We start from the raw sequence: 113,889 nt of genomic DNA, 5'->3' as shown, positions 1-113,889 counted from the left end.
CCTGGGCATGACCGTGCCCCTGGGCCGTAGCGTGCCGGCAAGGCTGTGCACCGCGGTGGTGCTCGGCGTGTCCGTCCCGGAAGGTCCACCATGCGGATTGCGATGATCTGCCACCCCCACCATCCGCTGCGCGAGCCGTGGGCCGGCGGCATGGAAATGCACTCGATCATGCTCACCCGTGCCCTGCTGGAGCGCGGGCATGCGGTGACGCTGCTGGCCAAGGAGGGCAGCGAGATGCCGCCAGGAGCGCAGCTGCACGTGATCGAGGCCGCCGAGCATGACTACGCGCTGAACCCCGATCCCGAGCGGGGTGCTGTGCAGGATGAGCGCAGCGAGGCCGCGATCCGTCGGGCCTGCGTCGCGGTGGCTGCTGACCCCCCGGACGTGGTCATCAACAACTCTCTGAGCGCCCTGCCGCACGACCTCCTTGCAGAGCAGCCCCTGGTCAGCATCATGCACAGTCCCGTACCGGTGCCGTCGTACCTGGAACATTTCGCGCGCGACGCGACTCTGCCGGCGCGCCACCGTTTCGTCACCGTCTCCGCCGCCAATGCGCGCGCCTGGAGCGAGCACTACCCGGGGGTGGGCGTCCTGCCCAACGGCGTGGACACTGCCTTCTGGGGTGCGGTGGCCCCGACGTGTGCGCCGGACCGGGACGGTGGTGTGCCCCAGGCGCTGTGGACCGGACGCATCACCCATCAAAAGGGTGTGCACGTCGCGATCGACGCCGCCCAGCAGGCTGGGGTGGCCCTGCGGATCAGCGGCCTGCTCTCGGACCCTGACTACATGGAGGAACAGGTGCGATCCCGGATACAGGCCGCACGCGCAGCGGGCGGGCCGAGCATCGAGTACGTGGGCCACCTCTCCCACGCCCAGATCCGCCAGGAGCTGGCCCGGGCCGATGTCTTCATCGCCTCACCGCTGTGGGCGGAGCCTTTTGGCCTGGCGCCCGTGGAGGCCATGGCCAGCGGCACCCCCGTGGCCGCGACCCCGCGTGGGGCCATGCCGGAGGTGATCAAGGGCGGGGGAGTGGTGGCCGAGAGTGCCGAGACCGCCGACCTCGCCGCTGCGATCCGGGCGGCGCTCGAGGTGACCCCGGCTGCGGCCCGGGAGAACGCCGCGTGCTACGGGCTGGAGCCGATGGCACAGCGTCTCGAGGAGATCATCACCTCCCTGCCCTGAGGAGGCTCTGACCAGGCCCTGATCACGCACCCGGCCGAGGCCGTGCCACGGTCTTGCCTTCCTCGACGACCAGGCCGTGCAGCTCCGCGAGCTCGGGCACCGTGAATGCCGCGGCGGCGAGCCCCGGAGCGAGCAGCTGCGCGAAGGTGCGATAGGTGCCTGGGACGGCGACACCCCGGGCGGTGAGGACCCGCCGGGCGTACTCATCGCACAGGAACGCTGGGCGCTCGAAGCAGTACAGGCTGATCGCATCGGCGGTCTCCTCACCGATCCCCTCCACGGCCAGCAGCTCCCGGCGCAGATCCGCATCCCCGAGCTCCCTCGCGGCCTGCGCGCGCTCGTCCCACCAGCGGCCGAGCGCCAGCACCCGGCGCGGCTTGCTGCGCGGGAAGCCCGCGGCCCGCACCAGGGGAAGGAGCGTCTGCTCATCGGCCGCCGCGAGGCGCCGCGGAACATCCAGTCCGGCCGCCTTCAGGGCGTCCAGCGCCGCCTGGGCCTGCACCCAGCGGCAACGCTGCACCAGCACCGCCCCCAGCGCGATGTGGAACGCGCTCTCGCCCGGCCACCACCAGCCTTGCGGGCCATGGCGCTCTAGCAGCTCCGCCTGCAGGACCCGCAGGAACGGACCGTCGGGGGTCTGGGGCACGGGAGCGGGCATGAAGCGCATGCTAGGGCCCGGCCGGGTAGACGGTGACCTCGGATGCCGCCACGTCCAGGCGCAGCTCCTGGCCCGGGGCGATGCCCTGCGCAGCCAACTGCGCGGCAGACAGCTCAGCGAGGAGCTCACCGCAGTGCACCCGCACTAGCGCGCCCTGCGGAACCAGGGAGGTCACCTCAACGGTGATCGGCCCATCGGGCGCCAGCCGCACGGCGGAGGGTGGGAACACCGTGCGAACCCGCGTACCCGCACGCCGGCCGTAGCGCGCCGGAATGCGCAGCTCATCCCTCCTGTGCCCCGTTCCGCGCACATACTCGCCGTCCCAGCACCCCTCCACCAGGTTCAGCCCGGCGAAGCGGGCGGCGAAGCGGGTGGCGGGCCGAGAGAGCACCTGCTCGACCGAGCCCTGCTCAGCCACCCGCCCCTGCTCCAGCACGACGGCGTGCTGCGCGAGGGTGACAACATCGAGAACCTCATGGGTGACGATCACCGCGGTGCGGCCGACGAGGGCCCGGCGCAGCACCTCCCGCAAGGCGGGCGCCGCCTGCACGTCCAGGGCCGCAAAGGGCTCATCCAGCAGCAGCACGGCCGGCCGCGCCGCCAGCGCCCGCGCAATCGCCACCCGCTGCGCCTGCCCCCCGGAAAGTTCCCCAGGCAGGCGCCGAGCCAGTGCCCCGAGCTCGAGCGCCGTGATCTGCTCATCCGTGCGCTCGCGGATCTCCGCCCGCGAGACCCCGCCCGCTGCGGCCGCGAAGCGGATGTTCTGGGCGACGCTCAGATGCGGGAACAGCAGCGGGTCCTGCTTGAGGGTCACGATGCGCCTCGCGTGCACGGGATCCCCACCCACGTCGGTGCCCTCCAGGCGCACATGACCGCCCGTCGTGCGGACCGTCCCGGCCGCGGCGGCGAGCACCGTGGACTTCCCCGCACCATTGGGGCCCACGAGCGCCAGGGTGCGGCCCGCGGGCACCGTGAGCGCGACATCCACGCCGCGCTCCGGCACCACCGCGTGCAGGTCCAGAGCCGATGGCTGGTCGTTCATGCCGGGCTCCGCCGATACGCGAGGACGATGACGAGCACCGCCACGATCATCAGCAGGAAGGACAGCGCGACCGCGGCATCCGGGCCGCTCTCGCGCTGCAGATAGATCTCCAGCGGCAGCGTCCGCGTGGTTCCCTGCAGGCTTCCGGCGAAGGTGATCGTGGCTCCGAACTCGCCGAGCGCTCGCGCGAAGGAGAGCACCGTGCCGGAGGCGAGAGATGGGAGCAGAAGCGGCAGGGTGATGTGTGTGAACACGCGCGTGGGCCCCGCACCCAGACCGGCAGCGGCCTGCTCGTACCGGGTCCCGGCGGTGCGCAGACCGCCCTCGAGGGAGAGCACGAGAAACGGCAGAGCCACAAAGGTCTGGGCGATCACCACCGCGGCGGTCGAGAACGCTATCTGCACGCCCAGGACCTCCAGGTGACGTCCCAGCAGGCCCTGGCGCCCGAAGGTGTACAGCAGCGCGATGCCGCCCACCACCGGCGGGAGCACAAGGGGGATGAGAACGGCAGAGCGCAGCAGAGCGCGCCCCGGCAGTCTCGCGCGGGCCAGAAGCATCGCCAGCGGTACCCCGAGCACCACGCACGCCGCCGTCGCACAGGTCGCGGTCACCAGGCTCAGGCGCAGAGCCGCGAGAGAGGATGCGCTGGTCACGAGCGGGAGAAACTCCGTCCAGCTGACGCGTAGGGCCATGGAGATGAGCGGGAGGGTCACGAACAGTGCTCCCAGCAGTGCGGGCACGAGAACCCAGCGCGGCATGCTGCTGCCTGGAGCGCTCATGGGCCTGCGAACCCGTGCTCGGCGAGCGCCCGCTGCCCGTCCTCGCTGGTCACGAGATCCACGAACTCCTGGGCGAGCGCAGGGTCGGCAGAGTCCTTCACCGTCGTGATCGGGTAGATGTTCACTGCGTCCTCCGCCTGCGGGAACGTGATGCCCTCGACAGCATCCCCGGCCTTGCGCACATCCGTGGCATAGACCAACCCCGCATCGGCCTCACCGCTCGTGACCTTGCCGAGCACATCCGTGACCGACTGCTCCTCGCTCACCGGTGAGAAGCTGAGACCGGCGGCCTGCTCGACCTGCTGCGTCGCAGCTCCGCAGGGCACCTCGGGCGCGCACACCACGAGGTTCACGCCCAGCTGAGCCAGGGAGGCGAGGTCGGTGATGTCCGCGGGATTCCCGGGCGGCACGGCGATCATGAGCGTATTGGTGGCAAACGCGATGGGCTCAGCGCCATGCAGGTCCTGATCGGTGAGCTTGTGCATGGTGCGCTCATCGGCGGCGGCGAACACGTCTGCCGGGGCGCCGTGCTGGATCTGTTCGACCAGGGTGGAGGACCCGGCGAAGGTGAAGCTCACGCTCACGCCCTCCTGCTGCGCCTCGAACAGTTGCCCGAGCTCCTCGAACGGCAGCTGCAGCGACGCGGCGGCGAAGACCTGGAGCGTCACGGGAGACGACTCCGACGGGCCGGCGCCCCGGGCGCATCCCGCGAGCAGGAGGAGGGCTCCCAGCAGTGCCAGGAGGCGACGGGCGAAATGTGTGCTCATGTCGCCGATGCTCCGGTGTGTTCCGCCTCGATGATCACCTGTGTGGCCTTCACGACGGCGGTTGCGACAACCCCCGGGGCAAGACCCAGCTCCCGCACGGCTTCGGAGCTCATGAGGGACACCACCCGAAACGGCCCGCACTGCAGCTCGACCTGCGCCATGACCGTATTGGCGACCACGTCGGTGACCAGGCCCGTGAACCGGTTCCGGGCCGACGAGGCACCACCGGACGTCGGTGCATGTGCGAGCTCGCGCGCCCGCCGTGCCACATCGATGCCCGCGATCACGGTGCGCCCGCTGGCATCGGCGCTCGCCGGAAGGATGCCGCGCTCCACCCAGCGCCTCACCGTGTCCTCACTGACTCCCAGGAATACGGCGGCCTCTCGTACCCGCATCTGCGTCATGCAGATGATCATAGCCGCGCAGGTGCGGTCAGGATGCCAGCATGATGCCCGCGAGTGCGATGGTTGTGACCGCTGCGGTGGAGGCCGCGGCCAGCAGCACCGGGCGTGGCCCCAAAGACAGCAGATCCCTGATCCGCACTCCGGTGCCCAGAGCGAACATCGCCGCCGCCAGCAGCAGGGTCTGCGCGAAGCTCGCGCCGCTCAGCACCGCGCTGGGCAGCGGCACGAGCGACCCCAGGACCACCATGGCCAGGAACCCAGCCACGAACAGCGGCATGATCGGGGGACGATGCCCGCCGTCGCCGCTGACGCGACGCGTGTACAGGCTCAGCCCCGCCATGACCGGTGCGAGCATGAGCACGCGGGCGAGCTTGACGATCACCGCGACCGTCAGTGCGCCACCGCCGATCGCCCCGCCGGCCGCGACCACCTGCGCGACCTCATGGATCGAGGCCCCGGCCCACAGACCCGCTGAGTGCTCATCGAGCCCCAGCGCTGCGGCGCCGAACGGGATGAGCGCGATCATCCCGGTGCCGAACAGCACCACCAGCGCGAGCGCTGTCGCAGTCAGTTCGGGCCGTTTCTCCTCCGGGTCGGTGACCCCGCTGGCCCCGGCCACGGCGGCCGCCCCGCAGATCGAGAAACCGCAGGCCACCAGCAGCGTGAGCTCTCTGGGGATGCCGAGCAGGCGCCCCAGCGCCAGGGTGATACCGATGCCTCCGGCCACCACGGCGACCACCACGCCCAGCGCTCCCACGCCGAGGCCCAGCAGATCCCCGATGACCACCTGCAGGCCCAACAGCACGATGCCGATGCGCAACAATCGCTTGGCCGCAACCATGCTGCCCGGCTGCAGGATGGTCGGCAGCCCCACGGTGTTGGCCACCACGATCCCCGCGACGATCGCGACGATCAGGGCGCTGATCCCCGGCAGCGGCCGGGCGATGATCATCGACACGCCGGCGACGGCCAGAGAGGTGAGCAGACCTGGCCACAGCCGAACGGGTGGGGGAGGGGCGATGGGAGCTGCGGACGGGTCGATGGAACGGTGTGGGGTCGAAATAGGCGTCGTGGACACCGCAGAACCGTCCCATCGACACCACGGAGCGCGGTAGCCATCGATCGCGCACCGGGCCATATAATTCTGATATGTCCCGTGCCGCCTCCCGCGCCGTCCCCTCAGCTGCTTCCCGGGGCGTCGACCCCTCATCCCTGCCCTCCTTGACGGCTCTGGCCCTGCTGGTCGCGGTGGTGGATGAAGGCAGCCTCGGCGCAGGCGCAAGGCGCCTGGGCATGGCTCAGCCCAACGCGTCCCGCCTCCTGCGCCAGCTCGAGGCCGACGCGGGCACGGGCCTGCTGCAACGCCATCCGCGCGGCTCCCGTCCCACCTCCGCAGGACTGGTCTTCGCGGCGCATGCCCGGGAACTGCTCGAGGCCGCCCAGGACTTCTCCGACTGGCTCGCCCACACCCGCGAGGCGGGGGCCGACGAGCTCCCCATCGGCGTCTCCCTGACGATCGCCGAGCACCTCATGCCCGCGTGGCTGACCACCCTGCGCAACCAGGTCCCTGGTGTGCGCGTCAGCCCCCACGTGCTGAACTCCACGCAGGTGCTCGAGCGGGTGCGCGGCGGTGACCTGCCGCTCGGGTTCGTCGAGACCCCACACGTACCCAGCTCTGTGCGCTCGCGCGTCATCACCGACGATGAGCTTGTGGTGCTGGTGGCCCCGCACCATCCCTGGGCCGACCGTCGCAGCCCCCTCACCATCGAGGAGCTGGCCCGCACCCCGCTCGTGGTGCGAGAGGGCGGCTCCGGCACCCGCGACGCCTTCGAAGAACTGGTGCCCGCCGCGGCGGCCACCGCGCCCGTGCAGGAACTCAGCTCCAATGCCGCCGTGCGGCTGGCCGTCGCGTCCGGCGCGGGACCTGCCGTGCTCTCCCGTCGCGCCGCCCTGCAGGACCTCGTCTCCGGCACCCTGCTGCGCGTCCCCCTGCACGGCGGGCATCGTCTGGTGCGACCTCTGACCGCGGTGTGGAGCGGCCCGCAGCGCATGAGCGGCCCAGCGGCCCTGTTGTTGGACGTCGCGTCGCGGCGTTGCTGACTGCCCCCGCCCGAGCAGGCACACTGGTGGCATGCCTGAGATCGACAACCCCCGCGTCGCCGTCTACCTCGACTTCGACAACATCGTCATGTCCTGGTACGACCGCATCCACGGCAAGCAGGCCTTCAGCCGCGACCGCCAGAAGATCGCCGAAGACCCCACCGAACCTGAGATCGCCCAGAAGCTCGAGCGTGCCCGCGTGGACGTCGGCGCGATCATCGACTACGCCGCCAGCTTCGGGTCCCTGCTGCTGACCCGCGCCTACGCCGACTGGTCAGCCCCGATGAACGCCGAATACCGCACCCAGCTGGTGGCCCGCGCTGTGGACCTCGTCCAGCTGTTCCCCGCCGCCGCGTACGCCAAGAACGGCGCCGACATCCGCCTGGCCGTCGACGCCGTGGAGGACATGTTCCGCACCGCGGACCTTACCCACGTCGTCATCGTCGGCGGGGACAGCGACTACGTGCCGCTCGCTCAGCGCTGCCGACGCCTGGGCCGCTACGTGATCGGCATGGGAGTGGCCGGATCCACGGCGAAGTCCCTGGCCGCTGCGTGCGATGAGTTCCAGTCCTATGAGGAGCTGCCCGGCGTGGAGCGCCCCGCTCCGGCCCGCTCCGGGAAGAAGCGCCGCGGCGCAGATCCCGCAGACGCAAGCTCCGCCGCGCAGGAGGACCGCGAGGGCGCGGAGGACTCGGCGGAGGACCAGGATGCCGCGCAGACGGCCGCGCACCTGCTGCGCCGAGCCCTTGAGCTCGGCGGACGGGATGACAGCGACTGGCTGTACGCCTCCGCCGTCAAGTCCCATATGCGCCGCATGGACTCCTCCTTCCGCGAGAAATCCCTGGGCTACCGCAGCTTCTCCGACTTCCTCAAAGCCCACGACGACATCGCCGAGCTCGACGAGAACGGCCACGAGCGCATGGTCCGCGCCCGCGACTGAGACCCACCGCCGATGAACACCACCGAACCCGCTGCCCTGTCCGATGCCCTCGCCGGACGCACCATCGCCCTGGCTGTCGAACGCCGTGCCGCCGAGCTCGGCGCCGCCCTCGAGCGCCACGGCGCCCGAATCCTGCACGCCCCAGCCATGTCCACCGTCCACCACCTCGATGATCCCGCCCTCGTCGAGCGCACCCGAGAGCTCATCGCCGGCCCTCCCGCCGTGGTCGTAGCGCTGACCGGCGTGGGCTTCCGCGGCTGGATGGAAGCGGCCGACGCCGCAGGACTCGGAAAGCAGCTGCGGACAGCGCTCGCCCCGGCCCGGATCCTCGCCCGCGGCCCCAAGGCCCGCGGCGCCATCCAGCAGGCGGGGCTCAGCTGCGCTTTCGTCGCGGACTCCGAGCTCGCCGCCGAGGTGGGTGAGCAGCTGCGGCGCGAAGACGTCGCCGGGCGTCGCGTGGCCGTCCAGCACCACGGCGCAGGATCCGACGGGCTCGATGAGCTGCTGGAGGAGCTCGGAGCCGACGTCACGAGCCTTGTGGTCTACCGGTGGGGGCCGACGCCCGATGCTGCCGCCCTGCGCGAGAGCACCGAGCTCGCCGGGGCCGGGCAGCTCGATGCGGTGCTGTTCACGGCCGCCCCCGGCGCCGCGGCCTGGCTCGACGATGCCCGCGAGGCGGGGGTGCTGGCGGCGCTCACCGAGCAGGTGCGCACCGGAACCGTCACCCTCGCGGCGGTGGGAGATGTGACCGCCCAGCCGCTGCGAGAGGCGGGGCTCGACGTGCTCGTGCCCGAGCGGTGGCGCATGGGATCGCTCATCAAGACCGTCATCGCGCACCTCGCCGCGCCGACCGCTGCAGCAGGGCCGTAAAGGGCGGCGCCATCCCATCAGAGCTGCGATCTGCAGGTAGCGACCACCTATGCCGTGCCGTGGGAGGATCCCTCAGCGACGCTGCAGGAGGTTCTCATAGCGCTGGAAGGCACAGAAACGAGCACCGGTGCCGAGGTCACCCCGGGGACTCCAGCTGTCCACGCTGCGCTGCGCACCCAGGATCGACGAGCCGGTCATGCCGCAGATCGACGGGTATTGCTGAGCGCGTGAGCTGGTGATTCACACGTCCTCGAACATCGGACGCATGCCCTCCTGCACACGTCGCACGATCGGCCGATCCGGCGCTGCCCAGGTGAGATCGGTCAGCTCCGCCGGGGTGCACCACCGCAGGAGGTCATGATCCGTGCTCGTCCGGGGCGCGTCCCCGAGCAGACGCACCCAGTAGCAGTCCAGATGCAGCTCGCGCTCGCCGAGATCCTGCACCCCGCGGCCGATGAACCCGCCCACCTGGGCCCGCACTCCGAGCTCCTCCGCGAGCTCCCGGGCCAGCGCCTGCTGCGGGCTCTCGCCCGGCTCGACCTTCCCGCCAGGGAACTCCCACAGCCCGCCGGCCCGCAGCTCCGGGCGCCGACGGGCCGCGAGGATCCTCTCTTTATCGGTGATCACGGCCCCGACCACCAGCAGCGGCGTGCTCATGCGCGCTCCTCCAGCACCTGCAGCACAGCGTCCCCGTACTCCGCGAGCTTCTTCGCCCCCACACCGCTGATCTGCGAGAGCGCGTCGATGCTGGCGGGCTGATGCTCGGCGATCGCCACCAGCGTCGCATCGGAGAACACCATGTACGGCGGAATCTGCTTATCCCGCGCCACGCTCGTCCGCCAGGCCCGCAACGCCTCGAACCGCTCCCGCGGGGCGATCTCCAGGCCCTCCGCCGCCCGGGAGGGGCCGCGGCGGGAACGGGGACGGGTGGCCTTCACGGGGGTGCGCTCCACCGCGAGTTCAAGAGTCGTCTCGCCGTGCAGCACCGGTCCCGCATGCGGGCCCAGGACCAGCACCCCGTACTCACCCTGTGCCTCGATAATGCCGCGGGCCAGCAGCTGCCGCATCGCCGAGCGCCACTGCCGCGGGGAGAGCTCGGTGCCGATGCCCCAGACGCTCAGCTCCTCATGACGCGAGCGACGGGAACGCTCCGATTCCCGTCCCAGCATCACATCGATCACCTGCCCGGCACCGAAGCGCTGGTCTCGCTCCCGGTCCAGCCGCACGATCGCCGAGAGCAGCTTCTGCGCTGCGACCGTCGCATCCCAGGTCTCCGGAGGGCTCAGGCAGGTGTCGCAGTTCTCGCACGGGGCGGAGTGCTCCCCGAAGTAGCGCAGCAGCTGCGCGCGCCGACAGGTGACCGTCTCGCACAGCGCGAGCATCGCATCCAGATGCGCCCGCGCATTGCGTTTGTGCTGTTCGGACCCCTCGGAATCGTCGATGAATCGCCGCTGGGAGACGACGTCCCCGAGCCCGTAGGCCATCCACGCGGTCGAGGGCAGGCCGTCACGGCCGGCCCGCCCGGTCTCCTGGTAGTAGCCCTCGATCGATTTGGGCAGGTCCAGGTGCGCCACGAAACGCACATCAGGCTTGTCGATCCCCATGCCGAAGGCGATCGTTGCGACGATGATCAGCCCGTCGGCGCGCAGGAACCGTTCCTGATGATCCCGCCGCACCGAGGCCTCGAGCCCCGCATGGTAGGGCAGCGCCGGGATGCCGCGCTCCTGCAGGAACTGCGCAACCTGCTCGACGCTGCGCCGCGAGAGGCAGTACACGATCCCCGATTCGCCCTCATGCTCCGTGGTGATCAGCCGCAGCAGCTGCTCGCGGGCGTTGTTCTTCGGCTCGATGCGGTAGCGGATGTTCGGGCGATCGAAACTCGCGACGAAATGTCGCGCCTCGTGCAGCCGCAGCCTCTCGGTGAGCTCCCGGTGCGTGGCCTCGGTGGCGGTGGCGGTCAGGGCGATCCGCGGCACGGTGGGGAACTGCTCGGCCAGAACCGTCAGCCCCAGGTAGTCGGGCCGGAAGTCATGCCCCCACTGGGAGACGCAATGCGCCTCATCGATCGCGAACAGGGCCAGGCGCGCACGGCCCAGCAGGTCCAGGGTGCGCGGCAGCACCAGGCGCTCCGGCGCCATATACAGCAGGTCCAGCTCCCCGGACAGCAGCTGCTGCTCGACGGCCTGGGCCTCATGCGCAGCGAGCGTGGAGTTGAGGTACGCGGCCCGGATCCCGACCGCCTCGAGCGCGGCGACCTGATCGGCCATCAGCGCAATGAGCGGGGAGATGACGATTCCGGTGCCCTCGCGCAGCAAGGACGGGATCTGGTAGCACAGGGATTTTCCTCCGCCGGTGGGCATGAGCACGACCGCATCCCCACCGCCGGTGACCTGTTCGATGATCGCCGCCTGATCCCCGCGGAAGGAGTCGTAGCCGAAGACGCGCGAGAGCACCTCGAGCGCGGCCGATGGAGCAGGGGAGGGGGCAGCAGAAGGACCGGACGCGCTCATGGGCACCACTGTAGGAGGGCCGCTGGGGCGTCCGGCCCCTCGCAGGTCACGGGCCGATCCTCGTCGGCACCGGTGAGGGTCAGTCGGCTGGCGGCTCGGCGAAGAAGGCGCTGCGCACAGCCGTCGTCTCGGGGTCGCCCCCATCGACGATGCGCTCGACCGTCCACACGTCGCTGCTGGTGTCCACCGTGGAGGAGATGCCCTCCTCGATATCCGCGAGCAGCTCGCTGCCATCCTCGCAGCCGTACCAGGCGGCCTTGCCGTCATGGGTTTCCGTCCCGGTATGTGCGGCCGGGGAGCACGAGGTGCCATCGGTCAGCTCCAGCCGGATCGGCGTCGGCTCCGCCTCATCCTCCGGCTTCGCCCCGCCTGCCACCGCGGGTGACTCGAAGAAGATGGCCTTCTTGCTGTCCGCGCTCACCACGCACTGGACCATCTGATCGACATCCAGGATGCAGGCCACGGCGCTGTCCGCGGTGGCACCGCAGGAGAACACATCGGGGTTGTTCGCGTACGGCGAGTCAGTGATCGAGAAATCACACAGGTCCTGGTCGACCTCGGTCAGCTCCCAGTCATCCTCAATCCACTCGGATCCGATCACGGTCGGCTCGCCCTGCGCGGCATCGGAACCCTCCTCCCCGGAGTCCTCCCCGCCGGGGCCCTCCCCGGAGCCGTCCTCCTGCGAACCGTCCCCGTTCTCCTCCTCGGAGTCCTCAGCGGGGCTGTCCTCCTCCTGCGGATCGTCGTCCTGCGCCGGCTCCTCCTGTTGGGCCGGGGTGGTCGTCACTGGCTCCTCCTCGCCGCCGCAGGCGACGACTGCGAGGGCGAGCGCCGGGGCCGCCAGCGCGGCCAGGGTGCGTCGGGCGATGGTCATGGGTTTCCCCTTCGATCATGGGCGTGGTGCCCGTACCGATCCACGACTTCCCCGTGGACCGGATGACGTCTGTCCATCATCCATGGAACGCCTCGTGCCCCGTGCGCGCAAGAGGCGAGCGGGGGAGAGGCACCTATGGTGATCTCTCAGCGCTTGTGATACAGCGAACGCCGCTGGAACACGGGCTCGGAGGTCACCGCGATGCCGAGGCTGCGGAAGATCCCCTCATCCACCGTCCCCAGAATCGTGGTGGTGTGCACATCGCATCCGGCGAGGCTGCGCAGCTGATCGAGGGCCTTCCGGGCGGCCGGATCGCTCGAGGCGGAGACCGACAGCGCGATGAGCACCTCATCGGTGTGCAGACGCGGATTGCGCGAGCCCAGATGCTCGGTCTTGAGCGTCTGGATCGGCTCGATCGAGCTGGGGGACAGCAGCTTGACCGCTGGGTCGATCCCCGCCAGATGCTTGAGCGCGTTCAGCAGCATCGCCGCTGAGCACCCCAGCAGCGGGGAGGTCTTGCCGGTGATGATCGTCCCGTCGGCCAACTGGATGGCTGCCCCCGGTTCCCCGGTGCGCTGGGCGACCTCGCGGGCTGGACCCACCGGGGCACGGTCGACCGTGCGGCAGCCGGCCTTGGACATGACCATCGCCACCCGCTGCGAGACCTCGTCATCGCTGTCGTGGATGGCCTCGTCGACCACTGCTTTGTAGTAGCGGCGGATGATCTCTTGGCGGGAGGCCTCTTGGCACACCTCGTCATCGACCACGCAGTGCCCGGCCATATTCACCCCCATATCGGTGGGGGAGGCGTAGGGGGAGGAACCCGTGAGGCGCTCCAGCAGGCTGCGCAGCAGCGGGAACACCTCCACGTCCCGGTTGTAGCTCGTGACCTGCTTGCCGTAGGCGGCCAGGTGGAAGGGGTCGATGAGGTTCAGATCATCCAGGTCCGCGGTCGCGGCCTCATAGGCGAGATTCACCGGATGTTCGAGCGGCAGATTCCAGATCGGAAAGGTCTCGAACTTCGCGTACCCCGTCGCGATGCCCCGCTGATGCTCGTGATACAGCTGCGACAGGCACGTGGCGAGCTTGCCGGAGCCCGGCCCTGGGGCGGTGACCACCACCAGGTCCCGTGTCGTGGCGCTGTACTCGTTGATGCCGAAGCCCTGCGGGGAGACGATCCGGTCTACATCCTGCGGGTATCCGGGGATCACCCGATGGCGAGCGACCGCGAGCCCCAGGCGCTCGAGCCGCTGGGCGAAGGCATGGGCACGATGGTCGCTCTCCTCGAGCTGGGTGATCACCACGTGCTCGACGAGGAAGCCGCGCTCGCGGAACACATCCACCAGGCGCAGCACATCCTCCTCATAGGGGATGCCCAGATCGGCGCGGACCTTCTGGCGCTGCAGATCCTTCGCGTTCAGGCAGATGAGGATCTCCAGCTCATCGCGCAACCGCTCGAGCATCGCGATCTTGTCATCCACCCGGAACCCCGGCAGGACGCGGGAGGCGTGATGGTCGTCGAACAGCTTCCCGCCCATCTCCAGGTAGAGCTTCCCGCCGATCTGCTCGCGCCGGGCCTGAATGTGGCGGCTCTGGAGCTCCAGGTACTTCTCGCGGTCGAAGCCGAGGGGCGGGGTGGAGGGCGCAGGAGTGCTGGTCACCCTGTGAACGCTAGCACCCGCTGCGGCCCTTCGAGGGTGGAGCTGCGGCCGCGGGGCTCACACTCCCGCGAGCGCCGGGATCTGCTCCACATGTCCGCCCACGCGGTAGGCCACCGCCGGGTCGTAGGGCGCGAAGCGCAGCGGCATCCCGGCCTCCTCGGGGGTGCGGTCCGCCTTGCGGTTGTTGCACTCCCGGCATGCGCACACGAGGTTCAGCCAGGAGGACTCCCCGCCGCGGGAGACCGGCATGATGTGGTCCACCGTGGCCAGCAGCGCCTCACAGGCCGGGGCACGCGAGACGCTGCGCCCGCAGTAGGCGCAGGTGAAGTGGTCACGCTGGTGGATCGCCCGGTAGGAGAAGCCGATCGACCGATGCCCCGCGCCCTCCACCCAGGCTCCCGAGAGGGTGCGGGTGAGCTCGAGGGCGAGGGGAATGATGCGGTCCTCGATGATGGTGAGTTCCACCGGGTTCGCGACGCCGCGACGGATCATCCCGAAGGCATGGCGCACCGAGGTGGTGTGCAGCAACTCGCCCACCCCGGTGTCGGGGTCGTAGCCGCGGTTGTAGACCTTGACCTGGGACATGCCGCACCTCCTCGCGCCCTCGCCTTCTGGCGACAGTGTGCGCCGCATGCTGGGGCGTGTCACGGGAATACTCCCGCACACGGATATCGCGGAGGTGACGACATGCCGGATGGCCGAGGAACACCCGATGACCGACAGCCGACGGGGACGTGAGCAGCTCACGTCCCCGTCGGATCTAGTGATGGTGGGAGGTGCTCAGCGCACCCCGCGCATGGCCCGGTGCACCGGGCGGGAGATCGCCAGCATGACCACGCCGATGCCGATGGTCACCGCACCGAGGGTGCCGAAGTAGGCGACCTCGGCGTCGGCGGAGTAGAACCCGGCGAGCGACCCGGACAGCGCGGTGCCCAGCGCCACCGACAGGTTGTACAGCGCCATCATCATCACGGGGAAGGCGCGCGGCGCGAGCTTGGTGGACAGCGACAGGCCGACGGGGGACAGCGACAGCTCACCGAGCGTCGCCACCAGCATGATCAGGCCGATCCACAGCACCGGCACGGCGGCGACGCTTGCCATCGGCAGGAAGAGCAGGAACGCGGCGCCCATGAGGATGATGCCGATGCCGAACTTCGTGGGGGTGACGGGCTGCCGGGTGCCGAGCTTCGTCCAGAGCGCGGCGAACACCGGTGCCAGCACGATGATGAAGAAGGGGTTGAATGACTGCGCCCAGGAGATCGGCATCTCCCAGTCGCCGAGGAACGGGATGGACAGCACCCGGTCCAGGCGGGTGTCCGAGTACAGGGTGATCACCGTGAACTGCTGCTGGAACAGGGCGAAGAACGCGGAGGTGCCGATGAACATCGGAATGAAGGCGATGACGCGCGAGCGCTCATCGGCGTCGACCTTCTTCGAGGTCAGCAGCACCGCGAAGATGACGATCGCACCGATCACCGACAGGGCGACGACCACGTCGGCGAGGTTCCCGGCGTTGAGCACCCCGGTCATGGCGAGCACCACGACAAGTGCGATCGAGCCGGCGGCCAGTGCGCCCCACAGCGGGTATTGCGAGCGCGGCAGCGGGTCCGGGACGCGGTGCACGCTGGCCGGTAGGCCCTTGCGGGTCAGGACGTACTGGGCCAGCCCGATCGCCATACCGATCGCCGCGAGCCCGAATCCTAGGTGGAAGCCCCAGGTCTGCTGGGCGAGCCCGGTCACGAGCGGCCCGAACAGGCCGCCGATGTTGACCCCCATGTAGTAGATCGAGAAGCCGGCGTCACGCCGCGGGTCATCGCGCGTGTACAGGGAGCCGACGAGCGTGGCAGCGGTGGATTTCAGGCCGCCCGAGCCGACGCCCACCAGCAGCAGGCCCATCATGAGGCCGACCACGCCCGGCACGAGGGCGAGGGCGATATGGCCGACCATGATCATCACGGCGGAGCCGAAGAGGGTCTTCTCGGGGCCCAGCAGGCGGTCGGAGACCAGCGCGCCGATGATCGAGAACAGGTACACCGACCCGCCGTAGGCACCCACGACGCCGAGCGCGATGTGCTCATCGATGCCCAGTCCGCCTTGGGTGGCGGCGAAGTACATGTAGATCGCGAGGATCCCCTGCATGCCGTAGAAGCTGAAGCGCTCCCACATCTCAACGCTGAACAGGTTCGCCAGCGGTCGCGGCTGACCCATGAAGGTCTTGCCGGTGGGGTTGTGCGCGGCGGCGTCATCCGCCTCAGCGGTGGCGATACCGGCGCCGCCGGTGGGCGTGCCGGGCTTGGGAGACTGGGGATCAATCGGGTCGGTGGAACTCACGAGGAGCCATGGTGCTCCTCTCCCGGCCCGATGGCAAAGTATGCAGGGCGGTGTGTGATAAGTCAGTCGGTGGGTGAGAGGCGGGGCAGCTGCGTGATGCCGAACTCCCGCGCGAGCACCCGACGGGCCGCATGTAGCCCGGACATGCCGTGCACACCCGGGCCGGGCGGAGTCGCCGAGGAGCACAGATACCAGCCGGTCTCGGCCAGGCGGAAGGGATCCCATGCGGCGGTGGGCCGGGCGATCATCGTCCGCATCGTCACCTGGCCCATCGCGATATCTCCGCCGAGCAGCGCCGGATTGTGGTGCGCCATTTCCGCGGCCGGAACGCCGCGGGAGGCGACTACGAGATCCCGCACCCCTGGAGCAAAGCGCTCGATCTGGGCGAGCACCCGCTCGGTGGGGTCGGTGGGGTCACCGGCCGGAACATGCGCGTACGCCCACACCGGGCGCAGCCCGTCGACGACCCGGGAAGGATCAGCCACCGTCGGATCGGAGACCAGGGTGAGGGGGCGATCCGGCAGGCGCCCCGCCGCGACCTGCGCCTCCGCGTGCGCCATCTGCGCGCGCGTGCCGCCCAGATGCTGGGTGCCTGCCCGGCCCACCTCCGGATCGCGCCAAGGGATCGGGCCGGAGAGCACCAGATCGACCTTTGCTGCGGCGTTCCCGCGTGGGAACTGCCGCAACGAGCGTTCCAGCCGCGCCGGCAGACGGTTCGCGAGGATTCGTGCGGCCGTCGGCGCGGGCACATCCAGCAGCACCGCGCGGGCCGGCGGCACATCCCGCCAGGTCCGTACGGCGTGACCGGTGGTGATGCTGCCGCCGTGGGCGGCGAGATCCGAGGCCAGCGCATCAATGATCACCTGGGAGCCGCCGATGGGGATCGGCCAGCCGGTCCCGTGCGCAATCGTTCCCAGCAGCGCGCTGGTCGCGGCGAGGGCGGGGGAGGGCAGGGGGCCGATGGCGTGGGCAGCGACGCCTGCCAACAGTGCCCGGGCCCGTTCGGTGCCAAAGGGCTGATTCCAGGCGGGGCTGCCCTGGAGGGCGATGAGGCTCCCGAACAGGGCGGCGATTCCCGGGGCGGCGGGGGAGAAGAGACCGGAGGGCAGGGAGCGCTTATCGGATAGGGCGAGCTCCACCACGAGCCCCTCGTGCCGGGCCAGGGTTCCCAGGATCCGCCGCCACGCCGCGCCGTCGGCCCCCAGGCCTTCCGCTGTGCGCTCCACGTCATGCCAGGCGATGGCGGCGGGCTCGCGGTCCAGAGGCTGCGCATAGGAGGCCTCCGGAGCGATGGTCCGCACCCCGCGAGAGGGGAGATCGAAGGCGGCGAAGAAGGGGCTCGCGAGCGCAAGCGGATGCACCGCCGAACACAGGTCATGCCTGATTCCCGGAGCGAGACCGAGATCCAGGGTGCGGGCACCCCCGCCGATCGTCTCCTGCGCCTCGAGCACCTGGACGGCAAGTCCCGACCGAGCGAGGATCACGGCGGCCGCTAGGCCGTTGGGACCCGAGCCCACGATCGCGACGTCCACCTCGGGACGGGCTGCTGCGCTCATAGGGGCCAGGGTACGGGGTTCGAGATGTCGCTCATCGGCGAGGACTATTTTCGAAAAGCACTCGTCCCGTAATATGGGGCGCATGTCCGTCACGCCGACCGAAACCACCCGAAGCCCTCGACCCCCGCGCCCCCAGGCCGTCCTGGAGGTGGTGGGCAAGCAGCGGCTGTCCCCCCGCCTGCTGCGCCTGACCCTGGGCGGGGACGGGTATCAGGTGCTGCGGCGCAATGAGCACACCGATGCGTATGTGAAGCTCCTCCTGCCCGCCCCTGGCAGCGGTCTGACCCCACCCTTCGACATGGATCGGCTGCGGGAGGAATCGCCCGATCTGCTGCCCTCCCGCCGCACCTACACCGTGCGGCACTGGGATGACGAGCAGGGACGCATCGATCTGGACGTGGTGCTGCACGCGGAGGGGGATGCCACCGGGATCGCCGCCCGCTGGGCGGACCAGGCGCAGCCTGGAGACCGAGTGGCCATGAACGGTGCCGGTGGTGCATACAGCCCGGATCCGACGGCCCGTGAGCACCTGCTGATCGGGGACCATGCGGCGCTGCCCGCGATCGCGGCGGCACTCGAGAGCATGGATGAGCAGGCGCGCGGCCGCGCCCTCATCCACCTTGAGCATGACGAGGACCGTCTGCGTCTCGACCATCCCGCGGGCATCGAGGTCATCTGGGTGATCGGAGAACGGGAGGAGCTGCTGGAGCGCGTGCGCTCCCTCGAGCTGGCCCCGGAGGGCCTGCAGGTGTTCTGCCATGCGGAGCGGGGCCTGACCAAGCAGCTGCGCCGCGCGCTGGTCACCGAGGCGCAGATCCCGCGAGAGCAGATCTCCATCTCCGCCTACTGGGCGCTCGGCCGGATCGAGGACCAGTTCCAGGCGGAGAAGAAGGAACCCGTCGGCCAGATCGACGAGTGAGCGCCCCGCGATGAGCGCGCAACCGGACCTGGTGTACGGAGAGGACGGGCTCGCACGCCCCGCCTGGGCAAGCGTGCACGCGGACCTGCGCGAGTACTACGACACCGAATGGGGCATGCCCGTCACCGAGGAGACCGGCGTGTTCGAGCGCCTGGCCCTCGAGGGCTTCCAGTCCGGGCTCTCCTGGGCGACGATCCTGCGCCGCCGCGAGGGCTTCCGCCGCGCCTTCGCGGGGTTCGCGGTGGATGCGGTCGCCGGATTCGACGACGGTGATGTCCAGCGCCTGCTGGACGATCGCGGCATCATCCGGCATCGCGGAAAGATCGAAGCGACGATCAGCAACGCCCGCGCCGCCCAACACCTGCGGGGCTGGGACGGGCCCGGATCGGACCTCGCGAGCTTCGTATGGTCCCATCGGCCCGAGCGCACACCCATGCCGCGCACGGTGGCCGACGTGCCCACGACCTCACCGGAGTCCCGAGCGCTCGCCGCCGCCCTCAAGGCCCGCGGCTTCCGCTTCGTCGGCCCCACCACCATGTTCGCCCTCATGGAGGCGATCGGGATCGTGGACACCCACTTGGTGGGCTCGCATCGGCGGGGCTGCTCAGGACTGTGGACGGCCGACGGGACCTGGGCGGGTGGCGCCGTGTGAGGGAGCGGAGCGTTCAGGCGCGGCGCCGGGCCCGCTCGGCGTAGGCGTCGAGAATGCTGAGCACGTCCTTCTGCACCCAGACGCGGTTACGAGAGCGCCCGGTCGCCTCCTGGAGGATTCCGGCGTCGGTCAGCTGCCCGAGTGCGCGCAGCGCCGTCATCGCGCTCACGCCCAGCTGAGCTTCCAGATAGGGCGTGTTGACCACGGGGTTTCCCACCAGCAGAGGGAGCACTCGCCAGGCCGTCGCGTGGGGCCGCAACCCGGTCAGTTGCTCACGGCAGCGATCCAGCACTGCCGCAAGCTCCTCGATGAGCTCGCTGCCCGTCTGAGCGGCGAAGAGCGCGGCGAGCACGAACTGCTCGATGATCGGGCCCGCGTCCCCGCGCCGGAAGGCGGTCAGCGCCTCGATGTAGTCGCCGTGACGGTGGAGCAACCCGGAAGAGACCGGGGCCGTCTGCCGGGTGAGGAGCCCCTTGCCATGGAGCATCGCGTGGACGAGGGCGCGGCCAGTGCGCCCGTTGCCATCGGCGAAGGGGTGAATGGTCTCGAACTGGGCATGCGCGATCGCGGCATGCACCAGGATGGGAAGGTCCTGCCGGCCGATGAACGTGATGAGGTCCGTCATCGCGGCAGGAACGTCCTCCGCCTCCGGCGCGATATGAACGGCATGGCGCGGCGAGGAGCCGTCCTTCCCCACCCACACCAGGGAGCTGCGCAGCTGTCCCGCCTCTCGGCCCGCCAGACCCCGCGTACCCTGCAGGAGCTCTCGATGCATCGCGAGAATCGCCTCGAGGTCCAGGGTGTCCGCGAGCCGCAGTGCGGCCTCCATCGTGCGCACATTCGCCAGCACAGCGGTGGCGTTCGCGCTGCGGCTCTCCTGCAGCTCCGCGAGGGCGAGCTGGCGTGCCCCCACGGTGAGGTCCTCGATCTGCGAGGAGGATGCGGATTCGGTGCGCAGCAGGATGGAGCTCATGGGGCCGACGGCCGCATTGCCAGCGCCCAGCCGTGCATCCGCCAGCGAGTCGTACCGCACAAGCGCCTTCTCGGCGTCGGAAACTGCTGCGCTCAGGTCGAGAGGGACCGTGAGATCGGCGTGCGCCAGGGGAGCGGGCAGCGTGGCCTCGTAGGGCCCGGTGCCGCGAGCGCGTGCGCTGCGCGAGACCATGCCATCGTCCGGCACGTGCCAGTAGCCGGGGCGGACGCCGACGGGCGGCACGGGGACCGTGACAGGAACTGTGACCATGACGGGACTGTACTAACACTTCTTGGAAGAAGTGTGAGTAAGGAATGGGCGGGCGAGCACTTCTCTCGCAGAGAGCTCAAGGCTGCCGGCATTGACGCGAGACGGCAGGCCCGCCCCTCAGCGTGCGGCGCGCCCCAGCTGCAGGTCATCCATGTCCTCCAGCTCGCGGTCCTTGGTCTCGGGCACCCAGCGCCACACGAAGCCGAGGCTCATCAGCGCGAACACCGCATACAGCCCGTAGGCGAGGGTCAGGCCCACCTCCGCGAGCGCCGGGAAGGTGGTGGAGACCGCGAAGTTCGCCGCCCACTGGGCGGCCGCGGCCACCGCGAGCGCTGAGGCGCGGATGCGGTTGGGGAAGATCTCGCCCAGCAGCACCCACACCAGCGGACCCCACGTGGTGCCGAAGAACAGCACGAAGGCGTTCGCGGCGATCAGCGCGATCGTGGACCACGGCTCAGGGAGCGTCAGGGCGTCGGCCCCACCGGAGGTGTCGGCGAAGGAGAACGCGAGCGCCATCAGGCCCAGCGACACGGTCATCCCGGCGCTGCCCACCAGCAGCATGACGCGTCGGCCCACCCGGTCCACCAGGGCGATCGCAATGATCGTCGCGACGATGTTCATCACCGAGGTGATGGTCGAGGTCAGCAGTGCCTGCGACTCATCGAAGCCCACCGAGCGCCACAGCGTCGTGGAGTAGTAGAAGATGACGTTGATGCCCACCAGCTGCTGGAACAGCGACAGCAGGATGCCCAGCCACACGATCGGCTGCAGCCCGGCAGTCTGGCCCCGCAGATCCCGCAGGCTCTCCTTCTCCTCCCGCTCGAGCGAGGTGCGGATCTGCTCGATCTTGAGGTTGACATCGATCTCGCCGGTGACATCCAGCAGCACCTTCGAGGCCTTGTCGATCTCACCCTTCCCGATCAGATAGCGCGGGGACTCCGGCAGGAACAGCGCCATGATCCCGTAGATCGCCGCGGGCACCGCCTCGATCATGAACATCCAGCGCCACGCACCGATGCCGAACCAGAACTGCTCGGCTGCACCGCCGGAGGTGTTCGCGATCAGCGCGTTCGACAGCAGCGCCGTGAAGATACCCAGCACGATCGCCAGCTGCTGCAGGGAGCCCAGACGTCCGCGATACCGGGCGGGAGCCACCTCGGCGATGTACGCGGGGGCGATCACACTCGCCGCCCCTACGCCCAGGCCGCCGACCACGCGCCACAGGATCAGATACCACACCCCGAACGCGAGGCCGGACCCGATCGCGGAGGCGAGGAACAGGATCGCGGCGATCACCATCACGGGGATGCGGCCGAAACGGTTGGCGAGCGAGCCGGCGAACCAGGCGCCCACGGCGCAGCCGATCAGCGCGGAGGACACCGCGAAGCCGGTCAGACCCGCTCCGAGCGCGAACTCGCCGGAGAGCGCATCGACCGCGCCGTTGATCACGGAGGTGTCGAAGCCGAACAGGAATCCCCCCACGGCAGCGGCGACGCTGACTCCGATGACCTTGGGGTTCAGCGATGGCGCTGCGGAGGGCGGAGAGGCGGAGGAGGGAGAGGACATGGCGACCCCACAACGGCTCGGGGATATGAGGGATCCGACGCTACCCCGTCGGCGCTCTTCGTGCCCGCCGTGGTGCCTGTGATCGCCCCGGATCTCAGCCCTCGGTGGTCTCCGCCTCCAGGCGGGCCAGCTCCTCCTCGGCCACCTTCGGGTCCAGCTTGACGAAGATCGGGGTGGGCTTGCTGACCGGTCGGCCCGGTGTGACCGGGTGGTGGCCCCAGGCGGGCACATCGGTGTAGTCACCGGTGATCACGGGATAGCCCGGCCCGCCGTCGAGGTCCTCGACCTCCTCGATCCGCGGCATCGGCGCGATGATCCGCTCGCCGCCGAGGGCTTTCTCCACCGCGTTCGCGGAATGCGGCAAAAACGGCGCAAGCATCGTATTCAGGTCCGTGACGGCCTGCGCGAGAACGTGCAGCACGGTGAGCAGGCGCGGCCGCTGCTCCTCAGCCTTCATCTTGAACGGCTCAGTCTCGGAGACGTACCTGTTCGCCACCCCCACCAGACGCATGACCTCGGCGATCGCATTGCGCTGGTGGTGGCGCTCGATGAGATCGCCCACCGTGGTGAACCCCTCGCGGATCGCCTCGAGCAGGCGCCGGTCCACGTCCTCGAGCTCCCCGGCCGCGGGAATCTCGCCGACGTTCTTCGCGATCATCGCGGCGGTGCGGTTGACCAGGTTGCCCCAGCCAGCCACGAGCTCATTGTTGGTGCGGGAGACGAACTCGCTCCACGTGAAGTCCGCATCCTGGTTCTCCGGCCCGGCCGCGGAGATGAAATAGCGCAGCGCATCGGGCTGGTAGCGCTCGAGGACATCGCGCACGTAGATGACCACGCCCTTGGAGGAGGAGAACTTCTTGCCCTCCATGGTGAGGAACTCGCTGGAGACCACCTCGGTGGGCAGATTCAGCTCACCGAAGGCGCCGGGCTCACCCCCCTTGTCTCCCGCCCCGTTCTGGGCGAGCATTTCCGCTGGCCAGATCTGGGAGTGGAAGACGATGTTGTCCTTGCCCATGAAGTAGTAGGACAGCGCCTGCGGATCGTTCCACCACTTCTTCCAGGCGTCGGGGTCGCCGGTGCGGCGCGCCCATTCGATCGAGGCGGACAGGTAGCCGATCACGGCATCGAACCACACGTACAGGCGCTTGTTCGGCTGGTCCTCCCAGCCCGGCACCGGGATGCCCCAGTCGATGTCCCGGGTCATGGCGCGCGGGCGGATGTCCTCCAGGATGTTCTGGGAGAAGCGGATGACGTTCGGGCGCCACAGCCCCGTGGCCTCCCGCTCATCCAGCCAGCGCCCCAGCTCCGCAGCGAGCGCCGGCAGGTCCAGGAACCAGTGGGTGGTCTCGATGAACTCTGGGGTCTCACCGTTGATGCGGGAGACGGGGTCGATGAGATCGGTGGGATCGAGCTGGTTGCCGCAGGCATCGCACTGATCGCCGCGCGCCCCGGGGGTCTTGCAGATCGGGCAGGTGCCTTCGATGTACCGGTCCGGCAGGGTGCGGCCGGTCGACGGGGAGATCGCGCCGCGGGTGGGCTGCTCGATCATGTAGCCGTTGTCCCGCACGGTCACGAACATGTCCTGCACCACCTGGTAGTGGTTGCGGGTGGTGGTGCGGGTGAAGAGGTCGTAGGAGAGCCCCAGCGCGACCAGGTCCTCGACGATGAGGCGGTTGTTGCGGTCGGCGAGGTCGCGGGCGCTCACGCCCTGCTTATCGGCCTCCACCAGGATCGGGGTGCCGTGCTCGTCGGTGCCGGAGACCATGAGCACGTCATGTCCGGCCATGCGCATGTACCGGGAGAAGACGTCGGAGGGGACGCCGAACCCGGCGACGTGACCGATGTGGCGGGGACCGTTGGCATACGGCCAGGCGACCGCGGACAGGACTGTGCTCATGGGAGTCGATTCTACTGGCGCGGATCCATGAGTGTGTCCGTGCTCCCGGCCGGGTACTGGCACAGTGTCCGATGCGAGACGGTTCCGAACGATGTGCAGCGACGCGGTCATCCCTCCACACTAGACACCTCACCGCCGAGGTGGCCGGCGCTGATCCGAGCCGAGGAAATCACGTGGCATGAGACGGACCGGGCCCCGTAACGTGGATGCCATGAGGTACTGCATGTCGACCGCGGCCATGGCGCCGCGCCCCCGCGCCCGCCGCTGACGGCGGCGCTCGCGAACACCCCTACGCCGTCGTCCGGACCACGACCGGGCGGCCGATCTCGCACGCCCGGTGCCACCCACCACCGGAAGCGACGACATGTCCTCTCTCACCCACCCCCTGCCCACCACCGGCACCGCTCATCTCCGCGCCCGCGGCCTGCGCCTGGCACAAGGCGGCCGCGTCATCCTGCGCGACATCGACCTCACCCTCGCACCCGGCGACTCCCTCGCCGTGGTCGGGGAGAACGGCCGGGGCAAGACCACCCTGCTCGACGCCCTGGCCGGAGTCCTGGAGCCCGATGCCGGGACCGTGGAGCGACACGGCTCGCTCGGCTTCGTGCGCCAGGAGCTCCCCACCACCGCCGCGACCGATGGCAGCGCCCTGACCATCGGCGACCTGCTGGACCACCTGCTGACCCGCCCTCTCGCAGCACTGGACGAGATGGACCGCGCTGCCCAGGCCCTCACCGAGGACACCGGCCCGGCGGCGAGTCGTCGCTACGACGAGGCGCTCGCGGCCGCCACCGCCCTGGATGCCTGGGACGCGGAGCGCCGTCTCGAGGTCTCATTGGAGGAGGTCGGTGCCGTCACCGACCGCAGCCGCCCCCTGTCCACCCTCTCGGTGGGGCAGCGCTACCGCGTGCGCCTGGCCGGGGTGATCGCCGCCAGGGAGGAGATCCTGCTGCTGGACGAGCCGACCAACCACCTCGACGCACGCGGTCTGGAGCACCTGACCCGCACCCTGCGCGAGCACCACGGGGCCACGGCGATCGTCTCGCACGACCGGGCGCTGTTGGCCGACGTCGCCACCGCGTTCCTGGACCTGGACCCCACCATGGACGGCCCGCCGCTGCTGGTCACCGGCGGGATCGACACGTGGCAGGAGGCCCGGCGGCGCCATCGCGCAGCATGGGAGGACGCCTACCGCGCCCAGCAGGAGGAGCACACGCGCCTGCAGGGACAGGCCGAGGCCGCCCGGGCGCGGCTCTCCACCGGGTGGCGGCCCGACAAGGGCACCGGCAAGCACCAGCGGCAGTCACGTGCACCCGGCGTGGTGCGCGCCATGAACGAGCGCATCGATCGTCTGGAGGCGCATCGGCTCGACGTCCCGCCGCCCCCGCCGCGGCTGAGCCTGCCCGTCAGCGGCACGCCGGCCGGCAAGCCGCTGCTGCGCGCCGACGGCATACGAGTGGAGCGCGACCAGCCAGGCACGCCGCCGCGCCTGGCCGAGACCACCCTGCGCCTGGAGGGCGGGGACCGGCTGCTGGTCGTCGGCCCCAACGGGGCGGGCAAGACCACGCTGCTGCGCGTCCTCGCCGGTGCTCTCGAACCCGATGCCGGCACGGTGCGCGTCCTGGGTGGCGCCCGGATCGGGTACCTGGCACAGGAGGACGAGACCGTCCACCTCGACCAGCTTCCTCACCGGGGTGGCCCGGAACGTGGCCGCGGCGGTCCGAGAGAGCACCGGGGCAGCCCGGGGGAGCGACGCCGACGGGCCCTGACGCGGCTGTTCGCCCAGCGCCCCGATGTGCTGCTGCTGGACGAGCCCACCAACCATCTGGGCATCAGCGGGGTCGACGACCTCTTGGTCGCGCTGGAGGCAACACCGGCGGCCGTGGTGGTCGCCACCCACGACCGGTCGGTGCTGCGCGCACTGGCGTGCTGGCCGCGGCTCGAGCTCACCCCCGATACCCTGTCGGCATGAGCACCGAAGGACTCGCCGCAGCGCAGCAGAAGATGCAGGACGCCGGGGTCGCGCAGACCGCCATCGACGTCTTCTCCCACTACTACGGTCAGCTGGAGGAGGGCGTGACCGGTACGATCCCGGAGGACACGATCGAGCCGTACCTCGACCCGCCGAAGCTCGAGGACGTGAAGATCGACGTCGCGCAGGCGAAGAAGGTCTTCGATCAGCTCGCCATCATCAACCTCAACGGGGGGCTCGGCACCTCGATGGGCCTGGATAAGGCCAAGTCCCTGCTGCCGGTGCGGGACGGCAAGAGCTTCCTGGACATCATCGTCGAGCAGGTCCTCGCCGCCCGGCGCGGCACCAACTCCCGCCTGCCGCTGCTGTTCATGAACTCCTTCCGCACCCGCGAGGACACCCTCGAGGTGCTCGCCAAGTACCCAGACCTGCCCGTCGAGGACCTCCCGCTGGACTTCCTGCAGAACAAGGAGCCGAAGCTCCGCACCGATGACCTCATGCCCGTCACCTGGGAGGCGGACCCGGACCTCGAGTGGTGCCCGCCCGGCCACGGGGACATCTACACCGCCCTGCAGACCTCCGGCGTGCTGCAGAAGCTGCTGGACGCCGGCTTCAAGTACGCCTCCGTCTCCAACTCCGACAACCTCGGCACCGTGCCGAACCCCGTGATCGCCGCCTGGTTCGCCTCCACCGGCGCGCCGTACGCCGCCGAGCTGTGCCGACGCACCCCCGCCGACCGCAAGGGCGGCCACCTCGCGGTGCGCAAGAGCGATGGTCGGCTCATCCTGCGCGACACCGCGCAGACCCCGGCGGAGGAGATGGACTACTTCACCGACGAGCACCGCCACCCCTATTTCCACACCAACAACCTGTGGTGGGACCTCGAGCAGCTGGCCGAGATCCTGGCTCAGCGGGACGGGGTGATGGGCCTGCCTCTGATCCGCAACGAGAAGACCGTCGACCCCGCGGACAAGTCCTCCACGCCCGTCTACCAGATCGAATCCGCCATGGGCGCGGCGATCGAGGTGTTCGACGGCGCCACCGCGATCGTGGTGGACCGCGATCGGTTCCTGCCGGTCAAGGCCACGAGCGACCTGCTGCTGGTGCGCTCGGACGCCTACCGCCTCGATGAGCGGGTGGCGCTCGTCAAGCAGGTGGACACCGTGCCGAACGTCACGCTTGCCGCCGACCACTACAAGCTCATTGGCGATTTCGAGCCCCGTTTCCCCCACGGCATCCCCTCGCTGCAGGAGGCCTCGAGCCTCGATGTCCAGGGCGACTGGACCTTCGGCGCCGACGTCGCCGTGGTGGGCGAGGCGGTGCTCGGCCCCGAGGGCGGCGAGGTGCCCGAGGGCGCCCGCATCGGCACTGCCGTGAACTGACCCCGGGGGCCCGGTGCATGTTTTCGGCTCCTGCGTTCCAGATCTGGAACGCAGGAGCCGAAATCATGCTGAGGGGTGGTGGCGAGGTGCCTCGTGAAGAGTGCTGGGGCGCGGGGCCTCAGCTCAGGTGCTGCCAGAGCGGGCGCGGCATCGCCGCGAGCGCCAGGGCGCGCGTGAACCCGCCCTGGTCCAGCAGATGCGTGCCGATATCCGTCTCCCGCGACTTGATCACGAGGTTCGTCTCCGGATCACGGCGATGAGCCCACAGCCGCTCGGCGTAGGCGTCCACGATCTTCTTGCCCTGCGCCCGGCCTCCCAGCACCGACTCGGCGTACAGCAGGTTCGACATGAGGATCGCGTTGAACTGGATCGGCTGGTCATCCAGCGGCCCACCCTCTTCGAAGGGCTTGTAGAAGGCGATGATCGCCTCCACCAGATCCAGGGCGTTCTGCCGATGGGTCTTCTCGCCGGTGATCTCGTAGGCGAGAACTTCGGTGCCCAGCGGCACGCCCTGGTTGTAGGTCCAGTGGGTGCGGTCGATGTTCCCATCGGGCTTGATGTTGTCCCAGAACAGGCCGTTCGGCGCCAGCAGCGTGTCCCGGCCCCAGGCCATCCAGCGCAGCGCATCCCCGAGCGCCTGCTCCTGGCCGGTCAGCTGATGCCAGCGCAGCGCGACCTTGGCTGAAGGGAAGACCGTGACCGTGTTGCGGTCCTCGTTCCAGTCACCCTGGGTCCAGAAGATGCCGCCGGGGGAGGCGAGATCCGGGTCGGTGGACTCCCCGGAGCGGAACAGCTCCAGCAGCTCGCCCACCCGGTCCAGATCGCCCATGGCCCCGCCGCTCAGCAGGTGCTTCTCGATCTCCAGCAGCGCGATCCAGTCGTTGTCGTCATAGAAGAAGTCACCGTGAGCGCCCTGCTCGGAGTTCGTCGCCGCGGTGTAGCCGGGCAGTCCCGTCGTCCCGCCTTCGGGGTACCAGTAGTGCTCATGGGCCCGCTCCATCGCCGCCTCCGCGGCGGCGAGATCCAGGTCCCCGGTGTCGATCTGTGGGCCGGGGCCCTCGATCGCGGCCCGCGCCTCCGTGATGCCCGCAGCGCCCTGGCCGAGCGGCCATACATAGGAGAACTCCGGGTCGTCCTCTTGCCGCGGGTAGCGCTCGATGAGCATGTCCGGGTCGTTCTCCGCCCGGAAGTACGTCAGCAGCGCGCGGACGGCGGCGAGCACCCGCTCCCGCTCCTGGCGCGGGGTCAGAGGGCCGGCGGGGGCGGGGGACTGATTCACGACGGGGGAGATCCTTCCGGACGAAGAGGCCAGGGCCGACGGGACCGCGACGACCGCCGCCGTTCCGGTCAGGCCCGCGGTGAGCAGCGTGCGACGACGGGGAGAGGTCATGAGGAAACACCTCGGTGTGCTCGGGAACGGTGGCGCACTACGCTACCGAACCCTGTGACCCAGCGCACCCACCATCCCCGATGCAGCACGGCGCACGCTCGCCTGCTCAGGCCCGCCCGCGCGCGAAACCCTTTCCGCCCGTGAGGTCCAGCCGATGCGGCAGCGCATTGCCGTAGCGGTGGTTCGTGGCGCTGATCGCCTGCTCCCGCAGGAAGCTCAGCAGCTCCACCCGCCCCGTGGCGAGCACCGGACCGGAGAACAGCGCGACCTCCACCCGCTCGGCGAGCGCCGCCCGCAGCTGCGGATCGGCCTCGCCGATCAGCCGCACCCGCGACTGCTCGATCCCGCCGATGCGACCGGCGAACGTGGCTGCGTCCTCGACCCGCACTCGCTGCTGGGGGATTTCGGCACCGAGCGCAACACCGTGCAGGGCAGCGTCGGCCACCGACACCTCCACCTCAGCGCCTGTGGTCGCCGCAGCATGCAGCACGCGCCGCAGCTCGATCGCGCTCGTCCCCGCGGCGGCACGGACCAGGACCGGCAGCGGCAGGTAGCGCAGCACATTGATCTCCCCGTGCAGGTCCTGCTCATCGCGCGGGGCGAACAGGCCCGCCATGTGCTCGCGATCCGAATGCCGGGCGGCGGCCAGCCACTGCTCGCCATCCTGCTCGCGGTCCGGCAGTGCTGCGGCATCGGCTCCCTCCATGAGGTGCACCAGGTAGTTGGGGCCCCCGGCCTTCGCGGTCTGCCCGATCGCCGAGCGCTTCCACCCGCCGAAGGGCTGCCGCTGCACGATCGCGCCGGTGATCCCGCGGTTGACATACAGGTTGCCGGCCTGCACATGCTCGGTCCACCAGGCGATCTCCGCCGGCTCGAGGGAATGCAGGCCCGCGGTCAGGCCATAGGCGGTGCCGTTCTGGATCCGCACCGCATCCTCGAGCGTGTCCGCATGGATCATGCCCAGCACCGGCCCGAAGTACTCGGTGAGATGGAACGCGGATCCCTCCTGCACCCCGGAGCGCACGCCCGGGGAGAACAGACGCCCTGACTCATCCAGCGCCCGTGGCCGTGAGAGCCACTCCTCGCCCTCACCCAGCTCCGTGAGGCCGCTGTGCAGCTTGTCCCCGGGCGGCTCGATGACCGGGCCCATCTGCGCCGTCGGGTCCGTCGGGTGCCCCACGTGGGTGCTGAGCACCGCATCGGCCAGCTGCGCCGCGAAGCGCCGCGAGCGCGTCACTGATCCGACCGTGATCACGAGTGAGGCGGCCGAGCACTTCTGCCCGGCATGCCCGAAGGCGCTCAAGGCCACATCCCGAGCCGCCAGGTCCAGATCTGCCTGGGGCGTGACGATGATGGCGTTCTTGCCGCTGGTCTCGGCGAGGATCCGCAGTTCGGGACGCCACGAGGCGAACAGCGCCGCGGTGTCCGAAGCACCGGTGAGGATCAGCTGATCGATCCGCGGGTCGGAGATCAGGGCCTGCCCCACCTCATCTTCGGGCACATCCACCAGGGTGAACACTCCCGCGGGCACCCCGGCGCGCTCGAACAGCTCCGCGAGCACCGCGCCGCAGCGGCGGGCCTGCGGAGCCGGCTTCATGATCACCGCGCTGCCGGTCACCAGCGCGGCCAGCGCCCCGCCTGTCGGGATCGCGAGCGGGAAGTTCCATGGCGGCGTCACGAGCGTGAGCGGCCGCGGGGTGAACTCCACTTCGCCGTGCTCGGCCAGGCGCTCGGCCTGCTCGGCGTAGTACAGGGCGAAGTCGATCGCCTCGGACACCTCTGGGTCGCCCTGCTCGAGGGTCTTACCGGTCTCCGCTGCCGCGACTTCGAGCAGCAGCGCGCGGCTGCCCGCCATCACCCCGGCGATGCGCCGCAGCACCTCCGCGCGTTCGGACACCGGGAGCGCCTGCCACTCCTGCTGCGCCTGCAGGGCTGCTGTGATCGCCGCATCCACCTCGTCGGTGCTAGTCAGCCGTGCCCGCTCGATCCGCTCCACACCGGCCTGCGAACCGCGGATCCGGCGGGTGATCTGCTCGGCCCACTCCTGGTTCGCCGGGGTGGACAGGTCCGTATCGGGGGTGTTGCTGAATGCGCCGGGCACCGTCGGCAGCGCCGGATCCCCCAGGGTGATCGCGCCGTCGCGGGGAACTTCCGCCAGGCGGTCCTGCCCCCGATGGGTGGGCGCGGATACCTCGCTGAGGGCCCGCTGCAGGGCCTGCTCGAAACGTCCCTGCTCGCGCGCGAACAGCTCCGCGGAGGAGTCCAGCTGGAACGCCGCGGACAGGAAGTTCTGCGAGGAGGCGTTCTCCTCCAGGCGCCGCACCAGGTAGGAGACCGCCACATCGAAGTGGTCCGGATGCACGATCGGCACATACAGCCGCATCGTCCCGGTCGCCTCGCGCACCACCGCCTGCTGCCCCGGGGCCATCCCTGCGAGCATCTCGAACTCGATGCCGTGCCCGGGACCGGCCGGGATGCCGCGGCGCTGCATCAGCAGATGCGCGAACGCGACATCGAACAGGTTGTGCCCGGCGATGCCCAGGTGCACCGCCTGCAACCGCTCAGGATCCACCGCCTCGATGAGCATGCGCTTGTACTGGGCGTCGGACTCCTCCTTGCTGCCCAGCGTCGCGAGCGGCCACCCATGCACCGAGGCATCCACCCGCTCCATCGCCAGGTTCGCGCCCTTGACCAGGCGCACCTTGATAGGCGCGCCCCCGGCGGCCACGCGGCGCTCGGCCAGCTCGCGCAGGCGCGCCATGGCTCGCGGCGCATCGGGCAGGTACGCCTGCAGCACAATGCCCATCGGCAGATCGGTGAGCTCCGGCCGTGCCAGCAGACGCTCGAACACCTGCAGCGTCAGCTCCAGATCCCGGTACTCCTCCATGTCCATGTTCAGGAACGTGGCCGGTGAGGTGCGGGCGGCCGCGAGGTACAGCGGCACCAGCTTCTCTTCGATGTGATCGACCGTCTCCCGTGCCGCCCACAGCGGCAGATGGTCCACCAGCGAGGACACCTTGATGGACACGTAGTCCACATCGTCGCGGGCCACGAGCTCGGTCACGCCCTCCATGCGCCGCGCCGCCTCCTGCGCGCCCAGCACTGCCTCACCCAGCAGGTTGATGTTCAAGGTGGTGCCATCACGGGTCAGGCGCTCGATCGAGCTGCCCAGCTGGCGGGGCCGCGCATCGAGGATCAGATGCCCCACCATGCGGCGCATGACCGCCTGCGCTGTGGGGACGACGAGGTGCGGGGCCAGCTGTGAGGCGGCGCCGCCCAGAGCCACCACGCGGCGCAGGGCCGCCGGCAGGAACGATGGCGGGTTCTGTGCCAGGCGACGCAGCTCCACCGCAGCGGCCCGTGGATCCTCCGGTCGGATCACCCGATCCACGAAGGCGAGGGTGAAGTCCAGCCCCTGGGGGTCCTGCAGCAGATCAGAGAGCATCTTCGCCTGCCCGGGCACCGGCCGCATCGCGGCGGCGTCCACCCAGCGGTGCACCTGTTCGGCGACCTCCTCGGGGCTCGGCAGCTGCGGGGCAGCCGGGTCAGTGGGACGGGGGGAGGTGCTCTGGATGGACAACTCTGTCTGCTCCTCATCGCAATGGTGCTGGGTGCGGCCCGGCGGCATTGCCGGTAGGCCGATCGTATGACCTCCGCCACCGCTGATGCACAACGCCCGGCGTGCGCTGTCTGCAGGACCGGACGGTCGAGAATCGACCGGTCCGTCACCCCGATGTGGCACCATGCATGAGGTCCACGACACATCACACAGGAGAGAGACCATGAAGAAGTTCATCTTCCTGGCCGGGCTCGGCATCGGCTTCGTGATCGGCTCCCGCGCCGGCCGCGGTCCCTACGAGTCGCTTGAGCGCACTGCCCGTCAGGTGGCCGAAGACCCCGAGGTCCAGCGCCGCGCCGCCCAGGCTCGGGACACCGCCACCCGCGTGGCGCACGACACCGCCGAGACCGTGAAGGACAAGGCTCCCGGCGTGGCCGCCGGTGTGCAGGAGAAGGTCAGCAGCGCCGCGGGCGCCGCGAAGGACCGTGTCACCGGTGAGGCGAAGAACGAGAAGAACCTGGCCGAGAAGTCCGCGGACAGCGCAACCTCCGGTGGCGACGCCGAGGTGGGCGAGGATAAGCCGCTGGGCTCCTGATCCGCCCGAACACTGCACGCGCCCCCGTCCTCCCGTAAGAGGGCGGGGGCGAGTGCTGTCCCCGGGATGCGAGGTGAACCCGTCGGGGCGGCCCGGTCCAGGACAGGTCTGAGAAGGCGCTTTCAGCCCAGCACCCGTACCCCGGCTGCCCGCTGCTCTGCCATGAAGCACGGCCCGCACAGCGACATGTATGTCACCTCCGCGCCGTCGATCGCGACCTGCTCGCCCTCGAACACGAAGCGCTCGCCCACGCGGCGGCAGTTGAACTCCGCCTGGGAGCCGCAGCGGCACATCGTCGGCAGCTTCTCCACGTTGTCCGCCAGCTCGAACAGCCGCGCCGCCCCGGGAAACATCGCGGTGCGGAAATCGGTGCGCAGGCCGTAGCAGATCACCGAGATCCCATCGTCCTTGGCGAGGCGGAACAGGTCATCGATCTGGTGCGGCTCTAGAAACTGCGCCTCATCGACGAGCACGCAATGCAGCGGGCGCAACCCCAGGTCATCAGCCGTGCGCTGCACGTGCTCACGCAGATCCTCCCCAGCCCCGGCGATCACATCGACCTGCCGTGAGGCACCACCGCGGGCGACCACCCGATCCTCGCCCTTGGTGTCCAGGGCGGGCTTGACCGTGATGGTCGCGAGCCCCCGTTCGGCGTAGTTGTACGCGGTTTTGATGAGCGTGTCGGACTTGCCGGAGTTCATCGCTCCGTACTTGAAATGCAGCTTCGCCATCGGTGGGGTCTCCAGATCGGGGCGGGGCAGGGACGGATGGGGACAGTCGAGCAGGGATGCATGCCGGCGGTGGATGGCCCAGCGGAGCGGCCACCCGCCGATGGCCCGGGCCGCTGCGGGCATCAGGACGAGTCTAGAAGCGTGCCCTGGTGCAATACTGTTTGCGCCGATCGACCGCCCAGGAGGAGCTGTGAGCCGACGCCGCGAGGATTCGTCGTCGAACGCACCCCGCCACGGGGAACGCAAGCCGTTCACCCGGCCCAACACCGCCCACCGCTCCGCGCAGGAGAAGCTCTCGCGTCGGCTCAGCGCCGGTGATCCGCGCAGCGACCAGCATCCGCAGCGGCGCATCCCCGTCGGCCTGTCCACCTCCTCCGTGTTCCCCGCCGGCGTGGAGGAAGGATTCCGCCTGGCCCAGAAGATCGGCTACGACGGCATGGAGGTGATGGTCTCCTACGCCAAGGACTCGCAGGACGCATCGGCCCTGCGTGCCTACTCCGAGCGGTACGAGCAGCCGATCTTCTCCCTCCATGCACCCACCCTCTTCCTGCTGCAGGGCCTGTGGGGCACCGACCCGTGGGTGAAGATCCATCGCACGGTGGAGCTCGCCCAGAAGCTCGGGGCCCCCACCGTCGTGGCGCACCCACCGTTCCGCTGGCAGGGGAAGTACGCGCGCGGTTTCGTGGAGGGCGTGGCGCAGATCGAGGCCGACAGCGGCATCGCGATCGCGGTGGAGAACATGTACCCGTGGCGGCTGGGCGTGCGGGAGCTGCTGAACTACCTGCCCGATCACGACCCCACCGATGAGGACTATGCGCATGTGACGGTGGACCTCTCCCACGCCGCGACCGCCGGTGATGACGCGCTGGAGATGATCGAGCGCCTCGGGGACCGGCTCACCCACCTGCACCTGGCCGATGGCTCCGGCCGCACCACGAAGGATGAGCATCTCCCACCCGGGGAGGCCAATCAGCCGTGCGCCGAGGTGCTGCGGCGGCTCGCCAATCGCGGCTGGGAGGGCTCGGTGCTGCTGGAGGTCACGACCAGCCGGGATGAGGAACGCCGCGAGCGCACCCTGCGGCAGTGCCTGGAGTTCGCCCGTCACCACCTGGGCCACCACCTCGAGGAGGAGGGCCCGAAGGGGGAGGGCGAGGTGACCGTGAGAGAGCAGGACGCGGGCTCTCAGGTGCCGGGGGAGCCCGGGGTCGACGTGGGATCCGCCACCGCCTGAGCAACTGTCCAGGCACGGGTGGGATGATGAGCGGTGGAGCAGATCGCCCCGCCACCGCACGGGGACGCGCCGCCATGGCGAATGATCTGCTGGAACGATGAATGATCTACCGCAACGATGAACGATCTGACGAGGTACAGCGCACTGATGGCCAACGGGAACACGGGAATCGTCCACCGCAACGCGAGCCTGTTGGCCGTCGAGATGTCGCTTCCTCAGGTCACGGTGACCTCCGATGAGATCGATGAGATGCTCAGCCCCGCCCGCAAGCGCCTGCGTCTGCCCAAGGGCGTGCTGCAGCGCGTGGCCGGGGTATACGAGCGCCGCTGGTGGCGTGACCCCAGGGACGGCTGGCGCCAGGGCGTGGTGCAGGCCGCCGAGCGTGCCATCGCCAAGGCCGGGATCACGCGCGACCAGGTGGGGCTGCTGATCAACGCCTCGGTGTCCCGTCAGCATCTGGAGCCTGCGGTCTCCACGAGCATCCACCATTCCCTGGGGATGCCCACCAGCTGCATGAACTTCGACATCACCAATGCGTGCCTCGGCTTCGTCAACGCCATGACCATGGCCGCGGGCATGATTGACACCGGGCAGATCCGCTACGCCCTGATCGTGGGCGCAGAGGATGTCGAAGAGGTCCAGCGCGGCACCGTCTCCCGGATCAACGCGAAGAACTCCACCCGCGAGGACTTCAACAACCAGTTCGCCTCCCTCACCCTCGGATCCGGCGCCGCCGCCGCGGTGCTCGGACCGGCCGATGAGCACCCCGAGGGGCACCGCCTGAAGCTCACCCAGGCCCGTGCCGGCACGGAGCACCACGAGCTGTGCGTGGCGAACATGCAGGACATGCGCACCGACTCCGCCGGGCTGCTGGAGAACGGCATCCAGCTGATCCTGGACACCTGGAAGGGTGCCAATGAGCAGGGCCTGGATTTCAAGAGCATTGACTACGTCATCCCGCACCAGGTCTCGATGGTCTACACCCGCAACTTCTCGAAGATCACCGGGGTGGGCATGGAACGCATCCCCGTGACCTTCCCCGACTGGGGGAACATCGCCGCCGAGGCCGTGCCGATGACCCTCGCCCACATCCAGGATCAGGTCCAGCGGGGGCAGCGGGTGCTGCTGATGGGCGTGGGATCCGGACTGAACACCGCGATGATGGAGGTGGAGTGGTGAACTCCCGTCAGAGCACCGGGCGCCGACGCGCCGACGTCCCCGACATGCCCGAGCAGCACGGCGTGGATCCGCGCCTGCACCGCATGCTCGAAGCGCGTGACCACACCGGCGAGAAGCGCCGCTGGCACCTGCTGGACTCCGGGCCGTGGCTCGCCGAGCGGGGCATCAACCCGCGAGGCACTCTCCTGGCCGTCCACGGCAACCCCACGTCCTCCTACCTGTTCCGGTCTCTCGTGCGGGAGGACATTCCGTGGCGGCTGATCGCCGTGGACCAGCTGGAGATGGGCTGGTCCGAGCGCACCGGTGTGCGCCGCCGCTACCAGGACCGCATCACCGATCTGTCGATGCTCACCGACGCCCTGTCGCTGCGCGGCCCCATTGTGACCGTCGGCCATGACTGGGGTGGGCTGATCTCCACCGGCTGGGCGCTGGACAACCGGCATGACCTGGCCGGGATGATCCTCACGAACACGGGCCTGCACCAGGAGATCGCCGAATCCCTCCCGCGCGCCCTGCAGCTCGCGACCACCCCCGGGTTCCGCACCGCCTCAACATCGCTGACCGACGGGTTCCTGCGCACCACCCTGTCGCTGTCCAAGCCCGCGCTGCCCGCCGAAGTGCAGGAGGGGTACCTCGCCCCGTACCGCACGCGCGCGCGGCGCCAGGGCATCGACCAGTTCGTCGCCGATATCCCCGCCGGTGCCGACCATCCCTCCCGCCCCACCCTTGAGCGGGTCGCCGAGGGTGTGAAGGAGCTGCAGGTTCCCACCCTGCTGGCCTGGGGGCCGCGGGACATCACCTTCTCCGACCGTTTCCTGCGCGACATCCTCGAGCGCATTCCCCACGCAGACGTCCACCGCTTCGAGAAGGCCTCCCACCTGGTGTGGGAGGACGCCGACCTCGCGGGCCTGGTGAGCGCCTGGCTCGAGAACACCTTCGGCACCGCTGAGCAGCCGCGCGAGGCCGCCTCAGCGTGGCGGCCCGTCTCCTCCTTCGCTGAGCCCACCGAGACGCAGCCCATCGGCGCGCCCATCGCTCAGCTGGCTGCGGACCCCGTGCACGCCCAGCGTGCCGCCGTCGTCGAGCTCGGCGGCGCGGACGGTCAGGGCCAGGAGATCTCCTGGTCACTGCTGAACCGCCGGGTGGATGACATCGCCGCCGGGCTCCTGGGCCACGGCGTGCGCCCCGGCGACCGGGTGAGCCTGCTGATCACCCCCGGCGCGGACCTCACCGGTGTGCTGTACGCCTGCTTCCGCATCGGCGCCGTCGCCGTGATCGCCGACGCGGGCCTGGGCCTGCAGGGCCTCACCCGCGCCGTCATCGGCTCCCACCCGGACTGGCTGATCGGCATCAACCGCGCCCTGGTCGGCGCCCGCGCGATGAACTGGCCCGGCCGCCGCATCAGCGTCGAGCAACTGCCCACCCTGGACCGCACGGCCCTGGGGGTGGAGACCTCGATCGCTCAGCTCGCCCGCTCCGGCGCCATGATGCGCGAGCTCGGCGCGCCTCTGGATGCCCCCTACCCGGATCCCGATGCGGATGCCGCGATCCTGTTCACCTCCGGCTCCACCGGACCGGCCAAGGGCGCGGTGCTCACCCACCGCCAGCTCGGCGCCATGTTCACGGCCGTTGGCGAGACCCTCCAGCTCGCACCCGAGCGGGGACTTGTTGCCGGATTCGCGCCGTTTGCCCTGCTGGGGCCGGCGCTCGGTGCCCCCACCGTGGTGCCCGATATGGACATCACCCGGCCGGGGGAGCTGACCGCCCCGGCGCTCGCCGAGGCGATCGCGGCGCTGGGCCGACCCGCGGTGTTCACCGCCCCCGCGGCGCTGCGCAACATCCTGGACACCGCCGGTCAGCTCGATGCTGCAGGCCGGGAGGCGATGGCCGGGGCGGCGAGCTTCTTCTCCGCCGGCGCCCCGATCCCCGCGCACCTGCTGCGCGGCCTGCGGGATCTCATGCCCGAGGCGCGGGCGCTCACGCCCTATGGCATGACCGAATGCCTGGCCGTCGCCGCGATCGACCTCGACGGCATCGAGGCTGCCGGGGAGGGCTCCGGAGTCTGCGTGGGCCGGCCCGTGCCGCGCGTCGAGATCGCCATCGCCCCGATGGACGACAACGGGGAGACGACCGGGGAGATCACCATCGATCCGGATGTCGTCGGCGAGATCCTCGTGCGCGCCCCGCATGTGCGGGACCGCTACCTCATGCTGTGGCACACCACCCGCACCGCGATGCGCTTTGAGGGCTGGCACGCCACCGGGGACGTCGGACACCTCGATGACCAGGGACGCCTGTGGGTCGAGGGCCGCGCCGCCCACGTCCTCGCCACCGCCGATGGTCTCCTCACCCCGGTGCAGGTCGAGGAGGCAGCGGAGTCCGTGCCCGTCGTGCGGCGTGCCGGTGCAGCCGCCGTCGGCCCCCGCGGCACCCAGCAGGTCGTCGTGATCCTCGAGACCGAGGAGGGCTACCGCCCCGGAAAGGCCGGCAGACCGCGCCCCGCAGAGCCGTCCCTCCAAGAGGCCGTGCGCCGCGCGGTCCGCGAGCGCTGCGGCGCTGAGGTGGTTGCGGTGTTCACCACCCGGGCCCTGCCTACGGACATCCGGCACAACTCGAAGATCGACCGGGCGGCACTGTCCCGCTGGGCCGAGCAGACCCTGCGCGGTGAGAAGGCGGACGCGCTGTGAGCGCCGAGACGGTCCTGGTCACCGGTGCCTCCGGGATGCTCGGCGGTGCGGTCGCCCGCACGCTGCGCGACCGCGGGCTCGACGTGCGGGCCTTCCAGCGCCGCCCCGCCGGTATCGACGGGGTGCAGGACGTGTGCGGCTCCCTCACGAGCGCCGAGGACGTGCGTCGGGCCGTCCAGGGCGCCGATGCCGTCGTGCATCTTGCCGCGAAGGTCTCGATCTCGGGGCCGGAGAGCGAATACCGGGCGATCAACATCGGCGGCACCGCCAACATCCTCGATGCCATGCGCAGTGAGGGCGTGAGCCGACTGGTGAACATCTCCTCTCCGTCGGTCGCGCATCTGGGCCGCGCGATCGTGGGCGATGATGCCACCGTCGCGTCCCCGGGGCATGCCCGCGGCCCGTACGCCCGCACCAAGGCGGCCGCGGAGCTGCTGGCCATGGAGGCCGACGGGAAGGACGGCCTGCTGGTCACGTCGATCCGCCCCCACGTGGTGTGGGGGCCGGGGGACACGCAGCTGGTGGGGCGCATCGTGGATCGTGCCAGCCGCGGGCGCCTTCCGCTGCTGGATCAGGGCATGGCCCTGATCGACACCACCTACGTGGACAATGCCGCCGACGCGATCGTCGCCGCCTACGACCGGATCGACGACGTGCACGGAGAGAGCTTCGTGGTCTCGAACGGGGAGCCTCGCGCTGTGCGGGATGTCTTCGCCGGCTGGTGCGCGGCCGCCGGCGTGCCGGCCCCGAGGATCTCCGTGCCCGGCGCGGCGGCCCGTTTCGCCGGGCGGGTCATCGAACGGATCTGGGAGAAGCGTCCCGGACACGACGAACCCCCGATGACCGAGTTCCTCGCCGAGCAGATGTCCACCGCCCACTGGTTCGATCAGCGCCGCACCCGCGAACGCCTGCAGTGGACCCCCGCGGTGAGCATGGACGAGGGCAACCGTCGGCTCGCGGAATGGTTCCGCGAGCACCCCGTGGTGTGACCGCCCCGGTCCACCGCCGCCCACGAGGAGGGCACCCATGAGCACGAAACGGACCGCCGCGGGCGAGGATCTGCATCCGGACGAGGACGACGCCGCGCTGCGCGCGGAGATCGACCGTGAGCTCGCCGCCGAACGGGCCGCCCGCCCCCGCGCCCCGCAGCGCCTGACCGGGCTTGTGCTGCTGATCGGCGGCATCATCGGCTGGATCGCATCCCTCGAGCTCCTGGTCGGCAAGGAATACCTGCTGGCGAACCCCGGGGCGAGCCTCGGCTGCGATGTGAACCCCTTCATTTCCTGCGGCAGCGTCATGATGACCTGGCAGGCCGCGGCGCTGGGGATCCCGAACATGGCGATCGGGCTGGGCGGATTCGCGATCATGGCCGCCGCCGGCGCGCTCATGGTCAGCCGCACGCCGCTGCCCACCTGGTTCCGCTGGGCGGTGCTCGGCGGGATGCTGTTCGCCCTCGCGTACGTCCACTTCCTGGCGATCTCCGCAATCTTCGTGATCCGCGCCCTGTGCCCCTGGTGCATGGTCGTCTGGGCGGTGAGCGCCCCGATGTTCTTCGCGACCCTCGCACACATGGTGGAGTCCGGGGATATTCCGGTGCCCCGCGCGCTGGGGACGTTGCTGCGAAGGTGGGTGCTGCTCACGCTGCTGTGGTATCTGCTGGTCATCGTCGTGATCGCGGTGGCGTTCTGGGGGCAGTGGCTCGCGACCTTCGGGCTCTGACCCCGGCACGGGCGGCGGGCGGTGACGTGGCGCGACCTCTCCTCCACAATGGCCCTTCATCCACAGTGGGCGGTCGTCGGCTGACGACGGGGGCGTGCGCTCCCTAGCCTCGCGCCCATGGGAGCACAGGACCTGACCGGGCGCAGCGGGCGCGGCCGCAGCGGACGACACCGCCGCAACGGCGACACGCTGATCACGCGGCGTGAGCATCATCCACCGCGTCCGCGCCGCAGCCTGCCCGTGCCCTCTGCCTCAGCGCTGGTGGGGATCGCGGTGCTCGTGCTCATCGGCCTGGGGGCGGTGCACCTGTCCGGCAGCGGCTCCGCCGTCCCGCTCGAAGCCCCCGCGATCGCTCCGACCGTCGAGTCCAGCGCCCCTGCCGTGGAGGGGGAGGAAGACGGGGCGGCGGGGGAAAAGAGCACCGAGCAGGCGGAGGAGGACTCTGGGGCGTCGCCGCCAACGGTCCTGATCGTGCATGTCACCGGTGCGGTGGAGAGCCCCGGGGTGGTGCGGCTTGAGCCGGGTGCCCGAGTGGATGATGCCCTCGCCGCTGCCGGGGGAGCGCAGCCTGAGGCGGACCTCGCGGCCGTGAATCTCGCCCGGCCCGTCAGCGACGGAGAGCAGATCCACGTCCCCGTGCCCGGGGAGGAACCGCGCGAGCTGCCCGCGGGCCCCGGTGGTGGGGCGCCGAGTGGGGGAGCGGCACCAGAGGGGAGCGACCGGGCCGGGCCGCCAGGGGCAGGCGCGCTGATCAACCTCAACACCGCCACCGCGGCAGAGCTCGAGGACCTGCCCGGGGTGGGCCCGGCGATCGCGGAGCGGATCATCACGCACCGGGAGCAGAACGGTCCCTTCACGAGCGTGGATCAGCTGCAGGAGGTCTCCGGCATTGGCCCTGCGACCCTCGAGAAGATCAGACCGCAGGCCACCGTATGACCCGGCCCGACACACCCGGCAGCACACGACTGCGGCCGACAGATCTGCTCCTGCTGCCCGGAGCAGTCGTGGTCTGGGGGCTCGCCGTGCTCGGCGCCCTGGTCGGCACCGCGGCCGCGGTTGCCGCCGCAGCGGTGCTCATAGCTCTCGCGCTGACCGTCACGACGGTGCTCGGCACCTCCCGCACCGCCCCCACGGTGCTCGGGCACCTGGGCATCGTCGTGCTCGCCGGTGCGCTCCTGTTCCCGGCCCTCCAACGCCACGAGACCGCTCAGGAGACGCTGACTGTCGCTGCTGATGATGCAGCGGTGGTGCAGCTTGCTCTCACCGCAGCCCAGGACCCCGCGCCGCCGACGAGCGGACCGCCTTGGGCCCGGGAGGGACTGCAGATGCGTGCCCGCAGCCGGGCAGGCGCGGCTCGCATCGGCACGACGACACGCACGCTGCCGTCCTCCGTCCCCATCCTCGTGCGAGCCGACGGAGACGCAGCAGAAGGTCTCGCCGCCGTGCGAGATGGCGACGCGCTGCTGGTCCGCGGCACCGTGCGAGTATCGGGCAGCCTCATCGTGCTGCGCGCCGCTGACGTGCAGCCCGTTCCGGCCGGCGGAATCGTCGGGAGGGCACAGAGCATGCGTCAGCAGCTGCGCGAGCAAGCCCGGCACGCCACCGCAGCGCTCCCACCCGAGGAAGCCGCGCTCATCCGCGGCATGACCACCGGGGACACCCAGGGCATGAGCGAGCAGACCGAGGACATCATGCGCCGGGCCGGGATCTCCCACCTGGTCGCCGTCTCCGGGGCGAACATCGCCCTGGTCCTCGCCGCGGTGCTCGGCCCCGCGCTGCTGCTCGGCCTGCGCCGTCGCCCCCGCTTGCTGCTTGCTGCCGTGACGGTGGGCGCCTATGTGTGGCTGGTGGGCGATGAGCCGAGCGTGCAGCGCGCCGCGACCATGGCTGCACCGCTGCTGGCCGCACGGTACGCGGGGGTGCGGGCATCCCCGGTCGCAGCTCTCGCCCTCACCGTCGCTCTGTGGGCCGTGATCGACCCGGTCACTGCGGCATCGGTCGGGTTCCTGCTCTCCGCGCTGTCCACGGCGGCGATCCTGCTCGCCGCCCCGCCGCTCGCCACGGCCCTCGTCAACATGAGCGGAAGACGCCTGGGCCGCACCGGGGCGCTGATCCTCGCGGTGCCGATCGTGGCGCAGCTGGCCTGCACACCACTGCTCATCCTGCTCACCCCCGAGGTCTCCGCCTGGGCGGTCCCGGTGAACCTGCTCGTGGGACCCATCGTCGGCCCCTCCACCGTGATCGGACTCCTTGCCCTGTGCCTCGGTGTGATCTGGCCGCCCGGGGCACAGCTGCTCTACGGCGTCGCGGGCGGGGGAGCGCACCTGGTGCTGCTCATCGCCCGTGCCGCTGATGCGCTGCCCGGTTCCCGGATCCCCGTGCCTGAGGGCGCGGCCGGGGCGCTGCTGGCTCTCGCCGCGATCATCATCGCGGGGATCCTCCTGGTCGGCCGACGCAGCGCCGCCGTGCGCTGGATCGCTGCCGCGGCCGCCGTGGCGCTGCTCGCACCAGGGCTCGCACGCCACCTGCCCGGCGGCGCCCCGCAGGGCTGGGCGGTGGCGGCCTGCGCGGTCGGGCAGGGTGACGCGCTGCTGCTGCGGGGCGAGGGAGAACAAGCGCCGACGGTGCTCGTGGACACCGGTCCGGACCCCGCGGCGCTGCGGGAATGCCTGGATCGCCTGCAGATCCAGCGCATTGACCTGCTGGTGCTCACCCATCCGCATGTTGACCACACCGGTGGGCGCGATGCCCTCGTCGGCACCCGCATCCCGGGCGAGCAGTGGACCTGCCCGCTGCCCGAGGCCGGCAGAGACAACCTTTCCGCCGTGCCGGCCCAGCCCGTCGTCACAGGGGAGGCATGGCAGCGGCCCGGACTCACGATCGAGGTGCTGTGGCCGCCGAGCGCCGAGGCCGCCCACCAGGCGAGCCGCGCCGAGACCGGATCAGGAGAAGGCGATGCGGCCAACGACTGCTCCGTGGTCATCGCGGCAACCTGGCCCAGCGGCGGGAGGCTCATCGCGCTCGGGGACCTTGAGCCCGTCGCTCAGCGGCTGCTCGCGCAGCAGGACATCGGGACGGCGCAGCTGGTCAAGGTCGCCCACCACGGCAGCCGCCGCCAGCACGCGGAGCTCTACACCCGGATCGATCCCGAGCTCGCCCTGATCACCGTCGGTGAGGACAACAGCTTCGGGCACCCCACCGCCGAGGCGCTCAGCATGCTCGAGCACAGTGGCGCACAGATCCTGCGCACCGACCAGCACGGCACCGTCATCCTCCCCGTCGGTCCGGATCCCGAGCCGCGCAGCGTGGGCCCAGCCCGATAGGATCGACCAGCGCAGGAACCCCTGCCCGGCCCGCGGCGGCCATGGCACCCCTCAGCAGTCAGGAGCACCCGGTGAGCGATGTCCAGTGGCACAGCGTCGCCCTCGCGCCGGTGGTGCTGGTCCACGGCACCGAGCAGCTCATCGCCGACCGGGCCGTGCAGCGCCTGCGGGACCTCGCCCGGGAGCAGAACCCCGAGGTCGCCGTTCACCAGCTGACCGCCGAGACCATCGCCCCCGGCATCCTCACTCAGGTCACGAGCCCCTCCCTCTTCGGCGAGCCGCGATTCGTCGTGATCCCCGAGCTGCAGGCAGCCCCCGAGGCGCTCATCGGAGAGGTCCTCGACTACCTGCCGCAGCCCGAGCCCGATGTCACCCTCGTGCTGGTCCACCGCGGCGGCAACCGCGGCAAGAAGCTGCTGGACGCCCTGAAGAAGGCGGGCGTGCCCCGGGTGGACGCGAGCCCCGTCAAACGCGCCGCGGATAAGCAGGCCTTCGTCGCCGCCGAGTTCGCGCGCGCCCAGCGCCGCATCCAGCCTGACGCCCTCACCGCTCTCGTCGACGCCTTCGGCACGGACCTCGCTGAGCTCGCCGCGATCAGCCGCCAGCTCATCGAGGACACCACCCCGGATGCCGGGCAGCAGGCCCCCCAGGTCACCGCTCAGGATGTGCACGGGCTGACCGCCGGTCGGGTGGAGTCCACCGCCTTCGCCGTGGCCGATGCCGCGATCGCCGGCCGTGAACAGGAAGCCCTCCAGCTGCTGCAGCAGGCACAGCTCGCCGGCGCCGATCCGGTGCCGATCGTCGCCGCCGTGGCCTCGAAGATGCGCTCGCTCGCGAAGGTCTGCGCCCCTGGCGCCACCGCCCGCAGCCTCGGGATGCCGGACTGGATGGCCCGCAACCTTCAGCGCGAGGCCCGTGCCTGGAACGACCGTGCGCTGGCCCGCGCGATCGAGACCGTGGCGCGAGCCGATCACGAAGTCAAGGGCGCCGGGCGCGACCCGCAGTGGTCTGTGCAGCGCATGGTCATGGGCATCTGCCGCGCCCGCCGCGCCGGCTGATCCCGGCCCGCCCTGTCCCCGGAGACGACGACGCCCCGCACGGCTGACCGTGCGGGGCGTCGCGCAGAATGCGTCAGGAGCTCAGGCGGAGACCTTCGCAACCAGCTTCGCGAGACCGGACTTGCGGTTCGCGGCCTGGTTCTTGTGGATCACGCCCTTGGAGACGGCCTTGTCGAGCTTGCGGGAGGCGGCCTTGAACGCCTCGCCGGCGGCTTCGGCGTCACCGGCGGTGACCGCGGTGCGGACCTTGCGCACGTAGGTCTTGAGCTCGGACTTCACCGCGCGGTTGCGCAGGCGGGCCTTCTCGTTGGTCTTGTTCCGCTTGATCTGGGACTTGATGTTTGCCACGAAGACTTCTCTCTTGTGCTTCCGGAGTGGATCATCCGGGACGGCCGAGGAACGGCACCGACGGGGACGGCGGTGGGGAATCGCCTGGAGACATCGGCGCCGGATCGCCGACCCGGCTACTCGCCCGGGTGCCACACGCCGCGCCCCCTGACACGGCGGGGACCCGTCGGCGCACACCGGACGGTATGTCACACATACAGCGCGCCACGCTACCAGATCGCAGGCCGCGCACCGAGCTCATGTGCCGGGAATTACGCCGTGTCACTGCTGGATGCGGGGACGTCATCGGACCAGCCATGCACCGTGCGCACCGCCTGCGCCACCTGGGCGAACCGCGCCTCATCCAGCCGCGCACCCTCCCGGCGCACCGCCGCCGGAGCCAGGCGCAGCAGACGATCCACCCGCACCTCCGAGGGCCGCCCCTTGGCATCCCATGCGCCGCTGCCCACATCCACCCAGGTCGCGCCGTGCTCATCGGTCATCACCGCGCCGGAGCCGGCACGATCCCGCGAGGTCAGCATGAGCGCCACGAGTACCTCCCCGCGGCCATCCGTACCGCCGCGCGAGGCATCCTCCTGCGCGAGCACGAGCACCGGCCGGTCCTTGCCGCGAGTGATGTCCTCCTCAAAGGGCACCCACCCCCACACCACCTCGCCGGGATCCGGGTCATCATCCTGCCGCGGGGCGTAGGTGATCTCCACCGGGCTGCGGGGATCCCGATCCGCGAGCGCCGAAGACTCCCGCTGGGCATCCGAGCCCTCCCGCGTCGGCCCGTCATCCGGCGTCGCCCAGTCCGGGTCAGCGGGGCGCGCCTCTGCCCTGCGGCCACCCCGCTGCTCCTGGAGCGCGCGCACCCCGGCCCGGCCCAGATCGCGCACGGAGCGACGCACCTGCGGCGAGTGCAGCGCGGAGCGCACGAACGAGGTGAGGCGAGAGCCGAGGGCCATGACAGTCACTCCTGGGAAGCGCAGAGGAACAGGGCACAGTTCTGGGAGAATCGTAGACATGCCCACCACCCCGCCCACTCCCTCTCTGTTCGACGGCATCCGCCCGGGCATCCGCGGGGACGAGATGTTCGCCAATGACGGTTCGGTGCGCCCCACCACCGCGGCCCTGCATGAGGCTCTGTCCGGGCTGGGCCTCGAGGAGTTCCGTGCTCGCTCTGAATCTCTCGCGCGCAGCTACCTCGACCAGGGCGTGACCTTCGACTATGCGGGAGAAGAGCGGCCCTTCCCGATCGATGCGATCCCGCGGCTGATCGACGCCGCGGAGTGGAGCCGCGTGAGCGAGGGTGTGGCCCAGCGCGTGCGTGCGCTCGAACGACTCCTGGATGACCTGTACACCGATCGGCGGGCCATCGCCGACGGGGTGCTGCCCGCCCAGCTCGTCAGCTCCTCCATCTACGTCGTCGAGGCGATGCGCGGTTACCGGCCTCCGAACGGCGTGCGCATCCACATCTCCGGGATCGACCTGGTGCGTGACGGGGCCGATGGTGCCTTCCGCGTGCTGGAGGACAACGTCCGCACCCCGAGCGGTGTCAGCTACGTGCTGTCCAACCGGCGGGCCATGGCGCAGGGCTTCCCCGAGCTGTTCGCCGATGCGCCTGTGCGGCGCGTCGGCGAGTATCCCGGGCGTCTGCTCGCCGCTTTGCAGGCCGCCGCCCCGGACACCGCGGGGGAGGAGCCCACCATCGTCGTCCTCACCCCCGGCCGATACAACAGCGCCTACTTCGAGCATTCCCTGCTGGCCCGCACCATGGGCGTGGATCTCGTGGAAGCCTCCGATCTCGTCGAGCGCGGCGACCGCATCTACATGCGCACCACCGCCGGGCTGCGCCGCGTGGACGTGATCTACAAGCGCACCGACGATGACTTCATCGACCCGGAGGTGTTCCGCCCTGACTCGATGCTCGGCGTACCCGGGCTCGTGCGCAGCGTCCTGGCCGGGAATGTCACGGTCGCCAACGGCATCGGCAACGGCATCGCCGATGACAAGCTCACCTACACCTACATCCCGGACCTCATCCGCTACTACCTCGGCGAGGAACCGATCCTGCCGAACGTGGACACGTGGCGGCTCGAGGAGCCCGAGGCCCGCGAAGAGGTGCTGGACCGCCTGCACGAGCTCGTGGTCAAGCCCGTGGACGGCTCCGGCGGCAAGGGCATCGTGATCGGCCCCGCCGCGACCCTCGAGGAGCTGAGCGCCCTGCGCGAACGCCTCCTGGACGATCCGCGCGGGTGGATCGCCCAGCCCGTCGTGCAGCTGTCCACCATCCCCACTCTGGTGGAGGAGGGCATCGAACCGCGCCACGTGGACCTGCGACCCTTCGCCCTGAACAGCGGGGATGATGTGTGGGTGCTGCCCGGCGGGCTCACCCGCGTGGCCCTGCCGCGTGGGGAGATGATCGTGAACTCCTCCCGCGGCGGCGGCTCGAAGGACACCTGGGTGCTCGCCACCAGCCGACCCGCCTCCGGCCCCACGCAGTCGGATGCCACGCAGCCCGCCACCCAGGAGAGCATCGAAGCTCCCCTGGACGAGGAGTACGACGCCTTCGAGGACATCCCCACCGAGGACACGGAACCATCGGCCCCGGAACCCGAGCCCGTGACCGCCGCCATCCGGATCATCGACGCCAGCGAGGAGACCGCCCGATGATGCTCAGCCGCCTGGCCGACTCGATGTTCTGGATCGGCCGCTACGTGGAGCGCGCCGACCAGACCGCTCGCATCCTCGACGTGAAGCTGCAGGCCATCACCGAGGACGCGGCCCTGGACGTGCAGGAGGCCTGCGCCGGCCTGTACGCGATCTTCGGGATCACCGATGTGGCCGACGCCGACCGCACCGTGCAGCGCGTCCTGGATCGGCTGGTGACCGACCGCCGCAACCCCTCGTCGGTAGCCGGTGCCCTGCAGACCGCCCGGGAGAACGCGCGGGGCGCCCGCGAAATGCTCTCCACCGAGGTATGGGAGTCGCTGAACACCACCACCCTGGGCCTGCCGCGCGGCGTGCGGCCCAGCCGCATGCACGGCACCTTCCAATACGCCAAGGACCGCTGCGCCGTGTTCACCGGGCTCATCGAATCCTCCATGACCCGCGATGAGGCGTGGCTGTTCTGTCGCATCGGCCAGCAGCTCGAACGGGTGGACATGCTGGCCCGCAATCTGCAGGCTCACGATCTCGAGCAGGCGACCGATGCGTCGACCGTGACGCTGCTGCGCTCGTGCGGTGCCCATGAGGCGTACATCCGCTCCTACCGCGGGCGCGTGCGCAGCACGAGCGCGATCGAATTCCTGCTGCTGGATTCCATCTTCCCCCGCTCGGCCGTGCACTGCCTGGCAGAGCTGGATGCAGCGCTCGAGACGCTCGCGAAGCTGCATGGCTCAACCTTCGATCGTGTCGGCACCGCGGAGCCGAGTCGACGGATCGTCGGGCAGGCGCAGGCGAGTCTGCGCTTCCGGGCGCTCGAGGAGATCCTCACGGATTTCGACCAGGAGATGGAGCAGCTGCAGCTGGTCACCGGCGCCATCACCCGCGGCCTGGGCAGCCGCTACTTCGACCCGGACCTCACCTGAGGCCCCGGGCCGGGGCGGGGCTCCGAGCTGCTGAGCGCCGCGGGAGCTGTGAGGTTGCGCCTGCCCGCGCGCCGGGTACGCGACGCCCCGCGCGCCCCGTGAGACCATAGGACGATGCCCGGCGCAGCAGCGCCTGGCCCCGCCATCGACGAGAGGACTGCTGCCGGTGACCCCGAGGATCGCTGCCGACCAGGCGACGGACATCCAGCCCGCCGCCACCGCCCAGGAGCGGCTGCGCAACTTCTGCATCATCGCGCACATCGACCACGGAAAGTCCACGCTGGCCGACCGGATGCTGCAGATCACCGGGATCGTCGAAGAGCGGCTGATGCGCGCCCAGTACCTCGACAAGATGGACATCGAACGCGAGCGCGGCATCACCGTGAAGTCCCAGGCGGTGCGCATGCCCTGGCAGGTCGACGGCGACAACTATGCGCTGAACATGATCGACACCCCCGGGCACGTGGACTTCACCTACGAGGTCTCCCGCTCGCTGGCCGCCTGCGAAGGCGCGATCCTGCTGGTGGATGCCGCACAGGGCATCGAGGCGCAGACGCTGGCGAACCTGTACCTGGCGATGGAGCACGATCTGACGATCATCCCGGTGCTCAACAAGATCGACCTGCCCGGCGCGGAACCGGAGAAGTACGCCGCAGAGATCGGCCAGCTCGTGGGCGTGGACCCCGAGGACGTCCTGCGCGTCTCCGGCAAGACCGGCGAGGGCGTCCCAGACCTGCTGGATCACGTGGTGCGCACAGTGCCCGCTCCGGAGGGCAACCCCGATGCGCCCTGCCGCGCGATGATCTTCGACTCCGTCTACGACACCTACCGCGGCGTGGTCACCTACGTGCGCGTGGTCGACGGGCACCTTGAGGCCCGTGACCGCATCGACATGATGTCCACCGGCGCCCACCACGAGCTGCTCGAGATCGGCGTGAGCTCTCCGGAGCCGAAGCCGAGCCCGGGCATCGGCACCGGTGAAGTGGGCTACCTGATCACCGGCGTGAAGGACGTGCGCCAGTCCAAGGTGGGCGATACCGTCACCACCTCCGTGCGGGGTGCCGAGGAGCCGCTGCCCGGCTACACCGAGCCCAAGCCCATGGTGTATTCGGGGCTGTTCCCCATCGACGGCTCGGACTATCCGGCGCTGCGCGATGCGCTGGACAAGCTGAAGCTCAACGATGCCGCCCTCAGCTATGAGCCGGAGACCTCCACGGCGCTCGGCTTCGGGTTCCGGGTGGGTTTCCTGGGGCTGCTGCACCTGGAGATCATCCGAGAACGGCTCGAGCGCGAATTCGACCTCGACCTCATCTCCACCGCCCCGTCGGTCGTCTACCACGTGGTGATGGAGGACGGCACCGAGGTGGAGGTGCTGAACCCGTCGGACTTCCCCGCCGGGAAGGTGCATGAGATCAGCGAGCCCGTCGCGAAGGCCACCATCCTGGTGCCCAGCGAGTTCATCGGCGCGGTCATGGAGCTGTGCCAGTCCAAGCGCGGGAGCCTCGGTGGCATGGACTACCTCAGTGAGGACCGCGTCGAGCTGCGGTACACGCTGCCGCTGGCGGAGATCGTCTTCGACTTCTTCGATCAGCTGAAGTCCCGCACCCGCGGCTACGCGTCTTTGGACTACGACGTGTCCGGCTCGCAGGTTGCGGACCTGGTGAAGGTCGACATGCTGCTGCAGGGCGAGCCGGTGGATGCCTTCAGCGCCATCGTCCACCGCGACAAGGCCTACAACTACGGCGTGGAGATGGCGGGGAAGCTGAAGAACCTCATCCCGCGCCAGCAGTTCGAGGTGCCGATCCAGGCCGCGATCGGCTCGCGCATCATCGCCCGCGAGAACATCCGTGCCATGCGCAAGGACGTGCTGTCCAAGTGCTACGGCGGCGATATCTCCCGGAAGCGCAAGCTGCTGGAGAAGCAGAAGGAGGGCAAGAAGCGCATGAAGAACATCGGCTCTGTCGAGGTGCCGCAGGAGGCGTTCATCGCCGCGCTGTCCTCTGACGCCGCCGATTCCTCCAAGGACGGCAAGAAGAAGTAAGGCCGGAGCTCGGGAGATCGATGAGCACACGAGCAGTCACCGGGAGCCTTGCCGCCATCTGCCTGCCGCGTCAGCTGTTCCCGGTCACCACCCGGGGCCGTCTGATGAGCGGCATTGACAAGCGCCCCGTCGACGGACCCATCCAGGTGCTCACCCACGGCATCTGGGGCGATGTGCAAGGGGACCGCGAGCACCACGGCGGCCTGTTCAAAGCCGTCTACGCCTTCGCCCGGGAGCAACGGGAGGCGCTCGCACGCAGCACCGGACGCCAGTTCCCCGACGGCTTCTTCGGCGAGAACCTCGTGACCGCCGGTATCGACACGGACGGCGCCGAGATCGGCGAGCAGTGGCGCATCGGCAGTACCATCCTCGAGGCCACCTGCCAACGCACCCCCTGCGGGACCCTCGCCGAGCGGGTGGGGGACCCGCGCTTCGGTCGACGCTTCACCGAGCACGGCCATCCCGGCACCTACCTCCGCGTGCTCCAGGAGGGGGAGATCAGCGCCGGTGATGCGATCGAGGTGATCGGTCGGCCCGGGCACGGCGTGTGCATCCGCGATGCCTTCCGCGGTCTGAACGCTGAGCAGGCAGCAGCTGTTCTCGACTGGTCCGCGACGAGCGGCACTGTGCTGTACAGCTCTCTCGTGAACGCCGCCGTGCGGGCGCTCGAGAAGTCCGGCAGCGTGCGTTCCCATCCAGCAGCGCTGACCTCTGATGGCCGGGGGAGCTGAGTCGATGCCTTCCCGCGACGATTCGAGCCCGCAGCGCGCGCTGTCGGCCTACATCCACATCCCGTTCTGTGCGGTGCGCTGCGGCTACTGCGACTTCAACACGTACACGAACGCGGAACTCGGCGGCGGTGGCTCACAGCGCGAGTACCCCGCCAACGCGATGCGGGAGATGGAGCTCCAGCTCGCCGATGACCTCGCCGCCGGGTACCGCTACCAACAGATCGCGACCGTGTTCTTCGGCGGCGGAACCCCGACGCTGCTGCCCGCCGGTGATCTCGTGGCCATGCTCGCGCATCTGCGCTCCCTCATCCCGCTCGCCCCGGACGCGGAGGTCACCACCGAGGCGAACCCCGATTCGGTCACCCCGGACTCCCTCGCCGAGCTCGCTGCGGGCGGCATCACCCGCGTGTCCTTCGGTATGCAGTCCGCGGTCCGCTCGGTGCTCGCCACCCTGGACCGCACCCACGACCCTGACCGCATCCCCCAGGTGGTGCAGTGGGCGAAGGACGCCGGACTCGCCGTGAGCCTCGACCTCATCTACGGCACCCCGGGGGAGACCCTCGCTGATGTGGAGACCTCGGTGCGTGCCGCCCTGGACTGCGGGATCGACCATCTTTCCGCGTATTCACTGATCATCGAGGGCAATACGGCGATGGCCCGGCAGCTGCGCCGCGGGGAGATCACCGCCCCGGATGGCGACGACATGGCCGACAAGTATGAGCTGATCGATGACCTCACCCGCGCCGACGGGCTTCAGTGGTACGAGGTCTCCAACTTCGCCCGCACCCGCGCGGACCGCTCCCGGCACAACCTCGCTTACTGGACCGGACGCGACTGGTGGGGCATCGGCCCCGGCGCCCACCGCCATCGCAACGGCGAACGCTCCTGGAACCTCAAGCATCCCAGCCGGTACGCCGCGCGCCTTGCCGACGGGCGGCTGCCCGTTCAGGAGTCCGAGCAGCTCACGGCCAAGGACCGTCTCGTGGAGCGGATCATGCTCGAGCTGCGGATCGCCGATGGGCTCGACGTCACCGTCGTCCCCGAGCAGCGGCGTCACCTGCTTGCCGTCCACGCTGAGCGCGGTCACCTGGAGGCGGACGCACTGACGGCCGGCCGCGCGGTCCTCACGCGAGCCGGCCGTCTGCTGGCTGATGCGGTCATCCGTGACCTGGTGCCCTGAGGGCGTCAGTCACTTCACGAAGCGCAGGTTCAGCGGGTAGTTCCAGTACTCGCCCTGGTTGGCCTTGACCGCGCCGATGATCGCGAAGATCAGCTGCAGCAGCGCGGGGATCCCCACTAGCGGGAAGAGGAATGAACCGAGGCCCAGGGTGATCACCGTGAGGATGGTGATGACGACGGTGAGCACCACCTGGGCGATGAGCACCGCGATCGCACCGTTGAGGGCCTCCGCGGAGTGGTAGCGCACGAAGCGGTCACGATCCTTGTAGATCAGGAAGATGATCAGCGGACCCACCCAGCCCAGGAAGCCCCAGGAGACGACGTGGCCGAGCCCCACGGCGAGCTGCGACAGCATCGCCCACAGGCGCGAGTCGGAGCGGTTGATGGGTTCGCCGCTCAGGGGACCGTCATACACGCCCGCGGTGCCGGGAGCCGGCTGGTCCGGGGCCTGGTCGGAGGACCCGCCGGCGGCGCGCGGGGCCTGCTGGGCGCTCTGCGGAGACGAGAAGGCAGGCTGCTGAGAGCCCGCGGGCTGCGAGGTCTCCGACTGTGGGGAGGAGTACGGGTCGTGGGGGTACGGGCTCTGGGTCATCTCAGGCTCCTTCCGGGACCACCGGGAGTGGTCTGTGCGTCGATGACCCCAGCCTAGAGTTCGATGACCCGTGCGTCCGCGTGGACAGCCGCCGAGGACGGTGGGGGTTTACCCCCAGAACGATGGAGATGACGAGGCGACGCCGGGTCGCTGCTCCGCAGCGGCGATCCCGTCAGCTCTGCTCGACGGTCACGAAGTCGATGAGCTCCTCGATGCGGCCCGAGAGCGTCGGCTCCACGTCGGCGTAGGACCGCACCGTGGCAAGGATCCGCTTCCATCCCAGACCGATGTCAGCGGCATCCTCATGCGGCCAGCCGAGCGCCGCGAGGGTGCCGACCTTGATGTCGGTGCCGCGCGGGAAATGTGGCCACTCGCGCAGACCCACGCGGGCCGGTTTGATCGCCTGCCACACATCCACATACGGGTGCCCGAGCAGGGTGACGTTCCCGCTCGCGCCGGGCAGCGCCATCACCTCAGCCGCGATCCGCGACTCCTTCGAGCCGCGCACCAGGTGATCCACGAGGATTCCGAGCCGCCGCCCGGGAGAGGGAGCGAAGTGCTGCACCCGCTCGACGAGGTTGTCAGCGCCCTCGAGCTGCTCGACGACGATGCCTTCGATGCGCAGATCATGCCCCCAGACCTTCTGGATCAGCTCGGCATCGTGGGTGCCCTCCACCCAGATGCGGGAGGCCCGGGCCGTGCGCGCCTTCGCCCCTTCGACATACACGGAGCCGGAGGCGGAGCGCTTGGGACCGCGCGGGGCGCGCGGTGCGGGGCGTGTGAGCACGACGGGCTTCCCGTCGATCATGAAGCCGGGACCCAGCGGGAAGGTGCGCCGCACACCGCCACGGCCCTCGAGCTCCACCACGATCTCGCCGGCGATCTTCTCCAGGCGCTGGATCGCGCCGGTGAAACCTGTCGACGCCTCTTCGACCACGAGGTCGCGCTGCACGGGAACCTCGCGTGCTACGGGTCGCTGACGGTGATGGGCGGGTGGGCCGGAGGACAGAACGTCATGGCCGTACCGGTCGGGGAAGGAAGCAGGCACGCGCGTCACCGTACACGGGGGTGGTGCACAGCGCGGGGAACCGGGTGGCGGGGCGAGCGCGTCGTGTCCCCTCGTGGCGAACGCCTCCCTGGTGACCGGCGCGTCGGCGCGTAGGATTGGCACCTGGCGCCAGTGAGTGCCAGAGTGCTGGGTGGCTATGTGCCCAGCGCGCATCCTGAGCGTGGACCGTGAGAGAGGGAGGTGAGAGCGACGGACGCCCGGAAGCTGCAGATCCTCGGCGCGATCGTCGAGGACTACGTCTCCACCCGCGAGCCCGTCGGCTCGAAATCCCTCCTGGAGCGCCACGAGCTCGGTGTCTCCGCCGCCACCGTGCGCAACGACATGTCGGTCCTGGAGGAAGAGGGGCTGATTCATCAGCCCCACACCTCCGCCGGACGCGTTCCCACGGACAAGGGCTACCGCGCCTTCGTCGATCACGTCGCGACGATCAAGCCGCTGTCGGCCCCGGAGCGTCGCGCCATCCGCACCCTCCTCGAGGGCGCCGGAGACGTCGAGGAGCTGCTGGCCCGCACCGTCCGGGCTCTTGCCCAGCTCACCCAGCAGGTTGCGATGGTGCAGTACCCGGCGCGCAAGCAGGCCCGGGTGCGGCACGTCGAACTCGTGAAGGTCGCCGACAGCCTCCTGCTGCTCGTGCTCATCACCGAATCCGGACGCGTGGACCAGCGCACCGTCCCCGTTCTCGCGGGACAGCCCGCCGAGTACTACCTGGACCTGCGCGATCAGCTGCTGCGTGTGGTCGCCGGGCGGGAGGTCACCGACCTCGCCCAGCCCCTCACGGACTACCTCGAGGATCTCAGCCCCGCTGAACGCCCCGCGGCAGCAGAGGTCGCCGAGGCCCTCGCAGCGCTCGCGGCCACCCGCGTGGAGGACCGCATCATGATGGCCGGCACCGCGAACATCGCCCGCTCCGCCCAGGACTTCGCGCGCGATGTCGAACCGCTGCTGGATGTTCTCGAAGAGCAGCTGGTGCTCATGCGGCTGTTCACCGAAATGCACATCCGCCCCGGCGATGTTGAGGTGCGCATCGGCTCTGAACTGCACGACGAAGCCCTGCATCGCGCCGCGCTGGTGGGGGCCGGGTACGGCGCCGGTTCGCACCTGGCGATCCTGGGGCCGCGCCGCATGGACTACGTGACCGGCATCTCCACCGTCCAGGCGATCGCCCGCTACGTCTCCCGCTATCTCGAGTAACCCCGTGTGCCCCGGCGCGACAGGCCACATCGGCCCCTTGTCCGCCGCACGCCGACCCCCGCCGCCTGCGCGGCCACCGACCCTGCGAAGGACCCTGAGTGAACGAGGACTACTACGACCTGCTGGGCGTCTCCCGCGATGCCTCCACCGAGGAGATCAAGAAGGCGTACCGCAAGCTCGCCCGCACCCTCCATCCGGACGTGAACCCAGATCCGGAGGCCGGCGAGAAGTTCAAGAAGGTCTCCCAGGCCTATGAGACGCTCTCCCACGCCGACAAGCGTCGCCAGTACGACATGGGCGGCGGACCGGGCATGGGCGGCTTCCCCGGCGGCGGTGCCGGCTTCGACTTCACCGACATCTTCGACATGTTCGCCGGGGCCTCCGGGATGCGCGGCCGCTCTCAAGGGCCCGTCCCGCGTCGCCGCCGCGGCGGAGACGTGCTGCGCCGCGTCAAGATCGACCTGCGCAGCGTCGTGTTCGGCACCGAGGAGAAGGTCACGTTCCGCACGGCCGTGTTGTGCGAGCGCTGCACCGGCTCGTGCTGCGAGCCCGGCACCAGCCCCACCCCCTGCACCGCGTGCAACGGCTCCGGGCACGTCCAGCGCGTGGCCCAGTCTCTGCTGGGGCAGATGGTCACGATGGCCCCCTGCCCCACGTGCGATGGGCACGGCGATGTCATCGAATCGCCCTGCACCGCCTGTTCCGGTCACGGCCGCACCGCCGCCGAGCGCACCGTCACCGTGCGCGTCCCCTCTGGCGTCGAGAACGGCACGCGGATCCAGCTGCGCGGCGAAGGTGAGGTCGGGGAGGCCGGCGGTCCGGCCGGTGACCTGTTCGTCGAACTGTCCGTCCGCGATCACGAGTTGTTCGAGCGCGAAGGCGATGACCTCGTGACCACCCTGGCCATTCCGATGACCTCCGCAGCCCTCGGCGCGACGATCCCCCTGGAGACCTTCGACGGCGCCCAGGACGTGGACGTGGCCCCCGGTTCACAGCCGGGGGAGGAGATCACGCTGAAGGGACTCGGCGTCACCCCGCTGCGCCGGGAACGCCGTGGCGACATCCGGGTCATCCTCGACGTGGACGTCCCCACCTCCCTCAGCGAGGAGGAACAGGACCTGCTGCGCCAGTTCGCAGCACTGCGCGGGGAGGAAACCACCCGCCGCCCCGTCAAGGGCCAGGGTCCCTTCGCCCGGCTGCGCGAACGCCTGCGCGACCTCTGAGACCACGCCTGAGACCGCACCGCACCTGGAGGAAGCGCGCCCATGCCCACCACGCCGCCCGGGTTCCTCATCGACGATGACGCCCTCGCCCGTGCGAGCGAGGGAGAGCAGCTGACCCTCGCCGGGGACGAAGGGCGGCACGCGGCGAAGGTCGCGCGCATCGGCGTGGGGGAGCAGGTGCTGCTCACCGACGGCCCCGGCCGACAGGTGCTCGCCGAGGTGATCGCCGCCCGCAAGGAGCAGCTGGATCTGCGCCTTCTGAGTGACCCGAGCCCCGCCGTGGAGCGCCTGCCGCGCCTGGCGCTCGTGCAGGCCCTCGCCACCGGCGGCCGGGATGAGCAGGCGGTGGAATCCGCGACCGAGCTCGGCGTGGACCGCGTGATCCCATGGATCGCCCAGCGCTCGGTGTCCGTGTGGCGCGGCGAGAAACTGCGCAAGGGCCGTGCGAAATGGGAGTCGACGGTGCGGGCCGCGGTCAAGCAGTGCCGCCGCCCAGGCATCCCCATGGTCGAGGACGCGATGAGCACCGCGCAGCTGACCGCCCGGCTCGGGGACCTCGTGCAGTCCGGTGCCCTGGTGCTCGTGCTGCACGAGCAGGAATCCCGCGCGCTCATGAGCCTTGCTGATCAGCTGCGGATGGCGAGCGCCGACGGCGTCGAGGAGATCGTGATCATCGTCGGTCCCGAAGGCGGGATCGAGCCGGCCGAGCTCGAAGCGCTGAGCGGTATCGGCGCCCGCTCCGTGCTGCTGGGCCCGGAGGTGCTGCGCTCCTCGACCGCTGGACCCGCGGCCCTCGCGGTGCTCAGCGCCCTGGTGGGGCGCTGGGGCTGAGGTTCGGGTTCAGGCGTCGGTGCGCTCCGTGCGGGTGGGATTCAGCAGCCGGGCCACAAGCCCGCGCAGCGCGGCGGTCTTCTCCTCGGCCATGTGCAGCGTGCCGTCCTCTTCGAGGTCCGGGCCGGAGCCCAGCCCGATGCTGCCGACCACGTTGGCCTTCAGACGCCGCATGAGCTTCTCCAGCAGCGGCAGCACATCGGCGGCCTCACCCCAGCCGTAGCCGACCAGCAGCGTGGGCAGCTTCTCCCACTCTTCGTACAGGTAGTCGATCGCCGTCTTGAGCTGTCCCGGGTAGGAGGCGTTGTACTGCGGGGTGAGGATCAGCAGAGCATCCAGGTCCGTGATCCGTTCACCCCATGCCTGCGCGTGCTGGGACTCCTTGGGGAGGCCCTTCTTCGGGCTCGTGGAGCCGTCATAGGCGGGCAGCGCAAGCTCCCGCAGATCAATCAGGTCGATGGTCGTATCCGTCGGCACGGCCTGGCGAACCCAGGTGAGGACGGAATCGCCCACACGATTGGGGCGGGTGCTCGCAAGGATGATCCCAAGAGTCGTCATAGTGCTTGAAACTTCTCATAGCCAGGTGGGGTGGCACAACAGCAAGAGGCGCAGATCGCTCCCGTAGACTCGCTGACATGGGTACCTCCACCACCGAGACCAGCGCGCTGCGTCGTGACGCGGAGTGCATCTTCTGCAAGATCGTCGCCGACGAGATCCCCTCGGACCGCGTCCATGAGGACGAGCGGGTCATCGCCTTCAAGGACCTGCAGCCGCAGGCACCCGTGCACGTGCTCGTGGTCCCGCGCGAGCACCATCGGGATGTCACCGAGCTGGCCGAGGACCCCCAGCTGCTCTCGCACGTCGTGGACACCGCCCGGGACGTCGCCGCCCAGCAGGCCGATGGCGACTTCCGCCTCGTGTTCAACACCGGTGCCGGTGCCGGGCAGACCGTCTTCCACGTGCACGCGCATGTCCTCGCGGGCGGCCAGCTCGCCGAAGGAGAACTGTGACAGATCCCCTGCAGCCAGCCCCCGGCCGCACCCCCGAGGTTCACGAGCGCAAGCTCGCGATCCCCGATCACCTCAGCCCCTTCCAGGTCCTGGGCGAGAATGACCAGGCCCTGGCTGCGCTCGAGGACGTCGTCCCCGATACCGATGTGCACGTGCGCGGCCACCAGGTGACCCTGCGCGGCACCGACGAGGCCCTGCGCCGCAGCGAGCACATTATGCGCTCCCTCATCGAGATGGCCGCGAAGGGTCAGCCTGTGACCGCCGAAGCAGTCCAGCGGGCAGCGAACCTCTACGGCGATGACCGCGCCCAGGGGGCCCGGCTCGAGGAGGTGCTCAGCCGCACGATTCTCTCCAGCCGCGGCCGCACCATCCGCCCCAAGACCATGGGGCAGAAGAGCTACATCGAGGCGATCGAATCCTCGACCATCACCTTCGGGATCGGCCCGGCCGGCACCGGCAAGACCTACCTGGCGGTGGCGATGGCAGTGCAGCAGCTGCTGTCCAAGCAAATCAACCGGATCATCCTCACCCGCCCGGCGGTGGAGGCGGGGGAGCGCCTGGGCTTCCTGCCCGGTTCGCTGAACGAGAAGATCGACCCGTACCTGCGGCCGCTGTACGACGCGCTGCACGACATGCTCGACCCCGAGTCGATCCCGCGGCTGATGGGCGCCGGGACCATCGAGGTGGCGCCGCTGGCGTACATGCGCGGACGCACTCTCAACGACGCGTTCATCATCCTCGACGAAGCGCAGAACACGACGCCCGAGCAGATGAAGATGTTCCTCACCCGCCTGGGCTTCAACTCCACCATGGTGGTCACCGGCGATGTCACGCAGGTGGATTTGCCCGGCGGGCAGAGCAGCGGTCTGCGCGTGGTGGAGCAGGTGCTCTCCGGCGTGGAGGACATCTCCTTCTGCCGCCTGTCACCGCGAGATGTGGTGCGCCACCGCCTGGTGAGCGACATTGTGGAGGCCTACGGGCGGTGGGAGATCCGCCCCGGCGGGAACCGGGACGCCCGACGACGCACCGGCACAGGAAGCTGAGAGATGACCATCGAGATCCGCAACGAGACCACCACCGTGGTGGACGAGCGCGAGTTCGTCGCCCTGTCCCGCTTCGTGTTCGAGGCGATGCACCTGCATCCCGCCACCGAGATGTCGATCCTGTTCGTCGACGAAGAGGCGATGGAGAAACTGCACGTGCAGTGGCTGGACCTGCCCGGCCCCACCGACGTCATGAGCTTCCCGATGGACGAACTGCGGCCCGGCACCGCCGAGGAACCCACCGAGGAGGGACTGCTGGGTGATGTGGTGCTGTGCCCGACGGTCGCCGCGAAGCAGGCCGCCAAGTCCGGACATAGCGCGGTGGAGGAGATGCTGCTGCTGACCGTCCACTCGATCCTGCACCTCCTGGGCTATGACCATCAGGAAGAGGAGGAGCGTCGCGAGATGTTCGACCTGCAGCGCAAGCTCCTGCTGACCTTCCTCGCCACCCGCTCCGCGAGCTGAGACCGCACCACCCCTGAGACCACCTGCCCGGCCCGTGCTGTGCGACCACGCACCGCAGCACCATCGGCCCGGACCATGAGGAGACCGATGACCGCCGATCAGACCCCCACCGCGCTCGACGCCGAGCATCGCGCGGGCTTCGTGGCCCTCGTCGGTCGCCCCAACGTCGGCAAATCCACCCTCACCAACGCCCTGGTGGGGGAGAAGGTCGCGATCACCTCCACCAAGCCGCAGACCACTCGCCGGGCCATCCGCGGGATCGTCACCCGCGAGGATGCGCAGATCATCCTCGTGGACACCCCCGGGATGCACCGGCCCCGCACCCTGCTGGGGGAGCGGCTGAACGACCTCGTGCGTGAGACCCTCACCGACGTCGACGTGGTCGGATTCTGCTTGCCGGCCGATCAGAAGATCGGCCCCGGCGACCGCTTCATCGCCCAGGATCTTGCCGAGATCCGCTCGGGCCGCCGCGGCCCGCGTGTCATCGCGATCGTCACCAAGACCGACCTTGTGCCCCGCGCGGCCCTCGCCGAGCACCTCATCGCGGTGGACCAGCTGCTGGACGTCGATGAGATCGTGCCGATCTCCGCCGTCCGCGGAGAGCAGATCGACGTGCTGCTCGATGTCATCACGAAGCACCTGCCTGCGGGCCCGCAGCTGTACCCCGATGATCAGCTCACCGAGGAGACGAGCGATGACCGCATCAGCGAGCTGATCCGCGAGGCGGCCCTCGAGGGCGTGCGCGACGAGCTGCCGCACTCCATCGCCGTGGTGGTCGAGGAGATCGTCGAGGAGCCCCTGGACGGCGACCCCTTCGCCGAGGTCGCCGAGGGGGAGGGGCGGCTCGTGGTGCGGGCGAGCCTGTTCGTCGAGCGCGAGAGTCAAAAGGGCATCATCATCGGCCGCGGCGGCTCGCGCCTGAAGGACGTCGGCACCCGAGCCCGGCGCGAGATCAATCAGCTCATGGGCCGAAAGGTGCACCTGGACCTGCGGGTCAAGGTCGCCAAGGACTGGCAGCGCGACCCCAAGCAGCTGGGCCGCCTCGGATTCTGAGCGTCCGAGTCGCGTGGCAGCTCCTGCTTCTGCTGCTGTTCGCCCCGGACGGGGCACCACCCAGCCCATCCTGAGCGCGACGTCTGGTCGATGAAGCGAGGACCGATTGTTGCCGTGACAGGGGATGCTTCCATGGGTCATACTCGGAGTATGAAGACTGCTGTGTCCATCCCAGACCCACTGTTCCACGAAGCGGATCTTGTAGCCGAGCGCTTGCAGATCTCGCGCTCCAAGCTGTATGCGCGGGCACTTTCAGCATTCCTTGCCAGCCAGGACGAAGATCCGGTGACAGCACAGCTCAACGCGGTTGCCGATGCGATGGCCGCTGATTCCGAGGCAGAGCGACCCGAACCGGGGCTTACCGAGGCTCGTGCGGCGATTGAAAAAGGGGACTGGCAGTGGTGATCCGTGGCTCCGTGTGGTGGATCGACTTCGGTGACCCCTTCGGCTCGGAGCCTGGCTACCGCCGTCCTGGCGTCGTCGTCTCCTCCGATCGCTTCAATGCATCGCGGATCTCCACGCTCCACATCGTCCCCCTCACGACGTCGCTTGGTTGGTCCGCAGCACCCGGGAACGTCGAGATCGCTCGCGGCACGGCTGAACTCCCCAGGGACTGTGTGGCGAACGTCAGTCAGACGCACGTTGTGGATCGCCGTCGGCTTGATCAACGCATCGGCGACCTGCCCATGGAGATCATGTCGCGCATCGACGCCGGTCTTCGCTTGGTCTTCGACCTGTGAATGCCACGTCCCTGGCCGCACCGTCCACGATGCGAGCGTGGCGCGGAGGGCTCGTCCCTGGTGCTACGGTGACGCTCATGCGCTGCGGCCTGCTGCTTCCACGCCGCGACGAGGTCTGATCCCGCCGGGTACTCGTCGCGGCTGACAGCGTGCCCCGGCGCCGCCCCGACGCAGAAGGATCCCCTTGGACATGACCACCCCGCAGCAGAACACCACCACGTCCGCGACAATCGCCGCGACCGCGGACCCGGCGGTTCCCGTCGTCGGCTCCACCGGTGACGCCCCCCAGCAGTCCTCCGGCATGCCGATCCACAAATACCTGCCCTTCCACGAGCAGATCCGCGTGGACCTCCCGGACCGCACCTGGCCAGGCAACCGCATCACCCGCGCCCCCCGCTGGTGCGCCGTGGACCTGCGCGACGGCAACCAGGCGCTCATCGACCCCATGAACTCCGAGCGGAAGCTGCGGATGTTCGAGCTGCTGGTGCGCATGGGCTACAAGGAGATCGAGGTCGGCTTCCCCTCGGCCTCACAGACCGACTTCGACTTCGTGCGCACCCTCATCGACGACGGGCACATCCCCGACGACGTGACCATCCAGGTCCTCACCCAGTCCCGCGAGCACCTCATCGAACGGACCTACCAGGCGATCGCCGGTGCCAAGCGTGCCGTCGTGCACCTGTACAACTCCACCTCCATCGTCCAGCGGGACGTGGTGTTCCGGGCCGATGAGGACCAGGTCCTCGACATCGCCGTGCAGGGCGCGCTGCTGTGCAGGAAGTACGAGGAGACGATCCCGGACACCGAGATCACCTACGAGTACTCCCCGGAGTCCTTCACCGGCACCGAACTGGAGTACGCACTGCGAGTCTCCAACGCCGTGATCGACGTCTTCCAACCCACGCCCGAACGCAAGATGATCATCAACCTGCCGGCGACGGTCGAGATGGCCACCCCCAATGTGTATGCCGACTCGATCGAGTGGATGCACCGCAACCTCGACCGTCGCGACAGCATCGTGCTGTCCCTGCACCCGCACAATGACCGCGGCACCGGCGTGGCCGCCGCGGAGCTCGGCTACCAGGCCGGCGCCGATCGCATCGAAGGCTGCCTGTTCGGCAACGGCGAGCGCACCGGCAACGTGGACCTGGTGACGCTGGGCCTGAACCTGTTCAGCCAGGGCATCGACCCGCAGATCGACTTCTCGGACCTCCCGGAGATCCGCCGCACCGTCGAATACTGCAACCAGATGCCCGTGCCCGAACGCAGCCCCTACGGCGGCGATCTCGTGTTCACCGCCTTCTCCGGCTCCCACCAGGACGCCATCAAGAAGGGGCTCGAGCGCATGGAGACCGACGCCGATGCGGCCGGAAAGAGCGTCGATGACCTCGTGTGGCGCGTCCCCTACCTGCCGGTGGATCCCAAGGATCTGGGCCGTTCCTACGAGGCTGTGATCCGCGTGAACTCCCAGTCCGGCAAGGGCGGCATGGCCTACCTGCTGCGCACCGAGCACGGCCTGGACCTGCCGCGCCGCCTGCAGATCGAGTTCTCCGCGATCATCCAGCAGCACACCGACTCCGAGGGCGGCGAGGTCAGCCCCGCGACCCTGTGGGACGTCTTCACCGACGAGTACCTGCCCTCTGCCGAGGAGTCCCGTCGCTGGGGCCGCTACGGCTTCCGCGATGTGCGCCAGGAATCCACCGGCGATGGCGCGGACCGCATCACCGTGGGGCTGCTCGTGGACGGCGAGGAGCGCGAGGTCACCGGCATCGGCAACGGTCCGCTGGACGGCTTCGTGCGGGCCCTGGCCGAGCACCAGATCGATGTGCGGATCCTGGACTACGCCGAGCACGCCCTGACCGAGGGCGACGACTCCCTGGCCGCCTCGTACATCGAATGCGAGATCGGGGACGCCATCTACTGGGGCGTGGGCATCGACGGATCGATCACCCGCGCTTCGCTCGAGGCGATCATCTCCGCACTGAACCGGGAGCATCGCACCCGCGTCGCCTGAGGACGCGGGATCGAGCGGATCACTCCTCTCGCAGGTCCTCCTCGGTGAGGATCGGCATCTCCCCGGTGACGGTGTGGTGCGTGGCCACGGGGATCTCCCCGTCGTTGATCGCATCGGCCGGCGTGGGGCTCGGATCCTCCGCGGCACCGCGGGCGGTCAGAGTCACCCCGGCCGATGCCGTCACCACGAGCACCGCCGCGAGAACCTTCAGGACCGTGATGCCCTGGGAGAGCAGCAGCACACCGGCCAGCAGCGCGATCACCGGCTCGAGACTCAGCAGGATCCCGAACACGTGGCGCGGCAGGCGCCGCAGCGCGGACAGCTCGAGCGAGTACGGCAGCACGGAGGCCAGCAGCGCCGTGCCGACCGCGAGCAGCAGCAGCGGGGGTCGGGTGACTGCCTCCACCACGCCCCCTGCGCCGAAGGGCACGAGCACCAGCGCGCCGATCGCAAGCGCTGCCGCGAGCCCGCCCTGCCCCGGCACGAGCTGCCCCACCCGGGCGCTGACCAGCACATACAGGCCCCAGAACACGGCTGCGATGAGCGCGAACAGCACCCCGATGACGTCCAGCTGGGCGACCCCGAGCATGGATTCGATCCCGAACATACTCACGCCGAGCAGCGCCAGCAGCACCCACAGCAGGTCGCTGCGCCGCGTGGACAGCACGGCCGCGAGCGTCAGCGGCCCCAGGAACTCGATCGCCACCGCGGTGCCCAGCTCGATCCGGGATATCGAGACGTAGAACGTGCCGTTCATCGCCCCGAGCACGAGCCCGAACCCCAGCATCGCGAGCCACTGCTCCCGGGTGTAGCGGTGCAGGCGCGGCCGCACGAGGACCAGCAGCACGAGCGCCGCGATACCGAGGCGCAGCGTGGTGGTGCCGAACGGCCCGATCTCAGGGAACAGCTGCACGGCCAGCGCCGAGCCGAACTGCAGCGACAGGCACGAGCCGAGGATGAACAGCACAGGCATCGCCGATACCGTCGGCTGCGGGGAAGAAGCGGTGGTCACAGCACTAACTGTGCCTGGTGACCAGGGCCGGCGTCCACGTCATCTCGCCCACGCCGCAGCACCCCACCGACCCGGTCACGGCGGGGGTACATTCCGATCCGGTCACCGATGCGAGATCGTTCGGCGGTGCCGGTGCGGGGAGCGGTAGATATATGTCCATGGACGATGACGCCCACCGTGTTCAGCCCGCTGCGGCCCGGCCAGGGGCCGACGCCCACGGCACCGCTGTGACGGCGCGCGCTGCGCAGCTTGTGCCGCTGCTGCTGATCATGCTTCTCGTGCTCGCGCTGCTCGCAGGCATCAGTTCCCGCAGCGTCACTCCGGCACTCGGCGATGACGCGCCCGCGGACCGTTTCAGCGCCAGCCGTGCCGTCCAGGCCACCGCAGGCATCGTCGAGGTTCCCCGTCCGGGTGGGACCCCGGCGAATGACGCCGCGCGCGAAGAGCTCTCCGCCCAGCTCACGGATCTCGGGTTCACCGTCACCGAGGATGAGGGCATCGGGGTGCGATCCACCCCGGAGCGCACTCGCACGGGATACGTGCGCAACCTCGTCGCCACCCGCCCGGGCACAGATCCGACGGGCACGATCGTGCTGGCCACCCACATCGACTCCGTCCCCGGTGCACCCGGGGCGGCCGATGCCGGCATAGGCCTGGCCGTCATCCTCGAAACCGTCCGAGCGCTCGGCCCTGAGGCGCTGCGCAATGATCTTGTGGTCCTGCTCGTGGACGGGGAAGAGCGCGGGCTGCTGGGCGCCGAGCATCACCTGGCCGGGGCCGGTGCGGACCTCACCGCTCCGGTCGTGGTGCTGAACCATGAGGCACGCGGCATCACCGGTCGGCCCCTGCTCACCCGGGCCCATGGTCCGATGCACCGCATCGTCGGCGCCGCCCCGCGCCCCGAGTTCGAATCCTTCACCGATGCGCTGTTCGCGATCATCCCCAACGACACCGACTTCACCGTGTACCGCGAAGGCGGGTGGTGGGGCTTCGACATGGCGATCATCGACGGGTCCTTCGCCTACCACTCACCGCTGGATGACTCCGCGCACCTGGACCACGACACGCTGCAGCACTACGGCGATCTGACCCTCGCCCTCACCCGCGACCTCGCTGGACGGGACCTCGCCGAGCTGAGCGCCCACACCCAGGAGCATCCCGTCCAGACCACGATGCCGTGGGGGATCCTGCAGATCCCGCCGCTGCTGCTGAGCATCCTCGCGGTCCTCGCCCCGCTCGCCATCGCCGTCACCATCGGGATCCGGCGCCGCCGCGCAGAGATCACGATCCGCGGCGTCCTCGCCGGAGCAGTCTGCGCCCTGGTAGTCATCGCGGGCGGTGTGGCGGGCGCTGTAGGACTCTGGACAGTGGTCTCCACCAAGGTGCCGCACATGCTCTCGCGCACCGTCGGCGAACCGGTTCGCGCCCACGGCTTCATCCTCGCCGAGCTCCTCCTGGCCCTTGCCATCGTGCTCCTCGGCCTCGTGCTCGCACGGATGCTGCTGCGTCGCGCGAGCCTGCTGCTCGGGGCCTCACTGCTCGTGACCGTGCTGCTGGCGGTACTCGGAGTGGCCTGGCCGGCGCTCGGCGGATCGATGCTGCCGCCCGCCGTCGTCGCGGCCGCTGGGATCCTCGGTAGCACGATCGCACCCCCGGTGCTCTCAGTGCTGCTGCGGGCAGCGGCGATCCTGCCCACCGGCTGGCTGCTCGGCACCCAGTTGTCCTCTCTCACCGAGTTCGGCATCGCCTCTGCCGCCGGGGCCTACGCCGGCACCGCGCTCATCGCCCTCGGCGCCGCCGCTGCCCTGTGGCTGCCGCGCACCGCCGACCCGGTACCGGATCGGATTCGCCGGCCCCGTCGCCTGCTCGCCCCCGCTGCGGTGCTCATCGCCACGGCAGCGCTGAGTCTCGGCAGCACCTGGTGGACCCTGCGCGCCCCGGAGCCCATGCAGGAGAGCGTCATCGCGACGGTCGATGCCGCCACGGGGCAGACCCACTGGTACGTCAGCGGCATGAGCGCGTGGGGGCGTGACCTCGATGGCACCACAGCCCAGTCCACCATCGAGATGCCGCAGGTGCGCACTGACGGGACGTCCGGTGGCCGCAGCACCGTCACGGTCACCGCGGTGCGTGACGGCACCGAACTGTGGATCGACGCGGCCGAGGGTCCGCTGCGCGAGATCACGATCGACGGCACCGCCGTTGCTGCCGCGGAGGGGCAGGACGGCATCGGGCAGCTGCAGATCGCTGGGATCCGTGCCGGTCAGAATGTCGAGATCACCCTGAGCGCCGCGCCGGGAACGGAGCTGTCGGTCACGGAGGTCACGTACAATCCCTCACTCGCGCAGGGCTGGAGCGAGCCCGGGGCCGATGTGGTCCTGATGCAGCCACGCTTGGAGGTCACCACCACAGTGCAGCTGTGAACGCCCGACAGGTCCGGCCGCCCGGGGCGCTGAGCCATCCGCACCGGAGACAGCCGCAGATGGGTCAGCCGCTAAGCGGCACCGTCGCGAGCACCTCGTGGCGGGGCCCGCCGCCGCGCCCCTCTCCGAGATGGGATGCCACCAGCTCGATCTCCCGGGCCTCCCAGATCGGCCCCCGATAGATCGACAGGGCATGCACCGCTGAATCCAGCAGCACCTGTGTGGGATCCGGCAGGGCGGGCTCGCCGCGTCGGCGCCGACGGGGCGGACGTGGGGCCCGTGCGGAGATCCGGGCGACCGTCAGATGGGCTCGACGCCGCTCACGATCCTCGCCCTCCAGCAGCGGCTCGGCCATAAGAGCCCCCAGGCGGTCCGTCTGCCCGCCCACTCCGATCCACAGGGTCCGATGGGAGAACACCCCGGCCCCGACCAGCTGCAAGGACATCGGCGCGTACCCGGCAGCGATGCCCTGCAGGTTCTCCAGCGCATCGTCGAGGGCGCCTGCGGGCAGATCCGCCCGGAAGGCGAGCGTGAGGTGCCACTGCTCCGGATCGCCCCAGCGCAGTGACAGCCCGGCGGCAGCGCGCACCTCGGTGAGCGCATAATCCAGATGCTCCAGAGCAGCGGGGGAGGGGCGGAGGGCGGCGAAGAGCCTCATCCCGGCAGGATCTCACGCCTGGGCGGGGAAAGCCTCCTGCGCGGCGCGCGCGATCTTGCTCAGCTGACGCCGATCCGACCAGGCTCCGAGGATCGCGCCCGCCCCGGGGATCGCCTTGCCGAACAGCCGCACCGACCGCAGCGAGAACCGGCGCAGCAGACGCCCCCCGATCGCATTGATCAGCTGATGCTCGGGCCGTCCCTTCATCCCCCGGGCGACGGTGCGGGCGGCGACCCCGGCGACGGGGCCCAGCCCCACGTTCTTGAGCACCTCACCCTGCTCTTCGCCCAGCAGCGCGGCCATCACCCGCATCCGGATTTCCTCATCGTCGAGGTCATAGCCGCGCACCGCGGCGATCGCCCCCACCATGCGGGTGGCCTGCACATAGAACTCGACCACGTTGGTGGGCAGCAGGATCGGCAGGGTCACGAAACCGCCGAGGCCCGTGAGGAACCCGCCGGCGGTGACCCCGCGCCGATGCGAAGCGATGATCCTGCGCACCGCCTTATCGGCCCGGCGCGCGCCCCGTCCGCGCAGGGCCCGATCTGCGACGGTCTGCGCCGAGGAGTAGGTGAGCTTCCCGTCCAGACCCCAGTCGCGAATGATCCGCACGATCCGTTCGAGCGGTCCACCCGCAGCGGGCTCCGCCCCGGAGCGCGCCTGTTTCATGGCCTCGCGGGCAGTGCGGGTGGCCTGCTTGTCGCGGCGCAGCATCGAGAAGATGCCCATGTCTGCCTCCTGCGGGGGCCGGTGCCCCGGATCGGTGCTGTGACGGAGCCCATCATGCCCTGGATGCCCTCCTGCCCGCTTTGCCCCGACCAGGCGGACGGACCGGCGGGACGAGCCGAGCAGCGGCCCGTGACCGACACCGCGGCCCAGCTGCCCGGCCCCGGTGCCCAGCCCACGTAGGCTCGCGGTGACATGGCCACCAAGCTCTACCGTGACGATGCGATCGTCCTGCGCACCCACCCGCTGGGGGAGGCCGATCGGATCATCACGCTGCTGACCCGTCGGCACGGGAAAGTGCGCGCCGTCGCCAAGGGGGTGCGTCGCACCGGCAGCCGCTTCGGCGCCCGCCTCGAACCGTTCAGCCTGGTGGACGTGCAGCTGCACGCCGGGCGCTCTCTGCACACCGTCACCCAGGTGGTCACGATCGAGACCTTCGCGGACCGCATCAGCGCCGACTACGCGCGGTTCACCGCTGCGAGCGCCATGCTCGAGACCACCGACCGCCTCACCGACGACGTCGTCGACCCCTCCCAGCGCGGGTTCCTGCTACTGGTGGGGGCGCTGCGCAGCATGGCGGGCGGACGGATCGCCCCGCCGCTCGTGCTGGACTCCTTCCTGCTGCGCACCCTCGCGCTCTCCGGCTGGGCCCCCGAACTGCGGGTCTGCGCCACCTGCGGGGCGCCCGGGCCGCACCATGCCCTGGACGTGCGCGCTGGCGGGCTGGTGTGCACGCCGTGCCGCAAACCCGGTGCTGCGGCGGTGCGGCAGGCCACCGTGGAGCATCTGATCTTCCTGCTCGCCGGAGACTGGGAGAATGTGCTCGATGCCGAGGAGACCGTGATGCAGGAAGCCGGCCGCCTCATCGAAGACACGATCACCTGGCACCTCGAGCGCTCGGTACGCTCCCTGTCCTACGTCGAACGTTAGTCCCGACACCCCCGTCGGCCCCGCACCGTCCCCACCGCCCGCCACCTGCTTGACCACCCCTGACCTGCGAGGATACCCATGCCGCCTGCGAGCCTCCGCCGCTACGAGGAGCCCTTCGCGCACCCCTCCGGGGCGCTGCCACCGCAGCTGCCTGCGCCCACGATCCCGCGGCACGTCGCGGTGGTGATGGACGGCAACGGGCGCTGGGCCAATCAGCGAGGCCTGCCTCGCACGGCCGGCCATGAGGCAGGGGAGGCGGCCCTGCTCGATGTGGTCGCCGGCGCCCTCCAGATCGGCGTGACGCACCTGAGCGCCTACGCCTTCTCCACCGAGAACTGGAAGCGCTCCCCGGAGGAGGTGCGGTTCCTCATGGGCTTCTCCCGGCAGGTGCTGCGCCGCCAGCGCGACACCCTCAACTCCTGGGGCGTGCGCATCGTGTGGATCGGCCGCGAGCAGCGCCTGTGGGGCAGCGTCATCAAAGAGCTCAAAGAGGCTGAACGTCTCACCGCCGACAACACCCGCATGACGCTGTATATGTGCGTGAACCATGGCGGGCGCGCCGAGATCGTCGATGCGGTGCGCGATCTGGTGGAGCAGGCACGGGCCGGAAAGATCACAGGCTCGCGCATCACCGAGAAGAGCTTCGCGCGGCACCTGGATGACCCCGGCATGCCCGATGTGGATCTGTTCCTGCGCACCAGCGGCGAGCAGCGCACCAGCAACTTCCTGCTCTGGCAGGCGGCGTACGCGGAGCTCGTGTTCGTCCCCGAGCTATGGCCCGATGTGGACCGCCGCGTGCTGTGGCGGGCGATCACCGAGTACGCCCGGCGGGACCGCCGCTACGGCGGGGCCGTCGACGCCCCGCAGGAGCCGACGGCTGGGGCGGCGGGCGGTCAGTCCACCGGGGGCTGATCTACGCGCGCAGGCTGCGGTTCACCGAGCGTCCCGCCGGTGCGCCGACGATGCCGCAGCAGCACGGCCACCAGCACCACGAGCACGCCGAGCACACCCACGGCGCCCCACGGCGAGATGATGAACAGCTCGAACCAGGCCCGGACCGCCACCAGCCCCACGGTCGCGTAGATGAAGGCCCAGGCGAGTCCGCCCACGGCCAGGGCCGGGGCGTAGCGGCGGGCAGGCATGCCGGTCAGTCCGGCGGCGGCGTTGGCCGCGGTCTGGAAACCGACGGTCAGAAAGCTCAGCGCGACCACAGGCGCGCCCCAGCGGTTGATCATCTCCGTGGCGCGCTCCACGCCGGGGGAGTGGAGGAAAGCGGCCATGCGTCCGCGGTCAGCAGCCTTGCGGGCACCGCGGCCCAGCAGATATGTGGCGCCCGCCCGCAACCAGATCACGACGTAGAGGAACGCGACCGCGGGGATCAGCGGCAGCTCCCGCACCCACTCCATCATCGGCGGCAGCCCATCATCGGCCGACCTGCTCCGCCCCGGCCTGTGCCGTGTGCTCCGGGCACAGCCCGAAGACCTCCAGAGTGTGGTTGAGGTCGGTGAAGCCGTGCTCGTCCGCGATCGCGGTCACCTGCGTCTCAAGCTTCGGGGCGAGGAACTCCACGGTGCGACCGCACTCGCGGCACACCAGATGGTGATGGTGGCCCTCGTCCTCACACTGCCGGTACAACGACTCCCCATCGGCCCCGATGAGGACATCCAGGCGGCCGGCAGAGGCGAGGGTCTGCAGATTCCGGTACACGGTGGCGAGGCCCACGCTCTCGCCGTCGCTGCGCATCTGCTCGTGGATCTGCTGGGCAGAACGGAAATCATCCTGCCGAGAGAGCGTCTCGAGGATCGCGGCGCGCTGGCGGGTGTTGCGTTGCATGTCATCGATTGTCCCTCACCTGTGGCGCAGATGCTGTGAGCCACGAAATGACACGCGGGGGCGAATGGTCACATCGCGCGATCGGCAGTGGGTTCCGGACGGTGAACCCGGGCATGCGCGTTATCCCGATCGGTCAGCGCCGTCTCGGTGCGATGCCCCCCGAGCGCCGCCCGCACGGTCAGCGCCACGATGTACACCGCGATCGTCGTCAGCACGATGACGCCGCCCGGTGGCAGGTCCACGTACACGGTCAGCAGCAGACCGCCCAGCGAACAGGCCACGGCGATCACCATGGCGGTGCGCATGGTGCGTGCGAAGCCGACGACCATCTGCTGCGCGGCGGCGACAGGCACGATCATGAGCGCGGAGACCATCAGTGCGCCGACGATCCGCATCGACAGCGTCACCGTCAGCGCCGCCATCACGGCAATCGCGACGTTCACCAGGCGCACCGGCAGCCCCGAGGCCCGCGCGAACTCTTCATCCCCGGTCACCGCGGACAGCAGGCCGGACAGCCCCATGCCGATCGCGAGCACCACCAGGGACAGGGCCGCGGCGATGATCATGTCCGAGCGCGTCACGGTGGACAGCGAACCGAACAGGTACCCCATGAGGTTCTGGGACGTGCCACCGGCCAGCTGGATGATGACCACACCCCCGGCGATACCGCCGTAGAACAGGATCGCGAGAGCGACATCGCGGCTGGTGTGCCCCACCTCGCGCACGTACTCGATGGCGAGCGCCCCGATGACAGAGGCCGCCAGCGCACCGGGGATCGCCAGCAGATCCACGGGCGTCGCAGCGGTCCAGGCGCCGACCAGCCAGCCGATCGCCACACCGGTCAGCGCCACGTGCCCCAGGCCGTCGCCCAGCAGCGACAGACGCTTCTGCACCAGATAGGTCCCGACCACGGGCGCGGTCAGACCGATTAGCACCGCGATGATCAGCGGGTAGCGCAGCAGATCGGAGGTGAGGATGTCGAGGGGGGAGATCATGCCGGGTGGATCTCCTGTCCGAGGCAGTCGTGAGCGGTGAGGTCTGTGTGCGGGTGCTCATGACCCGGATCCATCAGCGGGCGATCAGCCACTGCGCCGTCATGGATGACATGCCCGTGATCGAGCACCACGGCACGGTCGATGTCCTGCTCGAGCATCCCGATCTCATGCAGCACCACGAGGATCGATACGCCGCGGGCGGCGAGATCCCGGAACAGCTGGGCGAGCAGCTGCTGGGTGCCGAGGTCCACGCCGGCGAAGGGTTCATCGAGCACCAGCAGGCGCGGATCCCGCACGAGCGCGCGGGCGATCATGGCCCGTCGGCGCTGCCCCCCGGACATGCGGGTGATGGGCCGACGGGCAAGATCCGCCATCCCCACGGCCTCCAGGGCCGTCTTCACCCGGGGGTCGTAGGGGCGCGGGAACCAGGCGCGCGAGGACAGCAACCCGGAGGTGACGACCTCCCGCGCGGTCGCGGGGATGGACCCGAACTCGGGGGAGTCCTGCGGCACGTAACCCAGCACGTCATGGCTGCGCCGACGGTCCAGGGGGCTGCCGAACAGCTCGACGCAGCCGGATTCCATGGGGACCACACCGACGGCCGCGCGCAGCAGCGTGGATTTGCCCGAACCGTTGGCGCCCAGCAGGGCGACGGTCTCCCCGGCCTGCACCGTGAGGTCGACGTCCTGGAGGATCGCCGCGCCGCCCAGGCGCACCGAGGCGCCGTGGACGTCGAGGGCCGGGGAGGGGGCGGTCGTCACGACCAGCTGTCCACGAGCTTGTTCGCGTTCTCTCGCATCACTGCAGGATAGTCCTTCGCCTGATCCAGCTGGGTCTCGAGGTTGTCGAGCTCCTCGCTGGCGACCCCGGCGTTGTCGGCGAGGGTCTGGGCGACCTTCGGCGAGGCGGTGGTCTCGAAGAAGATCGTGTCGACGCCCTCGGCCTTGATGAGCTCCTCGAGCTCGAGCAGACGCTGCGGGGACGGCTCGGTCTCGGGGTCCACCCCGGCGATGCCCACCTGGTGCAGGTCGTACCGTTCGGCGAGGTACGCGTAGGCGGCGTGGCTGGTGATGAAGGTGCGCTCCCCGGAGCTCTTCTGGTAGAGCTCGGTCAGCTCCGCATCGAGCTCCTCGAGCTCGGTGCGCAGATCCGCCGCAGCCTGCTGGTAGGTCTCAGCGCCCTCGGGGTCGAGCTCGCCGAGCTTTGCGGCGAGCGCCTCGCCCACTTGGGCCATGCGCAGCGGGTCGTGCCACATGTGGGGATCATTCGGGCCGTGGTCATGGCCCTCGTGATCGTCGTGCTCGTGGTCGTCGTGCTCGTCGTCGTGAGCATCGTCCTCATGGTCATGCTCGTCATGCTCATGATCGTGCTCGTCATGCTCGTGATCATGATCGTGCTCGTCGTGATCGTGCTCGTCATGATCATCGCCGTGATCGTGGTCATGCTCGGCACCGTCCGAGGGCAGCATCTCGATCACGCCGGAGACGTCCAGGGCGTTGTCGGCCTTGCCGGAGGCGACCGCATCATCCAGCGCCAGCTGGTAGCCGGGGATCTGCAGCACCAGATCCGCTTCCTGGACGGCCATGGTCTGTTGCACCGACAGCTCCAGGCCGTGCGGGTCAGCGCCCGGGGTGGCGAGGTCCGTGAGCGTCACCCGGTCACCGCCGATGGCGGTCACGAGATAGGTCATCGGGTAGTTCGAGGTCACGATGTCCAGCGCACCGCCGCCGGAGCCACCACCATCACTGCTGCCGCCGCCACCTTCGCCGTTGCTGCCACAGGAGGCGAGCACGGCGGCACCGCTGCCCAGGCCGAGCAGCGCGAGAACGGAACGACGGGACGGAGTCATATCGAAGGGCATGACAATCATTCTCAGCAGTTCAGGGGCTCCATGCAAGCCGCTGAGGACGGCGCGGCGCCTGTTCGTGCCGACCATCACAGCCTGTGATGCTCTGGCAGGCTCGCCGCACCCGGTTCGTGCGGCGCTGCCGACTATGCTGGATGCGTACCCGATATCCCCGTCACCAGGAGAATCCCCGTGGCCAAGGCCCCCGCCAGTGCGCTGGACAACGTCATCTCCCTCGCCAAGAAGCGCGGCTTCGTGTTCCCCGCCGGGGAGATCTACGGCGGTACCCGCTCGGCCTGGGACTACGGTCCGCTGGGCGTGGAGCTGAAGGAGAACATCAAGCGTCAGTGGTGGCGCACCTTCGTGCAGTCCCGCGGAGACATGGTGGGGCTGGACTCCTCGATCATCCTGCCGAAGGCCGTGTGGGAGGCTTCCGGTCACGTCGCGACGTTCACCGACCCGCTCGTGGAGTGCAAGAGCTGCCATTCGCGCTTCCGCGAGGACCACCTCATCGAGGCCTTCGAAGCCAAGAAGAACCGCGCCCCCGAGGGCGGGCTCACGGAGATCGCCTGCCCGAACTGCGGCAACCGCGGCGAGTTCACTGATCCGCAGCAGTTCTCCGGCCTGATGAAGACCTACCTCGGCGCGGTGGACAACGAGACCGGTCTGCACTACCTGCGGCCCGAGACTGCCCAGGGCATCTTCGTGAACTTTCTGAACGTCGTCACCGCCTCCCGGGTGAAGCCGCCGTTCGGCATCGGCCAGGTCGGCAAGGCCTTCCGCAATGAGATCACCCCCGGCAACTTCATCTTCCGCACCCGCGAGTTCGAGCAGATGGAGATCGAGTACTTCACCCCGCCGCAGGAAGCCGAGGAGCATTTCGACCACTGGGTGGAGGCGTGCTGGAACTGGTTCATCGACCTGGGCATCCGGGAGGAGAACCTGCGCCGCTTCGATGTTCCCGATGGCGAGCGCGCCCACTACTCCGCCGCCACGATCGACATTGAGTACCGCTTCGGCTTCCAGGGCAGCGAGTGGGGCGAGCTGATGGGCGTGGCCAACCGCACCGACTTCGACCTCGGCAGCCACACCGAGCACTCCAACGCCACGATGCAGTACTTCGACCAGGCCAGCGGTGAGAAGTACACCCCGTACGTGATCGAGCCGTCCTTCGGCCTGACCCGCGCGATGATGGCTTTCCTGGTGGACGCCTACACCGAGGACGAGGCCCCCAACACCAAGGGCGGCGTGGACAAGCGCACCGTGCTGCGCCTGGATCCGCGCCTGGCCCCCGTCAAGGTTGCCGTGCTGCCGCTGTCCAAGAGCGGGGACCTGGTCCCGCGCGCCACCGCCCTGGCCGATGAACTGCGCCAGCACTGGAACGTCGATATGGACGTCTCGCAGGCCATCGGCCGCCGGTACCGCCGCCAGGATGAGATCGGCACCCCCTTCTGCGTCACGATCGACTTCGAGACCGCCGAGGACCAGGCTGTGACCATCCGCGAGCGCGACTCCATGGCCCAGGAGCGCATCGCCCTGGACCAGGTGGCCTCCTACCTCGGATCCCGTCTGCTGGGCGTCTGATTCCCCGACCACGACGGCAGCTGCGCCTGGTTTTCCCGGTGCAAGGCGTACGCGCCGATGCGGTGGATGCGCTACTGGAGACCGCTGCTGGAGGTGGAGCGTAGGACTGCGGGATTGATTCCCGCGGTGCCGCGTTCCGTGCGGTACCGTGCTCGCGGGCGGCGCGGGCCGCTCGTCGGAAGGGGATGATCATGAGCAGCAGCGCATCCGCGTCGGAGCAGGGGCACCAGAGCGAGAGCAAGCCCGGCACGTGGATCGGGACGGTGCTGACCTTTCTGGTCCTCGGGTTCCTCGCGGTGAGTTTCGCGGCGAGCTTTGTGGGTGGCGGAGAGAAGGAGTGCACGGTCACTGGCGGGTACACGACCGTCAGGAACAAGCGAGGATCGGGCATGTCCAGCTCGGTCACGATCGAGACCGAGCAATGCGGCGAGCTGCGCTGGGGTGCCACGAGTTTCCTCGGACTCGACGGCGGCGGCGCGAGTGCCGAGGAGCTCGACGAGCAGTTCCCGGAGGGGCTTGAGCAGGGGGCGACCTACCGCTTCACCACGCAGGGGTACCGGGTGTGGCCCTTCGGGAAACCGTCGATCGTGGGCGTCGAGGAGATGTGAGAGAGCTGCTCGCGGACCCTCGTCACACGATGGCCGTGAGCAGGTGCGGGACCACATCGGTCGCGAAGGTCTCCAGCACCTGGTGGCGGGCGTGCGCGGAGGCACCGAAGGGCAGCACGAGGCAGATCTCATCGGCCTCCTGCACCACTGCATCGCTGAGCAGTGCATGCGCCACGGTCATCGGATCATCGAGCACCACGCGGCTGAACACCGCGGGATTCCCGCCGATCTCTACGCCCGCATGCTCGGCGGCCACCGCCGGTGCGGCAGCGCGCTCGCGCGGGATCAGGGACACCCACTGCTCGAGCTCTTCCTCGGTGCGCATGGGCAGCATCTGGCGGGAGACCATCACGTGCCCATCGCCGTGCCCCGCCTCGCGGGAGGCCTCGCGGTAGGCGCGCAGCGCCTCCAGCTGCAGCACCTCGAAGGAGCGACCGGAGCCGTCATCGGGCGCCATCGTGGCCAGCTGCAAACCCAGTCCCAGGGATCCGGCCATCGCCGCACGCGCGGGGCTTGCCGCGCCGTAGGCCAGACGCTCCCGCAGACCCTCCGCCCGCGGCTCGATCCGCAGCGGCGTCCCGGGCTCCACACCCTCGATATGCGCATCGGCCCCCGCGACCACCTCGCCGTCCACGAAGCGCAGCAGATCATGCAGCACCCGGTTCACCATCTCGGTGCGGTCCCCCTGGACCTGCCCGAAGGCGCGGGTGTAGATCGCATCATGCGCCGAGTAGCCCGAGCCGAGCCCCGGGCGCAGTCGACCGCCGGTGAGCAGATCGGTGGTGGCCAGATCCTCGGCGAGCCGCCCGGCGTTCTCGAACCGCAGGGGGATCACGGCGGTACCCACCTGGATCCGCTCGGTGTGCAGCGCCGCCGCCGTCAAAAACGGCAGCGGCGAGGACAGAGCATCCTGCAGGTGCCGCACCCGCACATACCCCACGTCGTAGCCCAGACGGTCGGCATCCTCGAACAGGGCGATGCCGCCGGCGAGATCGGCGTGATCCACCTGCGCGACCAGGCCGAAACGCGGCACCGGGCGGGACTCAGCAGCGGGAGCAGTCAACAGTCTTCTCCTTTGACGGGGTGCATCGTGCAGACGGGAGAGGCACGATGCCATGGTGCCATTGTCCCCCGCGGCGGATCAGGGGGCCCGGGACCCCGGGTCCGGGCCCATGACGCCGCCGGCACTCCTCAGCCGATGCGGTAGCGCTGCGGGGCCACGAACTCCTCCCGCGCCGCATCGCTGATCCCGCCCTCGGCGATGATCCGGGCAAGAAAACGCCCGGAGGGCTTGATGGTGCGGGTCTGGGTCTCGTAATCGTTGTGCACCAGGCCGAAGCGCGGCATCTCGCCCTCCTGCCACTCCCAGTTGTCCACGAAGCACCAGTGGTAGTAGCGCTCCACACCGCGCGTGGGATCCGCCAGCAGCGAGAGATGGTCATCGAGGAACCGGCAGCGGAACCGCTCGAGCAGACCGGTGGCCGGGTCGCCGTTGTCCGCGGTGCCGTTCTCGGTGATCCACACCGGCGCAGCCGAGCGCTCCCGGAGCCAGCGGATGCAGCGCACGAGCCCTTCGGGGTAGATCTCCCAGCCCAGGTCGTTCACGGGCACGCCTGGGAAGGTCCCGTCGGACAGTCCGGCGCTCGCGGTGCGCGCGTAGTAGTTCAGCCCCAGGTAGTCGTGGAAGCGCCCGGGCGTGATGCCCGCGGGCTGGCGACCCAGGAGGCGGCGGAAGCGCCCGGTCAGCATCGCCTCGGCGATCACGTCCTGGAACAGGGCGGAGCTGAGCGGCACCGCCGCCCGATGCAGCGGGTTGCGCGAGTTCTTCGGGTCGAAGGCCCGCATGTGATGGGCGAACCCCACCCGCGCATCGGCCTGCAGCTCATGGATCAGCAGATAGGCACGGCAATGCGCCTCAGCCATATGCGCCATCACCGCCCGGACCTTGCCGGGGCTGCGATCCCCGGGCGGCCCCTCCTGCCACAGATGCGACTGGGCGGCGTAAACGTTCGGCTCGTTGATGGTGACCCAGTCGGTCACGAGATCCTTCAGCGCCGTGACGACCTCCCGCACGAACCGCAGCCAGATCGGAACCGACTGCGGGATGGTCCATTCCCCCAGCCCCTGGAACCAGGACGGCTGGGAGAAGTGATGCAGGCTCACGAGCACCTGCACCCCACCGGCCTGCAGCGCCGCGATCTCCTCCCGGTAGCGCTCGAGCGCCACGGTATCGAACTCCCCGGGCCGCGGCTCGATCCGCGACCACTCGACGCTCATGCGGTAGATCTGCAGCCCCAGGCCCGTCAGCAGATCCGTGTCCTCGCGCCATCGCACCCAGTGGTCGGTGCTGCGCAGCGGCGTGGAGCCGTCGCGGATGTTCCCGGGCACCTGCGCCCAGTCGTACCAGTTGTTGCCGCGGTCCCCGCCCTCGATCTGCAGGGCAGAGGAGGCGGCACCGATCAGCAGGTGCGGCAGCGCGGTGAAGGCCATACCCTGATCATCCCAGGTCACAGGGGTGTTCGCCACGGGCCTAGGGCCCGGGGTGCACATCACCTGTGGCGGGCACCCGCCGCGGCGGCCCAGGTGGGACAATCGAGCCGATGACCGTCCCTGCCCCTGCCTCCGTCACCGCCGCCGACGTCCCAGTCGGCCCCGGCGCCCCTGCCGACGCTGCTCGTCCTGCTGCGCCGGCGAACCGTCGGACCCTCACCATCGGCCCTCACACCGTGGATACCCCGGTGGTGCTCGCCCCGATGGCCGGGATCACGAACATGGCCTTCCGACTGCTGTGCCGCGAGTTCGGGGCCCTGCACAGCGCCGATGACGGTGGGCTGTACGTCTCAGAGATGGTGACCACCCGCGCGCTCGTGGAGGACCACCGGGAGTCCTGGCGCCTGGTGACGATGGGCGAGCGGGAGACGCCGCGGTCCATCCAGCTCTACGGCGTGGACCCGCATACGGTGCGCCGCAGCGTGGAGATGCTGCGCGAACGGGACCTCGTCGACCACGTGGATTTGAACTTCGGCTGCCCGGTGCCGAAGGTGACGCGTCGCGGCGGCGGCGGGGTGCTGCCGTGGAAGAGCGAGCTGTTCACCCAGATCGTGCGCGCCGCCGTGGAGGCCGCCGGGGATGGCGTGCCGGTGACGGTGAAGACCCGCATGGGGATCGACGATGCGCACCTCACCTACCGCGATGCGGGGCTGATCGCCCAGGAGGTGGGGGCCGCGGCGATCGCGCTGCACGGCCGCACCGTGGTCCAGCACTACTCCGGGCAGGCCCGCTGGGATGCGATCACGGACCTCAAGGAACTCGTCACCGACATTCCGGTGCTTGGCAACGGGGACATCTGGTCGGCCGAGGACGCGATCACGATGATGGACCAGACCGGCTGCGACGGTGTAGTGGTGGGGCGCGGCTGCCAGGGCAGGCCGTGGCTGTTCGCCGATCTTGCCGCCGGGTTTGCGGGCAAGCCTGACCGGGTGCGCCCGAGTCTGGGGGAGGTCGCGGCGATCCTGCGCCGGCACGGCGAACTGCTGGTGGAGTTCTTCGAGGATGAGGGCCGCGCTCTGCGGGACCTGCGCAAGCATGTGGCCTGGTACTTCAAGGGCTACCCGGTGGGTGGGCAGATGCGTCACCGGCTCGCGACCATGGAGTCCCTCGCCGATCTGGACGCCAAGCTCGCCGAGCTGGATCTGACCAGCCCCTACCCGGGGGCCGCGGTGGAGGGACCGCGCGGCCGCGCCGGCTCCCCGAAAAAGGCTGTGGTCCCGGAGGGTTGGATGGACTCGCGGGAGCTGTCCGCGGAGCATGCTGCGCGCCTGGACGAGGCCGAGCTGGACACCTCGGGAGGATGAACCGATGACCGAGATCCCTACCCCGCCCGTCGGGTACACGAGCACGGACCTCGAGCGCTGGGCCCCGGAGCCGCCGAAGTCCCAGTCCCGCACCCCGTTCCAGCGGGACCGCGCCCGGGTGCTGCACTCCTCGGCGCTGCGCCGCCTAGGGGCGAAGACCCAGGTGCTCGGTGCGGGGGCGAATGACTTCGTGCGCACCCGCCTCACGCATTCCCTCGAGGTGGCGCAGGTGGGTCGGGATATCGGGGCGGAGCTGGGCTGTGATCCCGATGTGGTCGATGCCGCGTGCCTGTCCCATGACCTCGGCCATCCGCCCTTCGGGCATAACGGCGAGCGGGTGCTGGATGACCTCGCCCGCGAGATCGGCGGCTTCGAGGGCAACGCCCAGACGCTACGTCTGCTGACACGGTTGGAACCCAAGGTGCTGGGGGAGGACCGCCCCTATGGCCTGAACCTGACGCGCGCCGTCGTGGATTCGGCGATCAAATACCCGTGGGCCCGCGGCGAGGGGCCCAATCCGTCCTCTTCGAAGTTCGGCGCCTACGCCGATGACCTCGCGGTGTTCGACTGGGCCCGAGCGGGCGCCCCGCCGCTGCGGAAATGCTTCGAGGCCCAGGTGATGGACCTCGCCGATGACATCGCCTACTCCGTCCACGACATCGAGGATGCGATCACCGGCGGCACCCTGAGCCTGGGAGCGCTGCGGGACCCGATGGAGCGCGCCGCCGCGCTGTATGTCGTGCAGGACTGGTACATGCCCGATGAGTCCGTGGAGGCCCTCGATGAGGCCCTCACCCGGCTCGAGGCGGAGCCGACGTGGCTGCCCGCCTTCAGCGGCTCCATGCGCGATGCCGCGGCGCTGAAGAACATGGCCAGCCAGCTCATCGGCCGTTTCACCCGCTCCGCGATCCACGCCACCCGGCAGGCCCACGGCGAGGAGCCCATCGCCCGCTTCCGCGCCGATGTCATCGTGCCGGAGGAGACCCATCTGGAGATCGCGGTGCTCAAGGGGCTCGCGGCCGCGTATGTCATGTCCGCCGCGTGGCAGCAGCCCGTCTACGAGGCGCAGGAGGAGATCCTGCGGGACCTCCACTCCCGCCTGCTGAACACCGGCACCCAGCACCTCAGCCCCCTGTTCGCTGAGCTGTGGGAGCAAGCGGAGGATGACGCTGCCCGCCACCGGGTGGTGATCGACCAGATCGCCTCCTACACCGATGTCACCGCGCGGCGCCTGCACGGGACGCTGTTCGATCGGGAGGTCACCCACCTCACCGCCGCGGACACCCCGCTGCCGGGTCTCGGGGCGGAGCTGTGATACAGGTGGGAGAGCAGGCGGCAGTGCTGCCGCCGACGGCGGCGGTGTGGGAAGGGGTGCGCTGATGGCCAGGGGGCTGATCCGTCGGGCCGATGTGGACCTCGTGCGCGAACGCTCGCGCCTGGACGAGGTGGTCTCCGAGCATGTGACGCTGCGCCCGGCCGGGATCGGGTCGATGAAGGGCCTGTGCCCCTTCCACGACGAGAAGACCCCGTCGTTCAACATCCGCCCCCAGCTGGGGCACTGGCACTGCTTCGGTTGCGGCGAGGGCGGGGACGTCATCTCCTTTGTGCAGAAGATCAACCATCTGAGCTTCGTCGAAGCCGTGGAGCTGCTGGCCGGCCGCTACGGCGTCCAGCTGCACTACGAGGAAGGTGACGGCAAGGGCGGAGACCGGCCTGATTTCGGCACCCGTCGGCGTCTGCTCGACGCCCACGCCATCGTTGAGGAGTTCTACCGCGAACAGCTCAGCACCCCCGCCGCGGAGGTGGGCCGACGTTTCCTCACCGAGCGGGGCTTCGACCAGGCCGCCGCGGAGCGCTTCGGCGTGGGCTTCGCGCCCGAGGGCTGGGATGCTGTGACGTCCCTGCTGCGCTCACGCGGCTTCACCGAGCCGGAGCTGACCGCGAGCGGCCTCGCCTCCCAGGGACAGCGCGGCGTGTATGACCGCTTCCGCGGCCGACTGGTGTGGCCGATCCGCGACATCACCGGCTCCACGATCGGCTTCGGTGCCCGGCGCCTGCTGGAGAACGATCAGGGCCCGAAGTACCTGAACACCCCCGAGACCGCGATCTACCACAAGTCCTCCGTGCTGTACGGCCTGGACCTGGCGCGCAAGGAGATCGCCTCCCAGCATCGGGTGGTCGTCGTCGAGGGATACACCGACGTGATGGCCGCGCACCTCGCGGGGGTCGGGACAGCGGTCGCCTCCTGCGGCACCGCCTTCGGTGCTGAGCACGTGAAAATCGTGCGGCGCGTCATGGGGGATTCGAACCGCTCGGCGGGGCTGCGGCTGAACACTGACGGGCGCGGCTTCGCCGGGGAGGTCATCTTCACTTTCGACGGTGATGCCGCGGGGCAGAAGGCCGCGCTGCGCGCCTTCGAGGAGGACCAGCGCTTCGTCGCCCAGACCTTCGTGGCCGTGGAGCCCAGCGGCATGGATCCGTGCGATCTGCGGATCGCCCAGGGCGACCAGGCGGTGCGGGACCTCATCGAATCCCGTCGGCCCCTGTTCGAGTTCGCGATCCGCACCGCGATCTCCCAAGTGGACCTGGACACTGTGGAAGGGCAGGTCACGGCGCTGCGTATGGCCGCGCCGGTGGTGGCCCGGATCCGCGATCGGGCCATGCGCCCGGAGTATGCGCGGCGTCTGGCGGGCTGGCTCGGGATGGAGGAGCGCACCGTGCTGCGCGCCGTCCATGACGCCGCCCGCGCCGAGGGGAGCGGGCGCCGACGGGCTCAGGAGGAACCGCTGCTGGAGGAACGCCCGGTGGAGGGGGCCGACGGGGGCGAGGACGGCTCGAGCCTGCCGATCCCGCGCCTGGCGGACGTGGTCTCCCCGCGGGATCCCGTGGGGCAGGTGGAGACGCAGTCCCTGGCCGCAATGGTGCAGGCCCCGCAGCTGCTGGACCCGGAAAAGGTCGCGGCCCTGCCCGATGACTCCTTCCATGTGCCTGCCCTGCAGGGCGTGTGGGACGTGATGCTCGCCGCGGGCACGCTGCTGGATGCCGTGGCGGGGGAGCTGGCGCCGGCACGCTACCTCGAGCAGGTGCTCGAGATCGCGGGGGAGACGGTGCGCCCGCTCATCGTGGAGATCGCGAACCTGGACCTGCCGGCCCGGGATGAGGACGGGCTGCGGCGGCTGGGGGATTCGCTGCTGGACCGCCTCACAGAGCTGTCCATCACCCGCGAGTACTCGGTGCTCAAGCAGCGCCTGCAGCGCACTGATCCCGCCGATGCCGAGCGGTACCAGGAGATCATGACGCGCCTGGGGCAGGTACAGGCCCGGCGCCGGGCGCTGCATGCGCGGGAGGAGTGAGGCGAGCACTCGAGTGCTCAGCCCGGGCGGTGGAGCGCAGGCCGAGAGTTGTGACGGCCGCGGACAGATGCCGATCGTGGTCACGCGCCTACGGTCTCCGGCTGTCGCTCAGACCCCCAGGCCGCGCTGAGGGATGTCGGCGTCCGGGGTTCCCGGTGGGCGGGTCCAGCACCAGATCTTCGATCACCTGAAAGGGCGTGATGACGGCGCCAATGTCATCCTCGTCGACAGCCTCGATCTGCTGCGTCCATCGGGGCGGATCGGGGTAGGCCTGCGGCTGCTCAAGCAGCGAGAGCGCGATGCCCTCCGGCGATGCGGAACCGGTGAGGATCTCTGCCCGGATGGCCTGGACAAGAGGAACAAGGTCAGGGTCAGCGAGAAGGGAGACAGGATCCGTGATCATCACGGTGCCGGTCTCCCCTCGGCGCTGCGCTGTGTCGACAGTCCTTCGACGCTGGGGTCTCAGGCGATGACGGAGAGATTCGCCGCCTGCAGGCCCTTCTGGCCGCGCTCGGTCTCGAACTGGACCTTCTGGCCCTCCTCGAGGGTGCGGTAGCCGGTGGACTGAATCGCGCTGAAGTGCACGAAGACGTCGGCCGAGCCGTTGTCGGGGGCGATGAAGCCAAAGCCCTTGTCGCCGTTGAACCACTTGACGGTGCCGGTATCCATATCGGATCCCTTCTGGGTAGATGAGCAGCCGCGTTTCGGCTGCCCGGGGGTGCTGACTCGACGCACTTTCAGAAGGAACCAGGTCCTGCATTGCCATCTCCGCCCACACGGCGGATCGGCACGAATGTCTTTCGAAGCAACCCGGTCAACCTACCGCCGCGTGCTCACTTGCCCACCAGCGGGGTGGTGTATGACACGTTCGTGGTGGTCGGCGCGGACCCTCGATGCGACACTCAGAAGGTCAGGCACCACGCCTAGTCACATGGTGTTTCTCGGTGGCCCAGGCGGGGCTTGAACCCGCGACCGACGGATTATGAGTCCGCTGCTCTAACCTGCTGAGCTACTGGGCCGCGCCCTGCACGAGGGCCTCGCAGAATCTACCACGTCAGCCGCTGTGACCTGCTCAGATGGATCACAGGCAGGACATGTTGTGGCCACGGAGGGGCGGCTGGCGAGCCTTCGTGTGAAGCTGGTGCCCCTCGGCATGAATCCGCTAGCCCATGAGCGCGCTCTCAGGCCCTGCCGCGAGTCGCCGCAGCGCCGCCGGTGCGGGTATCGCCCGCGCGCAGTTCGCCGTGCTCGCGCATCACGCGCACCGCCGGCCGCTCCCCGGCCCGTGACGCTTCCATCCACGCCTCGAACACCGCGCCGCCGGGAGCAGCGGCAGAGCGCTCCAGCAGCGGGTGCGGCCCGACGGGGAAGTCGATCGCGCGCCCTCGCGGCGCTGCGGGCGCCTGCTCCTTCGCCGCGGCGATCGCATCACGGAACGCACGGCCGGAGTCCTTGAGCGCCCCATCGGCCGTGAACAGCCCCAGCGTGTGCTCGAGCGGCGGGAAATCCGCCAAGTCCTGCGAGACGTCGTGCGAGCACCACCAGGTCACGCCGTACAGCTGCGGGCAATCGAGCGCCGTCTCCACAGTGCGGGTGACGAACCACGCTACATCGTCCTCACCCAGCACATTGCGGGGCGCGCCCACCTCCTGCAGCCACAGCGGCCGCTCCGGAGCGGGGGAGAAGCTGCGCGCGAGCTCGAGGTAATACTCCGCCCGGTGCTCCACCTCGTAGGAGCGCGGCCCGTACTTCTGCCCGGTGCCATCGAAGATCCACGAATGCACCACCGTCGCGTCCCCCAGCTGTGCGGACTGATCCGGGGTGAAGGCGTGATCGTCCATGAACCACGCGGCGTCATAGTTCGCCACTGAATGCAGGCCCTCCGGCGCCCCCTCGCGGGCAGCCTGCAGCATCCGCCGGGTCCACGCCTCAGCCTGCTGAACGCTCAGCGGATCGGGATCCGGGTGGTTGGAGGCGCTGAACTGGTTGACCTCATTGCCCACACTCATGCCCAGCAGGTTCGGCGCATCGGCCACCTGCGCAGACAGGCGGCGCACCAGCTCTGCGGTGGAGGCCACCACGTCGGGATCGGTGAACATGTTCCGACGGTGCCAGGTGGTCAGCCAGCTGGGCTGAAAATCGAAGCTTGACAGATGCCCCTGAATCGCGTCCACGCACACATCCAGGCCCAGCCGCCCGGCCACATCCACCACGGCGCGCACATCCTCGAGGGCGCGCTCGCGAATGAGAGTGCGGTTGGGCTGCAGCAGGGTCCACAGCGGGAAGATCCGCACGTGGTCCGCGCCGAGCTCGGCGATCTCCTGTAGATCCTCACCCACCTGGTCCAGATCCAGATCCAGCCATGCATGGAACCAGCCGCGCCGCGGCGTGTAGTTCGCGCCGAAGCGCACCGCAGCAGCGGTCCCGGGCCGCGTCGTGGTCGGGGTCGCGGGCGGGGCAGTGGCAGACATCGGTGTCCTTCAGGTCGCGAGCAGGTGAGGGTGATGGGATGGAACAATGCGACAGCGTGATTCGCTGATCGCTGCCGCAATGCCAGATGTTCCCACTACTATAGCGTTCAAGTAGGCCGAGCGCGGGACCTCCGCTCAGCCTCAGATCAGCTGGTGGGCCTACAGTTACGAGATACGATCCCAGCGTCGGGAGGAATCGGCGATGACAGCGTCTCAGAGTACGCGGAAAGCCGCGAACAGCACAGCGCCGTCCACCGCGGAACCCCGCGAAGGTCGAACCTCTGCGCCGCAGGGGAGAGGCCGCGGCCGACGCGTCACCATCGCCGACATCGCCGAGCGTGCCGGAGTCACCGCTGCCGCTGTTTCCCTCGCGGTCAACGGCCGCCCCGGGGTCTCCGATGCCACCCGCGCGCGGATCGTCGAGATCGCCCGCGAACTGAACTGGATGCCCTCCCACGCGGCCCGGGCACTGGCCGGGGCGCCCGTGCTCACCATCGGCATGGTCCTCGCCCGCCCCGCGGACGTGCTGGGCAGCGAAGCATTCTTCGGCGGGTTCATCGCCGGACTGCAGGAGGTCCTCAGCGCCCGGGACTACTCGCTGCAGATGAAGATCGTAGAGAACACCGACGCGGAGATCGAAACCTACCGCCGCTGGTTCGGGCAGCGCCGCGTGGATGGCGTGATCCTGCTGGACCTGCGCGTGGATGACCCGCGCGTCCCCGTCCTCGAACAGCTCGGGCAGCCCGCCCTCGTCGTCGGCGGCCCCGGTCACCACGGCACCCTGCCCGCCGTCTACGCCGACGATGCCTTCGTCACCCGCCTGCTCGTCGAACATCTCGCAAAGGCTGGGCATCGCCGCATCGCCCGCCTGGCCGGCGCTGGCGAATACCTCCACACCGCGACCCGCGACGCCACCTTCGCCGCCCTGTGCGCCGAGCAAGGCATCGACCCAATCCTCCATGAGGCCGGGTTCACCGCCTACGGTGCCGCGACAGCCACCGCCGAACTGCTGCGCACGGGCGATGCGCCCACCGCGATCATTTATGACAGCGATGAGATGGCCCTCGGCGGAGCCCGCGTGATCGCCCAGCAAGGTCTGCGCATCCCGCAGGACATCGCCATCGCCTCCTACGAGGATTCCGCGATGATGCGCTCCCATCGGCCGCGCATCACCGCCGCCAGCCGCTCCGCCGTCGAATACGGACGCCTGGCCGCCCGGCGCATGCTCCAGATCATCACCGACCGCAGCACCGAGGCCACCGCCCAGACGCACGGTGAGGAGCATCAGGCGGCCGACGACGGGCTGGTCCCCACGCTCGAGGTGCGCGGCTCCACCGACCCCACAGCCGACGACGAGATCAACGCCCGCCTGGCGGGGTTAGCTTCGTCATAATCCCACCCTGGAGGGCATCTCGACGTGCAGGCGCGGCGGCGACCCTGCTAGAGTCGTCCAGGTCGATCCCGCATAGCTCAATCGGCAGAGCATTCGACTGTTAATCGAAGGGTTGTTGGTTCAAGTCCAACTGCGGGAGCCCACAGCGCACAGCCCCGGACACCACCTCCGGGGCTGTCGCATTTCCGCCCCACCCCACGCCGTTGAAGGAGCCAGGCCGATGCCGACCCTGCCCGATGATCGCTTCGAGCTGCCCGAGGATTTCGGACCCGGCAGCGTGTGGGCTGACCGCACTGGACATCGCACCCTCGTGGGCCGCAACCAGCGCGGCGTCGAGATCCCCATCGGCCACGGCGAAGGCCAGATCAACCCCGGTGAGCTGCTGAAGCTCGCACTGATCGGCTGCGCCGGCATGTCCGCGGACAACGCCATCGCCCGCCGACTGGGCCAGCAGGTGGACCTCCGCCTGTGGGCGCACGGCACCGCCGATGACGAGCTGAACCGCTACGAGCGGATCGTCGAGGAGCTGCAGCTGCCGCTCGAGGGCCTCTCCGAGGAGCAGGTCCAGGCGCTTGGCACCGTCATTCAGCGCGCCATCGTGGCCGGCTGCACCGTCGAGCGCACCGTCGTGCCCGGCGTCGAGGTGAAGCATCGCCCCCTGCGCGCTGAATCGAATGCTCCGGCGAGTGACGCGGCATCCGCGGAGGGGGACCCGTCGGCCGCGGACGGTACCTCCGCTGATGCTGCGAGCCCGCACCCGGGCGAGGAACAGGCCTGATGGCGATCCGACCGATCCGCATCGTCGGCGACCCCGTGCTGCGCACCCCCTGCGACGAGATCCGCACGATCACCGACGGCACCCGGGCCCTCGTCCAGGACCTGCTGGACACCGTGGATGACGACGGCCGAGCGGGCGTGGCCGCCAACCAGATCGGCGTCAGCCAGCGCGCCTTCTCCTGGCACCTCGTGGAGACCGGCGAAGTGGGCTACATCCTCAACCCCGTGATCGTGGAGCTGTCCGAGCAGGAGCAGCACGACGATGAGGGCTGCCTGTCCGTCCCGGGCCTGTTCTACCCCCGCACCCGCGCCGCCTACGCCCGCTGCGTGGGCCAGAACCTCGAGGGCGAGGAGATCGAACTGGCCGGCGAGGGCATCATCGCCCGGCTCATCCAGCATGAGGTGGGGCACCTCGATGGCGCGCTGTACTTCGACGGCTTGGAGCGGTCGGTGAAGAAGCAGGCATTGCGAGCGATCCGCGAGAGGTTCTAAGCTCTACCAGCAGACAGCCGCCCGCTGTCGTCGATTCCATCCAGGGCACCGATTCGTTGGGGAAGACGCATTGGAACCGGAAGGAACGAGATGACCCAGGGCGTTCTGTATATCCACTCCGCGCCGCGGGCCCTCACGCCTCACATCGAATGGGCCGCCGCCGGAGTCATTGGCGTGCCTCCCCACATGCGCTGGGAGGAGCAGTCCATCGGCCGTGGCCTCATGCGTTCCGAGCTCAGCTGGCGGGGCCGGGAGGACACCGGCGCGCACCTGGTCTCGGCCCTGCGCGGCATGCACGAGGTGCGCTTCGAGGTCACCCAGGAGGCCACTTCCCGCACCGACGGCGCGCGCTGGAGCTGCACCCCTGAGCTCGGTATCCACCACGCCGCGACCGACCATGCCGGCAATATCGTGCTCACCGAGGACCATGTGCGCGGGTGCATGGAACGCGCTGGCGGTGATGCCCGCGCCCTCCAGCGCGAGCTCGGCATCGCGCTCGGGGAGCCCTGGGACGAGGAGCTGGAGATCTACCGCCACGCGGGCGAGGGCGTGCCCATGCGCTGGCTTCACCGCGTGAGCTGAGCGGCGCGGGGGCGGGGCGCTCGGGCGGAGGCCCGCTCAGGGCAGGTCCGCGCTGGCCAGGGTCGCTCAGGCGCTCGTGAACACCACGGCGATGTCGTGGCCGCCGAAGCCGAAGGCGTTGTTCAGCACCGCCAGATCGCCCTGGGGCAGCTCGACCGTGCTGTTCTGAGCGATGCTCATCGGGGTCTCGGGGTCGAGCGTCTCGATGTTGATCGTGGGCGGCGAGATGCGGTGCTTCGCCGCGAGCACGGAAAAGAGCGACTCGATCGCCCCGGCGCCGCCCATGAGATGCCCCGTCATCGACTTCGAAGAGGTTACGACGATCTGGTCGGTCACACCATCCAGCGCATCGGAGACCGCGCGCAGCTCGCCGATGTCACCCAGCGGCGTCGAGGTGCCGTGAGCATTGATGTGCTTGATATCCGCAGCAGCCACGCCAGCATCGGACACCGCCTCGCGCACCGCGCGGGCCTGGCCCTCCGCGGACGGCGCGGAGATGTGATGGGCATCGGAGGCCATGCCCCGGCCAGCCGCATAGGCGTAGACCTCGGCGCCGCGCGCGGCGGCATGCTCCTCGCTCTCGAGCACCAGGATCGCGGAGCCCTCGCCCAGCACGAAGCCGTCGCGGTCCACGTCATAGGGGCGCGAAGCGTGCTGCGGGTCATCCACACGGCTGGAGAGCGCACGGATGTTCGCAAACGCCGCCAGGGTCATCGGGTGGATGCAGGCCTCCGTGCCACCGACGACGACCACATCCGCGCGGCCCTCACGGATCATGTTCATGCCCGCCGCCACGGCCTCCGCCCCGGAGGCGCACGCGGAGACGGGGGTATGGGCCCCGGCGCGGGCACCCAGCTCCATCGAAATGTGGGCGCTCGCAGAATTCGCCATGAGCATCGGCACAGTGAAGGGGCTCACTCGACGGGCGCCGCGCTCACGCACTACATCCCACTGATCCAGCGTGGTCCACACCCCGCCGATCCCAGTGCCGACCACTACGCCGAGCCGCTCCGGCTCGACCTCGGGAGCACCGGCATCCTGCCAGGCCTCACGGGCGGCGACCATCGCGTACTGCCCGCAGGGATCGAGCTTCTTCGCCTCCGGGCGCGACAGCGGTTCGAGCGCCCCATCGATCAGCTGGCAGGCGAAGTCGACGCTCAGCCCGTACGAGTCCTTCCAGTCGTTCTCCAAGGTGCGGGCGGCTGACGTGCCGGCCAGCGCCGCCTCCCACGTGGAGGCGACGTCACCGCCGAGCGGATTGACGGTGCCAAGACCGGTGACGGCGACGCGACGGGACGCGGACATGGGAGAACCTCCGGGTGGTGTGCGGGCGGAGAACGGAGACGCCCGGGACGGTGTGCGTCCCGGGCGTCATGCGGGGCTCAGGCCTGGGCGCTCGCGATGTACTTGACGGCGTCGCCGACGGTGGCCAGGTTCTTGACCTCCTCGTCGGGGATGCGCACCTCGAACTTCTCCTCGGCGTTGACCACGATGGTCATCATCGAGATGGAGTCGATGTCGAGGTCGTCGGTGAAGGACTTGTCCATCTTGACGTCCTCGGTGGCGACACCGGTCTCCTCGTTGACGATCTCGGCGAGGCCCTCGAGGATCTCGTTCTCGGTGTGTGCCATGACTGCTCCTTCGGAAGTGGGGATGTGTGGCGGGGGACAGCCTACCGTTGTGACCGGGCGGTATCTGTCAGCGGTGATCAGCGGACTCGCCGAGAGGTGATGCTCACCTCACTGAGAGCCCGCCGACTGTGGGATCAGGGCAGCACGAGCACCTGGCCGGCGTACGCCAGGCCCGCGCCGAAACCGAACTGGACCAGCACATCGCCGCTCTTCGCCTGGCCTTCGGCCAGCAGGCGGTGCGTTGCCAGCGGGATCGAGGCCGCCGAGGTGTTGCCGGTTTCGGCGATATCGCGGCCGATCACCACGTTCTCGGGCAGCTTCAGCTGCTTGGCGAGCTCGTCGATGATCCGCATGTTCGCCTGATGCGGCACGAACACGTCGACGTCCTCGACCGTCAGCCCCGACAGCTCGAGCATCTCGCGGATCTTCGCCGCGGTGTGCCACACGGCCCAACGGAACACGGTGCGACCATCCTGCTCGAGAGTCGGCCACGGCTCCTCGCCGTCGCGGAACTGGGTGAGGGAGCCGGTCATGCGGATCGTCTCCCAGTGGTCGCCGTCGGACCCCCACACGGTGGGGCCGATCAGTGGCACCTCGCTCGGGCCGACGACGGCGGCACCGGCCCCGTCGCCCAGCAGGAACGAGATCGAACGATCGGTGGGGGAGACGTAGTCGGAGAGCTTCTCCGCACCGATCACCAGGACGTTGCGGGCGCTGCCGGAGCGGATCAGCGCATCGGCCTGCCCGATCCCATAGGCGAAGCCCGCGCAGGCGGCCGAGATGTCATAGGCGATGACATCGGGCCGTCCCAGCTGCCCGGCGAGCCACGTCGCGAGCGACGGCGTCGGGTACGGGAAGGAAATGGTGGAGACGATGATCGCATCCAGCGTCTCCAGGTCGATACCCGAGGTCTCCACGGCCTCCCGCCCGGCCGCGAGCGCCAAGTCCTGCACACCCATCTGCTCGCTCGCCCGGGTGCGGGTGATGATGCCCGTGCGCTGCCGGATCCACTCATCAGAGGAATCGATGGGGCCGACGAGGTCATCGTTGGGCACCACGAGGTCGCCGCGGGCGGCGCCGTAGGCGAGGACGCGGGAGCCCGCGACGGTGGGGTGGGCCTTCAGGGTGACGGTCATGATCAGTCCTCCTCGGGCCCGAAGTGGTGCAGCCCGTGCTCGTTCACGAAGGCCTGCGCGGCCTCCAGGTCTTCCGGCGTGTTCAGATTCTGCAAAGCCACACCCTTCAGCTCCCGCTTGGCCAGGCCCGTCAGCGTGCCGGCCGGGGCGAGCTCGAGGATGCCCGTCACGCCGCGCTCGGCGAACACGCCCATGCAGGCCTCCCAGTCCACGGGCGAGGCCACCTGGTTCACGATCAGCTCAAGGTAGCGCGCACCCTCGGTGACCACTTCACCGGAGGCGTTGGACACCAGCGGGCACTGCGCGAGCGGATCGTGCGGGGTGAGCTGAGGGGCGAAGGCCGCGAGCTCCTCGCGCGCCGAGGCCATGTACCGGGTGTGGAAGGCCCCGGCCACCTGCAGGGGGATCACGCGGGCACGGGCCGGCGGCTCTGCGGCCAGCGCCGCGATCGCCTCCTGCGCGCCCGCTGCGACCACCTGCGCCGCAGAGTTGATGTTCGCCGGGGCCAGACCGTGCTGTTCGATGGCGGCGAGGACCTCCTCGCGCACGCCGCCGACCACGGCCGCCATCGACGTCGGCTCCGCGGCGGCGGCCTTCGCCATGGCACGCGAGCGCACAGCCACCAGGCGCATCGCATCGGCATCGCTGAGCACCCCGGACAGTGCCGTAGCAGTCACCTCGCCCACGCTGTGCCCAGCTAGCACATCAGCCTGGGTCCCCGCGGCGAAGCCGTCGCCGCCGGTCAGGCAGTCCGCGGCGATGATGCCCGCGGCCACCAGCAGCGGCTGCGCGATGGCAGTGTCGCGGATCGTCTCGGCATCCGAGGCGGTGCCGTGCTCGATGAGGTCCACCCCGGCTGCTTCGGAGAGCTCCCCGAGGGCATCGCGCACCCCGATCACCTCCAGCCACGGGCTGAGGAAGCCGGGCTTCTGCGCCCCCTGTCCGGGGCAGACGATCGCGAGCACGAGGGAACCTCCAGGTCGGTCAGGAGCCCGCCGCGGCGGCGGGCAGGGGAGAAGGTAGGGGCAAGAGTATCCGGGGACGACGTCGGCCCGCCCACCACCGGGGTGGGCGGGCCGACGTATCGATCAGGACTCGCCGCCGAAGGAGCCGGACTCGCCGGCGTTCACGTTCAGCAGGTCGTAGCGGTCGATCGCCTCACGCAGCACAGAGGGATCCTTCACGCTCTCCTGCACCAGCATCTGCAGCGCCTTGACCACCATCGAGTGGGAGTCGATCTTCAGGAAACGGCGCGCCGCCGGGCGGGTGTCGGAGAAGCCCCATCCGTCGGCCCCCAGCACGCCGTAGCGGCCGGGAATCCACTGGCGGATCATGTCCGGCACCGCGAAGTCGTAATCCGACGTCGCAACGAACGGACCCTCCAGGCCCTGCAGGCGCTCGGAGATCCACGGGGTGCGCTGATCCTCGGGGTGCAGGAGATTGTGCTTCTCCGCCTCGAGGGCGTCCTTGCGCATCTCCGTCCAGGAGGTCACGGACCACACGCTGGCGCGCACGCCCCAGTCCTTGCCCAGCATCTCCTGGGCGTGCAGCGCCCACGGCACGCCCACACCGGAGGCCATCAGTTGCACCTCTGGGCCCTCGCCCTCCTGCGCGGGGGAGACGACGTACATGCCCTTCAGCAGGCCCTCGACGTCCAGATCCTCCGGCTCCTTGGGCTGGATGATCGGCTCGTTGTAGACGGTGAGGTAGTAGAAGACCTCCTGGAGGCGGTCATCCTCGCCGTACATGCGCTTGAGGCCATCGCGGATGATGTGCCCCAGCTCGTAGCCGTAGGCCGGGTCGTAGATCACCGCGCCGGGGTTGGTGTTGGCGAGGATCGGCGAGTGGCCGTCCATGTGCTGCAGGCCCTCACCCGCGAGGGTGGTCTTACCGGCGGTCGCGCCGATCACGAAGCCCTTGGCCATCTGGTCACCGGCGGCCCAGAAGAAGTCGCCGGTGCGCTGGAACCCGAACATCGAATAGAAGATGTAGAACGGGATCATCGGGAAGTCATGGGTGGCGTACGAGGTGCCGGCCGCGGTGAACGCCGCGGTGGAGGAGATCTCGTTGATGCCCATGTGCTTGATCTGACCGGAGGTGGACTCCTTGTAGGCCAGCAGCAGATCCCGGTCCACGGACAGGTAGTTCTGCCCGTCGGGGTTGTAGATCTTCGCGGTGGGGAACAGCGAGTCCATGCCGAAGGTGCGGGCCTCGTCGGGGATGATCGGCACCCACAGCTTGCCGGTCTCCTTGTCCCGCATGAGGTCCTTCAGCAGCCGCACGAGCGCCATGGTGGTGGCGATCTCCTGCTTGCCCGAACCGCGCTTGGCGACCTCAAATGCCTTGTCGCCCGGCAGCTGGAGCGGCTTGTGCTCGGTGCGGCGGGAGGGCACAGGGCCGCCCAGGTCGCTGCGGCGCTGCTTGAGGTACTTCATCTCCGGGCTGTCGGCATCCGGCAGGTAGTACGGCGCGTCGTACAGGCTGCCGGACTCGAGCTGCTCATCGGAGATCGGGATCTGCAGGGTGTCGCGCAGAGCCTTGAGGTCCTCGAGGGTGAACTTCTTCATCTGGTGGGTCGCGTTGCGGCCCGCGAAGTTCTTGCCCAGGCGGTAGCCCTTGATCGTGTGCACCAGCACCACGGTGGGCTTGCCCTTGGTCTCGGTGGCCATCTTGAAAGCGGCGTACAGCTTCTTCGTGTCGTGGCCGCCGCGGTTGAGCTTCCACCAGATGTCGTCGTCGGAGAGATCCTCCACGAGCGCCTTGGTGCGCGGGTCGCGGCCGAAGAAGTTGTCGCGGATGAAGCCGCCGTCCTCGGCGCGGTAGGTCTGGTAGTCGCCATCGGGCGTGGAGTTCATCAGGTCGATGAGCGCGCCGTCAGTGGACTTCTCCAGCAGCGGATCCCAGCCGGAGCCCCAGATCACCTTGATGACGTTCCAGCCGGCGCCGCGGAACTGGCTCTCCAGCTCCTGGATGATCTTGCCGTTGCCGCGCACCGGGCCGTCCAGGCGCTGCAGGTTGCAGTTGACCACGAAGGTCAGGTTGTCCAGGTGCTCCTTCGCGGCGATGTGCAGGGCGCCGCGGGACTCCACCTCATCCATCTCGCCATCGCCGAGGAACGCCCAGGTGTGCTGCTGGGAGGTGTCCTTCAGGCCGCGGTTGAGCAGGTAGCGGTCGAAGGAGGCCTGCTCGATCGCGGCGACGGGGCCGATGCCCATCGACACGGTGGGGAACTCCCAGAAGTGCTGCATCGCCCGCGGATGCGGGTAGGAGGGCATGCCTTGCCCGGCCTTGGACTTCTCCTGGCGGAAACCGTCGAGCTCCTCCTGGGACAGGCGGCCCATCATGAAGGCGCGGGCGTAGATGCCGGGGGAGGCGTGGCCCTGGAAGAAGACGTGGTCGCCGCCGCCGGGGTGCTGGCGGCCGCGGAAGAAGTGGTTGAAGCCCACCTCGTACATGTTCGCGATCGACGCGTAGGAGGAGAGGTGACCGCCGACGGCGACCCCTGGGGCCTGCGCCCGATGCACCACCATCGCCGCGTTCCAGCGGTTGATGTTGCGCAGCTTCTTCTCCATCTCGACGTCGCCCGGGTACTCGCCCTGCTGATCGACGGGGATGGTGTTGATGTAGTCGGTGGTCAGCGAGTCAGGCAGCTCGATGTCCTCATCGCGGGCGTGCTGCAGCACGCTCTGGACCACTTCGCCGGCCCGCTCGGGTCCGCGCTGCTCGAGCATCGCGTCGAAGGAGTCCAGCCATTCCTGGGTCTCCTCCGGATCCGGGTCCTGGGAATGGCTGGGCAGGTTCAGGCCGATCGGCCGCGGGGTCTCGTGCGGGCTCACACTGTCCTTCTCTCTACGGGAGGCGATGGACCGGCCGGGAACCGGTGCGCTGCAGACGTCCGCGCCAGCTGTGCGCGCGTCCGTGAGCGCCGACTCCTACGGCCTCGGTGCTGGCCAGCCTACCGCCGACCCTGGGACCGATGCCTACTCGCGGGAGCGTTGGCCTGTGAGACGCGGGACATGTGCGGACATTGGGTCGGCGCGAGCGCACCGCGAGGTCGGAGTGGGCGTGGTGCGGGGTCGGAGCGGGCATGGGGCGGGCGATGGTACTGGCCCACCGGTGGTGCTGTACGCCGACGGGGGCGGGGCAGTGGCCTGCAGGGATCCCTCGTCTCCCCGTCGGCCCTGCACGGCGGTGGCAGGTGTCATAGACTCAGGCCGCGCCGCACGGCAAGTGGACCCACGGGTCTGCTTCTCGGGCGGACGCTGAACCACCACCCCCGTCTTATGAGGAGTTCCTCCCTTGGCACCGTCGGCCGACGCATCTTCGACCAGCAACCTGTCCGAGGTGCTGAACCTCACCACCGGTCAGATCGTGCAGGAGATCGGCTACGACGATGACGTCGATCTGGACCTGCGCGACGCGATCGAGGACATGATCGGTGAGGACCTCGAGGACGAGGACACCCAGGAGATCGTCGACGCCGTCATCCTGTGGTGGCGCGAGGGCGATGGCGACCTCACCGACGCGATGGTGGACACGCTGCGGAACATCGACTCCGGTGCCCCTGTGTGGGTGTTCACCCCCAAGGCCGGCCGCACCGGGCACGTGAACCCCGCCGAGGTGCAGGACGCAGCGGAGACCGCGGGCCTGCGGGTCATGAGCTCGGTCAGCCTCGCGCCCGAGTGGACCGGCACGCGTCTGGCGAGCCGCACTCTCTGAGGCATCAGGCCGCCCGGGCCGCGTGGCGCGGGCGGTTCACCGGCGGGGATGCCCCCGCTCAGGGTCGTTAGCTCAGTTGGTCAGAGCGTCTGGTTTACACCCAGAAGGTCGGGGGTTCGAGCCCCTCACGACCCACCAGCCCGGCTTGTCGTGTAGCCCAATCCGTCGTGCTCTCCCGTCTGCGGCGCGCCTCCCCACGCCCAGCGCCACGCCGGTGGAGGCGCCCGAAAACACCGATACGTGGCGCGAGTGCCACAGATCGGTGCACTCGTGAGGTTGGTGCGGCGTGTTGTGTCGGGCCGGGGGAGTCTGGTCGCGCGCCCCGGGCCCCGCGTCAGCGCGTCAGCACGTACGCGCCGATCAGCAGCAGCGGCAGCGCCACGACGATGCAGCCCCAGATCATTGCGGTCTGGCGATCCCGCGCCTGCTCCTCCGGGGTGCGCGGCCGCTCGAGCGGCTCGCCGGTGCGTTCGGCATGCTCGCGGGCTTCGCGCTGTCGCACCAGCATCCGGCCGATCAGCACGATCAGCGCGGCGAGGATCGTCACGCCGAACAGGACGAGGATCAGGGTGTCGATGGCACACCTCCCGGGACGGGCGCCGCGCAGGCGCTGCGAGCAGTCCCCAGGGTCTCACAGCCGCTGGCAAGGTCTCACAGCCGCGTGCCGGGCGCACGGCGCGCGCTTTCACCTCACGGTCCCGGTAGCCCGCAGGCCGGTATTACGAACCCTCGGCGTTCCTATAATGGTTGAGCCGCCCGGTGTGACCACCGTGCCATCCCCTGGGCCCGGCCCGAGCTGGCGGCAGAAGGAGGAACCGCGACGGTGAACACCCCACGCCGACCCTTCGACCTCGCGTCGATCCGGGCCGATTTCCCGATCCTCGAACGCCGCCTGGACGCGGACACCCCGCTGATCTACCTCGATGGCGGCGCGACCTCGCAGCGACCCCGCCCGATCATCGACGCCGAGGTGGAATTCCTGACCCAGCACAACGCTGCCGTGAAGCGCGGGGCACACCGCATGGCAGGCTTTGCGACCGACGCCTTCGAAGGGGCGCGCGAGCGCATCGCCCAGTTCCTCACCGCCCCCAGCCCCGACGAGATCGTCTTCACGAAGAACGCCACCGAGGCGCTGAACCTCGTGGCCCGATCCCTCGGCGATGGTGATCGCACCACCCCGGACCACCTGCGGATCCGCGAGGGCGACGAGATCCTCGTGACCGAGATGGAGCACCACGCCAACCTCATCCCCTGGCAGGAGCTCGCCCGCCGCACGGGGGCGCAGCTGCGCTGGATCCCCCTGGCCGATGACTTCACCCTGGACCTCAGCGATCTCACCGCCCTGCTGACCGAGCGCACGAAGGTTCTTGCGCTCACCCACCAGTCCAATGTCCTGGGCACCATCAACCCGCTCGAGCAGCTGGTGGAGGCGGCGCATGCGCAGGGCGCGCTCGTCGTGGTCGATGCCGCGCAGTCCATCGCCCATATGCCGGTGGACCTCACCCAGCTCGGCGCTGATTTCGTCGCGTTCTCCGGGCACAAGATGTTGGGGCCGACGGGGATCGGCGTGCTGTGGGGGAAATATGAGCACCTCGCCCAAATGCCCCCATTCCTCACCGGCGGATCCATGATCGAGACCGTCACCATGGACCGCGCGACCTATGCCGCGCCGCCCGCCCGCTTCGAGGCCGGCACCCCGCCGATCTCCCAGGCCGTGGGTCTCGCCGCCGCCTGCGACTACCTCGATGAGCTCGGCATGGAGCAAATCGCCGCCCATGAGCAGCAGCTGACCCTGCGCGCCCTCGAGGGTCTGACAGCGATCGACGGGGTGCGCATCATCGGCCCCGCCGCCTCCCCGGAGCGCAGCGGCGCCGTCGCCATCGACCTTCCCGGACTGCACCCGCATGACGTCGGGCAGGTCCTGGACTCCCAGGGCATCCAGGTGCGGGTGGGCCACCACTGCGCCTGGCCCCTGCACCGCCGCTATGGCCTGCACGGAACCACCCGCGCGAGCTTTTCCCCGCACACCACACCCGATGAGGTCGACGCCCTCATCGCCGGGGTGGCCCGCACCATCGAGTTCTTCGAGAGCCTGTGATCCCATGAGCATCAACCCGCTGACATCCCTGTACACCGAGCTCGTGATGGAGCACGACAAGAACCCGCTGCACGCGGGGCTGCGAGAGCCTTTCGAGTCCGAGGTCCACCACGTGAACCCCACCTGTGGGGATGAGATCACGCTGCGCCTGCAGCGCAGCACCGAGGGCGGGGGAGACGACGAGACCGGGATGGGTGAGCGGATCGCCGACCTCTCCTATGAGGCGACCGGCTGCGCCATGAGCCGCGCCTCTGCCTCGATCATGGCGGATCTGCTGATCGGCCGTACCACCGCGCAGATCGAGCCGGTGCGTGAGCACCTTGAGGAGGTTATGCGTTCACGCGGCCGCGTCGAGGCCGATGAAGAGCTGATCGGCGATGCGATCGCGCTGATGGGCGCCGCGAAGTTCCCCGCCCGGGTGAAATGCGTGCTCATGCCCTGGAAGGCCTACGAGGCAGCGCTGCTCGAGGCCCGCACGCTCGCCTCCTGACCCGCCGCCAGCACCGCGCGGCTGCGTACCATCCCAGCACATCCGCCGCCCCTGCACCCCAAGGAGCCGACCATGACCGACGACCCCACTGGTGCCGTTGCCCCGCTCAGCCTCGCCGATGTCACCGCGACCCTCGAGGGCGCCTATCCGCTCAGCTGGGCAGAGCCCTGGGACAGGGTGGGGCTCGTGGTGGGGGAGCGCAGCGCCCCGGTGCGCCGGGTGCTGCTGGCCGTGGATCCCACGCTCGCCGTAACCCGCGAGGCCATCGACGCCAAGGCTGATCTGCTCATCACCCATCACCCGCTGCTGCTGCGCGGTGCGAGCTTCCTGCCCGCCGATGACGGGAAAGGCGCGGTGGTCACCGCACTGATCCGCGCCGGAGTGGGCCTGTGGTGCGGGCACACCAATGTCGACCGCTCCACCCGCGGCACCGTCGGCGCGTGGCGACGTCTGCTGGAGCTGCAGCAGGCCCGTCCGCTCATGCCCGGGGAGGAGTGCGCAGCGGCGGAGCATGGCTCACAGCGGTTCGGTCTCGGCGTGGTCGGGGAGCTGCCGGAGCCCACCACCGTCGGCGCCCTCACCCGGCACCTCGCGTCCGCGGTGCCGCGCACCGCCCGCGGCATCCTCCACACCGGTGACGCGGACCGCACGGTTCGCACCGTCGCCGTGTGCCCGGGCGCCGGGGACTCCTTCCTCGAGGCCGCCACCGCCTCGGGAGCCGATGTGTATATCACCTCGGACCTGCGCCATCATCCCGCGCTCGAGCACATCGAGGCGGCTGCGGACCCGTCGGCCGTGCCCGCGCTGATCGATGTTCCGCATGCCGCGAGCGAGGCGCTGTGGCTGCCGCTGGGTGCCGAGCTGCTCGCTGCGGCACACCCGCAGCTCGAGGTTCGCATCAGCGAGCAGATCACCGACCCGTGGGGTGGACGCGCCGGCTGAGCAGCTCACGCTGCGCGGACCGGTTGGACGCTTGCGCCCCGCCGTCTCACTCCGCGTGATCCACGATCACCAGGCTGTCTCCGTCGAGCTCCACCCCGAGCGTCCCGTCGAAGGCTGCGAGCAGGTGCTCCACCACGGCCTCCGCCGTGGGCGGGGCCGATGGCGCATCCAGCAGCGCTCGCACCACCCAGCCGCGATAGCGCTTCGCATCATGGGAGACGACCTTGCGTACCCCCGCGCGTTCCTGCACCGGCGACACCGCGAGCACGCGCACCTCCGCGGTCGAGTGCAGCGGCATCATCGTCCGGTAAGCCCCTGAGCGGCAGTCGATGGCCAGCGGCGCCGTAGAATGCGCCGTCTCTTCCAGCAGCGTCTGCGCGAGCGGCCGCAGATGCTTCCCCCACCAGGTTCCGGCTTTCCCGAGCCGCGTCACCTTCGAACCGGCCGAGACACGGTAGGCGGGGATCAGGTCCTGCGCCGCGTCCACCACTCCCAGCAGCGCGCTCTGGATCAGCACCCGCCGGTCCGTCGGCGCGTTGGCACCGGGATCCAGGACGGCGGGATCCAGCTGATCGAAGAGCACTCCCGAATACACCCGCAGCGCCGGTCCCGCGGGTTCGTCGGAGAGCTCAGCCATGCGCTCGGTGAGCTCCGGGGCGGAGGCCGGGACCCCGAGCTTCGCGCCTCCGTCCCGCCCGGCCGCGGTGCGCTGGACCGCTCGCAGCATCGTCTCCCGTGCAGCGGTCAGCTCCGGGTGCGTGAGGGCAGGCAGATCCAGGTGCGGTGCGTCAGCGGCGGGGCGGGTCTTGGTCTCTGAGGGCGGCAGGAGGAACAGCATCCCCCTATCTTCCCTGCTCGCCGTCGTCGTGGCCCGGCACCAGGCGACGGCGCGGCAGCGTGTCGAGGGAGAGGTTCCTCGCGCCCCGTCGGCCCGGGACGAGACCGGCGCGTAGACTGCCGGACGGACCAGTCGGCCGGGCAGCCGCGTCTTCGCCGGGAACCCGGCGAAGCCGAGGAAAGTCCGGGCTCCATCCGGCACGGTGGTGGGTAACGCCCACCCGGAGCGATCCGCGGGACAGTGCCACAGAGAGCAGACCGCCCCCGCGCCCGAGGGTGCGGAGGCAAGGGTGAAAGGGTGGTGTAAGAGACCACCGCGGCCTCGGTGACGAGGACGGCACGGCAAACCCCACCGGGAGCAAGGTCAGACAGGGAACGCTCGAGGGCGCCGGCCCGAGTTCCCGGGTAGACCGCTGGAGGTCGTCGGCAACGGCGATCCGAGAGGGATGGCTGCCGATCACAGAACCCGGCTTACAGGCCGACTGGTCCGCCCCGCGGGGCAGACGACCTTATGACCTCAGGCCTTGCCGGTCTTCTTCCCCGACTTCTTCTCGCCTTTCGCGGATTCCTTGGCCTTCTTCTTCTCGAGCTTCGCTGCCTTCTTGGCCTGCTTCGCGGCCTTCTTCTGCTGCGTGAGCAGGTGATGCTCCTCCTGGCTCGCGAGCGCGGCCGCCCCGATGATCCCTGCCTCATTGCGCAGCTGCGCTGGCACGATCTCTGTCTTCAGGTCCAGCAGCGGCAGGAACTTCTCATGCTTCTTCGACACGCCACCGCCGACGATGATCCGGGTGGGGCTGAACAGGAACTCCACCATCGAGAAGTACTCCTGCAGGCGCCCCGCCCACACATCCCAGTCCAGCTCCTCGCGCTCCCGCGCGGAGGAGGCCATGTACTTCTCCGCCGCCGCGCCGTGTAGCGTCAGATGCCCCAGCTCCGAGTTCGGCACTAGGGTGCCGTCCACGAACATGGCCGAGCCGACGCCCGTCCCGAGCGTCACCACGATCACCACCCCCGGGACGCCCTGCCCGGCGCCGAAGGTCATCTCCGCGATGCCCGCGGCATCGGCGTCATTGACCACGAACACGTCATGGCCGGTGCGCTCGGTCAGCAGCGCATCCACATCCGTGCCGATCCACGAGTCATCCACGTTCGCGGCGGTCTGCGCGACGCCCTGCTGGATCACGGCCGGAAAGGTCACGCCGACGGGCATGCCCGCCGGCACGTCGAAGCTGCTGATCAGCTCACTGACGGTATCGGCGACGGCATCGGGCAGCGAGGGCTGCGGGGTGGGGATGCGGTGCCGCTCGGCGGCCAGCTCTCCGCGCTGCAGATCCACGGGCGCACCCTTGATGCCGCTGCCGCCGATGTCGATGCCGAAAGCCTGCGTGGGGCTGGAGGTGTTCATCACCGCTCCTTGCTGTGAGGCTGTGCTGCTGATGCTGTAAGGCTGTGCTGCTGTGGGGCTGGGCGAGGCGCAGGCGGTTGCTCCGCGCCACAGCGGCCCAGCTTACTGGCGCCCGGCGGGCGGGACCGACGGGCCCGGCCAGCGGTCACACGACGGTGAGCGTCTCCGGTCCATCGGCCGTCATGAGCAGCGTGTGCTCGAACTGCGCAGAGTAGGAACGGTCCTTGGTGACGACGGTCCAGCCGTCATCCCATTGCTCCCACTCCTGCGAACCGGCCGCGATCATCGGCTCGATCGTGAAGGTCATGTTCTCGGCGATGACGTCATCGAACATCGGAGCCGAGTCGTAGTGGGGGATCACCAGGCCGTTGTGGAAACCCTCGGCGATGCCGTGGCCGGTGAAATCTCGCACCGACTCATACCCGAAGCGCTTCACGTACTTCTCGATGACGCGACCGATGACGTTGACCTCCCGGCCCGGCCGCGCGACCTTCATGCCGCGCAGCATCGCCTCCCGTGCCGCATCCACGAGGGCCGTGGCCTCCGGGGCGATCTCACCGATGGGGAAGGTGGCATTGCAGTCCCCGTGCACCCCGCCGATGAACGCCGTGATGTCGACGTTGAGGATGTCGCCTTCCCGCATCACGGTGGAATCCGGGATGCCGTGGCAGATCACCTCGTTCAGGCTGGTGCAGCAGGACTTCGGGAAACCCAGGTATCCGAGGGTCGACGGGTAGGCGCCGTGGTCCAGCAGCACGTCGTGCACCACCTGATCGATATGATCGGTGGTCACGCCGGGGGCGGCGGCCTCCCCGGCGGCCTGCAGCGCCGTGGCGGCGATCCGTGAGGCGACTCGCATGCGCTCGATGATCTCCGGGGTCTGGATCTTCGGGCCGGAATCGGAGACGGCCTCGTCCTTATCCACGTACTCGGGCCGTGCGATCCGCGCCGGCACCGGGCGGCGGGGGCTCAGCTCCCCGGGAACAAGTGCGTCGCGGCCTTCGGGGCGGATCCATCCCTGCTCTACAGTCATGCTCACCAGTGTCTCATCGAGCAGGAAGGATCCCGTCGTGAGCGAGGGCACGGAGTTCTACTACAACCTCACCACCGGGCAGGTGGAGGAGGGCCGACAGTCCCACGGGAAGGACCTCATGGGCCCCTACGCGAGCCGCGAGGAGGCCTCCCGGGCGCTGCAGAAGGCCGAATCCCGCAATGAGGCGTGGGATGAAGAGGATGAGGAGTGGAACGAGGATTACGGGCAGCCGCCGGCTGGCAGCGCTCCGAACGCCTGACCCGGCGCCACGCGCCTCGCGGGGAGACCGGTCGGGGCGTGAGAGTCAGGGCGTGAAGCCGCGGGCGGAAGGCCCTGAGAAGCCCCGGGCGGGACTCCCTGTCACGGCGCGGCGAGCAGCAGGGTTCAGCGGTCAGCAGCAGGGATCAGCGACGCGCCGCAGCGGTCATTCGAAGGAATGCTCGGCAGCCGGGTAGGTGCGCTCAGCCACTTCGGCGCGGTACTGCTCGGCGGCCTCGCGCAGCTGGGTGCCCACATCCGCGAAGACCTTCACGAACTTCCCCTTGAAGCCGGACAGGCCCGCCATGTCCTGCCACACCAGCACCTGACCATCGCACTGCGCTCCGGCGCCGATACCGATCGTCGGAATCTGCAGCTGCTCGGTGATGCGCGCAGCGAGCGCGGCGGGCACAAGTTCCAGCACGAGCGCGGAGGCTCCCGCCTCCTGCACGGCCAGGGCATCGGCCAGCAGGCGCTCGGCACCGTCATCGTCGCGTCCCTGCACCCGATGCCCGGACAGTGCATTGACCGACTGCGGGGTGAACCCCAGGTGCCCCACCACCGGGATCCCGGCGTCGACGAGCGCCCGGATTTGCGCGGCGACCGTGCGACCGCCCTCGAGCTTGACCGCCTCTGCACCCGCGCGGATCAGCTCCACGCCATGGCGCAGCGCATCCGTCGGCCCCGTCTCATAGGTGCCGAACGCCATATCCGCCACCACTAGGGGACGGGTGACGCTGCGGGCCACTGCCCCGGTGAAGGTCAGCATGTCCTGATGCGTCGTGGCGGTGGTGGAGTCATGCCCCAGCACCGTGCTGCCCACCGAATCACCCACCAGCAGCACCTCGATCCCTGCCTGCTCGAACAGTCGCGCGGAGAACTGGTCGTAGCTGGTGAGCATGGAGAACGGGGTCCCCTTCTGCTTGGCCAGCTGCAGGTGACGCAGACGGATCTTCGCGGGGGCGGGCAGCTGCTCGCGTGAGCCGGTGGAAGGCGAGGTCACGGGGAACTCCTGAGGAACCGACGGGGATGCACTGACCGCACAGTCTAGAGGGCCCCGCCGGGACCCATCGGGCGCCCGGACAGCCACGGTGGCGCGGGCGGGACGTGGCACGTCCTGGACCGGGACCACCGGGCGCCCGCGCCGAAACCCGGTCATGGGTACTTCTCCCCGCTGACGCTCACCGCCCGGACGTGCCATGCTCCTACGTGCCGGTCACCGGATCGGTACAGGAGGGAGATGCCCAGATGACCAGCTTCATGCGCAGAACCGTGCGCGCAGCCGCCCTCGCGTGCGGGGCGCTCGCCCTCACGCTCGGCACCGCCGGCTGCGGTGCGTTCGGCGGCGGTGAGGAGAACCCCGACGGGCAGGAGCAGCCTGCCGAGCAGGACGATCCGGAACAGGCGGACCCTGCTGAGGACGACACGGCTGAGGACGGGGCGGAGGATTCGGACGCCGAAGCCTCTGACGGCGGGGGCCAGGAGAGCGAGGGTGAGCTGTCCGAGGAGGATCTCACCGCCGCGGAGGACCGCTTCCACGAGACACTGCAGCTGCTGGGCGAGAACGACATCGAAGGCGCCTGCCAGCTGACCATCGACCCCGCGACCGGCGAGCCCTCCACGGGTGATGCCATCCAGGAGTGCGTGGACAGCTTCACGCAGGAGGTCGGCGAGGACTTCGACCCCGCGGTGCTGAGCGTCATCGACCGGTCGATGATCACGGCCGAGGACGACGGCGAGGGCATCGCCAAGATCCTCATCGCGGGGGAGGACAGCGGTGCGACGATGCAGCAGGCCGACGGCGAGTGGTACCTGAAGGGGCTGGACAGCGTCTGAGCCGCACCGAGCCCGCAGCGGCCACGCGCCGGTGAACGAGCACGGCCCGCTCCCACCTCGGGAGCGGGGCCGTGCTCCATCCATCGGCCCCCTGATCCGTGCCGGACCTGGGGCACACTGGTGACATGGCCCACCAGCATGACGACGTCATCCGCACGGTCGCCGACCGCGACGTGCGATTCATCCGCCTGTGGTTCTGCGACATCTCGGGGACGCTGAAGTCCATCGCGATCTCCCCGTCGGACCTGGAGACCGCCTTCACCGAGGGCATCGGGATCGATGGCTCCGCGATCGAAGGGCTCACCCGCGCCTACGAGTCCGACATGATCCTGCGGCCGGACCCCGGCACCTTCGAGATCCTCGCCTGGCGCGGGGAGACCAATGCGACCGCCCGGATGATGTGCGATGTGCTCACGCCCGACGGGGAACCGGCCGCCTCCGATCCTCGGCGCGTGCTGCGTGACACCCTGGCCCGCGCCGAGGAGAAGGGCCTGGAGTTCTACACCCATCCCGAGGTGGAGTTCTACCTGTTCCAGGAGCCCTGGGTGCCGGGGCAGCCGCTGCGCCCCGCGGACCAGGCCGGCTACTTCGACCATGTCCATCGTGGACAGGGCCAGGACTTCCGCCGCACCGCCATCCAGCATCTGGAGGCGATGAACATCCAGGTGGAGTTCTCCCACCACGAGAACGGGCCCGGGCAGAACGAGATCGATCTGCGCTACGCCGATGCGCTGACCACCGCGGACAACATCCTCACGCTGCGCACCGTGGTCAAAGAGGTGGCGCTGTCGATGGGGCAGGTCGCGAGCTTCATGCCCAAACCGATGATCGAACACCCGGGCTCGGGCATGCACACCCACCTGTCGCTGTTCCAGGGTGGACGCAACGCCTTCCACGAGCCGGGCGCCGAATACGGGCTCTCGAAGATGGGCCGCCAGTTCATCGCCGGGCTGCTGCGCCACGCCCCCGAATACTGCGCGGTGACCAATCAGTGGGTGAACTCCTACAAGCGGCTGTGGGGCGCACAGGAGGCGCCGAGCTACATCTGCTGGGGCCACAACAACCGCTCGGCTCTGGTGCGGGTCCCGTTCCACAAGCCCACCAAGGGCACGAGCTCCCGCGTGGAGTTCCGGGGCCTGGACTCCGGGGCGAACCCGTACCTTGCCTTCGCCGTGCTGCTGGCCGCCGGGCTTGCCGGCATCGAAGGCCAGTACGAGCTGCCCGAAGGGGCGGAGGACGCGGTGTGGGAGCTGACCGAACGGGAACGACGGGCGATGGGCATCGAACCGCTGCCCACCGACCTGTTCCGCGCGCTCGAGGCCTATGAGGATTCCGAGCTGATGGCCGCGACGCTCGGCGAGCAGGTCTTCGAGTACTTCCTGCGCGATAAGAAACAGGAATGGCAGAGCTACCGCGAGCAGGTCACCGGCTACGAGCTCGCTTCGAGCTTCAGTCGCGTCTGAGCCGTATGCACCGTGAGACCGCAGCGACAGTGAGACCGCAGTGACCATGAGAGCGCACGCATGATGAGCGAACCGTCCACCAGCACCGGGGCGCTGGCGCGACTCGGCTTCTCCCGCACGGACCGCGTGCAGCGCTTCCTCACCGAACCGGAGCTTGTGGCCCTCGGGGAGGGAGCGGCCGCCATGATCGGGGCCACCGCCGATGGGGATGACGCGGTCCTGGGCCTGCTGCGCATCGCGGAAGCCGCCGAGGAGCACGGGGCCACCCGATTGGTCACCGAGTTCCTCCGCAGCGTCGGAACGGCCGGCACGCCGGGGGAGCGCCTGGTGCGGCTGCTGGGCACGTCGGTGGCGCTCGGAGACTTCCTGGCCCGTCACCCCGAGCGACTCGTGGTGCTGCGGGAGGGCGATGACCAGCTGCGCATGAGCGCAGCGCAGGTCCGCTCGGCGCTGCTCGAAGCCGTCGGCGCGGACCCGTCGGCCCCGGTTCCCGTGGCCTCCGACGCGGGACGTGAGGCGCGCGATGCCTTGCGCATCGCCTACCACGAACGCCTGGTGCAGATCGCCGCCGCCGATGTGCAGGCACCGGACCCCACCGCGCTGCAGCCCGCGGTCTCCGCAGCGATCAGCGACCTCGCCGATGCCGCGCTCGAAGCCGCCGGGGCGATCGCCCGCGCTGCCGTGGACGGCCACCAGCAGGTGCGCTGGAGCGTCATCGCCCTCGGCAAGACCGGGGCGCGGGAGCTGAACTACCTCTCCGACGTGGACGTCATGCACGTGGTCGCCCCCGCCGAGGCCGATGATGAGCGGCCCGTGGCAGAGGTCGAGGAGGAGGTCGTGACCATCGGCGCCGCTCTCGCCCGGGAGCTTGCGCGGATCTGCTCCGAGCGCACCGCCGAGGGCTCGCTGTGGCAGGTGGATGCGAACCTCCGCCCCGAAGGTAAGGACGGCTCCCTCGTCCGGACCCTGGATTCCTACCGCCTCTACTACCAGAAGTGGGCGAAGACCTGGGAGTTCCAGGCTCTATTGAAGGCCCGCAGCGCCGCCGGTGACCGCGAGCTCGGCCAGCAGTTCGAGGAGCTCACCCAGCCCCTGGTGTGGAAGGCCTCCGCCCGGGAGGGTTTCGTCGAGGACACCCGGGCGATGCGCCGCCGCGTCATCGCGCACATCCCGCGCGGCGAAGTGGAGCGGAACCTGAAACTGGGGCCCGGCGGCCTGCGTGACGTGGAGTTTACCGTGCAGCTGCTGCAGATGGTGCACGGTCGCGCCCACGAGGGTCTGCGCGCCCGCTCCACCCTCGAAGCCCTCGCTCGCCTGGGGGAGGAGGGCTTCATCTCCCGCGGCCAGGTCACGGAGATGGACGAGGCCTACCGCTTCCTGCGCTGCGTGGAGCATCGGCTGCAGCTGCACCGCATGCGTCGCACCCAGGTGATGCCCACCGCCGCTTCCGATCTGCGGCGCCTCTCCCGCTCTTTAGGGATGGGCACCGACGACTTCCACACCCGCTATCAGCGCACGCGCCGCCGCGTGCGGCAGCTGCACGAGGAGATCTTCTATCGGCCGCTGCTGCTGACCGCCTCTCAGCTGTCCGAGGCGCAGATCCGGCTCAGCTCGGAGGAGGCGCAGGCGCGTCTGGCCGCCATCGGATATCGCGACCCCAAGCGCGCCATGAGCCACCTCACGGCGCTGACCGACGGGATCTCGCGCCGCGCGAAGATCCAGCGGCAGCTGCTGCCCGCGATGCTCGAGTGGTTCGCCGACGGGATCGACCCGGACCTTGGGCTGCTGGCCTTCCGGCGCCTCTCGGACACCATCGGCTCTGCCCACTGGTACCTGGGGCTGCTGCGTGACTCCGGGCTGGCCGCCAAACGGCTGACGCATGTGCTGGCCTCCGGCCGCTACGTCGGCGAACAGCTCGACCAGATCCCCGAAGGGGTGCGTTGGCTGGCCCGGGACGAGCAGCTGCGCCCCCTCACCCGCGAGGTGCTGGGGCGGGAGTTCCTCGCGGTGATCCGACGTGTCAGCGACGTGGACACTGCCCAGGATGTGCTGCGCCGCACCCGCTCCCGCGAACTGCTGCGCATCGCCCTGGCGCACCTGACCGGTGTGGTCACCCCGCGGGAGATCGCCACGGCCCTCACCGACCTCGCCGAGGCGGTGCTCGAGGCCGGGATCCTCGTGGCCCTGCACGTGGTGGCGCTCGAGCGCGATGCCGTGGCCGATGATGCCCAGACCCTCGACGGCGCAGAAGAGATCGATGAGCAGACCGCGCTGCGCCTGCGCGAGCGGCGCTCGGATCCGGCGCGGGCGCTCGGTGTGGAGATGATCGTCATCGCGCAGGGCAGCTTCGGCGCCGCGGAGATGGGGTACTCCTCCGATGCGGATGTGCAGTTCCTTGTGGCCGACCGCGGAGCCGGGGAGCAGGCCGTGCCGATCGCGATCGAGGTCGCCACTCAGACCCAGCGGATTCTCAACGCGCCCGCCGCCCGCTCCGATATGCGCGTCAGCGCCGATCTGCGTCCCGAGGGGAAGATCGGCCCGCTCGCGCGCACCGTCGAATCCTGGCGCGACTACTACGAGCGGGACGCCGCGACCTGGGAGAAGCAGGCTTTGCTGCGCTCCCGTGTGATCATCGCGAGCGAATCCGTGGCCGGTGAGCTTGAGGCGCTGATGGATCAGCACCGCTACCCGGCCGAGGGCCTCACCGACGCGGCGCGCCGGGAGATCACGCGGATGAAAGCGCGCGTGGAGTCCGAGCGGCTGCCCCGCAACGCGGACCCCACGCGGCATCTGAAGCTCGGCCGCGGCGGCATGACCGATGTGGAATGGTGCGCCCAGCTGCTCGCTCTCAAGCACGGGCACGTGGTCAAGGGACTGCGCACGACGCGGACCCTGGACCAGCTGACCGCCGCGCGGGATGCGGAGCTGCTGAGCCCCCGCGCTACGGAGGAGCTCACGCAGGCGTGGCTGCTGGCCTGGCAGCTGCGCCGCGGTCTGTTCCTCAGCAAGGGCCGGGAGGGCGATGTGCTGCCCACCGACCGCATCGATCTGCGGGCGCTGGCCAGGATCGTGGGCGGCGATGACGCCTCGGCGAGCGAACTGGAGGAGCAGTACCTGCGCCTGACCCGGCGTTCCCGGGCGGTCGCCGAGGAGATCATCTTTGGCGACCCGTGAACGTGACGGCGTACCGTAGGGATGCTGTCCGTGGCGCGATCACCTCGCGCCCTCCGTCTTACCTCGAGGATCCATGACCACCCCTTCGCTGAGCGCCGATACCCCGCGCGGTCGGATGTACCGCCTCGAGCCCGACGGCCCCCTGATGTACCCCTCGATCACCACCGTCGCGGGCATGCGCGCCAAGGATTTCCTGCAGGGATGGTACGCCACGATGGCCTCGAAACGGGCGCTCGAGATGTACCAGTGGCTGGACCGCAATCCCGATCGCGCCGCCCAGGAGATCTCCCGCGTCACGCGCGACCGCTGGGGCAGCCAGAAGCGCATAGCCGCCGCTGCGGAGGACTACACGCGCGCCGCCGCGGACTTCGGCACCCTGGTCCACGCCGCCTGTGAGGAATGGGGCCGCAGCGGCACCCGCCCGAGCGACGCCGATATCGGCCAGATCGCCTCCGAGATGCGCTCTGCCCAGGGTGCCTTCGCCGCGGAGAAGGACCCGGCCGCGCTGGTGGACCGCGCCCGCGTGCGGCTGGACGGCTACGGCCGTTTTCTTGAGGAGTACCAGCCGGAGTTCGTTGAGGTCGAACAGACGGTCGTCAACCACACCGTCGGCTATGCCGGAACCACCGATGCGATCGTGCGGATCGGCAACACGCTGCTGAGCGCCGACATCAAGACCTCCAAGAAGGTTCGCGGCGACTACGCCCTGCAGGGCGTCGCGGTGTGCCGCGCCGAACAGCTGCTGGACGATGACGGCACCACACGAGAGATGCCCGAGCTGACCGGGGCGTTCATCATCCACCTGCCCGAGGCCGGCGGCTACCAGGCGGTTCCGCTGCGCACCGGCGATGAAGAGTTCGAAGTGTTCCGCGCCTTGCGGGCCACCTGGACCTTCGACCCCGATCAGTGCGCCCTGGACCCGGCAGCCAGCCCGAAGGATCTGCTGCTGTCGCTGCTGCGCAGCAAGGGCGGGGTCGACGCACTGCGCTGAGGATCCCGCGCCCGCACCCGCCCCTACACCGCGCATTCGGGTGCGCCAGCGGGCCCGCTCCTCTACAGTGACAGTGTTTCTGCCACCGCACTCTCCGGAGCTTTCCATGGCACACACCCCGTCCTCCTCGCCCGATAACCACACCACCACTCCCGCCACGAAGACCTCGTCCACCTCGATCGCCTCACTCATCGGCACGGCGACGCTGATCGCCGTGTTCCTCGGCCTCGCTGTGTGGATCCTCGCGCAGTTCGCTCTCGGCGTCGACGGGCCCACCGCGGTGCGCTATGGCGCCAGCGCTGCCGGTGCGGTGCTCCTGATCGCTGCCATCATCGGGGTGGTGCGCTCCCTGCAGGCCGGCGGGAAGTGACCGCCCCAGCAGAGCGGATCTACAGCGCGCTCATCCGGGACAACACCTCCGCCCGGGAGGATCTGCCTGCCGGGGTGCGCGAGCACGTTGCCTCCAACGGGCTGCGGCAGCTGGGCGCCGGTGCCCTGCAATCCTCGGGCGACCAGATGGCCAGCGCCTCCACAGTGCTGCCGTGGCTGTTCGGGGTGCTCGGTGTTCCATCGGCGCTGACCGGTGTGCTGGTGCCGGTGCGGGAATCGCTGTCCATGCTTCCGCAGGCGATGATCACCCCGTGGGTGCTGCGCGTGCGGCAGCGCCGCTGGGTCCACGTCACCGGGGCGATCATCCAAGCTCTCGCCGTGGCCGCCATGGCACTGACCGCCGCATTCACGCGGGGTCTGCTCGCGGGCGCGCTCATCATCACGGCGCTCGCGGTGTTCTCGCTGGGCCGCTGCCTCACCTCGATCGCCTCGAAGGATGTCCAGGGCCGTACCCTCCCGAAGGGGCAGCGCGGTCAGATCACCGGGTGGGGCACCACCATCGCGGGCCTCGTCGCGATCACCCTGGGGCTGGGGATCCGCCTGCTCGGCGGCTCCGGCACACCCACGACGCAACTGGTCATCCTGCTGACGGTGGCCGCGGCACTCTGGGTGGGGGTCGCGGTGATCTACGCCGGAATCCGGGAACCGGACGAGGACCCGGCCGCGCAAAGCACAACAGAGCAGAGCACAGCACAGCAGAGCACAGCACAAGAGCCCAAAGAACCGAAGCACACCGAGGAGGCGCAAGAGCCGACGGGCGGCTGGTTCACCGATGCTGTGTCGCTGCTGCGCGAGGACCGGCCCTTCCGGCACTTCGTCACCGTGCGCAGTCTGCTGCTGGTCTCATCCCTCAGCCCGCCGTTCATAGTGGCGCTCTCGGTCGCGAACGGCGTCGAGGCCCTGCAGGGACTCGGTGGTTTTATCCTCGCCTCGGGGGTGGCCGAGCTGCTGGGCGGCCGCATCTTCGGGCCCCTCGCCGACCGCTCGAGCCGGCGCGTGATGAGCCTCGGCGCCGGTGCCGCCTCCGTCGTGATCCTCGCCCTGGTCGCCATCGTGCAGCTCAGCGGGGGCGGCAGCGCGGGAGACCTGCCCCCGCTGCTGTTCGTCCTCGCCTATTTCCTGCTCACCATGCTGCACACCGGCGTGCGGGTGGGCCGCAAAACGTACGTGGTGGACATGGCCGACGGGGATCAGCGCACCCGCTATGTCGCGGTCTCCAACTCCGCCATGGGCATCGTGCTGCTGCTCGTGGGGGTGATTACGTCGGCGCTGGCTGCCGTGCATGTCGCCGCCGCCCTCGTCATGCTGGCCGTGATGGGCCTGCTGGGTGTCGTGCTCAGCGCCCGCCTGCCGGAGGTCTCCGCAGGCTGACGGCCCGACGTGTCCGCGACCACGTGAGGAGATGACATGACCTCGGACGATCTGCGCCGAGGCATTTACCGCAAGCCCCTCGCCTACGCGGCGGCGATCACCGAGGGCCTACGGCGCTCCGCGGACGGCGATCAGGGCTACTCCGGTCTCATCACCAAGAACCCCGAACACGCCTCCTGGGAGGCGCACTGGCTTACTGATCGCCTCTACGGCCTCCAGGAACTTCAGGAGCACCTAGGGCACGTCTTTACAGTAGGTGGTTCAGCCACTGGATGACCGCTCAGAGGACGGCTCCGGCGCGGTAGGTCAGGGTGAGTTTGTCGTAGCGGGTGGCCAGGCCGCGCCATTGCTTCACGGCGCTGTAGCCGCTTTCGAAGACGTTGCGGCCGCGGTAGGCCTCCGTGTCGAGGCCGACGGGCCGACCGCCGCGTGGCCCTCTATTCCGACGGTGTTGCTGCTGGTCCCGGGGCTCGGGAATCACGGCCTTGATCCCGCGGCGGCGCAGGGTCTGGCGGGTGGCGCGGACGCGGTTCCAGGTGCCGTCGGCGGCCCAGGCGCGGTGGCGCTTCCAGACCTGACTTAGGACATCGTTAGTGCCCTATCTCGGGGGCGATGGCGGTGATGACGTGGCGGGCGTCGGTGGTGATTTCGGGTGGGAAGTCCTGGGTGGTGCCGTTGATCGCGATGCGGGCTGTTCGG

Annotated in this window: 104 protein-coding genes, 3 tRNA genes, 1 other RNA gene and 1 pseudogene; 59 read left to right on the top strand and 50 right to left on the bottom strand. The window is 69.7% G+C overall.

Annotated features, from left to right (window positions below):
• Positions 1-90 precede the first annotated feature (90 nt).
• Positions 91-1,182: a glycosyltransferase gene (locus MU407_RS01870; RefSeq protein ID WP_246954890.1), complete on the top strand. Its 1,092-nt coding sequence runs from the start codon at positions 91-93 to the stop codon at positions 1,180-1,182.
• A 22-nt stretch (positions 1,183-1,204) separates the two neighbouring features.
• Here the strand turns inward: MU407_RS01870 and MU407_RS01865 are convergent, their stop codons facing one another.
• Genes MU407_RS01865 through MU407_RS01840 form a run of 6 tightly spaced genes read right to left on the bottom strand, consistent with a single transcriptional unit; the run spans position 1,205 to position 5,970 of the window.
• Complete coding sequence (locus tag MU407_RS01865; RefSeq protein ID WP_246954889.1) at positions 1,205-1,840, bottom strand: endonuclease III; 636 nt, start codon at positions 1,838-1,840, stop codon at positions 1,205-1,207.
• A 10-nt stretch (positions 1,841-1,850) separates the two neighbouring features.
• Positions 1,851-2,882 (bottom strand): ABC transporter ATP-binding protein, encoded by a 1,032-nt coding sequence (locus MU407_RS01860; RefSeq protein ID WP_102236401.1) that lies wholly within the window; start codon positions 2,880-2,882, stop codon positions 1,851-1,853.
• Positions 2,879-3,661: an ABC transporter permease gene (locus tag MU407_RS01855; protein ID WP_102236400.1), complete on the bottom strand. Its 783-nt coding sequence runs from the start codon at positions 3,659-3,661 to the stop codon at positions 2,879-2,881. The genes MU407_RS01860 and MU407_RS01855 overlap by 4 nt, the downstream gene beginning before the upstream one ends.
• Complete coding sequence (modA, locus tag MU407_RS01850; protein ID WP_102236399.1) at positions 3,658-4,428, bottom strand: molybdate ABC transporter substrate-binding protein; 771 nt, start codon at positions 4,426-4,428, stop codon at positions 3,658-3,660. The genes MU407_RS01855 and modA overlap by 4 nt, the downstream gene beginning before the upstream one ends.
• Positions 4,425-4,832 (bottom strand): TOBE domain-containing protein, encoded by a 408-nt coding sequence (locus MU407_RS01845; RefSeq protein WP_246954888.1) that lies wholly within the window; start codon positions 4,830-4,832, stop codon positions 4,425-4,427. Before MU407_RS01845 ends, modA begins: the two co-directional genes overlap by 4 nt.
• A gap of 28 nt (positions 4,833-4,860) precedes the next feature.
• A complete protein-coding gene (locus MU407_RS01840) occupies positions 4,861-5,970 on the bottom strand; it encodes a putative sulfate exporter family transporter (protein WP_281507521.1) in 1,110 nt (369 codons plus the stop codon).
• An 11-nt stretch (positions 5,971-5,981) separates the two neighbouring features.
• Here MU407_RS01840 and MU407_RS01835 point away from each other — a divergent pair, with 11 nt between their 5' ends.
• Genes MU407_RS01835 through MU407_RS01825 form a run of 3 tightly spaced genes read left to right on the top strand, consistent with a single transcriptional unit; the run spans position 5,982 to position 8,742 of the window.
• Positions 5,982-6,932: a LysR substrate-binding domain-containing protein gene (locus MU407_RS01835; RefSeq protein WP_246954887.1), complete on the top strand. Its 951-nt coding sequence runs from the start codon at positions 5,982-5,984 to the stop codon at positions 6,930-6,932.
• 31 nt (positions 6,933-6,963) lie between these two features.
• Positions 6,964-7,872 carry an NYN domain-containing protein gene (locus MU407_RS01830; RefSeq protein ID WP_102236395.1) on the top strand — a complete coding sequence of 303 codons (909 nt, stop codon included), beginning with the start codon at positions 6,964-6,966 and terminating at the stop codon, positions 7,870-7,872.
• A 12-nt stretch (positions 7,873-7,884) separates the two neighbouring features.
• On the top strand, positions 7,885-8,742 hold the full coding sequence (locus MU407_RS01825; RefSeq protein WP_102236394.1) for a uroporphyrinogen-III synthase: 858 nt from the start codon (positions 7,885-7,887) through the stop codon (positions 8,740-8,742).
• 72 nt (positions 8,743-8,814) lie between these two features.
• Here MU407_RS01825 and MU407_RS14290 read toward each other — a convergent pair whose 3' ends face one another.
• The 8 genes from MU407_RS14290 to MU407_RS01790 form a co-directional block, all read right to left on the bottom strand.
• Complete coding sequence (locus tag MU407_RS14290) at positions 8,815-8,940, bottom strand: hypothetical protein (protein WP_281507520.1); 126 nt, start codon at positions 8,938-8,940, stop codon at positions 8,815-8,817.
• 42 nt (positions 8,941-8,982) lie between these two features.
• Positions 8,983-9,399: a (deoxy)nucleoside triphosphate pyrophosphohydrolase gene (locus MU407_RS01820; RefSeq protein WP_246954886.1), complete on the bottom strand. Its 417-nt coding sequence runs from the start codon at positions 9,397-9,399 to the stop codon at positions 8,983-8,985.
• Positions 9,396-11,252, bottom strand: a complete 1,857-nt coding sequence (recQ, locus tag MU407_RS01815) for a DNA helicase RecQ (protein WP_246954885.1) — start codon at positions 11,250-11,252, stop codon at positions 9,396-9,398. The genes MU407_RS01820 and recQ overlap by 4 nt, the downstream gene beginning before the upstream one ends.
• Before the next feature lie 79 nt (positions 11,253-11,331).
• Positions 11,332-12,126: a hypothetical protein gene (locus MU407_RS01810; RefSeq protein WP_246954883.1), complete on the bottom strand. Its 795-nt coding sequence runs from the start codon at positions 12,124-12,126 to the stop codon at positions 11,332-11,334.
• A 146-nt stretch (positions 12,127-12,272) separates the two neighbouring features.
• Positions 12,273-13,787: a DUF1846 domain-containing protein gene (locus MU407_RS01805; RefSeq protein WP_246954882.1), complete on the bottom strand. Its 1,515-nt coding sequence runs from the start codon at positions 13,785-13,787 to the stop codon at positions 12,273-12,275.
• 57 nt (positions 13,788-13,844) lie between these two features.
• Entirely contained in the window at positions 13,845-14,372 is a 528-nt protein-coding gene (locus tag MU407_RS01800; protein WP_102236390.1) for an HNH endonuclease, read from the bottom strand.
• A gap of 195 nt (positions 14,373-14,567) precedes the next feature.
• Positions 14,568-15,995 (bottom strand): peptide MFS transporter, encoded by a 1,428-nt coding sequence (locus MU407_RS01795; RefSeq protein WP_246954915.1) that lies wholly within the window; start codon positions 15,993-15,995, stop codon positions 14,568-14,570.
• Between the two features lie 185 nt (positions 15,996-16,180).
• Positions 16,181-17,674: an NAD(P)/FAD-dependent oxidoreductase gene (locus MU407_RS01790; RefSeq protein WP_246954881.1), complete on the bottom strand. Its 1,494-nt coding sequence runs from the start codon at positions 17,672-17,674 to the stop codon at positions 16,181-16,183.
• A gap of 82 nt (positions 17,675-17,756) precedes the next feature.
• Between MU407_RS01790 and MU407_RS01785 the strand changes: the two genes are divergently transcribed.
• Both MU407_RS01785 and MU407_RS01780 read left to right on the top strand, forming a co-directional pair.
• A complete protein-coding gene (locus MU407_RS01785) occupies positions 17,757-18,593 on the top strand; it encodes a siderophore-interacting protein (protein ID WP_246954880.1) in 837 nt (278 codons plus the stop codon).
• A 10-nt stretch (positions 18,594-18,603) separates the two neighbouring features.
• On the top strand, positions 18,604-19,245 hold the full coding sequence (locus MU407_RS01780) for a DNA-3-methyladenine glycosylase I (RefSeq protein WP_246954879.1): 642 nt from the start codon (positions 18,604-18,606) through the stop codon (positions 19,243-19,245).
• A gap of 13 nt (positions 19,246-19,258) precedes the next feature.
• On the opposite strand, the gene MU407_RS01775 is transcribed toward MU407_RS01780, so the two are convergent.
• From MU407_RS01775 to metG, 3 genes are all read right to left on the bottom strand, one after another.
• Entirely contained in the window at positions 19,259-20,488 is a 1,230-nt protein-coding gene (locus MU407_RS01775; RefSeq protein ID WP_246954878.1) for a Fic family protein, read from the bottom strand.
• A gap of 117 nt (positions 20,489-20,605) precedes the next feature.
• Positions 20,606-22,054 (bottom strand): sugar porter family MFS transporter, encoded by a 1,449-nt coding sequence (locus MU407_RS01770; RefSeq protein WP_246954877.1) that lies wholly within the window; start codon positions 22,052-22,054, stop codon positions 20,606-20,608.
• A gap of 94 nt (positions 22,055-22,148) precedes the next feature.
• On the bottom strand, positions 22,149-23,951 hold the full coding sequence (gene metG / locus MU407_RS01765) for a methionine--tRNA ligase (protein ID WP_246954875.1): 1,803 nt from the start codon (positions 23,949-23,951) through the stop codon (positions 22,149-22,151).
• A 364-nt stretch (positions 23,952-24,315) separates the two neighbouring features.
• Between metG and MU407_RS01760 the strand changes: the two genes are divergently transcribed.
• Together MU407_RS01760 and MU407_RS01755 are read left to right on the top strand one after the other, a co-directional pair.
• A complete protein-coding gene (locus tag MU407_RS01760; RefSeq protein ID WP_246954874.1) occupies positions 24,316-25,923 on the top strand; it encodes an ATP-binding cassette domain-containing protein in 1,608 nt (535 codons plus the stop codon).
• Positions 25,920-27,305, top strand: a complete 1,386-nt coding sequence (locus MU407_RS01755) for a UTP--glucose-1-phosphate uridylyltransferase (RefSeq protein ID WP_246954873.1) — start codon at positions 25,920-25,922, stop codon at positions 27,303-27,305. Before MU407_RS01760 ends, MU407_RS01755 begins: the two co-directional genes overlap by 4 nt.
• A 118-nt stretch (positions 27,306-27,423) precedes the next feature.
• On the opposite strand, the gene MU407_RS01750 is transcribed toward MU407_RS01755, so the two are convergent.
• Both MU407_RS01750 and MU407_RS01745 read right to left on the bottom strand, forming a co-directional pair.
• Entirely contained in the window at positions 27,424-28,695 is a 1,272-nt protein-coding gene (locus MU407_RS01750; protein ID WP_246954872.1) for a glycoside hydrolase family 76 protein, read from the bottom strand.
• Between the two features lie 106 nt (positions 28,696-28,801).
• On the bottom strand, positions 28,802-32,275 hold the full coding sequence (locus MU407_RS01745; RefSeq protein ID WP_246954871.1) for a bifunctional proline dehydrogenase/L-glutamate gamma-semialdehyde dehydrogenase: 3,474 nt from the start codon (positions 32,273-32,275) through the stop codon (positions 28,802-28,804).
• 202 nt (positions 32,276-32,477) lie between these two features.
• Between MU407_RS01745 and MU407_RS01740 the strand changes: the two genes are divergently transcribed.
• Positions 32,478-32,849, top strand: coding sequence for a hypothetical protein (locus tag MU407_RS01740; protein ID WP_246954870.1), 372 nt, complete (start codon positions 32,478-32,480; stop codon positions 32,847-32,849).
• Between the two features lie 122 nt (positions 32,850-32,971).
• On the opposite strand, the gene MU407_RS01735 is transcribed toward MU407_RS01740, so the two are convergent.
• Positions 32,972-33,580: a thymidine kinase gene (locus MU407_RS01735; RefSeq protein WP_246954869.1), complete on the bottom strand. Its 609-nt coding sequence runs from the start codon at positions 33,578-33,580 to the stop codon at positions 32,972-32,974.
• Between the two features lie 190 nt (positions 33,581-33,770).
• Between MU407_RS01735 and MU407_RS01730 the strand changes: the two genes are divergently transcribed.
• The 8 genes from MU407_RS01730 to holA all read left to right on the top strand — a co-directional run bounded on the left by MU407_RS01730 (position 33,771) and on the right by holA (position 44,777).
• Positions 33,771-34,811, top strand: a complete 1,041-nt coding sequence (locus MU407_RS01730; RefSeq protein WP_246954867.1) for a sugar phosphate isomerase/epimerase — start codon at positions 33,771-33,773, stop codon at positions 34,809-34,811.
• Between the two features lie 147 nt (positions 34,812-34,958).
• Positions 34,959-35,990: a 3-oxoacyl-ACP synthase III gene (locus MU407_RS01725; RefSeq protein ID WP_102236419.1), complete on the top strand. Its 1,032-nt coding sequence runs from the start codon at positions 34,959-34,961 to the stop codon at positions 35,988-35,990.
• On the top strand, positions 35,987-38,677 hold the full coding sequence (locus tag MU407_RS01720; protein ID WP_246954865.1) for an alpha/beta fold hydrolase: 2,691 nt from the start codon (positions 35,987-35,989) through the stop codon (positions 38,675-38,677). Before MU407_RS01725 ends, MU407_RS01720 begins: the two co-directional genes overlap by 4 nt.
• The gene (locus MU407_RS01715; protein ID WP_246954863.1) at positions 38,674-39,666 is read left to right on the top strand and encodes an NAD-dependent epimerase/dehydratase family protein; all 993 of its coding nucleotides are present in this window, start codon (positions 38,674-38,676) and stop codon (positions 39,664-39,666) included. Before MU407_RS01720 ends, MU407_RS01715 begins: the two co-directional genes overlap by 4 nt.
• A 37-nt stretch (positions 39,667-39,703) precedes the next feature.
• Positions 39,704-40,396, top strand: coding sequence for a vitamin K epoxide reductase family protein (locus MU407_RS01710; RefSeq protein WP_246954861.1), 693 nt, complete (start codon positions 39,704-39,706; stop codon positions 40,394-40,396).
• A gap of 117 nt (positions 40,397-40,513) precedes the next feature.
• Positions 40,514-41,332, top strand: a complete 819-nt coding sequence (locus tag MU407_RS01705) for a helix-hairpin-helix domain-containing protein (protein ID WP_246954859.1) — start codon at positions 40,514-40,516, stop codon at positions 41,330-41,332.
• Positions 41,329-43,719: a ComEC/Rec2 family competence protein gene (locus MU407_RS01700; protein ID WP_246954857.1), complete on the top strand. Its 2,391-nt coding sequence runs from the start codon at positions 41,329-41,331 to the stop codon at positions 43,717-43,719. The genes MU407_RS01705 and MU407_RS01700 overlap by 4 nt, the downstream gene beginning before the upstream one ends.
• 71 nt (positions 43,720-43,790) lie before the next feature.
• Positions 43,791-44,777: a DNA polymerase III subunit delta gene (gene holA, locus MU407_RS01695; RefSeq protein WP_246954855.1), complete on the top strand. Its 987-nt coding sequence runs from the start codon at positions 43,791-43,793 to the stop codon at positions 44,775-44,777.
• 81 nt (positions 44,778-44,858) lie between these two features.
• On the opposite strand, the gene rpsT is transcribed toward holA, so the two are convergent.
• The gene (gene rpsT, locus MU407_RS01690; RefSeq protein ID WP_102236370.1) at positions 44,859-45,125 is read right to left on the bottom strand and encodes a 30S ribosomal protein S20; all 267 of its coding nucleotides are present in this window, start codon (positions 45,123-45,125) and stop codon (positions 44,859-44,861) included.
• A gap of 251 nt (positions 45,126-45,376) precedes the next feature.
• Positions 45,377-46,072 carry a type II toxin-antitoxin system PemK/MazF family toxin gene (locus MU407_RS01685; RefSeq protein ID WP_246954853.1) on the bottom strand — a complete coding sequence of 232 codons (696 nt, stop codon included), beginning with the start codon at positions 46,070-46,072 and terminating at the stop codon, positions 45,377-45,379.
• Between the two features lie 124 nt (positions 46,073-46,196).
• Here MU407_RS01685 and MU407_RS01680 point away from each other — a divergent pair, with 124 nt between their 5' ends.
• The 5 genes from MU407_RS01680 to hemW all read left to right on the top strand — a co-directional run bounded on the left by MU407_RS01680 (position 46,197) and on the right by hemW (position 52,649).
• A complete protein-coding gene (locus tag MU407_RS01680; RefSeq protein ID WP_246954913.1) occupies positions 46,197-47,780 on the top strand; it encodes a circularly permuted type 2 ATP-grasp protein in 1,584 nt (527 codons plus the stop codon).
• Positions 47,777-48,697 (top strand): alpha-E domain-containing protein, encoded by a 921-nt coding sequence (locus tag MU407_RS01675; RefSeq protein WP_233190768.1) that lies wholly within the window; start codon positions 47,777-47,779, stop codon positions 48,695-48,697. Before MU407_RS01680 ends, MU407_RS01675 begins: the two co-directional genes overlap by 4 nt.
• A gap of 160 nt (positions 48,698-48,857) precedes the next feature.
• Positions 48,858-50,738, top strand: a complete 1,881-nt coding sequence (gene lepA / locus MU407_RS01670; protein ID WP_102236367.1) for a translation elongation factor 4 — start codon at positions 48,858-48,860, stop codon at positions 50,736-50,738.
• Between the two features lie 20 nt (positions 50,739-50,758).
• Complete coding sequence (locus MU407_RS01665; RefSeq protein ID WP_102236366.1) at positions 50,759-51,469, top strand: MOSC domain-containing protein; 711 nt, start codon at positions 50,759-50,761, stop codon at positions 51,467-51,469.
• Between the two features lie 4 nt (positions 51,470-51,473).
• Complete coding sequence (hemW, locus tag MU407_RS01660; protein WP_246954852.1) at positions 51,474-52,649, top strand: radical SAM family heme chaperone HemW; 1,176 nt, start codon at positions 51,474-51,476, stop codon at positions 52,647-52,649.
• Positions 52,650-52,658: 9 nt separating this feature from the next.
• Here the strand turns inward: hemW and MU407_RS01655 are convergent, their stop codons facing one another.
• Both MU407_RS01655 and MU407_RS01650 read right to left on the bottom strand, forming a co-directional pair.
• Positions 52,659-53,240, bottom strand: a complete 582-nt coding sequence (locus tag MU407_RS01655) for a DUF4870 domain-containing protein (protein WP_246954851.1) — start codon at positions 53,238-53,240, stop codon at positions 52,659-52,661.
• A gap of 172 nt (positions 53,241-53,412) precedes the next feature.
• The gene (locus MU407_RS01650; protein WP_246954850.1) at positions 53,413-54,288 is read right to left on the bottom strand and encodes a DUF3097 domain-containing protein; all 876 of its coding nucleotides are present in this window, start codon (positions 54,286-54,288) and stop codon (positions 53,413-53,415) included.
• Between the two features lie 201 nt (positions 54,289-54,489).
• On the opposite strand from MU407_RS01650, the gene hrcA reads away from it, so the two are divergent.
• From hrcA to MU407_RS01635, 3 genes are all read left to right on the top strand, one after another.
• A complete protein-coding gene (hrcA, locus tag MU407_RS01645; protein ID WP_102236363.1) occupies positions 54,490-55,500 on the top strand; it encodes a heat-inducible transcriptional repressor HrcA in 1,011 nt (336 codons plus the stop codon).
• A 98-nt stretch (positions 55,501-55,598) separates the two neighbouring features.
• Positions 55,599-56,723 carry a molecular chaperone DnaJ gene (dnaJ, locus tag MU407_RS01640; protein ID WP_102236362.1) on the top strand — a complete coding sequence of 375 codons (1,125 nt, stop codon included), beginning with the start codon at positions 55,599-55,601 and terminating at the stop codon, positions 56,721-56,723.
• A 42-nt stretch (positions 56,724-56,765) separates the two neighbouring features.
• Positions 56,766-57,554 (top strand): 16S rRNA (uracil(1498)-N(3))-methyltransferase, encoded by a 789-nt coding sequence (locus MU407_RS01635; protein WP_246954849.1) that lies wholly within the window; start codon positions 56,766-56,768, stop codon positions 57,552-57,554.
• Between the two features lie 9 nt (positions 57,555-57,563).
• Here MU407_RS01635 and MU407_RS01630 read toward each other — a convergent pair whose 3' ends face one another.
• Positions 57,564-58,112 (bottom strand): NAD(P)H-dependent oxidoreductase, encoded by a 549-nt coding sequence (locus MU407_RS01630; protein ID WP_246954848.1) that lies wholly within the window; start codon positions 58,110-58,112, stop codon positions 57,564-57,566.
• A gap of 77 nt (positions 58,113-58,189) precedes the next feature.
• Between MU407_RS01630 and MU407_RS01625 the strand changes: the two genes are divergently transcribed.
• The 7 genes from MU407_RS01625 to leuA all read left to right on the top strand — a co-directional run bounded on the left by MU407_RS01625 (position 58,190) and on the right by leuA (position 63,879).
• A complete protein-coding gene (locus tag MU407_RS01625) occupies positions 58,190-58,564 on the top strand; it encodes a histidine triad nucleotide-binding protein (RefSeq protein WP_102236359.1) in 375 nt (124 codons plus the stop codon).
• Positions 58,561-59,607, top strand: a complete 1,047-nt coding sequence (locus MU407_RS01620) for a PhoH family protein (RefSeq protein ID WP_246954847.1) — start codon at positions 58,561-58,563, stop codon at positions 59,605-59,607. Before MU407_RS01625 ends, MU407_RS01620 begins: the two co-directional genes overlap by 4 nt.
• Before the next feature lie 3 nt (positions 59,608-59,610).
• Positions 59,611-60,072, top strand: a complete 462-nt coding sequence (gene ybeY / locus MU407_RS01615) for an rRNA maturation RNase YbeY (RefSeq protein WP_246954846.1) — start codon at positions 59,611-59,613, stop codon at positions 60,070-60,072.
• 87 nt (positions 60,073-60,159) lie between these two features.
• Positions 60,160-61,125 (top strand): GTPase Era, encoded by a 966-nt coding sequence (gene era, locus MU407_RS01610; RefSeq protein ID WP_246954843.1) that lies wholly within the window; start codon positions 60,160-60,162, stop codon positions 61,123-61,125.
• Between the two features lie 150 nt (positions 61,126-61,275).
• On the top strand, positions 61,276-61,530 hold the full coding sequence (locus tag MU407_RS01605; protein WP_246954842.1) for a hypothetical protein: 255 nt from the start codon (positions 61,276-61,278) through the stop codon (positions 61,528-61,530).
• A complete protein-coding gene (locus MU407_RS01600; RefSeq protein ID WP_246954840.1) occupies positions 61,524-61,865 on the top strand; it encodes a type II toxin-antitoxin system PemK/MazF family toxin in 342 nt (113 codons plus the stop codon). The genes MU407_RS01605 and MU407_RS01600 overlap by 7 nt, the downstream gene beginning before the upstream one ends.
• Positions 61,866-62,055: 190 nt before the next feature.
• Positions 62,056-63,879: a 2-isopropylmalate synthase gene (leuA, locus tag MU407_RS01595; RefSeq protein WP_246954838.1), complete on the top strand. Its 1,824-nt coding sequence runs from the start codon at positions 62,056-62,058 to the stop codon at positions 63,877-63,879.
• A 19-nt stretch (positions 63,880-63,898) separates the two neighbouring features.
• Here the strand turns inward: leuA and MU407_RS01590 are convergent, their stop codons facing one another.
• Positions 63,899-64,891, bottom strand: a complete 993-nt coding sequence (locus tag MU407_RS01590; protein ID WP_233190766.1) for an EamA family transporter — start codon at positions 64,889-64,891, stop codon at positions 63,899-63,901.
• Between the two features lie 152 nt (positions 64,892-65,043).
• Between MU407_RS01590 and MU407_RS01585 the strand changes: the two genes are divergently transcribed.
• Entirely contained in the window at positions 65,044-67,314 is a 2,271-nt protein-coding gene (locus MU407_RS01585) for a M28 family peptidase (RefSeq protein WP_246954837.1), read from the top strand.
• Positions 67,315-67,378: 64 nt separating this feature from the next.
• On the opposite strand, the gene MU407_RS01580 is transcribed toward MU407_RS01585, so the two are convergent.
• Positions 67,379-67,972 carry a 2'-5' RNA ligase family protein gene (locus MU407_RS01580; RefSeq protein WP_246954836.1) on the bottom strand — a complete coding sequence of 198 codons (594 nt, stop codon included), beginning with the start codon at positions 67,970-67,972 and terminating at the stop codon, positions 67,379-67,381.
• A gap of 12 nt (positions 67,973-67,984) precedes the next feature.
• Positions 67,985-68,701, bottom strand: coding sequence for an EcsC family protein (locus MU407_RS01575; protein WP_246954835.1), 717 nt, complete (start codon positions 68,699-68,701; stop codon positions 67,985-67,987).
• Between the two features lie 192 nt (positions 68,702-68,893).
• Between MU407_RS01575 and recO the strand changes: the two genes are divergently transcribed.
• Positions 68,894-69,628: a DNA repair protein RecO gene (gene recO, locus MU407_RS01570; protein WP_246954834.1), complete on the top strand. Its 735-nt coding sequence runs from the start codon at positions 68,894-68,896 to the stop codon at positions 69,626-69,628.
• A 78-nt stretch (positions 69,629-69,706) separates the two neighbouring features.
• Positions 69,707-70,540: an isoprenyl transferase gene (locus MU407_RS01565; protein WP_246954833.1), complete on the top strand. Its 834-nt coding sequence runs from the start codon at positions 69,707-69,709 to the stop codon at positions 70,538-70,540.
• On the opposite strand, the gene MU407_RS01560 is transcribed toward MU407_RS01565, so the two are convergent.
• The 5 genes from MU407_RS01560 to MU407_RS01540 all read right to left on the bottom strand — a co-directional run bounded on the left by MU407_RS01560 (position 70,522) and on the right by MU407_RS01540 (position 74,317).
• Positions 70,522-71,037: a VTT domain-containing protein gene (locus tag MU407_RS01560; protein ID WP_246954832.1), complete on the bottom strand. Its 516-nt coding sequence runs from the start codon at positions 71,035-71,037 to the stop codon at positions 70,522-70,524. The genes MU407_RS01565 and MU407_RS01560 overlap by 19 nt on opposite strands.
• A 13-nt stretch (positions 71,038-71,050) precedes the next feature.
• Positions 71,051-71,461 carry a transcriptional repressor gene (locus MU407_RS01555; RefSeq protein WP_102236347.1) on the bottom strand — a complete coding sequence of 137 codons (411 nt, stop codon included), beginning with the start codon at positions 71,459-71,461 and terminating at the stop codon, positions 71,051-71,053.
• A gap of 68 nt (positions 71,462-71,529) precedes the next feature.
• Entirely contained in the window at positions 71,530-72,456 is a 927-nt protein-coding gene (locus tag MU407_RS01550) for a metal ABC transporter permease (protein ID WP_102236346.1), read from the bottom strand.
• Positions 72,453-73,217 (bottom strand): metal ABC transporter ATP-binding protein, encoded by a 765-nt coding sequence (locus tag MU407_RS01545; protein WP_246954831.1) that lies wholly within the window; start codon positions 73,215-73,217, stop codon positions 72,453-72,455. The genes MU407_RS01550 and MU407_RS01545 overlap by 4 nt, the downstream gene beginning before the upstream one ends.
• Positions 73,214-74,317: a metal ABC transporter substrate-binding protein gene (locus MU407_RS01540; RefSeq protein WP_246954830.1), complete on the bottom strand. Its 1,104-nt coding sequence runs from the start codon at positions 74,315-74,317 to the stop codon at positions 73,214-73,216. Before MU407_RS01540 ends, MU407_RS01545 begins: the two co-directional genes overlap by 4 nt.
• A 177-nt stretch (positions 74,318-74,494) precedes the next feature.
• On the opposite strand from MU407_RS01540, the gene MU407_RS01535 reads away from it, so the two are divergent.
• Positions 74,495-75,886 carry a glycine--tRNA ligase gene (locus MU407_RS01535; RefSeq protein ID WP_246954829.1) on the top strand — a complete coding sequence of 464 codons (1,392 nt, stop codon included), beginning with the start codon at positions 74,495-74,497 and terminating at the stop codon, positions 75,884-75,886.
• Between the two features lie 191 nt (positions 75,887-76,077).
• Positions 76,078-76,494, top strand: coding sequence for a hypothetical protein (locus MU407_RS01530; protein ID WP_246954828.1), 417 nt, complete (start codon positions 76,078-76,080; stop codon positions 76,492-76,494).
• A 22-nt stretch (positions 76,495-76,516) separates the two neighbouring features.
• On the opposite strand, the gene MU407_RS01525 is transcribed toward MU407_RS01530, so the two are convergent.
• Both MU407_RS01525 and MU407_RS01520 read right to left on the bottom strand, forming a co-directional pair.
• Positions 76,517-77,557 (bottom strand): LLM class flavin-dependent oxidoreductase, encoded by a 1,041-nt coding sequence (locus MU407_RS01525; RefSeq protein WP_246954827.1) that lies wholly within the window; start codon positions 77,555-77,557, stop codon positions 76,517-76,519.
• Between the two features lie 128 nt (positions 77,558-77,685).
• On the bottom strand, positions 77,686-79,020 hold the full coding sequence (locus tag MU407_RS01520) for a family 1 glycosylhydrolase (RefSeq protein ID WP_246954825.1): 1,335 nt from the start codon (positions 79,018-79,020) through the stop codon (positions 77,686-77,688).
• A 74-nt stretch (positions 79,021-79,094) separates the two neighbouring features.
• Here MU407_RS01520 and dusB point away from each other — a divergent pair, with 74 nt between their 5' ends.
• The 3 genes from dusB (at position 79,095) to dnaG (ending at position 83,701) form a co-directional block, all read left to right on the top strand.
• Positions 79,095-80,348 (top strand): tRNA dihydrouridine synthase DusB, encoded by a 1,254-nt coding sequence (dusB, locus tag MU407_RS01515; RefSeq protein ID WP_246954823.1) that lies wholly within the window; start codon positions 79,095-79,097, stop codon positions 80,346-80,348.
• A gap of 4 nt (positions 80,349-80,352) precedes the next feature.
• On the top strand, positions 80,353-81,663 hold the full coding sequence (locus tag MU407_RS01510; RefSeq protein WP_246954821.1) for a deoxyguanosinetriphosphate triphosphohydrolase: 1,311 nt from the start codon (positions 80,353-80,355) through the stop codon (positions 81,661-81,663).
• A 64-nt stretch (positions 81,664-81,727) separates the two neighbouring features.
• Positions 81,728-83,701 carry a DNA primase gene (gene dnaG, locus MU407_RS01505; protein WP_246954819.1) on the top strand — a complete coding sequence of 658 codons (1,974 nt, stop codon included), beginning with the start codon at positions 81,728-81,730 and terminating at the stop codon, positions 83,699-83,701.
• A gap of 88 nt (positions 83,702-83,789) precedes the next feature.
• Here dnaG and MU407_RS01500 read toward each other — a convergent pair whose 3' ends face one another.
• The 4 genes from MU407_RS01500 to MU407_RS01485 form a co-directional block, all read right to left on the bottom strand.
• Positions 83,790-84,104: a hypothetical protein gene (locus tag MU407_RS01500; RefSeq protein WP_246954817.1), complete on the bottom strand. Its 315-nt coding sequence runs from the start codon at positions 84,102-84,104 to the stop codon at positions 83,790-83,792.
• 59 nt (positions 84,105-84,163) lie between these two features.
• Positions 84,164-84,370 (bottom strand): cold-shock protein, encoded by a 207-nt coding sequence (locus tag MU407_RS01495; RefSeq protein WP_246954815.1) that lies wholly within the window; start codon positions 84,368-84,370, stop codon positions 84,164-84,166.
• Positions 84,371-84,646: 276 nt separating this feature from the next.
• Positions 84,647-84,720: transfer RNA gene (locus MU407_RS01490), tRNA-Ile, on the bottom strand.
• 162 nt (positions 84,721-84,882) lie between these two features.
• The gene (locus tag MU407_RS01485; protein ID WP_246954814.1) at positions 84,883-86,172 is read right to left on the bottom strand and encodes a cellulase family glycosylhydrolase; all 1,290 of its coding nucleotides are present in this window, start codon (positions 86,170-86,172) and stop codon (positions 84,883-84,885) included.
• A 202-nt stretch (positions 86,173-86,374) separates the two neighbouring features.
• Here MU407_RS01485 and MU407_RS01480 point away from each other — a divergent pair, with 202 nt between their 5' ends.
• The 5 genes from MU407_RS01480 (at position 86,375) to MU407_RS01460 (ending at position 89,416) form a co-directional block, all read left to right on the top strand.
• Positions 86,375-87,565 (top strand): LacI family DNA-binding transcriptional regulator, encoded by a 1,191-nt coding sequence (locus tag MU407_RS01480; protein ID WP_246954813.1) that lies wholly within the window; start codon positions 86,375-86,377, stop codon positions 87,563-87,565.
• A gap of 66 nt (positions 87,566-87,631) precedes the next feature.
• Positions 87,632-87,704, top strand: a tRNA-Asn gene (locus MU407_RS01475).
• Between the two features lie 81 nt (positions 87,705-87,785).
• Positions 87,786-88,343 carry an OsmC family protein gene (locus tag MU407_RS01470; protein ID WP_246954812.1) on the top strand — a complete coding sequence of 186 codons (558 nt, stop codon included), beginning with the start codon at positions 87,786-87,788 and terminating at the stop codon, positions 88,341-88,343.
• Complete coding sequence (locus MU407_RS01465) at positions 88,343-88,834, top strand: peptide deformylase (RefSeq protein WP_102236333.1); 492 nt, start codon at positions 88,343-88,345, stop codon at positions 88,832-88,834. Before MU407_RS01470 ends, MU407_RS01465 begins: the two co-directional genes overlap by 1 nt.
• Positions 88,835-88,924: 90 nt before the next feature.
• A complete protein-coding gene (locus MU407_RS01460) occupies positions 88,925-89,416 on the top strand; it encodes a DUF3145 domain-containing protein (protein WP_246954811.1) in 492 nt (163 codons plus the stop codon).
• A 66-nt stretch (positions 89,417-89,482) separates the two neighbouring features.
• On the opposite strand, the gene MU407_RS01455 is transcribed toward MU407_RS01460, so the two are convergent.
• The 5 genes from MU407_RS01455 to aceE form a co-directional block, all read right to left on the bottom strand.
• Positions 89,483-90,721 (bottom strand): beta-ketoacyl-[acyl-carrier-protein] synthase family protein, encoded by a 1,239-nt coding sequence (locus tag MU407_RS01455; RefSeq protein WP_246954810.1) that lies wholly within the window; start codon positions 90,719-90,721, stop codon positions 89,483-89,485.
• 77 nt (positions 90,722-90,798) lie between these two features.
• Positions 90,799-91,047, bottom strand: coding sequence for an acyl carrier protein (locus MU407_RS01450; RefSeq protein ID WP_246954809.1), 249 nt, complete (start codon positions 91,045-91,047; stop codon positions 90,799-90,801).
• Between the two features lie 134 nt (positions 91,048-91,181).
• Positions 91,182-92,183, bottom strand: a complete 1,002-nt coding sequence (locus MU407_RS01445) for a beta-ketoacyl-ACP synthase III (RefSeq protein ID WP_246954807.1) — start codon at positions 92,181-92,183, stop codon at positions 91,182-91,184.
• A 2-nt stretch (positions 92,184-92,185) separates the two neighbouring features.
• Positions 92,186-93,148: an ACP S-malonyltransferase gene (locus tag MU407_RS01440; protein WP_246954805.1), complete on the bottom strand. Its 963-nt coding sequence runs from the start codon at positions 93,146-93,148 to the stop codon at positions 92,186-92,188.
• Between the two features lie 123 nt (positions 93,149-93,271).
• On the bottom strand, positions 93,272-96,019 hold the full coding sequence (gene aceE, locus MU407_RS01435; RefSeq protein ID WP_246954804.1) for a pyruvate dehydrogenase (acetyl-transferring), homodimeric type: 2,748 nt from the start codon (positions 96,017-96,019) through the stop codon (positions 93,272-93,274).
• Between the two features lie 463 nt (positions 96,020-96,482).
• On the opposite strand from aceE, the gene MU407_RS01430 reads away from it, so the two are divergent.
• Together MU407_RS01430 and MU407_RS01425 are read left to right on the top strand one after the other, a co-directional pair.
• The gene (locus tag MU407_RS01430) at positions 96,483-96,902 is read left to right on the top strand and encodes a DUF3052 domain-containing protein (RefSeq protein ID WP_102236326.1); all 420 of its coding nucleotides are present in this window, start codon (positions 96,483-96,485) and stop codon (positions 96,900-96,902) included.
• Positions 96,903-96,963: 61 nt separating this feature from the next.
• A tRNA-Val gene (locus MU407_RS01425) sits at positions 96,964-97,040 on the top strand.
• 196 nt (positions 97,041-97,236) lie between these two features.
• Here the strand turns inward: MU407_RS01425 and MU407_RS01420 are convergent.
• Positions 97,237-97,449, bottom strand: coding sequence for a hypothetical protein (locus MU407_RS01420; protein WP_233190761.1), 213 nt, complete (start codon positions 97,447-97,449; stop codon positions 97,237-97,239).
• Positions 97,450-97,725: 276 nt separating this feature from the next.
• On the opposite strand from MU407_RS01420, the gene MU407_RS01415 reads away from it, so the two are divergent.
• From MU407_RS01415 to MU407_RS01405, 3 genes are all read left to right on the top strand, one after another.
• A complete protein-coding gene (locus MU407_RS01415) occupies positions 97,726-99,000 on the top strand; it encodes a cysteine desulfurase (RefSeq protein ID WP_246954803.1) in 1,275 nt (424 codons plus the stop codon).
• A 4-nt stretch (positions 99,001-99,004) separates the two neighbouring features.
• Positions 99,005-99,490, top strand: coding sequence for a Fe-S cluster assembly sulfur transfer protein SufU (gene sufU, locus MU407_RS01410; RefSeq protein ID WP_246954802.1), 486 nt, complete (start codon positions 99,005-99,007; stop codon positions 99,488-99,490).
• Positions 99,491-99,562: 72 nt separating this feature from the next.
• Entirely contained in the window at positions 99,563-100,432 is an 870-nt protein-coding gene (locus tag MU407_RS01405) for a Nif3-like dinuclear metal center hexameric protein (RefSeq protein ID WP_246954801.1), read from the top strand.
• A gap of 46 nt (positions 100,433-100,478) precedes the next feature.
• Here the strand turns inward: MU407_RS01405 and yaaA are convergent, their stop codons facing one another.
• Positions 100,479-101,270, bottom strand: coding sequence for a peroxide stress protein YaaA (gene yaaA, locus MU407_RS01400; protein ID WP_246954800.1), 792 nt, complete (start codon positions 101,268-101,270; stop codon positions 100,479-100,481).
• Positions 101,271-101,398: 128 nt separating this feature from the next.
• Here yaaA and rnpB point away from each other — a divergent pair.
• Positions 101,399-101,759, top strand: an RNA gene (gene rnpB / locus MU407_RS01395) — RNase P RNA component class A.
• Between the two features lie 27 nt (positions 101,760-101,786).
• Here the strand turns inward: rnpB and ppgK are convergent.
• Both ppgK and map read right to left on the bottom strand, forming a co-directional pair.
• Positions 101,787-102,674 (bottom strand): polyphosphate--glucose phosphotransferase, encoded by an 888-nt coding sequence (gene ppgK / locus MU407_RS01390; RefSeq protein WP_246954799.1) that lies wholly within the window; start codon positions 102,672-102,674, stop codon positions 101,787-101,789.
• Between the two features lie 145 nt (positions 102,675-102,819).
• A complete protein-coding gene (gene map, locus MU407_RS01385) occupies positions 102,820-103,707 on the bottom strand; it encodes a type I methionyl aminopeptidase (RefSeq protein WP_246954798.1) in 888 nt (295 codons plus the stop codon).
• Positions 103,708-103,744: 37 nt separating this feature from the next.
• Here map and MU407_RS01380 point away from each other — a divergent pair, with 37 nt between their 5' ends.
• Positions 103,745-103,966: an SPOR domain-containing protein gene (locus MU407_RS01380; protein WP_246954797.1), complete on the top strand. Its 222-nt coding sequence runs from the start codon at positions 103,745-103,747 to the stop codon at positions 103,964-103,966.
• 165 nt (positions 103,967-104,131) lie between these two features.
• Here the strand turns inward: MU407_RS01380 and panB are convergent, their stop codons facing one another.
• The gene (gene panB / locus MU407_RS01375; RefSeq protein ID WP_246954796.1) at positions 104,132-104,968 is read right to left on the bottom strand and encodes a 3-methyl-2-oxobutanoate hydroxymethyltransferase; all 837 of its coding nucleotides are present in this window, start codon (positions 104,966-104,968) and stop codon (positions 104,132-104,134) included.
• 245 nt (positions 104,969-105,213) lie between these two features.
• Here panB and MU407_RS01370 point away from each other — a divergent pair, with 245 nt between their 5' ends.
• From MU407_RS01370 to MU407_RS01340, 7 genes are all read left to right on the top strand, one after another.
• Positions 105,214-105,801: a hypothetical protein gene (locus MU407_RS01370; protein ID WP_246954795.1), complete on the top strand. Its 588-nt coding sequence runs from the start codon at positions 105,214-105,216 to the stop codon at positions 105,799-105,801.
• A 125-nt stretch (positions 105,802-105,926) separates the two neighbouring features.
• Positions 105,927-107,264, top strand: a complete 1,338-nt coding sequence (locus tag MU407_RS01365; protein ID WP_102236316.1) for a glutamine synthetase family protein — start codon at positions 105,927-105,929, stop codon at positions 107,262-107,264.
• A gap of 60 nt (positions 107,265-107,324) precedes the next feature.
• Positions 107,325-110,438, top strand: a complete 3,114-nt coding sequence (locus MU407_RS01360; protein WP_246954794.1) for a bifunctional [glutamine synthetase] adenylyltransferase/[glutamine synthetase]-adenylyl-L-tyrosine phosphorylase — start codon at positions 107,325-107,327, stop codon at positions 110,436-110,438.
• A gap of 73 nt (positions 110,439-110,511) precedes the next feature.
• A complete protein-coding gene (locus tag MU407_RS01355) occupies positions 110,512-111,429 on the top strand; it encodes a PD-(D/E)XK nuclease family protein (protein WP_246954793.1) in 918 nt (305 codons plus the stop codon).
• Positions 111,430-111,535: 106 nt separating this feature from the next.
• Positions 111,536-111,799, top strand: coding sequence for a hypothetical protein (locus MU407_RS01350; protein WP_246954791.1), 264 nt, complete (start codon positions 111,536-111,538; stop codon positions 111,797-111,799).
• The gene (locus MU407_RS01345; RefSeq protein ID WP_246954790.1) at positions 111,796-113,190 is read left to right on the top strand and encodes an MFS transporter; all 1,395 of its coding nucleotides are present in this window, start codon (positions 111,796-111,798) and stop codon (positions 113,188-113,190) included. The genes MU407_RS01350 and MU407_RS01345 overlap by 4 nt, the downstream gene beginning before the upstream one ends.
• A gap of 36 nt (positions 113,191-113,226) precedes the next feature.
• Positions 113,227-113,466: a replication initiation protein gene (locus MU407_RS01340; protein WP_246954789.1), complete on the top strand. Its 240-nt coding sequence runs from the start codon at positions 113,227-113,229 to the stop codon at positions 113,464-113,466.
• 4 nt (positions 113,467-113,470) lie between these two features.
• On the opposite strand, the pseudogene MU407_RS01335 reads toward MU407_RS01340, so the two are convergent.
• Positions 113,471-113,713, bottom strand: a pseudogene (locus MU407_RS01335) (transposase); the annotation flags it as partial.
• Positions 113,714-113,889 lie beyond the last annotated feature (176 nt).

Origin of the sequence: Brachybacterium sp. Marseille-Q7125, from assembly GCF_023062615.1 — a bacterium.
GTDB lineage: Bacteria > Actinomycetota > Actinomycetes > Actinomycetales > Dermabacteraceae > Brachybacterium.
The sequence above is the reverse complement of the archived record's forward strand: the minus strand, read 5'-3'. Positions and strand labels throughout refer to the sequence as shown.

What these genes read in the sequence shown, in the direction of transcription:
- MU407_RS01865 (WP_246954889.1), bottom strand. Translation starts at nt 1,840, where the DNA reads ATGCCCGCTCCCGTGCCCCAGACCCCCGACGGTCCGTTCCTGCGGGTC.
- MU407_RS01810 (WP_246954883.1), bottom strand. Translation starts at nt 12,126, where the DNA reads ATGACCATCGCCCGACGCACCCTGGCCGCGCTGGCGGCCCCGGCGCTC.
- MU407_RS01655 (WP_246954851.1), bottom strand. Translation starts at nt 53,240, where the DNA reads ATGACCCAGAGCCCGTACCCCCACGACCCGTACTCCTCCCCACAGTCG.
- metG (WP_246954875.1), bottom strand. Translation starts at nt 23,951, where the DNA reads ATGAGCACAGTCCTGTCCGCGGTCGCCTGGCCGTATGCCAACGGTCCC.
- MU407_RS01580 (WP_246954836.1), bottom strand. Translation starts at nt 67,972, where the DNA reads ATGAGGCTCTTCGCCGCCCTCCGCCCCTCCCCCGCTGCTCTGGAGCAT.
- MU407_RS01675 (WP_233190768.1), top strand. Translation starts at nt 47,777, where the DNA reads ATGATGCTCAGCCGCCTGGCCGACTCGATGTTCTGGATCGGCCGCTAC.
- era (WP_246954843.1), top strand. Translation starts at nt 60,160, where the DNA reads ATGACCGCCGATCAGACCCCCACCGCGCTCGACGCCGAGCATCGCGCG.
- MU407_RS01680 (WP_246954913.1), top strand. Translation starts at nt 46,197, where the DNA reads ATGTTCGCCAATGACGGTTCGGTGCGCCCCACCACCGCGGCCCTGCAT.
- ppgK (WP_246954799.1), bottom strand. Translation starts at nt 102,674, where the DNA reads ATGAACACCTCCAGCCCCACGCAGGCTTTCGGCATCGACATCGGCGGC.
- MU407_RS01775 (WP_246954878.1), bottom strand. Translation starts at nt 20,488, where the DNA reads ATGGTCACAGTTCCTGTCACGGTCCCCGTGCCGCCCGTCGGCGTCCGC.
- MU407_RS01350 (WP_246954791.1), top strand. Translation starts at nt 111,536, where the DNA reads ATGGCACACACCCCGTCCTCCTCGCCCGATAACCACACCACCACTCCC.
- MU407_RS01685 (WP_246954853.1), bottom strand. Translation starts at nt 46,072, where the DNA reads ATGGCCCTCGGCTCTCGCCTCACCTCGTTCGTGCGCTCCGCGCTGCAC.
- MU407_RS01360 (WP_246954794.1), top strand. Translation starts at nt 107,325, where the DNA reads ATGATGAGCGAACCGTCCACCAGCACCGGGGCGCTGGCGCGACTCGGC.
- MU407_RS01705 (WP_246954859.1), top strand. Translation starts at nt 40,514, where the DNA reads ATGGGAGCACAGGACCTGACCGGGCGCAGCGGGCGCGGCCGCAGCGGA.
- MU407_RS01860 (WP_102236401.1), bottom strand. Translation starts at nt 2,882, where the DNA reads ATGAACGACCAGCCATCGGCTCTGGACCTGCACGCGGTGGTGCCGGAG.
- MU407_RS01530 (WP_246954828.1), top strand. Translation starts at nt 76,078, where the DNA reads ATGAGCAGCAGCGCATCCGCGTCGGAGCAGGGGCACCAGAGCGAGAGC.
- recQ (WP_246954885.1), bottom strand. Translation starts at nt 11,252, where the DNA reads ATGAGCGCGTCCGGTCCTTCTGCTGCCCCCTCCCCTGCTCCATCGGCC.
- MU407_RS01510 (WP_246954821.1), top strand. Translation starts at nt 80,353, where the DNA reads ATGACCGAGATCCCTACCCCGCCCGTCGGGTACACGAGCACGGACCTC.
- MU407_RS01785 (WP_246954880.1), top strand. Translation starts at nt 17,757, where the DNA reads ATGTCCGTCACGCCGACCGAAACCACCCGAAGCCCTCGACCCCCGCGC.
- MU407_RS01635 (WP_246954849.1), top strand. Translation starts at nt 56,766, where the DNA reads ATGCCCACCACGCCGCCCGGGTTCCTCATCGACGATGACGCCCTCGCC.
- MU407_RS01825 (WP_102236394.1), top strand. Translation starts at nt 7,885, where the DNA reads ATGAACACCACCGAACCCGCTGCCCTGTCCGATGCCCTCGCCGGACGC.
- MU407_RS01405 (WP_246954801.1), top strand. Translation starts at nt 99,563, where the DNA reads ATGACCGACGACCCCACTGGTGCCGTTGCCCCGCTCAGCCTCGCCGAT.
- MU407_RS01550 (WP_102236346.1), bottom strand. Translation starts at nt 72,456, where the DNA reads ATGATCTCCCCCCTCGACATCCTCACCTCCGATCTGCTGCGCTACCCG.
- MU407_RS01725 (WP_102236419.1), top strand. Translation starts at nt 34,959, where the DNA reads ATGGCCAACGGGAACACGGGAATCGTCCACCGCAACGCGAGCCTGTTG.
- MU407_RS01625 (WP_102236359.1), top strand. Translation starts at nt 58,190, where the DNA reads ATGGGTACCTCCACCACCGAGACCAGCGCGCTGCGTCGTGACGCGGAG.
- MU407_RS01450 (WP_246954809.1), bottom strand. Translation starts at nt 91,047, where the DNA reads ATGGCACACACCGAGAACGAGATCCTCGAGGGCCTCGCCGAGATCGTC.
- MU407_RS01665 (WP_102236366.1), top strand. Translation starts at nt 50,759, where the DNA reads ATGAGCACACGAGCAGTCACCGGGAGCCTTGCCGCCATCTGCCTGCCG.
- MU407_RS01630 (WP_246954848.1), bottom strand. Translation starts at nt 58,112, where the DNA reads ATGACGACTCTTGGGATCATCCTTGCGAGCACCCGCCCCAATCGTGTG.
- MU407_RS01820 (WP_246954886.1), bottom strand. Translation starts at nt 9,399, where the DNA reads ATGAGCACGCCGCTGCTGGTGGTCGGGGCCGTGATCACCGATAAAGAG.
- MU407_RS01480 (WP_246954813.1), top strand. Translation starts at nt 86,375, where the DNA reads ATGACAGCGTCTCAGAGTACGCGGAAAGCCGCGAACAGCACAGCGCCG.
- MU407_RS01735 (WP_246954869.1), bottom strand. Translation starts at nt 33,580, where the DNA reads ATGGCGAAGCTGCATTTCAAGTACGGAGCGATGAACTCCGGCAAGTCC.
- recO (WP_246954834.1), top strand. Translation starts at nt 68,894, where the DNA reads ATGGCCACCAAGCTCTACCGTGACGATGCGATCGTCCTGCGCACCCAC.
- MU407_RS01760 (WP_246954874.1), top strand. Translation starts at nt 24,316, where the DNA reads ATGTCCTCTCTCACCCACCCCCTGCCCACCACCGGCACCGCTCATCTC.
- dusB (WP_246954823.1), top strand. Translation starts at nt 79,095, where the DNA reads ATGACCGTCCCTGCCCCTGCCTCCGTCACCGCCGCCGACGTCCCAGTC.
- MU407_RS01445 (WP_246954807.1), bottom strand. Translation starts at nt 92,183, where the DNA reads ATGACCGTCACCCTGAAGGCCCACCCCACCGTCGCGGGCTCCCGCGTC.
- MU407_RS01740 (WP_246954870.1), top strand. Translation starts at nt 32,478, where the DNA reads ATGAAGAAGTTCATCTTCCTGGCCGGGCTCGGCATCGGCTTCGTGATC.
- sufU (WP_246954802.1), top strand. Translation starts at nt 99,005, where the DNA reads ATGAGCATCAACCCGCTGACATCCCTGTACACCGAGCTCGTGATGGAG.
- ybeY (WP_246954846.1), top strand. Translation starts at nt 59,611, where the DNA reads ATGACCATCGAGATCCGCAACGAGACCACCACCGTGGTGGACGAGCGC.
- MU407_RS01365 (WP_102236316.1), top strand. Translation starts at nt 105,927, where the DNA reads ATGGCCCACCAGCATGACGACGTCATCCGCACGGTCGCCGACCGCGAC.
- MU407_RS01565 (WP_246954833.1), top strand. Translation starts at nt 69,707, where the DNA reads ATGCCGCCTGCGAGCCTCCGCCGCTACGAGGAGCCCTTCGCGCACCCC.
- MU407_RS01750 (WP_246954872.1), bottom strand. Translation starts at nt 28,695, where the DNA reads ATGACCTCTCCCCGTCGTCGCACGCTGCTCACCGCGGGCCTGACCGGA.
- MU407_RS01755 (WP_246954873.1), top strand. Translation starts at nt 25,920, where the DNA reads ATGAGCACCGAAGGACTCGCCGCAGCGCAGCAGAAGATGCAGGACGCC.
- MU407_RS01790 (WP_246954881.1), bottom strand. Translation starts at nt 17,674, where the DNA reads ATGAGCGCAGCAGCCCGTCCCGAGGTGGACGTCGCGATCGTGGGCTCG.
- MU407_RS01465 (WP_102236333.1), top strand. Translation starts at nt 88,343, where the DNA reads ATGGCGATCCGACCGATCCGCATCGTCGGCGACCCCGTGCTGCGCACC.
- MU407_RS01710 (WP_246954861.1), top strand. Translation starts at nt 39,704, where the DNA reads ATGAGCACGAAACGGACCGCCGCGGGCGAGGATCTGCATCCGGACGAG.
- MU407_RS01540 (WP_246954830.1), bottom strand. Translation starts at nt 74,317, where the DNA reads ATGCCCTTCGATATGACTCCGTCCCGTCGTTCCGTTCTCGCGCTGCTC.
- hemW (WP_246954852.1), top strand. Translation starts at nt 51,474, where the DNA reads ATGCCTTCCCGCGACGATTCGAGCCCGCAGCGCGCGCTGTCGGCCTAC.
- MU407_RS01770 (WP_246954877.1), bottom strand. Translation starts at nt 22,054, where the DNA reads ATGTCCTCTCCCTCCTCCGCCTCTCCGCCCTCCGCAGCGCCATCGCTG.
- MU407_RS01370 (WP_246954795.1), top strand. Translation starts at nt 105,214, where the DNA reads ATGACCAGCTTCATGCGCAGAACCGTGCGCGCAGCCGCCCTCGCGTGC.
- MU407_RS01800 (WP_102236390.1), bottom strand. Translation starts at nt 14,372, where the DNA reads ATGTCCCAGGTCAAGGTCTACAACCGCGGCTACGACCCCGACACCGGG.
- MU407_RS01485 (WP_246954814.1), bottom strand. Translation starts at nt 86,172, where the DNA reads ATGTCTGCCACTGCCCCGCCCGCGACCCCGACCACGACGCGGCCCGGG.
- MU407_RS01855 (WP_102236400.1), bottom strand. Translation starts at nt 3,661, where the DNA reads ATGAGCGCTCCAGGCAGCAGCATGCCGCGCTGGGTTCTCGTGCCCGCA.
- MU407_RS01700 (WP_246954857.1), top strand. Translation starts at nt 41,329, where the DNA reads ATGACCCGGCCCGACACACCCGGCAGCACACGACTGCGGCCGACAGAT.
- MU407_RS01355 (WP_246954793.1), top strand. Translation starts at nt 110,512, where the DNA reads ATGACCACCCCTTCGCTGAGCGCCGATACCCCGCGCGGTCGGATGTAC.
- MU407_RS01870 (WP_246954890.1), top strand. Translation starts at nt 91, where the DNA reads ATGCGGATTGCGATGATCTGCCACCCCCACCATCCGCTGCGCGAGCCG.
- MU407_RS01795 (WP_246954915.1), bottom strand. Translation starts at nt 15,995, where the DNA reads ATGGGTCAGCCGCGACCGCTGGCGAACCTGTTCAGCGTTGAGATGTGG.
- MU407_RS01830 (WP_102236395.1), top strand. Translation starts at nt 6,964, where the DNA reads ATGCCTGAGATCGACAACCCCCGCGTCGCCGTCTACCTCGACTTCGAC.
- MU407_RS01500 (WP_246954817.1), bottom strand. Translation starts at nt 84,104, where the DNA reads ATGATCACGGATCCTGTCTCCCTTCTCGCTGACCCTGACCTTGTTCCT.
- MU407_RS01585 (WP_246954837.1), top strand. Translation starts at nt 65,044, where the DNA reads ATGTCCATGGACGATGACGCCCACCGTGTTCAGCCCGCTGCGGCCCGG.
- MU407_RS01835 (WP_246954887.1), top strand. Translation starts at nt 5,982, where the DNA reads ATGTCCCGTGCCGCCTCCCGCGCCGTCCCCTCAGCTGCTTCCCGGGGC.
- MU407_RS01495 (WP_246954815.1), bottom strand. Translation starts at nt 84,370, where the DNA reads ATGGATACCGGCACCGTCAAGTGGTTCAACGGCGACAAGGGCTTTGGC.
- MU407_RS01460 (WP_246954811.1), top strand. Translation starts at nt 88,925, where the DNA reads ATGACCCAGGGCGTTCTGTATATCCACTCCGCGCCGCGGGCCCTCACG.
- MU407_RS01780 (WP_246954879.1), top strand. Translation starts at nt 18,604, where the DNA reads ATGAGCGCGCAACCGGACCTGGTGTACGGAGAGGACGGGCTCGCACGC.
- dnaG (WP_246954819.1), top strand. Translation starts at nt 81,728, where the DNA reads ATGGCCAGGGGGCTGATCCGTCGGGCCGATGTGGACCTCGTGCGCGAA.
- MU407_RS01845 (WP_246954888.1), bottom strand. Translation starts at nt 4,832, where the DNA reads ATGACGCAGATGCGGGTACGAGAGGCCGCCGTATTCCTGGGAGTCAGT.
- yaaA (WP_246954800.1), bottom strand. Translation starts at nt 101,270, where the DNA reads ATGCTGTTCCTCCTGCCGCCCTCAGAGACCAAGACCCGCCCCGCCGCT.
- MU407_RS01340 (WP_246954789.1), top strand. Translation starts at nt 113,227, where the DNA reads ATGACCTCGGACGATCTGCGCCGAGGCATTTACCGCAAGCCCCTCGCC.
- map (WP_246954798.1), bottom strand. Translation starts at nt 103,707, where the DNA reads ATGACTGTAGAGCAGGGATGGATCCGCCCCGAAGGCCGCGACGCACTT.
- MU407_RS01575 (WP_246954835.1), bottom strand. Translation starts at nt 68,701, where the DNA reads ATGGGCATCTTCTCGATGCTGCGCCGCGACAAGCAGGCCACCCGCACT.
- MU407_RS01560 (WP_246954832.1), bottom strand. Translation starts at nt 71,037, where the DNA reads ATGATGGAGTGGGTGCGGGAGCTGCCGCTGATCCCCGCGGTCGCGTTC.
- MU407_RS01555 (WP_102236347.1), bottom strand. Translation starts at nt 71,461, where the DNA reads ATGCAACGCAACACCCGCCAGCGCGCCGCGATCCTCGAGACGCTCTCT.
- modA (WP_102236399.1), bottom strand. Translation starts at nt 4,428, where the DNA reads ATGAGCACACATTTCGCCCGTCGCCTCCTGGCACTGCTGGGAGCCCTC.
- leuA (WP_246954838.1), top strand. Translation starts at nt 62,056, where the DNA reads ATGACCACCCCGCAGCAGAACACCACCACGTCCGCGACAATCGCCGCG.
- MU407_RS01605 (WP_246954842.1), top strand. Translation starts at nt 61,276, where the DNA reads ATGAAGACTGCTGTGTCCATCCCAGACCCACTGTTCCACGAAGCGGAT.
- MU407_RS14290 (WP_281507520.1), bottom strand. Translation starts at nt 8,940, where the DNA reads ATGACCGGCTCGTCGATCCTGGGTGCGCAGCGCAGCGTGGACAGCTGG.
- MU407_RS01455 (WP_246954810.1), bottom strand. Translation starts at nt 90,721, where the DNA reads ATGTCCGCGTCCCGTCGCGTCGCCGTCACCGGTCTTGGCACCGTCAAT.
- MU407_RS01840 (WP_281507521.1), bottom strand. Translation starts at nt 5,970, where the DNA reads ATGGCCCGGTGCGCGATCGATGGCTACCGCGCTCCGTGGTGTCGATGG.
- MU407_RS01470 (WP_246954812.1), top strand. Translation starts at nt 87,786, where the DNA reads ATGCCGACCCTGCCCGATGATCGCTTCGAGCTGCCCGAGGATTTCGGA.